This is a genomic window from Xanthomonas rydalmerensis (genome assembly GCF_033170385.1).
Taxonomy (GTDB): domain Bacteria; phylum Pseudomonadota; class Gammaproteobacteria; order Xanthomonadales; family Xanthomonadaceae; genus Xanthomonas_A; species Xanthomonas_A rydalmerensis.
Genome location: NZ_CP126170.1, coordinates 1,096,717 through 1,210,466 on the forward strand (window position 1 = coordinate 1,096,717; position 113,750 = coordinate 1,210,466).

A 113,750-nucleotide genomic window follows, 5' to 3' on the forward strand; every position below is an offset into this window, starting at 1 on the left:
GACCGCGATCGCCGCGGTCGACGCGCAGATCCGCAAGCAGCTCGAAGCGGAGAAGTAAGCCGCCACGCGGCTTGCGCACCGGCCCGCGCGACCGCGGCGCCGGTGTTGCTGCGCGTGCTATGCGGCACTGCCGGAGCGTGCAGACGGTACAGACGGCAGCAAGGCTGCCACCCCGATGTCCCGGATGAAGGGCGGTCACGCGCTGCGCGCAATCCTGAAGGTGCGAGGGCGTGTTCGGCGCTGTGCCTGAAAGGCGTGGTGTCGCAGCAGACAGGATGGCCGGGAGGGAAGGGCGGCGATCGCGCAAGCGTCAGTGCGGGGAGCCGCGCCAAAAGCGGCCTGGGTGGCGGAACGGGCGCGCCGCTTGCGGCAGGATCAGCGAAAGGTTGGGGCTGGAAACGGTTTCATGCGCGGGCGATAGCAAGTTACGCAGTGCCATTCGCGTCATCACGCGCAGCCGGCATGCGGGCTGCGCAGGGTCGAGCCGGGCACGGGGGCGGCGCCAACGGCGCCACGCCGCGCTCAGGCCATGCGCTTGCCTACCGGCAACGGCAGGCTGTCGCTGTCGGTCTGGTTCAGCTTGGACGGCTTGCCAGTCAGCAGCACATAGGCATCGACGCCGGTAAGTTCGGCGATCTTCAGCAAATGCCGGGCATTGGGGACCGAACGGTTGTTCTCCCAATGGCCGAGGGTGCTATGCGCCACGCCTAGCAAGGCGGCAAGCTCGCGCAGTGTGAAACCGGCATTTCGCCGCGCCTGCATCAAACGCACACCTATATCCACGAGACACCTCAAAGCGGCATGTTGGCGCCGCGTGATACCAGCATAGTGCTGCGTTCGCCCTGCATCAAGCGAATAAGAAAGGCGCGTGAAAGGGCGCCGCTGCCGTCGCCTCCGGGACCTGCGCCTGGCCCGGGACGGGCTGCTAGAATCGCCTGTCCTTTTCGCCGTGTCCCCACCGCCATGAGCCATACCGCCACCGCGCCCGCCAATGCCCAGACGCGCTATGAGGTGCGCCGCGCCGACCTGCCGCTGAGCTGCCCGACGCCGGAGATGGCGCTGTGGAACTCGCATCCGCGGGTCTACCTGCCGATCGAAGACGAGCCGGGCCTGGAAGCCAAGTGCCCGTATTGCGGCGCGGTCTTCGTGCTGGTCGACTGATCCGGGTTCGATGCACCGCCTGACCGTGGTGCAGCTGCTGCCGGCGCTGGAGTCCGGCGGCGTCGAGCGGTCCACGCTGGAAATCGCCCAGGCCCTGGTCGACGCCGGGCATCGCGCCGTGGTCGTTTCGGCCGGCGGCCGGCTGCTGCCGGCGCTGGCCGCCACCGGCGCCGAGCACATCGCCCTGGACATCGGCCGCAAATCCTTGTTGACCCTGCGCCACGTGCCGGCGCTGCGGCGCCTGTTCGCGCGCGAGCGCGCCGACATCGTGCACGCGCGCTCGCGGCTGCCGGCCTGGTTGGGCTGGCGCGCGCTGCAGGGCATGCCGGCGGCGCAGCGCCCGCGTCTGGTCACCACCGTGCACGGGCTCAATTCGCCCAGCCGCTACAGCGCGGTGATGACCCGCGGCGAGCGGGTCATCTGCGTGTCCGAGACCGTGCGCGACTACGTGCTGCAGCACTATCCGCAGACCGACCCGGCGCGCCTGCGGGTGGTGCCGCGCGGCATCGATCCGGCACAGTTCCCGCGCCGTCCCCGGCCCGATGCGCAGGCCTGGGCGGCCAGCCAGGCGCCGGTGCTGGCCGGGAACGGGCCGCTGCTGTTGCTGCCGGGGCGCGGCACCCGCCTGAAGGGCCACGCCGACGCGCTGCGCCTGCTGGCGTCGCTACGCGGCGAGGGCAGCGACGCGCGGCTGTGGTTGCCCGGCGCGCGCGAGGCCGGGCGCGAGGCCTACATCCGCGAACTGGAAGCCGAGGCGGCGACGCTTGGCGTGGCCGACGCGGTGGCGTTCACGCCGCCGACTGCGCGCATCGCCGAGGCCTACGCTGCCAGCGACCTGGTGCTGCAGCTTTCGCGCAAGCCCGAGGCGTTCGGCCGCACCGTGGTCGAGGCGCTGGCGGTGGGGCGGCCGGTCCTGGGCTGGGCGCACGGCGGGGTCGGCGAACTGCTGGCACAACTGCAGCCCGCCGGCGCGGTGGCGACCTTCGATGCCACGGCCCTGCTGGCGACCGCGCGCGCGCTGCTGGCGCAGCCGCCGGCGCCGCCGGCGACGCTTCCCTATACGCTGCAGGCGATGCAGCGCAGCACTCTGGCGATCTATGACGAACTCCGGCCCTGACGGTTCCCTGTCCACTTCCCCCCTGCCCGAGGTCCGCGAACGCTGGGCGCCGGTCTGGGTGCTGGTGTTCGTCGCGCTGTGGCCGGCGCCGGGCCTGGCCGCCGGGGTGCTGGCACTGGGCGCGCTGGTCACCCTGGTACGCCTGCTGCACAGCCGCTTCCGCGGCGGCGCGCGCCTGCTCAGCGGTCCGGCCTGGGCGCTGACCACGCTGCTGTTCCTCACCTACTGGCTGCCGCAGCCGCTGTCGGCGCTGGGCGCGGTGGACGTGCCGCTGGCCCTGCGCGAATCGGCGGTGGACCTGCGTTTCCTGCCGTTCCTGTGGCTGGTGGCGATGGCGGTGGCGACGCCGCGCGGGCGCCGCACCACCTTCAACGGCCTGGCGGTGATCGCCGCGATCTGGACCGTGGATGCGCTGGCGCAGGCGCTGTGCGGTACCAGCCCGCTGTTCTGGTCGATGGACCAACTGAAGTGGGCGATCAGCCACCATGGCCTGTGCACGCCGCAGGAGATCGCCCTGGCCGATCGCCTCAGCGGCGTGTTCGGCCCGTGCAACCTGAAGTTCGGCCAGGTGCTGGCCAGCGTGTCGCCGTTCCTGCTGTGGCTGGCCGCGCGCCGCGGCGGCGCCTGGGGCTGGCTGCTCGCGGCGGGCGCAGTGGGCGTGGTGCTGGTGCTGGCGGGCTCGCGCGCGTCATGGGTCACCTATGCGGTACTGCTGGTGCTGTCGGGCTGGCGCCTGCTCGGCGCGCGCAAGCTGCTCGCGCTGGGCGTGGCCGCGCTGCTGGTGGCCGCGGTGCTGGGCGTGGTGTCGCCGCAGGTGCACGACCGCTTCGAGCGCACCGCGCGCGTGCTCAGCGGACATCCGGCCGACCTCAACGCGGCGCTGACCGGGCGCGCACAGATCTGGACCGCGGCCTGGTGCATGATCCGCGAGCATCCGGTCAACGGCGTCGGCGTGCGCGGCTTCCGCGAGGCCTACGCCAGTTGCGACCCGGATCCGACTCACGCCGGGGAATGGGGGCGCGAGCCGGCCTTCCATGCCCACCAGATCGTGCTCGAGGTGCTCGCCGAGACCGGGGTGATCGGGCTGCTGCTGTGGCTGGCCGGTGCCGCACAGGCATGGCGCGCCTGGCGCTACGCGTCGGCGCAGGCGCGCGAGCGGGCGCGTCCGGCGATGCAGGCCTTGTTGATCACCGTGTTCCCGTTCAACACCCACCTGGCCTTCTACTCGTCGTTCTGGGGCGGGCTGACCATGCTGCTGATCGGCCTGTACGCCGGCGCCCTATTGGCGAATGACCCCGAACCGGGCGAACGCGCCGACGCCGCGGCGCCGCGCTGAGCGCTCAGTTGCGCTCGTAGAAGTCGCTGCGGCCGCCGGGCTGGCGCTTGAAGCGGCGGTGGATCCACAGATACTGCGCCGGCGCCTCGCGCACCATCGCCTCGATGGCGGCGTTGACCCGCGCGGTGTCGGCGACCATGTCCTCCGACGGGAACTGCTCCAGCGGCGGCGCGATGCGCAGCACGTAGTCGGCGCCTTCGCGACGGTGGAAATACGGCACCACCGCGCAGCCGGTCAGCCGCGCCAACTGATGGGTGGCGGTGATGGTGGCCGCGGGCATGCCGAAGAACGGCACGAACACCGTGTCCTTGCCGCGCATGTCCTGGTCCGGGGCGTACCACAGGAAGCCGCCGCGCTTGAGATGGCGCACGCTGCCGCGCAGGTCTTCGTTGGCGAACATGGCGGTGGCGTAGCGCAGGCGGCCGCGCTTGACCGCCCATTCGAACACCGGATTGCGGTGGCGGCGGTACATCCCGGCCAGCGGCACGTACTGGCACAGCAGCCGGCCGCAGATCTCCAGGGTCATGAAGTGGCCGGACACCAGCAACACGCCACGGCCCTGCGCCTGCAGCGTCTGCAGGTGTTCCAGGCCCTCGATGCGGGTGCGCCGGCGAATCGCACCGATCCCGCCCCACCAGGCGCGGGCGAACTCGAACACGCCCACGCCCAGCGCATCGAAGCTGTCGCGCAGCAGGCGTTCGCGCCAGGCCTCGCTCTGCTCCGGGAAGCACAGTTTCAGGTTCACCTCGGCGGCATGGCGGCGGGTACCGGCCAGGCGCAGCGCCAGCCAGCCGATGCCGCGGCCCAGGGCGCGCTGCAACAGCCAGGGCAGACGCGCGGCGATCACCGCCAGGCCGAGCAGCAGCCAGGTGAGCCAGTGGCGGGGCGAGCGCGGCGGCGGTGCGGCCTGGGTGGCGGACGCGGGCGGAGTGGGGGCGGCAGACATGCGCCAAGTTTAGCCGGGCACGCGCACGACCGCGTCGGTGCTTCCGTGGTGGGCATGTCGATCGTCTGCCGCCGGCCGCATGCAACCGGCTATGCTGTCCGGATGCGCAACGATTTCATCGAGCGGCTGCTGCGCGGCCTGTACTCGGCCGTGCTCTATCTGCTGCTGCCGGTCACCGTCTACCACCTGGTCTGGCGCGGTTTCCGCGTGCGCCAGTACTTCCAGCGCTGGGACGAGCGCTACGCCTCGTATGCGCAGGCGTGCGGCCGCCCGCGGGTGTGGCTGCATGCGGTCTCGGTGGGCGAGGTCAACGTCGCCGCGCCGGTGGTCAATGCGCTGCGCGCGCAGCGCCCGGACATCCGTTGGGTGATCACCACCATCACCCCGACCGGCTCGGAGCGGGTGCGCGCGCTTTGGGGCGACGCCCTGGACCACGTGTATCTGCCCTACGATGTGCCCGGCAGCGTCGGCCGCTTCCTGCAGCATTTCCGCCCCAGCCTGGCGCTGATCCTGGAGACCGAGCTGTGGCCGAACATGCTGTTCGGCTGCCGCGACCGCGGCATTCCGGTGTACGTGCTCAATGCGCGGCTGTCGGCGCGTTCGCTGCGCGGCTACCGGGTGCTGCGGCCGTTGATCGGGCGCGCCTTGCGCACCGTCACCTGCGTGGCGGCGCAATCGCAGGAGGATGCCGAGCGCTTCGTGGCGCTGGGCGCGCGCGCCGAGCAGGTGCGTGCGCTGGGCAACCTGAAGTTCGATATCGCCGCGCCTGCGCACCTGCCCGACGTTGTCGCGGCGTTCCGCGAGCGCGTGCCGGCGACGCGTCCGGTGTGGATCGCCGCCAGCACCCACGATGGCGAGGAAGCGGCGGTGATCGAGATGCACCGGCAACTGCGTCGGCAGTGGCCGGACCTGCTGCTGCTGTGGGCGCCGCGGCATCCGGAGCGCTTCGCCAAGGTCGAGGCGCTGGCGCGCGACCAGGGCTGGCGCGTGGCCACGCGCCGCCAGCAGCAGTGGCCGGGCGCCGACGATGCGGTATTCGTGATCGACACGCTGGGCGAGCTGATGGGCTTCTACGCCTGCGCCCAGGTGGCCTTCGTCGGTGGCAGCCTGCAGCCGATCGGCGGGCACAATCTGCTGGAGCCGGCCGCGGTCGGTACGCCGTCGGTTACCGGTCCGCACCTGCACAACTTCTCCGAGATCTCGCGGCGCATGCGCGAAGCCGGCGCGGTGGCCATCTGCGAGGATGCCGGCGCCGTGTGCGCGGCGCTGCAGAGCCTGCTGGCCGACGCCGAGGCGCGCAAGCGCATGGCCGAGGCCGGCTGCGCGCTGGTCGCCAACGGCCGCGGCGCATTGCAGCGGACCCTGCAGCTGATCGCGCCGCATCTGCCGCCGTTGGCGGACGACGCGGGCGCGCAGGAGTAGCGCGCCGGCGCGTCGAGATGTACGCGCCTGGAGGAGCGCCTGCAGACGGGCAGAAGCCCCCTTGTGGGAGCGACTTCAGTCGCGACGCATGACACTCTGCGTTGGCACATTCCGTCCAGCCCACCGCGCACCGCGTCGGGACTGAAGTCCCTCCCACAGTGAGCTTCCGGATCATTGCGCCATTGCACAGGATGGCGTTCGCTGCGCCACATAGGATGGTTCGACGCAACATGGCGCATATCGCAGTGCGATGCGCACACGTGTAGGAGCGGCTTCAGCCGCGACGAGGCGTTATCGGTAGCGCTTCGTCGCGGCTGAAGCCGCTCCTACGAATGACATTCGTCGTTACTCGAGGTGCCCTTCAAGTTGCGACGCATGGCACTCGCCGCCCCTCTCATCCCACCGCGCACCGCGTCGGGACTGAAGTCCCTCCCACAGGGGAGCTTCCGCGAAGCCTTACCCAATACAAAAACGGCGGACCCGAAGGCCCGCCGTTCTGGCAGCAAGCGCGTGTGCGTGCGCTTACTGCGTGCTGTTGGCCGAGTTGAGCTTGGATTCGGCGCTCTGGGTCAGCAGCGCGTTGATCGACTGCACCTCGGCCACGTCCAGCGAGCCGAGCGCCTGGCTCAGCAGCAGGCGGTTCTGCAGGAAGTTGTAGCGCGCCTGCGCGTAGGCCAACTGCGCCTGGTACAGGGTGCGCTGGTTCTGCACCACGTCCAGCACGGTGCGGGTGCCCACTTCCAGGCCGACCTGCGAGGCGTCGAACGCGGCCTGCGCCGAGACCACCGCCAGGCGCCGCGCCTCGATCTCGCTGATCCCGGCCACCACCGTCTGGTAGGCGTTGCGGGTGTTGCGGTCGAGCGCGCGCTTCTGCAGTTCGTAGGTGTCCTGGGCGATGTCGCGTTGCGCCAGGGCCTGGCGCACGCCCGACTGGGTGGCGCCGCCGGCGAAGATCGGGATGTTCAAGGTCAGGCCGATGGTGTTGCTGTCGGCGCGCGGCGTGCTGCCGCTGCCGGAGACGCTGTCGCCCCAGTTCGCGTCGCGGCCGGCGCTGGCCGACAGGCTCAGCGTCGGCAGGTGCCCGGCGCGCGCCGCCGACACGCTGGCTTCGGCTGCCTGCACCTGGTACTGGTAGGAACGCAGCGACGGGTTCTTGTCCAGCGCCGAGGCGATCAGGCTGTCGATGTCGCCGCCGGTGGCCGGCAGCTGCGGGCGGAAGTCCTCCGGCAGGCCGCGCAGGTCGCGCACCGGCTGACCGGTGATCTCGGTCAAGGCCTGGTACAGGTCCTGCAGCGAGTTGCGCGCGGTGATCGTGTCGGCGCGGGCCTGGTCGTACTCGGCGCGCGCTTCGTGCACGTCGGTGATCGGCGCCAGGCCCACTTCCAGGCGCTTGTCGGCGTAGTCGAACTGCTTCTTGGCGGCGGCTTCGTTGGTCTCGGCGGCGACCAGCGATTCGATCGCCACCAGCACGTTGAAGTAGGCCGCCGAGGTGCGCACGATCAGGTCGTCGTTGGCCGAGTCCAGGGTGTAGTCGGCGGCCAGGCTGCGCGCCTTCTGCGCACGCAGGTTGGAGAACTGCGCGAAGTTGACCAGGGTCTGCTGGCCCTGCACGGCATAGCTGCGGCTCTTGCCGGTGCCGGCCAGTTCGCCGCCGCCGCGCTCGACTTCGCTATGGTTGCGCTGCAGCGACGCGCTGCCGTTGATCTGCGGCAGCAGGGCGGCGCGCGCCTGCACCTCGCCTTCCTTGTCGTACAGCCGGGTCGATTCCGCGGTGGCCAACTGCGGGTCGCTGTTGCGGGCCATTTCGTAGACTTGCAGCAGGTCCGTGGCGTTGGCAGCCAGCGGAGACAGCGCGGCGGCCAGCGCCAGGACGAGGGATCGGCGGATCATTGCGGCTTCCTTGATGGATCAGAATGTGAACTGGGGGACTGGCGCTGCGCCTCGCAGGTAGTACGCCAGGTCGGTTTCGAACAGCGATTCCGTGCGCGGCGCGCCGGCCTCGGCATGCACCAGCACCGCGTCCATGACCGGCGCGCGGCCGCGGATCGCGAACAGGCGACCGCCGGGGCGCAGCCAGGCCAGGAACTGGGCCGGGATCTCGGTGACCGCGGCGGTGACGCAGACCACGTCGAAGCGGCGCTCGCTGTTCCAGGCGAAGGCGTCGGCGGTCTCGATGCGAACGTTGCTGCCCAGGCCGGCGGCATCCAGGTTGGCGCGCGCAGCGGCGGCCAGGGCCGGTTCGATCTCCAGGCTGACCACTTCGCGGCCGAGCTCGCCCAGGCAGGCGCTGACGAAGCCGCTGCCGGTGCCGATCTCCAGCACGTCCTCGCCCGGCTGCAGGTCCAGGGCCTGCAGCATGCGGCCTTCGATGACCGGCTTCATCATGTACTGGCCGTGGCCCAGCGGAATTTCCAGGTCGGCGTAGGCCACGGCGCGGTGGGCCGGCGGCACGAAGGTCTCGCGCGGCAGCCGCGACAGCACGTCGAGCACGCGCAGGTCCAGCACGTCCCAGGGACGGACCTGCTGTTCCACCATCTTTTCGCGGGCTTGGGAGTAGTCGATCGTCATTTCGGGCATCCAACGCGGAGGGCCGGGCATTTTAGCCGGCACGGAGGCCGGGCGTATGCCGCAGCATCGCCGCCGGGCGCCCCGGCGCGCAGTGCCGGAAGTCATCGGGGTGGGCGGACGGCGCCGCGGCCGGGCTAGCGCGGCGCATAGGCGCGCAGGAAGAAGTCGATGCTGGCCTCGACATGGGCGCGGATCCGGTCCTGGCCGGCATCGCGGCACAGGCCGCACATCATCAGCGAGTACAGCTCGCCCTTGACCAGGCAGAAGAACTGCGAGGCGGCCAGGTTCAGGTCGGCGATGTCCAGTTCGCCGGCGGCGACGTGGGCCTGCAACAACGTCGCCAGGTCCTGCTGGGTGCGCTTGGGGCCGGCGTTCCAGAACATCTCGCGGACGTGGTCGTCGCCGGTGCCGGGGGTCAGCATCATGCGGTGGGTGGCCATCGCCGCCTCGCTGCTGATCATGGCGAAGAAGGCCAGGCCGATCTCCACCAGCTGCGTGCGCAGCGGCCCTTTCAGCGCGTGCCCGAACAGGTCGTCGGGCAGCAGCGCCTGGCATTGCGCGCGCACCGCCTCGGCGAACAGGGTTTCCTTGTCGCCGTAGTGGCTGTAGACGGTGAGCTTGGAGACGCCGGCGCGGGCGGCGATGCCGTCCATGCTGACGCCGCCGAAGCCCAGTTCGGTGAACATCTCCCGTGCCGCCTCCAGGATCGCGGCGCGTTTGCCCATGTCCTTGGGGCGGCCGGGCCCGGCGGGACGCGAGGAGGATTTGGCGGAGACGGCGGGCGATTTGCTGACCATGGCGGCAATACTAGACCAGTCGGTTCGATATTTATACTAGACCCATGGGTTCATTATTGTGACGGTGCGTCCGGCCGGCGTCGCGCAGGGGCCAGGCGTGCGCTCGGTGGCCTCGCGCGCCTGGCCTGGACGACTCCAAGCCGTCAGGAAGTCCCTGACATCGGCAGCGAACAGGCGGTGATAGATTAGTCAACTGCCCACAGGGGGTGCCGCGCGCCGTAGCCGGTGTGATTCGGAAAGGGATGGAACAGGGGGATCGGCGTCACGGTAGTCGCGACGGTGCGCATGCGCTGCGTCACCGCGTGGGTGTGATGTTGTGCCTGTTACTGGCGCTGTGTTGCGCCAGCACCGCCACGCGCGCCGCCGAGCCGGCCGCGCCGCTGACCGAGCGCACCGTGCTCGACCGCCCGGTGATCGCGCGCTGGACCATGGAAGAAGGGCTGCCGCACAACCTGGTGCACGCGCTGGCGCAGGACCGCGACGGCATGATCTGGGTCGGCACCTGGGAGGGCGTGGCGCGCTTCGACGGCCGCGCCTTCACCGTGTTCGATCGTCAAAACACTCCCGGCATGGAGCTGTCGGGGGTGTTCGCGCTGCTCGCCGAAGCCGATGGCGGCATGCTGGTCGGCACCGCCTACGACGGCGTGTTCCGCTACGCCGCCGGGCGCTGGGAGCATCTGGGCGATGCGCGCGCGCAGCGGCTGCGGGTCACCACGATGCTGCGCGATGCCGACGGCGGGTTGTGGGTGGGCAGCGAGGACGGCCTGTTCCGGATCGAGGCCGACGGGCGCCTGGTCGACGCCGGCGCTGCCGCGGGGCTGGGCAGGACCCGTATCGCCGCGCTGCTGCGTTACCGCGATGCGGTGTTGGTGGGCACCCCGCAGGGACTGTTCCGGCTGACCGCGCACGCCACGCGGGCGCAGCGCTGGGGCGCGGCGGCGATGCGCACGGCGTCGATCCGGCGCCTGACCCCCGACCGCCATGGCGGCCTGCTGGTGGCCAGCGACGAGGGCGTGTTCTGGCTCGGCGGCAACGGCGGCCTGCAATGGCTGCGGCGCGGCCAGCGCGTCGATGCGGCGCTGCAGGACCAGGACGGCCAGTTGTGGATGAGCCTGTCCAGCGGGCAACTGCTGCGGCGCGACTCCAACGGCGCCAGCGAGGAGGTGCTGTCGATCTCCGGCGTGGTCAGCCCGGCGCTGATCGAGGACCGCGAGGGCCTGGTGTGGGCCGGCAGCACCGACGGCCTGTTCCGTGTCGCCAAGGGCGACGCCGGCGGCCTGACCCGCCAGGACGGACTCGGCAGCGACTATGTGCGCGTGGTCCAGCAGAACGCCGACGGCACGATCTGGATCGGCCATGCCGCCGGCCTGGATCGCTGGCAGGGCGGCCGCATCCGCCCGCTGCGGCTGAGCGAGCGCCCGGGCCGCGATCCGTCGGTGCTGGCGTTGGCTGCGGCCCGCGACGGCGGCATGTGGGTGGGCACCTACGACCAGGGCGTGCTGCTGCTGGCGGCGGATGGCACGATCCGGCAACGCCTGGGCGTGGCTGCGGGCGTGCCGCGGAGCATGGTGCGCGCGCTGCTGGCCGATGCCGACGGCGGCCTGTGGATCGGCGGCAACGAAGGACTGCTGTATCGCAAGGGCGATCGCACGCGGACCTACGGCACCGCCGACGGCCTGCCCGGGCGGCAGGTACAGACGCTGTACCGCGATCACACCGGCGTGTTGTGGATCGGCACCAACCAGGGCATCGCCACGCTCGCGGCCGACGGCACGTTGCAGGCGCGGCCGAGCGGGCATGGCTTTCCGGCGCAGAACGCCTTCGACTTTCTCGAAGATGCCGACGGCACCCTGTGGGTCGCCAGCGACCGCGGCCTGCTGCGGCTGCGCGACGGGCAATGGCGCATCTACGACCACAGCGTCGGCTTGCCGCGCGACAAGCTGTTCCGGCTGCTCGACGACGGCAACGGCAACCTGTGGGCGAACAGTAATCGCGGCGTGCTGCGCATCGCGCGCGCGCGCCTGGCGGAACTGGACGCCGGCCAGCGCAGCACGCTGGCGGTGGACGTGGTCGACCGCAGCGACGGCATGCCCGGCGGCCAGGGCAACGGCAGCAGCGCGCCGGCCGGCTGGCGCAGCCGCGACGGGGTGCTGTTGATCCCCACTTCGGCCGGGCTGGCGCTGATCGATCCGGCGCTGCCGAGCCGGCGCAATGTGCGTGCGCCGCCGCTGGTGATCTCCCGTGTGCAGGTGGATGGTGTGGCGCAGCCGCTGCGCGGCGATTATCGCCTGCCCGGCGGCGTCGCCCGGCTCGCGATCGGCTATGCCGGGCTGAGCTTCCGCTCGCCGGACAAGGTGCGCTACCGCTACCGCCTGCAGGGATTCGATCGGCAGTGGGTCGACGCCGGCAGCAGCGAGGAAGCGGTCTACACCAACCTGCCTTCGGGCAGTTACCGCCTGGACGTGCAGGCGATGAGCAGCCCGCTGGACTGGTCGCGCAGCGAACGCATCGGCAGCGCCTCGCTGCGCCTGCAACTGGTGCCGCCGTTCTGGGAACGCTGGCCGTTCGTGATGCTGGTGGCGCTGTGCGTGACCGGCCTGCTCCTGTGGTGGTACCGCGGCCGCAGCTATCGCTACCGGCGCCGCCAGCGCCGGCTCAACACCATCATCGCCGAGCGCACCCACGAACTGAAGGCGAAGAATCTGGCGTTGAAGCTGGCCAACCTCGAACGCGAGGACCTGGTGCGCAAGCTCGCCTACCAGGCCGGACACGACGCGCTCACCGGCCTGCCCAACCGGCGCACCGGCGATCCCTATCTCAACTCGGCGCTGGAGCGGGCGTTGGCCACGCGCTCGCCGTTGTGCGTGGCGCTGCTGGACATCGACCACTTCAAGAAGATCAACGACGCCTACGGCCACGAGATCGGCGACGAGGTACTGCGCCGGGTCGGCGAGGCACTGCGCGCCAGCCTCGGCGAGCAGGCCTTTGCCGCGCGCCACGGCGGCGAGGAGTTCCTGCTGGTGCTGCCGGGCCTGGATCAGGAACAGGCACGCGCGCGCCTGGACGCGCTGCGCGCGCACCTGGCCGAGCTGGTGCTGCACGACGACGACGGAAGCGCGGTGTGCTTCACCGCCAGCATCGGCTTCGCCTGCCTGTCGCCGACCCTGCGCACCCGCCGCGACCTGCTGGTGCAGGCCGACAAGCGCCTGTACCAGGCCAAGCGCGAGGGGCGCGATCGGGTGATCGGCTAGGTCGCTGCAGCGGCACAGACGCCGCACGTCGTCCGCGCGTTGTGCCGCTGCGGCAACGAGCAGACGCGGCGGTCGGCCATGCGACTGCGCAGACCTGCGTGTGGAGTGAAGGCGCAGGCGCCAAGCAGGCGCGGCGAACAGAGGGGCATTCCGCACCCGCCGCATCGTTGCGGCGGGCAGGAGGTGGTCGGCGCCGGTGCTCCGCCGCGGATCAGCCTTGCAGGTGCTGCAACACCGCCTGGGTAGCGGCCTCGGTGGAGATGCCCTGGCCGGGCGCGGCGAGATCGGCGGTGAACGCCTTTGCGTCGAGTGCGGCATTGACGGCCTGCTCGATCGCCGCCGCTTCGGCTTCCAGGCCCAGCGAGTGACGCAGCAGCAGCGCCGCGCTGAGGATGGTCGCGTAGGGATTGGCGATGCCCTTGCCGGCGATGTCCGGCGCCGAGCCGTGGATGGGCTCGTACAGGCCGATGCGGCCTTCGCCCAGCGAGGCCGACGGCAGCAGCCCCAGCGAGCCGGCCAGCATCGACGCTTCGTCGGTGAGGATGTCGCCGAACATGTTCTCGGTGACGATCACGTCGTACTCGCGCGGCTTGGCCAGCAGGTGCATGGCCATCGAATCGACCAGTTGGTGTTCCAGGCGCACGTCCGGGAATTCCTCGCGGCCGATCCGCGCGGCGACGTCGCGCCACAGCCGCGAGGTCTCCAGCACGTTGGCCTTGTCCACCGAGACGACGTGGTTGCGGCGCTGCTGGGCCAGCCGGAACGCGCTGCGCAGCACCCGCTCGATCTCCGCGACGGTGTAGCGGCACAGGTCGCTGGCGTCGCTGGGGCTGCGGGTCTTGTCGCCGAAATAGATGCCGCCGGTCAGTTCGCGCACCACCACGATGTCCACGCCCTGCAGCAGGTGCGGCTTGATCGGCGATGCGTCCAGCGCCGCCGGATGCGGCTTGACCGGACGCAGGTTGGCGAACAGGCCCAGGCCGCGGCGGATCGCCAGCAGGCCCTGCTCGGGGCGCACCTTGGCGTTGGGATCGGACCACTTCGGCCCGCCGACCGCGCCCAGCAGCACCGCGTCGGCGCCCTGGCAGGCGGTCAGCGTGGCTGCCGGCAGCGGTTCGCCGTGGCGGTCGATGGCGATGCCGCCGATGTCGTGTTCGTGGAACTGGAAGTCGTGGCCGTGGCGCGCAGCGACGGCGCGCAGCACCGCGACCGCGGCGGCGGCGACTTCCGGACCGATGCCGTCGCCGGGCAGGACGACGATGTCAGCGTGCATGGGTGGCCTCGTAGCGTTCGATGTCGGGTTGACGCAGCAACAGATAGCCCATCTCGTCCACGCCCTCGAGCAGGCAGGTCTGCGAGAACGCATCGAGCGGGAAGGCGTAGACGCGGCCGTCGGGCGTGCGCAGCTCGCGCGCGGCCACGTCCACGGTCAATTCGTCGTCCGGCCGCTGCATCAGCGTCTGCACGTCGTCCTCGGCCAGCACGATCGGCACCAGGCCGTTCTTGAGGCTGTTGTTGCGGAAGATGTCGGCGATCTCGCTGCTGACGATGGCGCGCAGGCCCAGGTCGGTCAGCGCCCACGGCGCGTGCTCGCGCGAGGAGCCGCAGCCGAAGTTGCGCCCGGCCAGCAGGATCTGGCGGCCGGCGTTGTGCGCCTGGTTGAAGGCGAACTCCGGGTTCGGCGTGCCGTCGGCCTGCCAGCGCCAGTCGTTGAAGGCGTGGCGGCCGAGGCCGGCGCGTTCGGTGGTGGACAGGAACCGCGCCGGGATGATCTGGTCGGTGTCGATGTTGGTCTGGCGCAGCACCACGCTGCGCGAGGTGAGGGTGGCGAAGCCGGCCATCACGGGGTCTCCTGGGAAGCGACGGAGTCGGGGGCGGGCGCCGCCGCGGCGTCGGCCGCCGGCGGCAGTGCCGCGGGGGGCGCGTGCGGCGGCAGCAGCGGCTTGTGGCGGTGCGCGAAGGCGCGGGTGGTGGCGGCGATGAAGGTCAGGGTGGCGGCGAACGCGCCGATGTGCGAGGTCATGCCGCGCTCTCCACCGCGCCGGCGAACAGCGCGCGCGGATCGCTGACCTGGCCGTTCACTGCGGCCCAGGCTGCGGTCAGCGGCGAGGCGAGCAGGGTGCGCGAGCCCGGGCCCTGGCGGCCCTCGAAGTTGCGGTTGCTGGTGCTCACCGCCAGTTGCCCCGGTGCCACCAGGTCGCCATTCATGGCGATGCACATCGAGCAGCCGGACTCGCGCCATTCCGCACCGGCCGCGCGCACCACTTCATGGATGCCCTCGGCCTCGGCCTGGCGCTTGACGATCTCCGAGCCCGGCACCACCAGCATGCGCACGTGCGGCGCCACCTTGCGGCCGCGCAGCACCTGCGCCACGGCGCGCATGTCGCTGAGCCGGCCGTTGGTGCAGGAACCGACGAACACCACGTCCACCGGCGTGCCGATCAGCGCGTGCCCGGCTTCCAGGTGCATGTAGTTCAGGCCCTTCTGCGCCGCCGGATCCTGCGCGGCCGGGATCGGCACGTCCACCGCGATCGCGGTGCCGGGGTGGGTGCCCCAGGTCAGGGTCGGGCGGATGTCGCGCGCGTCGATGCGCACCTCGGCGTCGAAGCGCGCGTCGGGATCGCTGCGCAGCTGCGACCAGCGCTGCACGGCGGCGTCGAAGTCGGCCCCCTTGGGCCCGCGCGGGGTCTTGGCGACCCAGTCGAAGGTGACCTGGTCCGGCGCGACCATGCCGGCGCGCGCGCCGGCCTCGATCGACATGTTGCACAGGGTCATGCGCTGTTCCATGTCCATCGCTTCGATGGTCGAACCGCGGTACTCCAGCACGTGACCGGTGCCGCCGTTGACCCCGATCACGCCGATGATGTGCAGGATCACGTCCTTGGCGCCGACGCCCGGCGCCAGCGGCCCGTCGACGGTGATCGCCATGGTCCTGGCCTTGCGCTGCAGCAGGCACTGCGTGGCCAGCACGTGGCCGACCTCGCTGGTGCCGATGCCGAACGCCAGCGCGCCGAACGCGCCATGCGTGGAGGTGTGGCTGTCGCCGCAGACGATGGTCATGCCGGGCTGGGTGAAGCCCTGCTCCGGCGCGATCACGTGGACGATGCCGCGGTTGTCCGAGCCCATGTCGAACAGTTCGATGCCGTAGTCGGCGCAGTTGCGCGCGAGCATGTCCACCTGCGCCTCGGAGGCCGGGGTGTAGTACGGCAGCTTGCCGTCGGCGCCGCGCGGCAGGGTCGGCGTGGAGTGGTCCATCGTCGCCTTGGTGCGGTCCGGCCGGCGCGGTTTCAGGCCGCGCGCCTTGAGCTCGGTGAACGCCTGCGGCGAGGTCACTTCGTGGATCAGGTGCAGGTCGATGTACAGCACCGCCGGGGCGGCGGCGCTTTCGGGGACGACGACGTGCGCGTCCCACAGCTTGTCGTACAGGGTGCGGGGAGTGGCGGACATTGCGGAACTACCTGGCAGGAAAGCTGGGCGGGGAAGGGGAGCGAAGGCGAGCGTGCACGACGACGATGACCGCGGCGTGGCGGCTCAGGCCAGTGCGTCGGCGGCGCCGACCGGCGCGCCCTGGCGCTGGCGCAGCACGCGGTTGGCCACGTCCAGCCAGGCCAGCGCGCTGGCCTCGATGATGTCGCGGCTGGTGCCGGTGCCGTCGTATTCGATGTCGCCGTGGCGCACGCTGAGATTGGCCTCGCCGCGCGCGTCGGCGCCGATGCCGACGCTGTGCACCTGGTAGCTGTCCAGCACCAGTTGCACGCCGGTGGCGGCCGACAGCGCGGCGAACAGCGCGTCCACCGGGCCGTCGCCCTCGGCGCGCTCGCTGACCCGCTGGCCGTCCGGATCGGACAGTTCGACCTGCGCGCTGGCGCGCTGGCCGCGATCGCTGACGGTCATCGACGACAGCCGGTAGCCCTGGCTCTCCGGTGCGTCCTGCATCATCGCCTGCAGGTCGGCGTCGTTGACCACGCGCTGCTGTTCGCACAGCGCCTTGAAGGCGTCGAAGGCGATGTTCAGTTCGGCCTCGTCCAGCACGTAGCCCAGCGCGCGCAGGCGCTGCTCGACCGCGGCGCGGCCGCTGTGGCGGCCCAGCACCATCTGCGAGGACTCCCAGCCCACGTCTTCCGGGCGCATGATCTCGTAGGTGCCGCGGTGACGCAGCATGCCGTGCTGGTGGATGCCCGATTCGTGGGCGAAGGCGTTGCCGCCGACGATCGCCTTGTTGCGCTGTACCGGCATGCCGACCAGGCGCTGCAGCAACTGCGAGGTGGCGACGATGCGCGGCGTGTTGATCGCGGTGTCCAGTTCGTAGAACGCGTTGCGCACCTTCAGTGCCATGGCGATCTCTTCCAGCGCGCAGTTGCCGGCGCGCTCGCCGACGCCGTTGATGGTGCATTCCACCTGCCGTGCGCCGCCTTCCACCGCGGCCAGCGAGTTGGCCACGGCCAGGCCCAGGTCGTTGTGGCAGTGCGCGCTGAACACCACCCGGTCGGCGCCGGGGACGCTGGCGATGATCCGAGAGAACATGCCGCGGATCTCTTCCGGGGTGGTGAAGCCGACCGTGTCGGGCAGGTTGATGGTGGTGGCGCCGGCAGCGATCGCCACGCTGGCGACCTCGGCCAGGAAATCCTCCTCGGTGCGGGTGGCGTCCTCGGCCGAGAACTCCACGTCGTCCACGTACTGGCGCGCCAGCGACACGTGCTTGCGCACGGACTCCAGCACCTGCTCGCGGCTCATCCGCAGCTTGTGCTCGCGGTGCAGCGGGCTGGTCGACAGGAACACGTGCAGGCGCGGATTGGCCGCCGCTTCCAGCGCCCGGGCCGAGGTCTCGATGTCGGCGGTCAGGCAACGCGACAGCACCGCCAGGGTCGGCGTGCGCAGCTCGCGGCCGATCAATGCCATCGCCTCGCGGTCGGACTGCGAGCTGGCCGGGAAGCCGGTCTCGATGATGTCCACGCCCAGCTCGGCCAGGGCGCGCGCCATCACCAGCTTCTGCGGCGGGGTCATGCTGCAGCCGGGGGATTGCTCGCCGTCGCGCAGGGTGGTGTCGAAAATGCGGATGCGGGGGGTCTGGGAAGAAACGGAAGTGTTCACCAGATGGGTTCCTCTACGGCGGCGGTGGCTTGCGGATGGGGATGCGTGGGCGAGATGGTGCGGGCAGGAGCGGGTGGGGCGGGACGTTGGCTGCGAAGTCGCTCGGCGCTGCGGCGGCGCGGCTTGCGCGGCGGGCGCGGGCGCACCTCCGACAGCAGCGTCGCCAGCACGCCGGCGTCGATGTTGCCGCCGGACACCACCGCGCACTTGCGCTTGCCGGCGACGCGGCGCCCGGCCGCCAGGGCCAGCGCGCCGGCGCCCTCGGCGATGACGTGCTCCTCCAGCGCCAGGCGGACCAGCGTTTCGCGCAGTTCCGCCTCGCGCACGATCACCACGTCGTCGAGCAGGCTGGCGCACAGCCGGCGGGTGATGAACCCGGGGATTTTAACCTTGACGCCGTCGGCCAGGGTGGGCACCGGATCCACGGCGCGGACGTCGCCGCGGATCGCCCGCGCCATCGAATCCACGCCCTCGACCTGGGCGCCGACCACGCGCACGCCCTGCGAGCGCAGCGCCAGGGCCACGCCGGAGGCCAGGCCGCCGCCGCCGATCGGCACGATCACCACGTCCGGGGCGTGCGCGGCCAGCTCGATGCCGACGGTGCCCTGGCCGGCGATCACGTCCGGGTCGTCGAAGGCGGACAGGAAGCGGTAGCCGTTCTGCTCGGCCAGGTCTCGGGCGAAGGCGAAGGCCTCGTCGTAGCTGTTGCCGTGCTGGCGCACGGTGGCGCCCCAGTGGGCGACGCCGGCGATCTTGGTCTGCGGCGCGCCGTGCGGCATCACCGTGATCGCCTGCACGCCCAGGCGGTGCGCGGCCCAGGCCACGCCCTGCGCATGGTTGCCGGCGGAGGCGCAGATCACCGCCCGCTCGTCGCCGCGTTCCAGCCCGGCCAGCAGCGCGTTGAGCGCGCCGCGGACCTTGTAGGAGCCGGTGCGCTGCAGGTTTTCCAGCTTCAGCCAGACGCCGAAGCGCTCGGCGTAATGCACCGGCGTCGGCGAGAGATAGCGGCGCAGCCGCGCCTGCGCGGCCAGGACGTCGGCTACGCTGACGGCGACGTGGCCTACATCCGGCTCCTGCGCAGGGCGACCGGCGTCAGACATGGTGAAGCCGGGATTGGGGATTCGGGATTGGGGATTCGCAGCGGAAACCCCGGGTGCAGGCGAGAAGAAGCGACCTCCGTTGAAGAAGATGCCTCCGCATGGCAGCGCGGCGCTGGCGCGGCAGGACCGCCATGCACGTCGGCACGTCGGGGTGCGCGCCCAATCCCGAATCCCGACTCCCGAATCCCGGCGCCATCACGCTACGCCATCCAGCGCGGTCACGCGCACCGATTCGCAGTCGTAGACCTTTTCCATCTGCAGGCGCAGGGTCTCGCCGGGACGGTTGCCGTCCACGACCATTTGCAGGTGCCAGCGGCCGGCGTCCTCGGCCACCGGCGCGCCGCTGATCGAGATCGGCGCGAAACCGCGGCGTTCGGCCATGCCGATCGCGCGCAGCAGTGCGCCGTCGATCGGTTTCAGCACCAGGTCAAGCTGGTAACGCATGTGTCGTCTCCTGGCGCTGGGCAGCGGGATTGCTTTCCAGCATGGTGCTGTTGGCGGTGTTCGGCGGCACCAGCGGCCACACGTTGGCGCGGGCGTCGATGGCCACGTGCAGCAGCGCCGGGCCCGGCTGCGCCAGCAGTTCCGCCAGCGCGTCCTCGACCTGGCCGCGCGCGGTGATGCGCTTGGCCGGGATGCCGAACACCTGCGCCAGCGCGGCGAAATCCGGGTTGTCGGACAGGTCGATCTCGCTGTAGCGCTCGGCGAAGAACAGTTCCTGCCACTGCCTCACCATGCCCAGCGAACTGTTGTCCAGCAGCACGATCTTCACCGGCAGCTTGCAGCGGGCGATGGTCACCAGCTCCTGCACGTTCATCATGAAGCTGCCGTCGCCGCTGACCAGCACCACCGTGCGGTCCGGGCAGGCGAACTGCGCGCCCATCGCCGCCGGCAGGCCGAAGCCCATGGTGCCCAGCGCGCCGCTGGTCAGGTGGTTGCGCGGGTGGTTGAAGCGGCAGTGCTGGGCGACCCACATCTGGTGCTGGCCGACGTCGCAGGCGATCACCGTGTCGGCCGGGGCCAGTTCGCTCAGCCGCTTCAGCAGGCCGGGTGCGTAGATGTCCTGCCCGGGCGCGTCGTAGCGCGCGCCGAACTTCTCGCGATGGCCGACGCAGCGCGCGTGCCAGGCCTCGCAGGTGCTGGTCGCCGCGGCCAGCGCGCGCAGCGCCTGCGCCACGTCGCCGGGCACGGCGATGTCGGCCTGGCGCAGCTTGGAGATCTCGCAGGCGTCGGCGTCCAGGTGGATGACCCGCGCGAACGGTGCGAACTCGGCCAGCTTGCCGGTGGCGCGGTCGTCGAAGCGGGCGCCGACCACGATCAGCAGGTCCGACTCCTGCACCGCCATGTTGGCGGCGCGGGTGCCGTGCATGCCGAGCATGCCCAGGTAATGCGGATGTGCATGCGGCAGTGCGCCCAGGCCGCGCAGGGTCAGCACGGTGGGGATGCGGGTGGCCTCGACGAAGTGGCGGAACGCGTCCACCGCATCGCCCAGGGCGATGCCGCCGCCGCCGTAGATCACCGGCTTCTCGGCGCCGGCGATCGCCGCCAGCGCCTCGGCCAGCACCGCGTCCTGCGGCGCCGGCGGGGTCGGCACCGCGGCCGGCACGTGCGCGGGCAGATGCGAGGCATCGGCCAGCTGCACGTCCTTGGGCAGGTCGATCAGCACCGGGCCCGGACGGCCTTCGCGGGCGATGCGGAACGCGTCGCGCAGCACCTGCGGCAGGTCGTCCACGTGCCGCACCAGGAAGCTGTGCTTGACGATCGGCAGGGTCAGCCCGAACACGTCCAGTTCCTGGAACGCGTCGGTGCCCAACAGCGGCGTGGCGACCTGCCCGGTCAGGCAGATCATCGGCACCGAGTCGAGCATCGCATCGGCGATGCCGGTGACCAGGTTGGACGCGCCCGGGCCGGACGTGGCGACGCACACTCCGACCCGTCCGCTGGCGCGGGCGTAGCCGTTGGCGGCCAGCGCCGCGCCCTGCTCGTGGCGGACCAGGATGTGCTTGAGCTGGCTGTCTACCAGCGCGTCGTAGAACGGCATGATGGTGCCGCCCGGATAGCCGAACAGCGTGTCCACGCCTTCGGCTTCCAGGGCCTGCGTCAGCCAGCGCGCGCCGTTGCGGGGCGTGCCGTGAGCGGAGGTGTTCATACGGTGGCGACCTTTCGGTGGAAGCGGGTGGGGGAGCCGCGGATTACGCGGCCTTGGTGCCGCCGGCGGCCGGCGCGGCAGCGGCGTCGCCGTTGAGCCACACCATCTTGGCGCGCAGCTGCTTGCCGACCGTTTCGATGGGGTGGTCCAGGTCGGCCTGCTTGAACTTCTTGTAGTTCGGCAGGCCGGCTTCGTATTCGGCCACCCAGTTCTTGGTGAAGGTGCCGTTCTGGATGTCGGTCAGCACGTCGCGCATGCGCTCCTTGGTCGCCGCGTCGATCACCCGCGGGCCGCTGACGTAGTCGCCGTACTGCGCGGTCTCGGAGACGAACTCGAGCATGCGGGTGATGCCGCCTTCGTAGAACAGGTCGACGATCAGCTTCAGTTCGTGCAGCACTTCGTAGTAGGCGATTTCCGGCTGGTAGCCGGCTTCCACCAGCACTTCGAAGCCGGCCTGCACCAGCGACGAGGCGCCGCCGCACAGCACGGCCTGCTCGCCGAACAGGTCGGTCTCGGTCTCTTCCTTGAAGGTGGTCTTGATCAGGTTGGCGCGCGCGCCGCCCAGGCCGGCGGCGTACTCCAGCGCGAACTGCTCGGCCTTGCCGCTCTTGTCCTGGTACACCGCCCAGATGCACGGCACGCCACGGCCGATCTCGTATTCACGACGCACCAGCGCGCCCGGGCCCTTCGGCGCGACCAGCACCACGTCCAGGTCGGCGCGCGGCTTGATCATGTCGAAGTGCACGTTCAGGCCGTGCGCGAACAGCAGGCACGCGCCCTGCTTCATGTTCGGCGCCAGTACCTCCTCGTACAGCTTCTTCTGCACCATGTCCGGGGTCAGCACCGCGACCAGGTCGGCGTCCTTGACCGCCTCGGCTGGACTCTTCACCACGAAGCCGTCGGCCTGCGCCTTGGCTTCGGTCGGGCCACCGGCACGCAGGCCGACGGTGACGTCGAAGCCGGACTCGCGCAGGTTCAGCGCGTGCGCGCGGCCCTGGCTGCCGTAACCGACGATGGCGATCTTGGTGGTGGGCTGGGCGGAACTGGTCATGGGGCGGATGTCCTTGAACGGTGTTGGAGTGGAGGGGGTTCTTGCATTTGCGGGTCACTGAAACGAAAAACCCCGCGCCGTTGCCGGTGCGGGGTCTGATCGAATCCTGGCTGCTTGTCGCTTACACGCCGGTTCGTCCCGCACTTGTGGGCGAGGTAATAAGCACGAGTACGAGGAGCGACGCGGCAGCGTCCGCGCGCAACGCGGCGGGCTGGCAGGTCGACTTCGGGCGGGTGTGGCGCTGCAACATGCAGCGAGATAACCATGGGCTTTGCGCGACTGTCAACTGTGTTGCGGGCCTGCACCGGCGAATATGCCGAAAGCCGCGCCAGCGCTGCATGGTTACGCATGAAACGGAGGCGGCGCAGGCGGCGAATATCGCCAATTGCGCGGAAATCCGGCCTCTGCCGATGACGCGATGTGCACGCGTGCGCGGCGGCATTGGCCGCACTCGGGTACGGTGGGCCTCCCCTGTTCCCCGGAGAGTCGCGCATGTCCGTTTCGCTTCCTTCCCTGGCGCGCCTGGCGCTCGCGCTGGCGCTGGCGACGTCGGTGCCGGCGCAGGCCGCCGACCGCATCACCGGCCAGCCGTTCGCGACCCGCTCGGAAGTGATCGCCCCGCACGCCATGGCCGCCACCTCGCAGCCGCTGGCCACGCAGATCGCGCTGGAGACGATGCGCGACGGCGGCTCGGCGGTGGACGCGGCGATCGCCGCCAACGCCGCGCTGGGACTGATGGAGCCGACCGGCAACGGCGTCGGCGGCGACCTGTTCGCCATCGTCTGGGATCCGAAGACGCACAAGCTCTACGGCTACAACGGCTCCGGGCGCTCGCCGAAGGCGCTGACCCTGGCCGAATTCCAGCGCCGCGGACTCAAGGAGATCCCGGCCACCGGCCCGCTGCCGGTGTCGGTGCCCGGTGCGGTCGATGGCTGGTTCGCGCTGCACGAGCGTTTCGGCCGCAGGACCATGGCGCAGAACCTGGCACCGGCGATTCGCTACGCCCGCGACGGCCATCCGGTGGCCGAGACCATCGCCTACTACTGGGACCGCTCGGTGCCGCGGCTGTCGCAGTACCCCGGCTTCAAGGAGCAGTTCACCATCGACGGCCACGCCCCCCGCAAGGGCGAGCTGTGGAAGAACCCGAACTTGGCCAACACCCTGCAGCAGATCGCCGACGGCGGCCGCGACGCGTTCTACAAGGGGCCGATCGCGCGCACCATCGATGCCTACTTCAAGGCCAACGGCGGCTTCCTGCGCTACGAGGACCTGGCCAGCCACCACGGCGAATGGGTCGAGCCGGTGTCCACCAACTACCGCGGCTACGACGTGTGGGAACTGCCGCCCAACAGTCAGGGCATCGCCGCGCTGCAGATGCTCAACATCCTGGAAGGCTACGATTTTTCCAAGATTCCGTTCGGCTCGGCCGAGCACGTGCACCTGTTCACCGAGGCCAAGAAGCTGGCCTTCGCCGACCGCGCGCGGTTCTATGCCGACCCGGCGTTCCAGCCGGCGCCGCTGGCGCGGCTGATCTCCAAGGACTACGCCGCACAGCGGCGCGCGCTGATCTCGATGGACCGCGCGCTCAAGGAAGTGCAGCCGGGCACGCCGAAGCAACTGGAGGAGGGCGACACCATCTACCTGACCGTGGCCGATGCCGACGGCATGATGGTGTCGCTGATCCAGTCCAACTACCGCGGCATGGGCAGCGGCATGGCGCCGCCGGGGCTGGGCTTCATCCTGCAGGACCGCGGCGAGATGTTCGTGCTGCAGAAGGACCACCCCAATGGCTACGCACCGGGCAAGCGGCCGTTCCAGACCATCATTCCCGCGTTCGTGACCAAGGACGGCAAGCCGTGGCTGAGCTTCGGGGTGATGGGCGGGGCGATGCAGCCGCAGGGCCATGTGCAGATCCTGATGAATCTGATCGATTTCCACATGAACCTGCAGGAGGCCGGCGACGCGCCGCGGATCCAGCACGACGGCTCCACCGAGCCGACCGGGCAGGCCACGGCGATGCGCGACGGCGGCGAGCTGAACCTGGAAACCGGCTTTGCCTACGACACCATCCGCGAACTGATGCGCAAGGGCCACCGGGTGATCTTCGCCGACGGCCCCTACGGCGGTTACCAGGCGATCGCGCGCGACCCGGACAGCGGCGTGTACTACGGCGCCTCGGAAAGCCGCAAGGACGGGCAGGCCGCCGGCTACTGAGGCCGGCTGGCCCGCCGCCGCAGGCGGCGCACTGCTGCGGCCGCCCGTGGTGGCTGGATCAGCGCGGCTTCGGCGCGTTCCCCGCCTCATCGCCGGTGGCGTCCTGCGCCGCCTGTTCGCGCGCGATCCAGGCCTCGATCATGTGCCGCGCGCGTTGCGCCTGGCGGCGTTGGCGGTTGGACTCGGCATCGAGCACGCGGTACAGCGACACGATCACCAACACCATCAGCAGCGCGAACGGCAGCGCGGCGATGGTGATCACGCCCTGCAGCGCGTCCAGGCCACCGGCCAGCAACAGCACCGCCGCGATCAGTGCCACCGCCACGCCCCACACCAGCTTGCGTGACAGCGGCGGGTCGCCGGCTTCGTCGGTGGACATGCTGGCCAGCACCAGCACCGCCGAATCGGCGGAGCTGACGAAGAAGATCATCAGCAACAGCAGCGCCACGCTCGACAGCAGCAGCGATCCGGGCAGGCTGTCGAACAGGGTGAACAGCACCGTTTCGTAGCCGTTGTGCAGTGCCTGCAGCATGTCGACGTGGCCGAACAGCTGCGACCACAGCGCGGTGCCGCCGAATACCGAGAACCACAGGAAACCAAGCAGGGTCGGCGCCAGCACCACGCCGACCACGAATTCGCGCACGCTGCGACCGCGCGAGACGCGGGCGATGAACGCGCCGACGAACGGCGCCCAGGCGATCCACCATGCCCAGTAGAAGATGGTCCAGTCGGCGACCCAACGGTCGCCGGAGAACGGCGACATGCGCAGGCTCATCGTCACCAGCTGGTTGAGGTAGGTGCCCAGCGTGGTGGTGAAGGTATCGAAGATGAAGCCGGTGGGGCCGAGCACCAGCACCGTCGCCAGCAACAGCGCCGCCAGCGCCAGGTTGATGTTGGACAGCCACTTGATGCCGCGTTCCACGCCGGTGCTGGTGGAGATCATGTACAGCACGAAGGCCACGCAGATCACCGTCATCTGCAATGGCAGTCCCGCGTGCACGCCGAACACGCGCTGTATGCCGGCGGCGATCTGGATGGTGCCGAAACCCAGCGTCGTCGCCACGCCGACCGCAGTGGCGACCACTGCGGCGATGTTCACGCTCTGCCCGATCCAGCCGCGATGATGGCGGCCGATGACCGGCTGCAGGATGTCGCTGATCAGGCCGCGACCATTGCGGTTGTACTGGAACCAGGCCATCGCCAGGCCGATCAGCGCATACACCGCCCACGGGTGCAGGCCCCAGTGGAAGAAGGCGTAGCGCATCGAGGCGCGGGCCGCCTGCATGCTTTCCGGCGCCAGCCCTTCCGGCGGCTTGAGGAAGTGCGAGATCGGCTCGGCCGCGCCCCAGAACACCAGGCCGATGCCCATGCCCGCGGCGAACAGCATCGACAGCCAACTGGCGCGGGAGAAGTCCGGTTCGGCGTCTTCGCCACCGATGCGCAGGTTGCCGAAGCGGCCGAACGCCAGGTACAGCAGGAAGGTCAGGGTGAGGAACACGATCAGCAGGTACAGCCAGCCGGCGCTGCGGATCACGTCCGTCAGCGCCGTCTGCACCACCGCATTGAAGGGGCCGGGGGCGACGCCGGCGATCAGGACCAGCAGCGCCACCAGGGCGATGGAAATGCGGAACACCATGGGGGGAGCGTCTCCAGTCGTGGATCAGAGGGGGCACCGGCTGTCGCGGTACGCATCCAGGGCAAGCGGGCAGGGAGGACGGCGCATCAGGCCGGCACCGGGCGTGCTGCGAATGTGGCCCGCGGCGTGGGTGCCAGCTCAACGCGAGGTGGCATCACGCCGGCCCCCAGACGCCCGATGTGGGGTCGGGTTGCGCCTTGCAATGGTCTGCATCTTCGCGAAGGCGGCGTCACGGCCGCGTCGTGATCGTGTCTGCCAGACACCCCGCCGGGATGGATGGCGATTCCGGTTGCGTTGGCCGCAACTGCGAGTGCAGGGTGGGAGCCGATACCATGGGTGCAGCACCGAGGGAGACGACGATGGCCTTGTTCTCACGCAGTCCGGAAGCCGATGCCGCGCCCGCTGCCGGCTTGCCCGATGCCCCGATCGCCTTGTTGCGGCTGGAGCAGGATGGCCGCGTCAGCGCCGCCAACCGCGCCGCCCTGGATTTGCTGGGGGTGACGGCGCAGAGCCTGCTCGGCGCCGCCAGCGAGGCGGTCTGGGGTCTGCCGCTGACCGCCCTGGTCGACGCCGAGGGCAGTTGGCAGGCGCCCGGTGCCGATCCCTCGCGCCGCGTGCGCTACCAGCGCGACCGCGATCGCGGCGGCCAGGGCTGGCTGCTGTCGCTGCCGCATCCGGAAACCGCGGCGCTGCTGCGCGATGTGGCGCTGCTGAGTGCCGGCCAGGCGCAGGGCGCCATCAGTCCAGCGCTGCAGGCGCTGGCGCAACGGGTCCACGAGGGCACGGCCGCGCAGGCGCTGTTGGATCGGGTCGGCGAGCGGCTGACCGGCTGCGATCTGGATCTGGGATTGCATACGCCGCTGTCGGTGGAGGACACCGAAGCGATGCCGGGGCGACGCCTGTCGGCTGGGTTCGGCAACCTGGCTGAGGCGATCCGCCAGGCGGTAGCGCTGTCGCTGCAGATCGCCGCCGACGTGCCGCACGTGGTCGCCGAGAACGATGAACTGGCGCGGCAGTCGCAGACCCAGCTGGAAGCGCTGCAGACGGTGCTCGCCACCACCCGGCAACTGTTGCAGGGCCTGCACGAGATGGATCGCGACCTGCGCGCGGTGATCGCGGTGGCGGCCAGCGCCGACGACAGCGCCCGCCAGGGCGTGGAGGCGGCGCGCACGCTCGGCCAGGCGATGCAGGAGGTGGCGCGACGTTCGGCGCGCGCCAACCAGGTCATCGAGGTGATCGATGCGGTCGCGTTCCAGACCAATATCCTCTCGATCAACGCCAGCATCGAGGCGGTACACGCCGGCCCGGCCGGGCGCGGCTTCGCGGTGGTCGCCACCGAAATCCGGCAGCTGGCCGAACGCGCCGCCACCGCGGCGCGCGACGTGCGCGGTATCATCGGCGAGACCGGTGCGGCCCTGCAGGACAGCGCGGCCTCGGCGCAGCGCACCGAACAGGTATTGGGCGGCATCGGCGAACTGCTCGGCCGCGCCAGCGCGGCGATGGACGCGGTGGCTGGCCGCATCGCCACCCAGAGCGGGGAGATCGGCGGCATCGACCGCGCCGTCGAGCACGTGGTCGGGCTCAGCCGCAGTAATCTTGAGCACGCCGCGCGCGTGGTGCAACGCAGCGCCGACCTGGCGGCCGGCAGCGACACCCTGCACGACTGCGTGAACCTGTTCCGCTTGCCCGCCGATCCGATGCGGCAGCCGCGGCATGCGCGGGTGCGCGATCTGGCCAAGGCAGCCGCGACCAGCATCGGCCTGGCGTTCGAGGCCGCGCTCGCGCGCGGGCGCATTGCCGAGGACGCGCTGTTCGCCACCGACTACGTCCCGATCCCGGGCATCGACCCGCCCAAGTACCGCACCGCCTTCGACGCGTTGTGCGACGAGCTGTTGCCGCCGCTGCAGGAGCCGCTGCTGGCCGCGCATCCGTGGATCGTGTTCGCGATCTGCGCGAACGTCGACGGCTACGTGCCGACCCACAACCTGCGCTTCAGCCAGCCGCTGAGCGGCGACCGCGCACGCGATCTGGTCGGCAACCGCACCAAGCGTATCTTCAGCGACCGGGTCGGCCGCAATGTCGGCCGTCACACCGAACCGTACCTGCTGCAGGTGTACCGACGCGATACCGGGCAGATCCTGTTCGACCTGTCGGTGCCCGTGCAGGTGCGCGGACGCCACTGGGGCGGCTTGCGCGTGGCCTACGTGCTCGAGTGAGCGAGCGCGGCACGCGGGCAAAAAAATGCCGTCGACAGTGCCGACGGCGATGAGGGAGAGAGCTCTGATTCTTGTGCGTCCAGGCTAGGCCGGTCACGTGGTCGCGGTGTGTCGCCGGCGGCGCGGCGTGTGGCGGCGTCGCCACATGCGCACGGCGGCTGTGCCGGCGTTCAGCCGCGTCGGTTGGCGGCCAGCGGCGGAAACGGGTCTAATAGCCGCAGAAGCGGGGGTACCGTTGGCGCAGGCTGCGGTTGAGACAGTCCCTTCGAACCTGATCCGGTTGATACCGGCGTAGGGAAGCTTCGCAAGTCCGCCGCGGGCGCCTGTGCGTCCGTGGCGGGCCCGCGCCGCCGCTTCGTCCGAGATGCGAGTCCGCTCGCACCCGTCCCGCCTTTGCCGCGGGTCACTTGAACCAGGACGAACGCCGATGAACGCCGTACCCAATCCGCTGCAGCAGCAGACCGATACCTTGTCCGCGGCGGTGACCCGCCCGATCCCCGGCTCGCGCAAGATCTTCGTGCAGGGCGCGCGCGCCGACCTGCAGGTGCCGATGCGCGAGATCGCGCTGACCCGCACGCCCACCGTGTTCGGCGGCGAGGAGAACGCGCCGATCACCGTCTACGACACCTCCGGGCCGTACACCGATCCGCAGGCACGCATCGATCTCGGTGCCGGCCTGGCGCCGCTGCGCGCCGCCTGGATCGCCGAACGCGGCGACAGCGTGGCGCTGGCCGGGCTCAGTTCGCAGTTCGGCCGTTCGCGCGAGGACGACGCACGCCTGCAGGCGGTGCGCTTTCCGGCGCGGCGCCTGCCGCGGCGTGCCCGCGATGGCGCCAACGTCACCCAGATGCATTACGCGCGGCGTGGCATCGTCACGCCGGAGATGGAGTTCGTGGCGATCCGCGAGAACCAGCGGCTGCAGGAGCTGCGCGATGCGCAACTGCGCGCGCAGCATCCCGGCGAGGCCTTCGGCGCCGCGATTCCGTCCGTGATCACGCCGGAGTTCGTGCGCGACGAGATTGCCCGCGGCCGCGCCATCCTGCCGTGCAACATCAACCATCCCGAAAGCGAGCCAATGATCATCGGCCGCAACTTCCTCACCAAGATCAATGCCAACATCGGCAACAGCGCGGTCAGCTCCGGCATCGCCGAGGAAGTGGAGAAGCTGGTGTGGGCGATCCGCTGGGGCGGGGACACGGTGATGGACCTGTCCACCGGCAAGCACATCCACGAGACCCGCGAGTGGATCGTGCGCAACTCGCCGGTACCGATCGGCACCGTGCCGATCTACCAGGCGCTGGAGAAGGTGGACGGTCGCGCCGAGGAGCTGACCTGGGAGATCTTCCGCGACACCCTGATCGAGCAGGCCGAACAGGGCGTGGACTACTTCACCATCCATGCCGGCGTGCTGCTGCGCTACGTGCCGCTGACCGCCAAGCGCGTCACCGGCATCGTCTCGCGCGGCGGTTCGATTCTGGCCAAGTGGTGCCTGGCGCACCATCGCGAGAACTTCCTCTACACCCACTTCGAGGACATCTGCGAGATCATGAAGGCCTACGACGTGGCCTTCTCGTTGGGCGACGGGCTGCGCCCGGGCTGCATCGCCGACGCCAACGACGCCGCCCAGTTCGGCGAACTGGAGACGCTGGGCGAGTTGACCAGGATCGCCTGGAAGCACGACGTGCAGACCATGATCGAAGGTCCCGGTCACGTGCCGATGCACCTGATCAAGGAGAACATGGACAAGCAGTTGCGCGAGTGCGGGGAGGCGCCGTTCTACACGCTGGGGCCGCTGACCACCGACATCGCGCCGGGCTACGACCACATCACCTCGGCGATCGGCGCGGCGATGATCGGCTGGTTCGGCACCGCGATGCTGTGCTACGTCACGCCGAAGGAGCATCTGGGCCTGCCCAACCGCGCCGACGTGCGCGACGGCATCATGGCCTACAAGATCGCTGCGCACGCCGCGGATCTGGCCAAGGGCCACCCCGGCGCGCAGGTGCGCGACAACGCCCTGTCCAAGGCGCGCTTCGAGTTCCGTTGGGACGACCAGTTCCATCTGGGCCTGGATCCGGAGAAGGCGCGCGAGTTCCACGACGAGACCCTGCCCAAGGATGCGCACAAGCTGGCGCACTTCTGTTCCATGTGCGGACCGCATTTCTGTTCGATGAAGATCACCCAGGACGTGCGCGACTACGCCGCCGAGCATGGGGTCGATGCGGAAACGGCCTTGCAGGCCGGCATGGAGGAAAAGTCGGCGCAGTTCCTGGCGGCCGGCGCGCAGGTGTACCGCGCCGAGTGAGCGGATGGCGGTCGGCGCGCAGGGCGCCGACCGCCACTGCCGACGTGGAGTTAGCAGCGCGCGCGCTTGTGCGGTGCGATGCGGCACCTGCCGCCAAGGCGAACGCGACGCAGGTGCTGCCGGCGTGCGAGGCCATCACGACGGCGCCATGCGCACGCACGTCTATGATGCGCGTTGGGTCGCCACAGGGAATGTCTCATGCTGCGCTATGCGTTCGCGCTGCGTCGCCATCCGTCCGCGCTGTTGCTTGCGGTGCAACTGCTGGGCGTGCTGCTGTATCCCTGGATGGAGGACACCGCGGCCGGACGTGCGCTGTTCGGTGCCTTCGGCATCGTGGTACTGGCGCTGGCGCTGTGGGTGGTCAACCGCGGACCCTCGGCGCTATGGATCGCCTGTTGCCTGGCGCTGCCGTCGGTGGCGTTGTCGATCGCCGCTGCCCTGCTCGGCAATCCGGCGATGACCGCCTGGGCGCAACTGCTGGAAAGCCTGCTGTACTTCTATACCGCCGCCAGCCTGATCGCCTACATGCTGCAGGACCACGTGGTCACCCGCGACGAACTCTACGCGGCCGGCGCCACCTTCACGTTGCTGGCCTGGGCCTTCGCGTTCGTGTTCGCGGTGTGCCAGCAATGGCTGCCGGGCAGCTTCACCGCGGCCGTGGACCCGACCTCGCCGCGGACCTGGATGGAATTGCTGTACCTGAGCTTCAGCGTGCTCTCGGGCGTGGGCCTGAGCGACGTGGTGCCGGTGCAGCCGTTCGCGCGCGCGCTGGTGATGATCGAACAGTTCGCCGGCGTGATGTACATCGCCTTGGTGGTGTCGCGGCTGATTGGGCTCAGCGTGACGCGCAACATGAAAGTGTGAGGCGCTCTCAAAAAAAAGCGCGCCAGAAGACGCGCAATCATGAAGCGATTATGTGAGTTTCGTCGGCGGAGAGAGGGCCTGAATGCGTCGTCGCGGTTGGCGGCGGCGACGACTAGAGTAGAATCAGGTGACATGCAGCGCTTGGCGGCATCCGCTGCCTCGCTTTGCCGAGTTTGCTCGTTGGCTCCTGCTGCGGGGCCACACGCGGTTGCGTCGCCGCCGCATCTGCGACACTTCCGTCACGGCGTTTTCTTCGTTGTCCAACATGTCTTTTTCATCGTCCGCCACACCGACGCTTCCGCAGCGGATGCAGGTTGGCGAGTGCCTGGTACTGCTGTCCTTGCGGGAAGTGCACGCGCCGCGCGCGCGCCGGCCGCAACGGCTCACGCCCAAGGCGATGGGCGTGCTGCGGGTGTTGCTGGCGCAACCGGGCCAAGTGGTGGAACGCGAGGCATTGCTGGCGCAGGTCTGGCCGGACACGCAGCCGACCAACGACGTGGTGACCCAAGCCATCACCCAGTTGCGCAAGGCCTTTGCGGCCGGCGTGCGCGGCGAGGCGCCGGTGTACATCGAGACCCTGGCCAAGACCGGCTACCGCCTGGTGGCGCCGGTGCAGGCCTTGCCCGATGTCGAGGCCGAGGCGGGCGCGGCGTCGGCCTCATCCGTCGAAACGGACGCGGCAGCGGAGACGACCGCCATCGTCGCCCCGGCCGGCGTCACGGCGGCGCGGCGGCGTCCGCCGTCGTGGCTGGCCGCTGCCGCCGGTGCGGCCGCCATGCTGGTCCTGGCGCTGGCCTGCTGGTGGTGGTTCGCGCGCGATCCGGCCGCGCCCGCCGACAGCGCCGAACAGGAGCGTGTGCTGGGCAGCCCCAAGCGGCCTTATCGGCTGATCACCGCGCTGTCCGGGTTCAAGCTGGAGCCGGCGCTGTCTCCGGACGGCGCGCAGGTGGCCTATGCCGCACGCACCACCGGCAGCGACGGCACGCAATTGTTGGTGCAGCCGACCAGCGGTGCCGCCGGCAGTACCGCCCCGCGCTCGCTGGGTGTCCCCGCCCGAGGCGAGTCCGACCGCCTGCCGGCCTGGTCGCCGGACGGCACGCGCATCGCGTTCGTCCGGCTCGGTGCGGAGCGGCAGTGCCGGATCATGCTGGTGCAGGTGGATGGGCACGCGCCCGCGCGCGAGGTCGCGCGCTGCGACGACAGCGAATTGCTCAGCTTCGACTGGACGCCGGACGGCCGTGGCCTGGTGTTCGGCAGCATGAGCGGGCGACTGGCGGCGCGTGGCATCCGCGTGCTGGATCTGGGCAGCGGGCGCTGGACGGCGTTGGACTATCCGGTCGCCGTCGGCGATTTCGATTACGCACCGCGCTATTCGCCGGACGGCAAATGGATCGCCTTCGTGCGCAATCCGCAGATGGGCGGGCTGTGGCGGGTGCCGGCCGCCGGCGGCACCGCCGAGCCGCTGACCCATGAATTCGCCGAGATCCGCGGCTGGGACTGGGCGCGCGACGGGCAGGGCATCGTGTTCGGGCGCCGGGTCGATGGCGAGACCCGGCTGTACCGGCTGGACACCCAGACCCGGCGCCTGCGCGACCTCGGCCTGAGCGACGCGCAGGCGCCGCGGCTGGCCCGCGATGGCGGCAGCCTGGCGTTCGTGCACCGGCGTCCCCAATTCGCCTTGTACCGCATCCCGGCTGGCGCGGCGGACGCGCCGCGCGAGCGCCAACGGCTGTTCGCGTCCACCGGGCGCGATGGGCAGCCGAGCATTGCCCCCGACGGGCGCCAGCTCGCCTTCACTTCCGATCGCGACGGCAGCTATGCGCTGTGGTGGGGCGACGTGACCCAGCCGGCCTCGCTGCGGCTGATCGAGGGCGTGCGGCCGGAGACCCGGCAACCGCTGGCGTGGTCGGCCGACAGCCAGGCGCTGCTGGTCAGCGGCCGCGACGCGCAGGGCGGTTCGGCGATCTATGAGGTGCGGCCGCAGTCCGGCAGTGTGGCAGCGCTGCCGGTGCCGGCCGGCGAGCCGTTGCAGGCGCTGTATACCGCCGATCCCGGGCAGTTGCTGGTGCTGCTGGGCGAGAACGGGCGTACCCGCCTGCAGTTGTATGACCGGCGTGCGGTGCCCTGGCGGCCCTTGGCGACCTTGCCGGACGTGTCCCAGGTCCGCACCGATCCGGCCAATGGGCAGATCCTGTTCACCCGGCTCGCGCGCAGCGGCCTGTGGCGCGCCGACGCCAGCCTGGACCTGGCCAGCGTGCGGGCCGTGGACGCCAGCCTGCCGTCGTTGTGGCGCTACCGCAGCTGGGCGCTGGGCCCCGATGGCGCGGTGCATTACCTGTTCCAGACCGGCGAATGCGCCAGCCGGATGGCGCGGATCGACGGCGACCCTGACGTCAGCGTGTGCCTGGACCGCGATCATTTCAGTGCGATCAACGGTTTCAGCATCGACCCGCGCAGTGGCGACGCCTATGTGGCACTGGCGGTCGAGGACGGCAGTGAAATCGGTTTCATCCGCATGCACGAGCAGCCGGAATGGTTCTCGACGATCTCGCACAACTGGTTGATCAAAAAAGAGAAATAGGTTTCGTAAGTTGTTCGTAAGAGCATCGTGGCGATTTCGGACAAATATCGCCGAGCCTTCCTGACCTGCCGCCAGATTCGGCAAAGACTGCGCGCCGGTTTACGTCAAGCAGGTGCTCGGATGCGGCAATCTTTCCTGGTCGATCATGGACAACAACTGGTGCTGGACGCCGACGACGCGCCGGCGGGGCCCGCCTGTCTGGGCGCGGCGCGCCTGGCCAGCGTGCAGGCGTCGGGCAACGCCTTCACGGTCTGGCTGCAGTTGCGCGGCAGCGCCTGGATCGAGGCCAAGGAGGGGCGGTTCGTGCTGCGCCGCGGCCAGTGGCTGGCCTTCGAACGCGATTCGCGCCCGTTGCTGCAGACCGACCGCGATGGGCTGTGCATCGGCTTGAGCCTGGACGGCGAGGCGCTGAAGGCTTTGGGCCGGATGGCCGACGAGACCTTGTATGCGGGGCGCGGCGAGCTGTCCTTGCGCGAGACGCGCACCGCCCTGCGCCTGTGGCGGCAGGCGGCGGCGCGGCCCGGCGATGCGTTGGCGATGCGGCCGGTACTGCTGCACCTGGCTTCCATGCAGGGCGAGTTGTCGCGCCGCGTGCAACGCTGTCCCGGGCGCTCGCGGATGCGCAAGCGCCAGGTGTTCGGGCGCATGCAGCGCGCGCGGCTGTACCTGGACGGCCATCGCGACCGCGTGGTGCGGATCAGCGAACTGGCCGAGCTGACCAACTTCTCCGGTTGGTATCTGTCCAAGACGTTCCAGAGTCTGTACGAGGAAAGTCCGCAGGCGCTGTCGGCGCGCCTGCGCCTGGAGCGCGCGGCGGACCTGCTGCGCGACACCACGATGATGATCGGTGAGGTGGCCGCCGCCAGCGGATTCGACAACTGCTGCAGCTTCGCGCGGGCATTCCGCGCGCGCTTCGGTGTCTCCGCCTCGCAATATCGCCATGGCAGGGCGGTGCCGCCAGGATCGGCAAAGTCTGCGGGCGACAGCGGCAAAGCAGCCGCGCTCACCGGAACGTAACGTGCCCAGGGCGTCTTAACACGCCCCTAACGTTACCCTGGAGAGATTGATGAACCTTCGCACTTCCGCAGTGCGGCTGGGCTTGCTGCCCGCCAGCATCGCGATCGCGTTGACGCCGGCAATTGCCGGCGCGCAAGAAGCCGCCGCCTCGTCCACCACCACGCTGGACCGGATCGAAATCACCGGTTCGCGCATCCGCAGCGCCGACGTCGAAACCCAGCAGCCGATCCTGACCCTGGACCGCCAGGCGCTGGAGCGCCAGGGCTATACCTCGGTCGCCGACGTGCTGCAGAACCTGACCTCGGCCGGTACTCCGGCGATCTCGCGCGCCGACGCGCTGGCGTCCGGCGAAAACGTCGGCGGCTACTACGTCGACCTGCGCAACCTCGGCGCGCAGCGCACGCTGGTGCTGCTGAACGGCAAGCGCCTGGGTGCGACCACCTCTGGCCTGCAGGACCTGAGCCAAGTGCCGATGGCGGCGATCGAGCGCATCGAAGTGCTGAAGGACGGCGCCTCGTCGATCTACGGCTCCGACGCCATCGCCGGCGTGGTCAATGTCATCACCCGCAAGCGCTTCGACGGCGCCGAAGTCTCGGCCGAGTTAGGCCAGTTCGGCGAAGGCGACGGCAAGACCTCGCAGTACTCCTTCACCATCGGCACGCAGGGCGAGCGCGGTGGCGTGGCGCTGACCGCCGAGTACTCCAAGCAGGATCCGGTGTTCGCCAAGAACCGTTGGTTCAGTCGCGATGGCAGCCGTGGCCCGAACTCCACGCCGAGCGGCTGGAGCCCGATCAGCCAGAACGGCAGCTGGTGCAACCCGCTGACTGTTGATTGCTCGGATCCGGAAGCCGCGGTGTGGCAGACGCTGAACCAGGGCGGCAACCCGAACAACCCGGCTGACTACCATCCGCTGACCCCTGCCGAGTATTCCAACTCCAACCAGCAGATGATGGTGCAGACCGGCATCGAGCGTAAGTCGGTGTTCGCCAACGCGAACTACGATTTGACCGATTCCATCGTCTTCAACGCCGACGTGCTCTACAACGAGCGCACCACCGATCAGCAGATCGCCGGCTATCCGTACCAGTCCGCCGCGTTCGGCACGCCGCTGGCCGGCGACAGCGCGTTCAACCCGATCGGCCAGGACATCGACTTCCGCCGCCGCCTGTGGGAAGTGCCGCGCACCACCGAGAGCAAGCTGAAGACCACGCGCTTCGCGCCGACCATCAGTGGCTCCTTCGAGTTCGCCGACAAGACCTGGGACTGGGACGTCGGTGCGCTGTGGAACCGCAACGAGAGCACCAAGACCGGTCACGGCGACATGAGCCTGATCGCCTCGCGCCAGGCGCTGGGCTCGTCCTTCATCAACGCCAGCGGCGTCGCCCAGTGCGGCACCGCCGCCGCGCCGGTGCCGCTGAGCGCCTGCCGTCCGTGGAACCCGCTGCTGCCGTACGGCGTGGCAGGCCCGGGCTCGCTGGCCGATGCGGACACCCAGACCTTCCTGTTCCCGGATTTCACCGATACCGGCTTGACCAAGACCACCAGCTACACCGCCAACCTGAGCGGCACGCTGGCGACGCTGCCGGCGGGCGACCTCGGCATCGCGGTCGGCTACGAGCACCGCAAGGAAGAAGGCCGCTTCGCGCCGGACGCCTTCGCGCAGTCGGGTGAGAGCACCGGCCTGGGCGCCAAGACCACCGCCGGCAACTACGATCTGGATGAGTTCTACCTCGAGTTGAACGTGCCGATCCTGGCCGACATGGCATTCGCCAAGCAGCTGACCCTGAACCTGGCCAGCCGCTATTCGGATTACAGCAACTTCGGCGACACGGTGAACTCCAAGTTCGGCTTCACCTGGAAGCCGATCGACGAACTGCTGGTCCGCGGCACCTACGCCGAGGGCTTCCGCGCGCCGACCATCAGCGATCTCTACGGCGGCCTGAACAGCAGCTTCGAGTCGTACGTCGATCCGTGCGGCGTGGGCGCGCCGAACAGCGTCAACGGCAATGCGGCGTGTTCTGCGGCCGGTGTGCCGGTCGGCTACACCCAGGTGGGCCAGGGCTACGTGCCGTGTTCGACTCTTCCCTGCCAGACCCCGGACGAGTTCATCAGCGGCTCCAATCCGAACCTGCGTCCGGAAACCTCCACCAGCAAGACCGCCGGTCTGGTGTGGAGCCCGCGTTGGGTGCAGGGCCTGGACATCTCGCTGGATTGGTACCGCTACGAGATCAAGGACATGATCATCGCCGATAGCGTCGACCGCATCCTGCGCGACTGCTACGTGCTGGGCAATGCCGAGCGCTGCGCCGGCGTGACCCGTGCCGCCGACGGCCACATCTCGGCGATGACCTACGGCGTGGCCAACCTCGGCCAGATGGAGACCGAAGGCTACGATCTGGGCATCCGCTACCGTCTGCCGGAAATGGCGTTCGGCAAGATCATGATCGACTGGCAGACCAGCTACGTCAGCAAGTACGACGAAGCCGGCCAGAATCAGGCGGGTGACAACATCACGATCGGCCGCGTTGGCGAGCCGGGCATCTTCCGCGTGCGTTCCAACCTGGGCGTGAACTGGACGATGGGCGACTTCGGTGTGAACTACACCCTGCGCTACTACTCCGGCATGAAGGAAAGCTGCATCTCGCGTGCCGCGGACTACTGCGACGCGCCGGACCACTTCGCCAACGGCGAAGCCGATCCGCTGCGTCACACCGGCGCTAATACCTTCCACGACCTGCAGGTCAACTGGAAGGCGCCGTGGGACGCGACGATCGCCATCGGTGCGAACAACGTGTTCGATCACCGCGGTCCGCTGATGTACTCGGCCCCGGACAGCAGCTTCGCCTACTACGGCGGCTTCGACATCGGTCGCTACGTGTACATGAAGTACACCCAGCGCTTCTGATCCAGCTGTACTGCGTAAAACGAAGACGGGCCGCAAGGCCCGTCTTTTTTTGTGCCTCATATCGATTGGAGCGTGGCTGTGGGTTGTGCAAGCCCTGGAACCGTCAGCCCAGCCAATTGGTTGCGGCCGATGCGGCGGCGACGCAGCGAGAGGACTGTGGATCGCTGTATGCAAGGCGCCCCGGTTAGCATCGGGCGAAGGTGAGCGGCCGTGCCAGCATGCGCCGGGCATCCGCTGCCCTGCGGCAGAGGTTGATCTTAAGAAGGGGCACAAGAGCCGCCCCGGCATCCGTCGCCGGGCGCTCGTCGTAGGAGCGGCTCAGCCGCGACCTGGCATGGCGTAGGCGTGGCCGTTCGGGCGCCCATCGGCATGTCCTGTGGCGAGGGCAGCCACCGGCAGCCACAGCGGCACCATGCCGACGCGCCGTGATCCGGGAGCGCTCGGCGCAGTGGCGGAAACGATGTGACGCCGCCGCACGGCGCCTGTCGGGGGCGACGCACGCGGCAACGGGCCGCGTGCACCACGATGGGCTTACGCCGAAGTCAGACCCATCAGATTCTCGGCGTGCTCGCGCCAGGTCGGCAGCTTGTTGAGCATGCCGGTCTTGGCCAGGTACTCCTCGTCGATCTCCGAGCCGCTGGCCAGCGCCATCGCCACGTGCACCGCACCGGTGACCCAGAAGCTGCGGGTGCTGGAGCGCTGCGGCTGGCGATGGAAGGCTACCGCCTCGATGATCGGCATCGGCAGGCCCCACAGGCCGAGCAGGTAGGCACCGGCTTCGGCGTGGCCCGGCCGGACGTCGTCGGCGTCGGTGGGCGGCTCGCGCTCGTCGCGCACGCCCGGCAGCAGCAGGCCGATGTCGGCCAGCAGCGCCGCGGTCGACCCCAGCTCGACGCTGGAGGTCGGCAGCATCTTCGCGGCCAGCTTGGACGCCAGCAGCGAGCGCTGCTGCAGCGCGTTGCGCTCGGCGTTGGACAGCGCCTGCACCGAGAACACTTCGCTGGCCAGGACCAGGTCGCGCAGGGTGGCGGTGCCCAGGCGGGTCACGGCGGTGCGCAGGTCGGAAATGGTGCGGCCATTGGAGAAGAACGCCGAATTGCACAGCTGCAGCACCTTGGCCGCGATCGCCGGATCGGCCGAGACCAGCTTGGCCAGGTCGGCGGCGTTGCTGCCTTCGTCCTGCTCCAGGGCGTGCATCAGGCTCAGGTACAGATGCGGCGGCGAGGGCAGCTTCTCGATGCGGCCGATGCTGGAACGCAGGCGCGGGTTGCCCAGCAGTTCCTGCAGTTCCTCCAGGCTGGTGACCGCCTCCAGCAGCATTTCCGGGGACAGCGGCAGCGGCAGGAACCGATGCGCCACGCCGATGATCCGCGCCGGCGGCGCGCGGTTGCTCTGTTCGGCTTCGATCAGCGCGATGCGGATGGTTTCCGGGCTCAGGGTGCGGATCTGGCCGAGCAGGGTGGCCGTGGTCAGGTCCGGCAGCGTCGGCGCGGCGATCACCGCATCCAGGCGCACCGTGGCCGCCGCGGCGATGGCGGCATTGCCGTCAGCGACGCTCTGGACCTGCCAGTCCTCGCCAAGATCGCGAATGTATTCAGTGACTTCGGACGGAAGACTGGCTTCGTCGCCGACGAACAGGATGCGCAAGAGACTGTCCCCCAAGAAGAGCCGGGTCGCGGACGGACCCGGCTCGGTGATGCCATGGCGCAATGTACCGCAAACCCCGAAGGACGGCGCCCGGCAACGCCAAAAACGTGAAACGGATCAGCCGTGGCGGGGGCAGTGCCCCGCCACGGCGGCGCGGCTCAGGCGCCGGCTTCGTAACGGGCCACGGACTCGCGCAGGATGCGCTTGGCTTCCTCGGCGTTGCCCCAGCCGTCGAGCTTGACCCACTTGCCCTTTTCCAGGTCCTTGTAGTGCTCGAAGAAGTGGCCGATGCGCTCCATCCAGTGGCCCGAGACCTGGGCGATGTCCTCGATGTGGCCGTAGCCTTCGAACACCTTGGCCACCGGCACCGCCAGGATCTTCTCGTCGCTTCCGGCCTCGTCGCTCATCTTCAGCACGCCGACCGGGCGGCAGCGCACCACGCAGCCGGGCACCAGCGGCAGCGGCAGCACCACCAGCACGTCGGCCGGGTCGCCGTCGCCGCACAGGGTGTTGGGCACGTAGCCGTAGTTGCAGGGATAGCGCATCGGGGTGGAGAGGATGCGGTCGACGAAGATGGCGCCGCTGGCCTTGTCCACTTCGTACTTGACCGGCTCCGAATCCTTGGGGATTTCGATGACGACGTTGATTTCTTCCGGCAGGTTCTTGCCGGAGGTGACCAGTTCCAGACCCATGCGCTAGCTCCAGTGGAGTGGCTTCTAAAGAGGCAGGCATTCTAGTCGCTTGGCTGTTGCAATGCAGCGCATGCCGGTTCGGAGGATTCCTACAGCGGTTTCGGGCTCCATACCCGCCCGCATGGGGCGCATTCCGATAGTGCCGGTACCGGGCGGCGGCGATCCTGCGGTCACTGTCCCCCAAGGAGCAAGGCGATGAACGGAATCCGGCGATCGATGCTGCCGCTGCTGGCGGTGCTGGTCCTGGCCTGCGGCGCTGCGCAGGCGCAACAGGTGCAACCGACCTACGTGGATGCGATGGACTATCCCGCCCCCGGCGAGGGCTGGGAGGCGTTCGCCGACCTGGAGCGACGGCTGGCGCACGACTTCGACCAGCTCTGCGGCGACACCTTCTGCGAAGGCGACTACAGCGACTACCGGCCGCTGCGCTATCGCTGTTCGGTACGCCAGCGCGACGGGGTGATCGGGGAGTGCATCTGGAGCTTCGGTGCCAGCGAGGCCAGTGTCGATCCGGACAGCGGCCGGGTCGTGGTCGATGCGCGGCTGTGGCACTGCCGTACGCCGTTGCAGCCGCAGACCCGGCTGCACGCACTGTACGCGGCGCTGTCGGGCGAGCGGCCGCTGTTCGCGCCGCTGCCGCACAGCGAACGCAGCATCAACGATGGGCTGATCGACTGCCTGTAGCGGCGGAAGCTGCGCGGTGGGCGCCGGCATGCCGCCGGCGCCCACTGTGCGTGTGGCTACAGCAGCGGCACCAGCAGCAGCGCGACGATGTTGATGATCTTGATCAGCGGGTTGATCGCCGGGCCGGCGGTGTCCTTGTACGGGTCGCCGACGGTGTCGCCGGTCACTGCGGCCTTGTGCGCCTCGCTGCCCTTGCCACCGAAATGGCCGTCCTCGATGTACTTCTTGGCGTTGTCCCAGGCGCCGCCGCCGGTGGTCATGGAAATGGCCACGAACAGGCCGGTGACGATGGTGCCGATCAGCAGGCCGCCGAGCGCGCGTGGGCCCAGCAACAGGCCGACCACGATCGGCACCGCCACCGGCAGCAGCGAGGGCACGATCATTTCGCGGATCGCCGAGCGGGTCAGCATGTCCACCGCACGGTCGTACTGCGGCTTGCCGGTGCCCTGCATGATCCCGGGGATCTCGCGGAACTGCCGCCGCACTTCCTCCACCACCGCGCCGGCGGCGCGGCCGACCGCCTCCATCGCCATCGCGCCGAACAGGTAGGGGATCAGGCCGCCGATCAGCAGGCCGATGATCACCGTGTGGTCGGACAGGTCGAAGGCGAAGGTCTCGGTGGGATGTGCGGCGCGCAGGTTGTGGGTGTAGTCGGCGAACAGCACCAGCGCCGCCAGCGCCGCCGAGCCGATCGCATAGCCCTTGGTCACCGCCTTGGTGGTGTTGCCGACTGCGTCCAGCGGGTCGGTGACCGCGCGTACCTCCGGCGGCAGTTCCGCCATTTCGGCGATGCCGCCGGCGTTGTCGGTGATCGGGCCGTACGCATCCAGTGCCACGATCATGCCGGCCATCGACAGCATCGCGGTGGCGGCGATGGCGATGCCGTACAGGCCCGACAGTGCGAACGCGCCCCAGATCGCCGCGCACACCGCGATCACCGGCAGCGCGGTGGACTTCATCGAGATGCCCAGGCCGGCAATGATGTTGGTGCCGTGGCCGGTGGTGCTGGCCGAGGCCACGTGCTGCACCGGCTTGTACTGGGTGCCGGTGTAGTACTCGGTGATCCAGACGATCAGGCCGGTCAGCACCAGCCCGATCAGCGCGCAGCCGTAGAGCTTGCCGGCGCCGGCGGCGGTGTCGCCCATCAGTTGCTGGGTCACCGGCCAGAACGCCAGCGCCGCCAGTACCGCCGAGACCACCACGCCCTTGTACAGCGCGCCCATGATCGAGCCGCCCGGGCGCACGCGCACGAAGAAGGTGCCGACGATCGAGGCGACGATCGACACCCCGCCCAGCACCAGCGGATACAGCACCGCGTTGCGCCCGGCCTCGGCGGCCATCAGCCCGCCCAGCAGCATCGTGGCGATCACCGTGACCGCGTAGGTCTCGAACAGGTCGGCGGCCATGCCGGCGCAGTCGCCGACGTTGTCGCCCACGTTGTCTGCGATCACCGCCGGGTTGCGCGGGTCGTCCTCGGGGATGCCGGCCTCGACCTTGCCGACCAGGTCCGCGCCGACGTCGGCGCCCTTGGTGAAGATGCCGCCGCCCAGGCGCGCGAAGATCGAGATCAGCGAACTGCCGAAGGCCAGGCCGACCAGCGCATGCAGGCTGTCGCCCACGCTGTGTCCGAGCCATTGCAGCAGGCCGTAGTAGCCGGCCACGCCGATCAGGCCCAGCCCCACCACCAGCATGCCGGTGATCGCGCCGCCGCGGAACGCCACCGCCATCGCCGGCGCCAGCCCACGCCGCGCCGCCTCGGCGGTGCGCACGTTGGCGCGCACCGACAGGTTCATGCCGATGTAGCCGGCGACCCCCGACAGCACCGCGCCGATCGCAAAGCCGCCAGCGGTGTACCAACTCAGGAATATCCCAACCAGCACCAGCAGGACCACGCCGGCGATGGCGATGGTCAGGTACTGGCGGTTGAGGTAGGCGCGGGCGCCTTCCTGGATCGCATCGGCGATCTGCCGCATGCGTTCGTTGCCGGCGGGCTGCGCCAGGATCCAGCGCGTGGAGACGATGCCGTAGAGCACCGCCAGAGCCGCGCACGCCAGTGCCACGGTGACTGCATATCGTTCCAGCATGACCCCTCCCAAGGATGTGGATGGCGCCCAAGCGCTGGACATACCGTGGGATCACACCGGAGGAGCTGAAGCATGCAACGACTCCGCGGCCACAACGCGCGCCGCTGGTGCGTATCGCAATGTCGACTGGCCTGAACGCGGCGAGTATGCGCCTGACTCCGTGATGCCGCCAGCGACCAGGCAGGGCGTCGCACTTTGGCGTCCGGTTCAGTCTGCGCGTGGCAGCGTGGCGCATCGCTTCCCAGGAGCCATCCGATGCACTCGACGATTTCCCGGCGGCCGTGCGGCCGCGCCTCGATCCTGGCCCTCGGCCTGTGCACGCTGGCGCCGCTGGTCGCCGCGGCCGCCGACCCGACCCCGGAACTGCAGCGCCCGGCCAGTGCGCCGCAGGCGGTGGGCGTGGTGCACACCATCCGCCAGATCCCCGAGGCCTGCGTGCGCTTCGAGGGCCAGTACACCGGCGATGCGGCGCAGCCCTACCGCTTCTCCGCGGTGCGCAGCAGTCCCACCTGCCAGCCGCGCGCCAAGCTGGTCGAGTTCGATCAGGCCAAGCCCAGCGAGGCCACCGGCTGGAAGTTCAACGATCTGATCCGCGTGCCCAGCGCAGCCTGTCCTTCGCAGCAGGCAGTGGTACGGGTCTGGCGCAAGCCGGTCGCGCTGAACACCGAGCGCGATGGCCAGGGCCAGTCGCGGATCTATCTGGAAGAGGCCAAGCAGCAGGCGGCCGCCGGCAAGGTCCCGCAGGTCCCGGAGTTCACTGCGCAGATGACGCTGGAAGGCAATGCCTGCCGTTGAGCCGGATGCGTAGCGACATTCCTTGCGGAATCAGCCGCTGCGCATGCCGCGTCGCCGATGCGGAGCAGTGACATCGGCTGGTCGGGCGAGTTTCCCTGACCGGCTCGATCGCTTGTACGCCCGTATCGGTCGCCATCATCGGCGCCGTTAGCGGCGTCGCCGAACGTAGGTTTTTCAGCCGCTGATGCATGCTGCTGTGGGCCGTCTCTGGTTTTCATCGAACGTATGCAGCATGCAGTTGCATGCAGACTGATCGAGTCGGTTCGGATCCTGTTTGCCGCCGGCGCAGCCATTCGTCGGCGACCTCGCCCCTGTTCTTGGGCGCGCCGTCCTCGATCCACGCCATGAAGACACGATCGAACCTGACGTTGGCCACGCATGCGCCAGGAAGCGGCGCATGGCCTGCGTCGTGCGATAGCTGTCGTCCACCGGCGTTGCGCGGGTGATCGGGCCGTTGTGCCAATCGAAGCGCATTCTGGTGCTTTCTCGTTTCCTGCCGATCGTGTGCGCCGTTTTCGCTCTTGCCTTCCGCGAGGTTCCCCGCAATAGTGACGAACGCGCCAGAAGCCTGAGCATCCATTATGCGGTTTCAATCGATCGTCGGTAGCCTGCTCCTGATGACGGCGTCAGCCGCGAGTATGGCCGCGATGCCTTCCGCGGCGGCCTCGCCGGCGGCGGATGAGGCCGATGAGGCGAAGCGTGTTCAAGCCGCCAACGACCAATCCGTGCAGGATGCCATGCATGGCCGCTATCTGGATGCCTCGTTCGGCCTGCTGGCGCATCTCGGTGTCGCATCGGCGACCGACATCAAGGATGCGGACGTGTTCGACCAATGGACGCAGGTGATGTCGTGCATGACCGGCATGCCGACGTTCAATCCGGCCAAGACAGCGGACTTCCACGTGCCCAAGGAACAACTCGCCGACCTGCGTGGCGCGCACGGCGTTTCCGCGCTTGCGGAGATCGTCCGCCGCGCGCGCCGGACCAGCATCGTGATCCTCGACGAGAACCATCTCGATCCGCGCGGCCGCGCGTTCGCGCTGGAGGTCGCGCGCGCCTTGCGTCCGCTCGGCTACACGACGCTGGCGGTGGAGGCGTTGAAGCGCGATGCCGACGATGCCGTGTCGCGCGACAAGATGGCGGCGCTCTCGAAAGACGGCTATGTGCGGCAGCCGAGCGGCTATTACCTGCACGATCCGGTCTTCGCCGATTTCCTGCGCCAGTCGCTTGCGCTGGGCTACCGCCCGGTGTCGTACGAAACCACGCGCACGGAGTATGCCGACGATCCCGGCCAGGCGCAGGCGCAGCGGGAACAGGACCAGGCCGACAATCTGGTCCGGCGCGCGCTCGAGCAAGCTCCCGCCGGCGGCAAGATCCTGATCTATGCCGGCGAACACCATGTCGCAGAACGGCCGATCGCGGCCGAGGGCGGAAAGGTCGAGATGATGGCGCAGCGGCTCAAGCGCGCCACGGGAATCGACCCGTTGACCATCGACCAGGCGGGCTTGTCGCCGATCCCGATGAATCGGCCCGATGCCGACCTGTATGCCATCGCCGAGCCCAAGACCCATGGCCGATCCGTGGTGCTGATGCGGCACGGCAAGCCACTGACGGTAGGCCTGCTCGCGGGTTCGGTCGATCTGCAGGTGGTGCACCCGCGCACGACGCTCGTCGCCGGGCGTCCGCAATGGCTGGAGGGGATGGGCCGCAAGCCGAGTCCGATCCCGCAGGCGTTGTTGCCGACGGCCGGCACGCGCCTGGTCCAGGCCTTCGTCGAGCGCGAGGGCGACGACGCGATCGCGGTGGACCAGGCGCTGGTCGCGCCGGGCACCGCCGCCCCTGCGTTGATGCTGCCGTCGGTGCCGGTTCGCTATGCCATCCAGGAACGCGACGCGCGCTAGAGCTGACGCCACGATGGGAATGGACCCGCTGCATCCGCGTTAACCGGCGCCAGGCAGTCGCCAGGACGCGCGGCACGGGCGCCCAGAACGGCATGGCGGGGACGGCAAGCGCGATGAAGCGAAGCCGCTGCGTTCGCTGCGACGTTCGACAACGGGTTCACTGGCGGTGGCGCCATCCTCCATGCACCACGCGCGCCTCGGCTTGCGCCGCTGCGCCGCAATGGCCGGCGTGCGCAGGCCGGGTCACCCCTCCCAGGCCGGCAGCTTCTTCTTCACCGCCACGTTCTTCAGCGCCACGTACTTGGGCAGGCCATCGCTGCCGTACGGCAGCGGCGCTTCGCCGCGGATCAGCGGCTGCAGGTAGCGGCGCGCCTTCTCGGTGATGCCGAAGCCGTCCTTGCGCAGGAAACCGGCGGGCATCTTCTTCTCGTGGTTGGCGACCTTGGCCAGCGGCGCGGCCTCGATCTTCCAGCGGTACGGCGCGTCGCTGCTGCGCACGATCGCCGGCATCACCGCGTTCATGCCCTTCAGCGCGAACTGCACCGCGGCCTTGCCGACCGCCTGCGCCTGCTCCCAGTCGGTACGCGAGGCGATGTGGCGGGCCGAACGTTGCAGGTAGTCGGGCAGGGTCCAGTGCACCTTGTAGCCGAGTTCGGCCTTGACCTTGCCGGCCAGGTACGCGGCCACGCCACCGAGCTGGCTGTGGCCGAACGCGTCGGTGCCGCCGCCGGCATCGGCAACGAAGCGCCCGTCGGCGGTCTGGATGCCTTCGCTGGCCACCACCACGCACCAGCCGACCTTGTCCACCACCTTGCGCACCTGCGCCAGGAAGGCGGCTTCGTCGTAGGCGCGTTCGGGGAACAGGATGATCTGCGGCGCGTCGTCCGGCGATTGCGCGGCCAGTCCGGCGGCGGCGGCCAGCCAGCCGGCATGGCGGCCCATGGCTTCGTAGACAAATACCTTGGTCGAGGTCTCGGCCATTGCCGCCACGTCCAGCGCCGCCTCGCGCACCGATACCGCGGTGTACTTGGCGGCCGAGCCGAAGCCCGGGCAGGTGTCGGTGACCGCCAGGTCGTTGTCGATGGTCTTGGGCACGCCGATGCAGTGCAGCGGATAACCGAACGCCTGCGCCAGCTGCGAGACCTTCCACGCGGTGTCGGCCGAATCGTTGCCGCCGTTGTAGAGGAAGTAGCGCACGTCGTGCGCCTGCAGTACCTGCAGCAGGCGCTCGTACTTGGCGCGGTCGGCCTCCAGCGACTTGAGCTTGTAGCGGCACGAGCCGAACGCGCCGCCGGGGGTGTGGGCCAGCGCGGCGATCGCCGCCGCCGATTCCTTGGAGGTGTCGATCAGGTCCTCGCGCAGCGCGCCGAGGATGCCGTTGCGCGCGGCCAGCACCTTGACCTTGCGCGCCCGCGCTTCGCCGATGACGGCGGCGGCGCTGGCGTTGATGACGGCGGTGACGCCGCCGGACTGGGCGTACAGCAGGGTGCCTTGGGCCATGGTCGGGACTCGCTCCTGGGGTGGGGACATTGCCGGGACATTGCCTGGATGCGGTAAGCTGGGGATCTTGCGGCGCAGCGCAGGCGTGGCCCCCGAGTCTAACGCCGCCGGCCGCGCACGGTACTTTCCTCGAGGAGTCAGGTTGATGCGATTGGTGCTGTTGGGACCGCCCGGATCGGGCAAGGGCACGCAGGCGGCCCGCCTGAAGGACAAGCTGCAGATTCCACACATCTCCACCGGCGATCTGCTGCGCGCCGAAGTCGCCGCCGGCACTCCGCTGGGCGTGCAGGCCAAGGAAGTGATGGCGCGCGGCGATCTGGTCTCCGACGACATCCTGCTGGGCATGCTCGAATCGCGCCTCGGCCGCGACGACGTGCGCAACGGTTTCATCCTCGACGGCTACCCGCGCAACCTGGCCCAGGCCGGCGCGCTGGACGAACTTTTGGCCAAGCTCGGCCAGCCGCTGGACGCGGTGGTGCAACTGGACGTGGCCAACGAGCTGCTGGTCGAGCGCATCGCCGGCCGTGCCAAGGCCGAAGGCCGCGAAGACGACAATCCCGAGTCGGTGCGCAAGCGCCTGCAGGTCTACACCGATTCGACCGCACCGGTGATCGGCTTCTACGACAAGCGCGGCACGCTGGCGCGGGTGGATGGCGTCGGCTCGCAGGACGACGTGCTCGCCCGCATCCTGGCGGCGATCGGCCGCTGAGGCCACCTGGCACGGCCGGCGCCCGCAGCGGGCGCCGGCCGTGCAGACAGCGCAGGGCATTGCCCGATTCACTGACATCAGACGCACGCCTTGCGCAGCAAAGCGACAGGCACGGCGCGCAATATCCACGCCACACACGGGGCGGGATCCGGAAGAAGGTGCCAGCGAACGGGCTTGCTCAGGGCCCCACGACATGAGCTCCCTTGGGGATGGTCTCTTGGGGAGTAGAACCACAGGGTGTCGAGGCTGGCCCGTTCATTTTCGGTGTCCGCTCCCGACTTGCCTATCGGGAACTTTCCCCAGCCGATGTGGGGGATTTCCTACTTGACTGCGCAGCGGCGAGCCAACTCCGCGCCGCCCAATGCAGCGCCTCCCACGGCCAGGGGCCGGCTGCGCCGCCGGTTTGCGTGCGTCGGGGGATCGGCGACAATCGGACCATGAGCAAGATCCATATTCTCGGCATCGCCGGTACGTTCATGGGCGGTGTCGCCGCGCTGGCGCGCGAACTCGGCCATACGGTCGAGGGCAGCGACCAGGCGATCTACCCGCCGATGTCCACGCAGCTGGAACACCTGGGCATCGCGCTGAAGCAAGGCTACCTGCCCGAGCACATCGCCGCGGACTGCGACCAGGTGATCGTCGGCAACGCGCTGTCGCGCGGCAATGCCGCGGTGGAGGCGGTGCTCGATGCCGGGCGCGCCTACACCTCCGGCGCGCAGTGGCTGAGCGAGCAGGTGCTGCCGGGGCGCGACACCCTGGCGGTGGCCGGCACCCACGGCAAGACCACCACCACCAGCATCCTGACCTGGCTGCTGCAGGCGGCCGGGCGCGAACCGGGCTTCCTGATCGGCGGCGTGGCCGAGGACTTCGGCGTCTCCGCGCGGCTGGGGCAGAGGGCTGCCGAACCCTCATCCGGCGCTTCGCGCCACCTTCTCCCGGGGGGAGAAGGACATCAGGAGCCGGCCCTGACGGACCGGCCGCTGTTTGTGGTCGAGGCCGACGAGTACGACACCGCGTTCTTCGACAAGCGCAGCAAGTTCGTGCACTACCGGCCGCTGGTGGCGATCCTCAACAACCTCGAGTACGACCACGCCGACATCTTCCCCGACGTCGCCGCGATCCAGCGCCAGTTCCACCATCTGGTGCGGACCGTGCCGCGCCGCGGCCGGCTGATCGTCAACGGCGAGGATGCGCACCTGCGCGAGGTGCTGGCGATGGGCTGCTGGACCCCGGTCGAGCGCTTCGGCTTCGATCCGGCCTTCGAGTGGAGCGCGCGCCTGATCGCCGCCGATGGCAGCCGCTTCGCGGTCCTGCAGCAGGGCCGCGAGTTGGGCGAGGTGGAATGGCCGCTGCTCGGCCGCCACAACGTGATGAACGCGCTGGCTGCCCTCGCCGCGGCGCACGCGGTAGGCGTGGCGCCGGCGCAGGTGATGCCGGCGCTGGCGCGCTTCCGCAGCGTCAAGCGGCGCCTGGAGGTGCTCGGCCAGGCGCAGGGCATCACCGTGTACGACGACTTCGCCCATCATCCCACCGCCATCCGCACCACGCTCGAAGGCCTGCGCGCCAAGGTCGGCGCGGCGCGCATCGTGGTGGCGATGGAGCCGCGCAGCAATTCGATGCGGCTGGGCGCGCATGCCCAGGCGCTGGCGCCATCGCTGGACGCCGCCGACGCGGTGGTGTTCCTGCAGCGGCCGGAGCTGGCCTGGGATGCCGGCAAGGTGATCGCCGCGGTGCGCGGCGACGCCTGTGCGGCGGCCGACGTGGACGCCTTGCTGGCGGCGCTGCAGGCGCAGGCGCGCGCCGGCGACCATGTGGTGTTCATGTCCAACGGCGGTTTCGACGGCGCACCGCGGCGCTTCCTGGCGGCGCTGCAATGAGTCTCGCCGCGCACGGCGGAGCCGGCGCATGAGCGCGCAGCGGACCACGCTGCCGCTGTTCCCGCTGCACGCGGTGCTGCTGCCCGGCGCGTCGATCAAGCTGCGGGTGTTCGAGCGCCGTTATCTGGACCTGGTCCGCGAATGCGGGCGCACCGACAGCGGCTTCGGCGTCTGCCTGATCCTGGACGGCAGCGAGACCGGCGCCCCGGCGGTGCCGGCGGCGTTCGGCACCGAGGCGCGCATCGTCGATTTCGACGTCGGCGCCGATGGCGTGCTGGTGCTGAGCCTGCGCGGCGCGCGGCGCTTCCACGTGCTGCGCAGCCGGGTCCGCGACAACGGCCTCGTCGTCGGCGACGTGGAATGGCGCGAGGCCGATGGCGACGACGAACTGCGTCCGCAGCACGCGCTGTTGGCGACCGTGCTCGACAGCATCCTCGACCAGGCCGCCGCGGTGTACCCGCTGGCCGGTCCGCGGCAACTCGACCAGGCCGCCTGGGTCGGCTGGCGCATGGCCGAACTGCTGCCGCTGGACGAACGCCAACGCCTGTCGCTGCTGCAGGAAGACGACCCGCACGCGCGGCTGGATCAGTTGCTGGCCTGGATTCCCTGAGCGAGGCGGCGAGGGCGGCATCGCCGTCCTGGTCTGCGCGTAGAGCACGGCGGCGGCATCGGCGTAGCCATCAGCCACGATTGCCACGCGCTGCCCTCGATCGGCTACACCCAGGCGTCCCACGCACTCTTCGCATTCGGCGTTCAGCGCGCCGCTAGCAGGCGCAGGCGACGCTTGGCGGCGATCGGCGGCCGCGCTCGGCTGCCGGCAACGGCATCCCGCCACGGCGGCCTGACGTCCTATCCACGCATGATCGAGGACTTCGTATGAGGCGTTCCTTCTTGCTGTTGTTGCTGTCCGCCGGCGGCTGTCTGAGCTTGCCGGCCATCGCCGTCGAGCCGGCCTCCAATCCCACCGCCAGCCAGCCCGACTGTCCGCGCGGCTCCATCGCCCTGGTCACCGGCAATGCCGATCAGGTGTCGCCGAAGACCTGCCTGACGCCATCGATGAAGCCGTTCGCCCTGCAGCGCGGGCAACTGTTCGCGGTCACGCTCTCCGAGAACGGGTCGACCGGCAGCGCCTGGGCCTTGCGCAGCCTGCCCGCGTCGCTGGCGCTGCTCGACATCGAGCATGCACCCGGCACGGCCTGTGCAACGGGCCGCATGGGCTGCCCCAGCAATGTCACCTACACCTTCAAGGCCATCGATCACGGCAGCGGCACCATCGATCTCATCTACTCGCGGCATTGGGAGGATCGTGCCACCGACTCGCGTTCGATCCGGGTCGAGGTGAAGTAGCCGCCATCGTCGCTCGTCGGCGTCCGCAGGGCAGCGCTGCACCGGCGCGGCGCCGACCGGTTCGAGGCTGAGGCGTACCGCTGCCGGTCAGTGCGACGGCGGCGCCTCGCCATCGCTGCGCACCAGCAGCACGGGGATCTCGCTGCGACGATGCATGTCCCTGCGCGTGGGCACCGCGTGCAGCGCTTCGGTCACCGCGGTGAGCGCGGGATCGGCGCCGCGCAGCGGCCGCCACAACCCGATCAGGTTGAAGTGGCGTTCGTAGCGCAGGCTCTGCGCGCTGCCCAGCCACAGCGGCACGTTGCCCGGCTGCAGGCGGGCCGGCGCCGGCCACAGGCGCAGCGCGTACAGCTCGTCCGGATTCGGGCCGGGGCGCAGCATCAGCAGCGATTCCACCCGCGTGTCCAGCGTCGCCGGCAGCACCGGCACCTGCGCGGGCGTGGCCTTGTAGTCGAGCAACTGCAGCGCCTGCTGCCAGCCGGCCTGCGGCTGCACGCGCCAGCCGGCCGCTTCGAGCTGGCGCTGCAGCGGCGCCAGCGGCCCGGCCACCTGGATGTCCAGCGGCCAGCGCTGGTCGTCGTCGAACTCGTTACGCCGCGACGGCAGCATCCGCCAGTCGTGCTGCCACCAGGCCGCGTCCGCCAGCTGCGTCACCTGCGGCGGCGGCGGTTCGAACTTGGCCAGCTTGCGTTCCAGCTGGCGCGGCGCGTACCACAGCGCGGCGATCGCGAAGCCACCGTAGAACAGCCAGGCCAGCGGCTTCATCCAGAACCCGCGGTTGAAGCGGCGGCGGTAGGCGATGCCCAGCACCAGCAGCCAGAAGATGCCGAACAGCATGCCGCCGACCACGTCGCTGAGCCAGTGCGCGCCCAAGTACAGGCGGGCGAAGCCGATCAGGGTCACCACCGCGCCCGACAGCAGGTACGGCCACACCCGCGAGCGCCCCGGCAGCTCGCGCGCGATCAGCACCGCGAAGAAGCCGAAGCTGATGGTGGCCATGGTCACCGCCACCGAAGGGAAGCCGAAGCCGCTGCTGGCCGCCGGCGGGCGTACCACGTGCACGGTGGCGCCGAGCAGCTTGGTCAGGGCCAGGCCGAACGCCAGCGCCGCCAGCCAGTGCGCCGCGGCCATCCAGCGCCGGCGCCAGGCCAGGTAGAGCAGGCCCAGCGCGGTCGGCGGCACCAGCACCTGCCAGTTGCCGAGCGAGGCCAGGGCGGTCATCGGGTAGTCGGCCAGCGGGTTGCGCAGGGCCAGCATCAGGTCGTGCACCGCCAGGTCCAGGCGCAGCGGCTCGCCGTGCGCCACCACCACCATCAGCAGCGCGAACCAGCCCCAGCCCAGCGCCAGCAGCATCACCGCCAGCATCGCCAGCGGCACCGATTCGCGGCGCTGCGGGTCGAACACCGCGATCGAATAGCGGCCCAGCACCGGATGCCGGCGCGACCAGTCCAGCGCCCGCGCCAGCAGCGCGTCCATGTGCCCGGCCGACCAGCGGTAGCCGTACAGCACGATCGCCCACACCAGGCCCAGCGCCAGCGCCAGCAGGCCCAGCACCAGGAACAGGCGCCCGGCGACCGCGGCCACTGCGTCGTAGGCTTGGCCCAGCAGCCAGCCCGGTCCAAGGAACAGCAGCGACCAGGTCACCGCGGCCACGCTGCTGGGCAGCAGATAGCGCCGCAGCGGCATCTTCATCATGCCCGCCACCGCCGGCACGAACGGACGGATGGCGCCGACGTAGCGCGCCACCAGGATGCTCTTGAAGGCATTGCGGCGGAACATCGCCTCGCCGCGGTCGAGCAGCTGCGGGTAGCGCCGGAACGGCCAGTAGGTGCGCAACCGGTCGCCCCAGCGGTAACCGACCCAGTAACTGAGCGCATCGCCGATCAGCGCGCCGAGCGCGGCGCTGACCACCGCATACGGGCCGGAGATCTGGCCCAGGCCGATCAGCACGCCGATCGCGAACAGCAGCGGCAGCGCCGGCACCAGGGTGCCGAGGATGATGACCGCATCGCAGAACGCAATGGCGAAGATGACCGCGCCGGCCAGGATGGGGTGTGCTGCGATCCACTCCAGCGTGGCATCGGTCCATGAGGCATTCATCGGGCGATTATAGAGGGCAGGCGATGACGGTCTGTCCACGCCGCGGCAACGCCCGCCGCGGCGGCCCGCACCGTTCGGATCCTCCAGGTCCCACCGCGCTGCGGCAGCCCGTCGCAAGGCGAGGGCGACGCCGCACGGCCGTCGCGACGGCTCATGCCAACGGCGGCAGCAGGTTCAGCAACAGCACCATCCCCAGCCCCACCAGCGCCACGATGGATTGCACCACCGAGATCGTCTTGGTCGCCTCGCCCATGCTCATGCCGAAGGATTCCTTCACCAGCCAGAAGCCGGCATGGTTGGCGTAGTTGAAGAACAGCGAGCCGCAGCCGATGGACAGCGCCAGCAACGGCAGATTGAGCGTGGGTTCGGCGCTGCCGAGCGGCGCCAGCAATCCCGCGGCGCCCACCACGCCGACCGTCGCCGAGCCGGTGGACACCGACAGCAGCATCGAGATCAGCCAGCCCAGCAGCAGCGGCGACAACGCCAATTGCTGGCTCATGTGCACGATCGCATCGCCCACATGGGCATCGGTGAGCACCTGCTGAAAGGCGCCGCCGCCGGCGATGATCAGCAGCACGCCGGCGACGGGCTTGACGCTGTCGCCCAGGGTCTTGCGCAGCGCGGCCGGCGCACCCGGCCGCAACGCGACCTGCGCGAACAGCACGCCCAGCAGCATCGCGACGATGGGGTGGCCGACGAAGGCCGTGGCATGCAGTACTGCCGAATCCTTGCGCAACAGCATCTCGGCCACGGCGTGGCACAGCATCAGCAGGGCCGGCGCCAGCGCCGCCAGCACGCCCAGGCCGAAGGCCGGCGGCGTGCGTTGTGCGGATGCGTCACCGTCCTCGGCGTCGGCCGACGCGTACTGTGCCAGCAGCGCCGCGTCCGGCTCGGCCTGGATATGTCGCGCGATGTAGCGGCCGTACAGCGGTCCGGCCAGGACGATGGCCGGAATGGCCGCGATGAAGCCGTAGAGCATGGTGGCGCCCACGCTGGTCCCCAGCGTGGCGATGGCGGTGAGCGGGCCAGGATGCGGCGGCACCATGCCGTGCATGGCGGCGAGGGCGGCGATGACCGGGACGCCCACGTAGGCATAGGCCGAGCCGCTGACCTGGCGCTGCGCTTGCAGCTTGCGGGCCACGCCGAAGATCAGCGGCAGCAGGATCACCAGGCCGACCTCGAAGAACATGGGAATGCCGACGATGAAGGCGACACCCGCCATGGCCCAGGGCAGCGCGCGTGGCGAGGCGCGGCGCAGGATCGCGTTGGCCAGCGTGTCGGTCACGCCCGCCTGCGCCAACAGCTTGCCGAGCATCGCGCCCAGTGCCACCACCAGGCCCACCGCCCCCAGCGTCTTGCCCGCCCCGGTGGCGACGGCGTGCAGCAGCGCGTCCATCGGCATGCCGACGACCAGGCCGGTGGCCAGCGACACCAGCAGCAGCGCCAGCAGCGGATGCAGCTTGGGGCGCGCCACGATCAGCAGGACCAGGGCGATGACGCTGAAGAGTGCGGTGAACAGCAGGAACAGGTCGTTGGAGCTCATGGGGGAGATGCCGCGTGGATCGCTCGCAAGCTTAGCGTGCTCTCTCACCCGGCTGGGTCGATGACCCATGACGATGGCCTGGCAGGGCACCGGTCCGCCGCGCAAACGGCAGCGCACGCTCTACACTGGCCGGATGCCCGCCGCCGCTCCCCGCACCGTCCAGATCCTCAAGGCCGACAGCTTCGGTCGCATCCTGCTGCTGGGCGAGGGCGAGGCGCGTTTCGTGCGCCGCGATCTCACCGCCTCGCCGTGGTGGCTGCGGCTGCCGGCGTGGTGGCTGGCGCGGCGCGAGGCGCTCGCCTTGCGGCACTTGGACGGCATGGCCGCGACGCCGCAACTGCGCGGCTGGGACGGCACCTTTCTGGATCGCAGCTACCTGGACGGCGCGGCGATGTACCAGCGCCCGCCGCGCGGCGACCTAGCCTATTTCCGCGCCGCGCGGCGCCTGCTGCAGCAGGTGCACCGGCGCGGCGTGGCGCACAACGATTTGGCCAAGGAAGCGAACTGGCTGGTACTGGCGGACGGCAGCCCGGCGCTGATCGATTTCCAGCTTGCCGTGCGCGGTGCGCCGCGCTCGCGCTGGATGCGCCTGCTGGCGCGCGAGGATCTGCGCCACCTGCTCAAGCACAAGCGCATGTACTGCGCGCACGCGCTCACCCCGATCGAGCGGCGCTTGCTCAAGCGCCATTCCTGGGTGCGCGAACTGTGGTTCGCCAGCGGCAAGCCGGTGTACCGCTTCGTGACCCGGCGCCTGCTCAAGTGGGAAGACAACGAGGGGCAGGGGCCGAAGCCCTGAAGCGCCGGGATTCGGGATTGGGGATTGGGGATTGGCAAGAGCGGATGGCTGCCGTCTGAGGCTGTCATGGCGCAGACGGCAAAGGCGCTAAGCTTTGGCGAATCCCCATTCCCGAATCCCCAATCCCGTGACCTTACAAGGCAAAACCCTCCTAATCACCGGTGCCTCGCGCGGCATCGGGCTGGCGATCGCGCTGCGTGCGGCGCGCGATGGTGCCAACGTGGCGATCGCGGCGAAGTCGGCGGTGCCCAATCCCAAGCTGCCCGGCACCATCCACAGCGCAGCGGCGGAGGTGGAGGCGGCCGGCGGGCGCGCGCTGGCGCTGAAGTGCGATATCCGCGAAGAGGAACAGGTACGCGCGGCGGTGGCAGCGACGGTGGAGGCCTTCGGCGGCATCGACATCCTGGTCAACAACGCCAGCGCGATCTGGCTGCGCGGGGCGCTGGACACGCCGATGAAGCGCTTCGACCTGATGCAGCAGGTCAACGCGCGCGGCAGTTTCTTGTGCGCGCAGGCCTGCCTGCCGCATCTGCTGCGCAGCGCCAACCCGCACATCCTGACCCTGGCGCCGCCGCCGTCGCTCGATCCCAAGTGGTGGGCGCCGCATACCGGCTACACCCTGGCCAAGATGGGCATGAGCTTCGTCACCCTGGGCCTGGCCGGCGAGTTCGGTCCGCAGGGCGTGGCGGTGAATGCGCTGTGGCCGCGCACGCTGATCGCCACCGAGGCGCTGAACATGATCCCCGGCGTCGAGGCCGGCAATGGCCGCCGTCCGGAGATCATGGCCGACGCCGCGCACGCGGTGCTGACCCGGCCGGCCGCCGGCTTCCATGGCCAGTTCCTGATCGACGACGCGGTGCTGGCGGAGGCCGGCGTGCACGATCTGTCCGGTTATGCGCTGGATCCGGCGCAGCCATTGCTGCCGGACCTGTTCCTGGACTAAGGCCCGGCGTGGTCGGCTGACCGGACGCGATGCGGCTGCGCGCTTCGGGCAAGGACGACATGGATCGAACGATCGCGGCGCGCCGCGAAAACGCTCTGTTCCACCTAATCGCCGTTGGCGCCGCAATGACGGCGTGCGGCGCGGCTATGCTGCCGGGGTCTTCACGCCACCGCCGCCTATGCCCGCTCCTGTCGCCGTCGCCTTGCCGCGTCTTCCCGAGTCCCGTCACGCCGTCCATGCCGATCTCAGCGACAACGAGCGGCACATGCTCGATCGCCTGCGCCTGGCCGGCACCGCCACCCGTGCCGATCTCAGCCGCAGCACCGGGCTGACCGTGCAGTCGGCGGTGCGCCTGGTCGACGCGCTGGCCGAGCGCGGCCTGGTCGCGATCGGCGCCTCGCTGGCGCATGCGGGCCGCGGCAAGCCGGGCGCGGGCATCGCGCTCAATCCCGGCTACGGCCACACCGTCGGCTATGCGATCGCGACCGACGCGCTGTCGCTGGCGCTGCTGGATTTCAGCGGACAGATCCGCGCCACCGCCGAGCATGCGCTGCGTTCGACCGAGCCGGCCGCGCTGCTGGCGCAACTGCGCGAGGCCGATGCCGCGCTGACGGCCTCTGCCGGTGCCGGGCTCGGTCCGCGCCTGGGTGCGGGCGTGGCGATGACCGGCTTCTTCGTCGAGGACGGCGTGCACATGAACCCGCCCGAGCCGCTGCGTGCGCTGGGCGAGCTGTCGATCGGCGACTGGCTGGCCGAGGCGCTGGGGCTGCCGGTGTGGGTGGACAACGACGGCACGGTGGCGGCGGCGGGCGAGAGCCTGCTCGGCATCGGCCGCCAGTACCGCGATTTCGCCTATCTGCACTTCAACTACGGCCTGGGCGGCGGCGTGGTGATCGACGGCGCCTGCCTGCGCGGCGCGCACGGCAACGCCGGCGAGTTCGCCGGCATGCTGCCGCAGCAGGGGCTGGAGCGCGGCACGCTGGAGCTGTTGCGGCAATTGCTGGCCGAGGACGGCATCGCGCTGCCCGACATCCGCGCGCTGCTGGCGGCCTACGATCCGGCGTGGCCGGCGATCGAGCGCTGGATCGCACGGGTCGCGCCGGGCCTGTCGCTGATCGTGTCGGCGATCGTGGCGATCTTCGATCCGCAGGCGGTGGTGTTCGGCGGGCGCATGCCGCGCGAACTGGCGACGCGGCTGATTCCGCACGTGCGCATCGACAACCAGCCGCGGCGCGGCCAGGCGCGGCCGTTGCCGCTGCTGCTGCCGGCCGCCGCCACCGCCGATGCCAGCGCGGTGGGCGCGGCGGCGCTGCCGTTGAAGGCCTGCTATTTCCGCTGAACCGGTCGCCATGCCTGCACGCCGCCGGCGCTACCCTATGCGCCCTTTCCGCGCGCCATCGCGGCACGGTGCGCGCCTGATCCCCACCACGGAGCTGTCACGATGAAATATCTGCACGCCATGATCCGCGTCCACGACCTGGAGAAGACCAGCAAGTTCTTCACCGAAGGCCTGGGCCTGCACGAAACCCGCCGTATCGAGAACGAAGCCGGCAAGTTCACCTTGGTGTACTTCGGCGCCCCGCAGAACCCGGAGGCCGAGGTCGAACTGACCTACAACTGGGGCTCGGACGAGGACTACGGCAGCGCCCGCAACTTCGGCCACCTGGCCTTCGAGGTCGACGACATCTACGCCCTGTGCGCGCACCTGCAGTCGCTCGGCGTGACCATCAACCGTCCGCCGCGCGATGGGCGCATGGCCTTCGTGCGCAGCCCCGACCTGATCTCGATCGAATTGCTGCAGAAGGGCGAAGCGCTGGCGCCGGCCGAGCCGTGGGCGTCGATGCCGAATACCGGCGTCTGGTAATGGCTCAGGGCGCGGTATCGGGCAACGCCTGACCGCAGCCCCGGCAATAGCCGGCGTTGCGGTCGTGGCCTTGCAGGCCGCAGTGCGCGCAGGTGCGCTGATCCGGCGCGCGGCTGCGGTCGACATCGCGCAGGCTGTTGGCCAGTTCGGCGGTGTAGATCCCGGTGGGCACGGCGATGATGCTGTAGCCGATCAGGATCAGCACCGAGGTGATGGCGCGGCCCAGCGGCGTGAGCGGGGCGATGTCGCCGAAGCCGACCGTGGCCATCGTCACCACCGCCCAGTACATCGCGGTGGGGATGCTGGTGAATCCGTTCGCTGGGCCTTCGACCACGTACATCAATGCGCCGAAGATCACCACCAGGGTGATCACCGTGAACAGGAACACGAACACCTTGCGCCGGCTGCGCCACAACGCGTCGACCAGTAGGCTGCTTTCCTCGACATAGCGGGTCAGCTTGAGGATGCGGAACAGCCGCAGCACCCGCAGCACGCGCACCACCAGCAGCGTCTGCGCGCCAGGCAGCAGAAACGAGATGTAGGTGGGCAAGGTCGACAACAGGTCGATCACGCCCCAGAAGCTCAGCGCGTAGCGCAGCGGCCGCTTCACCGTGGCCAGGCGCAACGCGTACTCGGCGGTGAACAGCGCGGTGAAGCCCCACTCCAGCACGTACAGGGTGTCCGCGTGGCGGGCGTGCAGCGCCGGCACGCTGTCGGCCAGGATCACCGCGACGCTGGCCAGGATCGCCGCGACCAGCAACAGGTCGAAGTTGCGCGACGCCCGGGTGTCGTGCCGATAGATGATGTCGAACCAACGGCGCCGCCAGCCGTGCTCGGTCGCCGGGGCGAGTTGGGAATCGAGGAAAAAGCGCATGCGCCCATGCTACCCGAGCCGCATTGCAGCCGCGGACGCGCACGCCGCGGCAGGCGGCGTCCTGATCGGATGCGACGCGGTTGCTGGAGAATCCCTTGTGGGAGGGGCTTCAGCCCCGACGCCGTAGCGCTGAAGCGTCGCGACTGAAGTCCCTCCCACATGTCGAGCAACGGCGTGGTGGGGTTGCTGCGGCACGCGCGCGGGCGGCGGCGGTGTGGCACGGCAGCCGGCTGCCCCGTCGGTCCAGACGGCGGCCGGCAGTCGCCGGCCGTGCGCTGCCGACGGTCTTATAATCGACTGCTCTCCCGCAGGATGTTCCCCCGATGACCGCTTCCTCCGCCGCGGACCTGATCGCCCTCGGTCAACGCTATGCCCTGCCGATCTACCGTCCGCGCCAGCTGGTGCTGGAGCGCGGCCAGGGCGCGTGGGTGTGGGACAGCGAGGGACGCGACTACATCGACCTGTCCGCCGGCATCGCCGTGTGCGGGCTCGGCCACAACGATCCGGATCTGCATGCGGCGCTGCTCGAACAGGCCGGCAAGCTGTGGCACACCAGCAACGTGTTCTACAGCGAGCCGCCGCTGCGCCTGGTCGAAGAACTGGTGCTGGCCTCGCGCTTCGCGCAGAGGGCGTTCCTGTGCAACTCTGGCAGCGAGGCCAACGAGGCGGCGATCAAGCTGGTGCGCAAGTGGGCCACCGCGCAGGGCCGTCCGCCGCAGCAGCGGGTGATCGTCACCTTCCGCGGCAGCTTCCATGGCCGCACCCTGGCCGCGGTGACCGCCACCGCGCAGCCCAAGTACCAGGAAGGCTACGAGCCGCTGCCCGGCGGTTTCCGCTACGTCGACTTCAACGACATCGTGCAGCTGGAAACGGCGATGGCCGGCGGCGACGTGGCCGCGGTGATGCTGGAGCCGGTGCAGGGCGAGGGCGGTGTGATGCCGGCGGCGCCGGGCTTCCTGGCGCAGGTGCGGGCGCTGTGCGATCACCACGGCGCGCTGCTGGTGCTGGACGAGATCCAGTGCGGCATGGGCCGCACCGGCACCCTGTTCGCGCACTGGCAGGATCAGGTGACGCCGGACATCGTGACCCTGGCCAAGGCGCTGGGTGGCGGTTTCCCGATCGGCGCGCTGCTGGCCGGGCCCAAGGTCGCCGAGACCATGCAGTTCGGCGCGCACGGCACCACCTTCGGCGGCAACCCGCTGGCCGCGGCGGTGGCGCGGGTGGCGCTGCGCAAGCTGGCTTCGACGGCGATCGCCGCCAACGTGTCGCGGCAGTCGGCAGCGCTGCGCAAGGGCCTGGCGGCGCTCAACGACGAATTCGCGCTGTTCTCGCAGGTTCGCGGACGCGGCCTGATGCTCGGTGCGGTGCTGGCGCCGGCGCACGCCGGGCAGGCCGGGACGATCCTCGATCACGCCGCGGCGCACGGCCTGCTGACCCTGCAGGCCGGCCCGGACGTGCTGCGCTTCGTGCCGTCTTTGAACCTCACCGATGCCGAACTCAGCGAAGGCCTGACGCGGTTGCGCAGCGCGCTGCGCGCCTACCTCGCCGCACGCTGAAACCGCTTCACCCCAGCCCGTGCCGCGCCAGCGCGCGGCGCAGGGCACGCGTGCCGCTGGCGGTTTCCGCGGCCATGCCGATCGCGCGGGCGCCGCGCACGTTGACGAACAGGTCGTCGATGAACAGCGCCTGCCGCGGGGCGACGCCGAAGTGCGCCAGCGCCTGTCGGTACACCGCGGCATCCGGCTTGCGCCCGCCCAGGCTGCCGCTGCACAGCACGCGCCCGTGCAGCAGCGGGAACAGCGCCGGCACGATCTGTGGCATCGCCTGCGCCATCAGCGCGCCGTTGTTGGTCAGCACGCCGATGACCACGCGTTCGGCCAGCGCCAGCACCTGCGCGACCACGCCGGCATCGGCGCGGCTGGCCGCCACGCGCGCGGCGATCCAGGCGTCCACGTCCACGGCAGCGCCCAGGCCTTCGCTCAGCCGCTGCAGGTAGGCCGCAGTGTCCAGTTCGCCGCCGTCGTAGGCGGTCTCCAGCCCGGAACCGAACAGGACCTCGCGCACCTGCGCGGCCTCGCAGCGACAGTGCGCGGCCAGCGCGGCGATGCGTGCGGCACGCGTGTAGTTCGCCAGCACGCCATCGAAATCGAGCAGCAGCAGCGCCGGCTGCGCGCGGATCATGGCGGACATGAGTGGGCCTGCGAAAGTGGTGGCAAGCGCCATGGGCGCGGCGCGTCATCTGCGCAGATCGAGCTGCGTCTCGCGGTCATCGCCGCGCGCCGTGGTGCGTGCCGATGATGCAATGCGCCATCGCTTGTCGTTGACAAGCCATCGCGGGCCGGCGGACAGTCGGGGCACGCCGCCGCGCGCGCGACCTGCCGCGGCGCAATGTCGTTTTTCTTGCCGAGGAATCCACTTTGAACACCAAGTTTCCGTCCCTGCTGCTCGTCCTTGCCGGCCTCGCGTTCGCACCTGCCGCCTGGGCCAAGACCTGCGCGGTGACCATCACCGGCACCGACCAGATGTCCTTCGACCAGACCCAGATCAAGGTCGCGGCCGATTGCACCGAGGTGGCGGTGACGCTCAAGCACAGCGGCAAGCTCGCCGCCGCGGTGATGGGCCACAACTGGGTGCTGACCAAGACTCCGGATTTCCAGGCGGTGGCCAATGCCGGCACCAGTTCCAGCCTGGCCGACAACTACCTGCCCAAGAACGATCCGCGGATCATCGCCCACACCAAGGTGATCGGCGCGGGGCAGTCTGACACGGTCAAGTTCTCCACCGCCAAGCTGAGCAAGGGCGGCGACTACACCTTCTTCTGCTCGTTCCCTGGGCACTGGGCGATGATGAAGGGCAAGTTCGTGTTCGGCTGATCCAGCGCAGCGGCGCTGCGCCGGCCATCGGCGTAGCGCGTTGTCGTTGTGCAATAGCCGCTGCGCCGGCATTTCAGCCGGCGGCGACCACCGCGAACGCCTCGCGCGCCGCGGCCAGGGTGGCCTCCAGCACGTCCTGGTCGTGCGCACTGGAGACGAAGCCGGCCTCATAGGCCGATGGCGCCAGGAACACGCCGCGCTCCAGCATCGCGTGGAAGAAACGGTTGAACGCGGCGGTGTCGCAGGCGGTGGCCTGCGCATAGGTCTCGACTTTCTCGGTAGTGAAGAACAGCCCGAACATGGCCCCGACCTGGTTGGTGGTGACCGCCACGCCGGCCGCCGCCGCGGCGGCTTCCAGGCCGGCGCACAGCTGCGCGGTGGCCGCGTCCAGGCGCTGGTGGAAGCCCGGCGCCTGGATCAGCTCCAGCATCGCCAGCCCCGCGGCCATCGCCACCGGATTGCCGCTGAGCGTGCCGGCCTGGTAGATCGGCCCGGACGGCGCCACCTGCCGCATCAGCTCGGCGCGCCCGCCATAGGCGCCCACCGGCATGCCGCCACCGATGATCTTGCCGAAGGTGGTCAGGTCCGGCGTCACCCCGTAGTGCGCCTGCGCACCGCCCAGGGCGACGCGGAAACCGGTCATCACCTCGTCGAAGATCAGCAGTGCGCCGTGCTGCGTGCACAGGTCGCGCAGGTGCTGCAGATAGCCCGGACGCGGCGGAATGCAATTGGCGTTGCCGACGACGGGCTCGATGATGACCGCAGCGATCTCCTGGCCGATCCGTTCGAACAGTTCGCTGGCGCCCTCGGCATCGTTGTAGGCCAGGGTGGCGGTGAGTTCGCTCAGGCCCGCCGGCACGCCCGGCGAGGTCGGCACGCCCAGGGTCAGCATGCCGCTGCCGGCCTTGACCAGGAACGAGTCGCCGTGGCCGTGGTAGCAGCCTTCGAATTTGACGATGCGGTTGCGCCCGGTGGCGCCGCGCGCCAGCCGCACCGCGGACAGCGTGGCCTCAGTGCCGGAGTTGACCATGCGCACCATCTCGCAGGACGGCACCAGCCGGGTGATGGTCTGCGCCATCGTCACCTCGGCCGGGCACGGCGCGCCGAACGACAGCCCATCGCCGATCGCGCGCTGCACCGCTTCGCGCACCGCCGGATGGTTGTGCCCGGCGATCATCGGCCCCCACGAGCCCACGTAGTCGATGTAGCGGTTGCCGTCGACGTCGTACAGGTACGGGCCATCGGCGCGCTGCACGAAGAACGGCTCGCCGCCCACCGACTTGAAGGCGCGCACCGGCGAATTGACGCCGCCGGGAATCAGCGACTGCGCTTGGGTGAACAGGGCGTGCGAGCGGGAATGGTTCATGAGCGGGAATCCTTGGCGATGCTGGCCCGGCCGATCGGCCGGGCGCGGAGCGAGGCGGCCTATTGTCGCGGCTGCCGCCGGCATGCGCCATGTTGCCGACCCGTCGCGGCCGGTGCTGCGCGACGTTTGGGTGCAGGAGGCTGCGCCCGGACCCTCATCCGCCCCTGCGGGGCACCTTCTCCCGGTGGGAGAAGGGAGAAGCCAAAGCCCCTCTCCCGTCGGGAGAGGGGTTGGGGTGAGCGTCCGGCGCGCAGCGGCTCGCGATGTTTGAGTGCACGAGGCTGCGCCCAGACCCTCATCCGCCCCTTCGGGGCACCTTCTCCCGGTGGGAGAAGGGAGAAGCCAAAGCCCCTCTCCCACCGGGAGAGGGGTTGGGGTGAGGGTCCGGCGCGCAGCGGCTCGCGATGTTGGGTGCAGGAGGCTGCGCCCGTACCCTCATCCGCCCCTGCGGGGCACCTTCTCCCGGTGGGAGAAGGGAGAAGCCAAAGCTCCTCTCCCGTCGGGAGAGGGGTTGGGGTGAGGGTCCGGCGCGCAGCGACTTGCGACGTTTGGGTGCACGAGGCTGCGCCCGGACCCTCATCCGCCCCTGCGGGGCACCTTCTCCCGGTGGGAGAAGGGAGAAGCCAAAGCCCCTCTCCCGTCGGGAGAGGGGTTGGGGTGAGGGTCCGGCGCGCAGCGGCTCGCGATGTTTGGGGGCATGAGGCTGCGCCCGGACCCTCATCCGCCCCTGCGGGGCACCTTCTCCCGGTGGGAGAAGGGAGAAGCCAAAGCCCCTCTCCCGCCCGGAGAGGGGTTGGGGTGAGGGTTCGGCGCGAAGCGGCTCGCGATGTTTGGGTGTACGAGGCTGCGCCCGGACCCTCATCCGCCCCTGCGGGGCACCTTCTCCCGGTGGGAGAAGGGAGAAGCCAAAGCCCCTCTCCCACCGGGAGAGGGGTTGGGGTGAGGGTCCGGCGCGCAGCGACTCGCGATGTTTGGGTGCACGAGGCTGCGCCTGTACCCTCATCCGCCCCTGTAGGGCACCTTCTCCCGGTGGGAGAAGGGAGAAGCCAAAGCCCCTCTCCCGCCGGGAGAGGGGTTGGGGTGAGGGTCCGGCGCGCAGCGGCTCGCGATGTTTGGGTGCACGAGGCTGCGCCCGGCCCCTCATCCGCCTCTGCGGGGCACCTTCCCCCGAAAAGGGGGCCATGGTCCCGGTGGGAGAAGGAAAGGCGCTGCCACCTCAGTCGAAACAAGCGCGGTACGCGGCCAGCGCCGCGCGCGGGTCGGGCGCATCGAATACGCCGCTGATCACCGCCAGCAGGTCGGCGCCGGCCGCCACCAGCGGGCGTGCGTTGTCGGGTGTGAGGCCGCCGATCGCCACGCGCGGCAGGCCCAGTGCCGCCGCTTCGCGCAGCAGGTCAGGCGTGGCGCGGCGCGTGGTGACCTTGCTGCGGGTGGGGAAGAACGCGCCGAAGGCGACATAGCTGGCGCCGGCCGCCGCAGCGCTGCGGGCCAGGGCCAGGTCGTCGTAACAGGACGCACCGATCAACGCCTGCGGTCCCAACGCGGCGCGCGCAGCGGCCAGGTCGCCGTCGTCCTCGCCCAGGTGCACGCCGGCCGCACCCACCGCCTGCGCCAGCGCGACGTCGTCGTTGACGATCAGCGGCACCCCTGCCTGCGTGCACAGCGCCTGCAGCGCTGCCGCCTGATCCCGCCGCTGCGCCGCGTCGGCGCGCTTGTTGCGGTACTGCAGCCAGGTCACGCCCTGGTCCAGCAGTGGCGTCACCCGCGCAAGCAGGCGCGCGCCATCGGCCTCGTCGGGGGTGATCAGGTACACGCCGCGCGGCGCCGGGGATGCGTTCATGGCCAAGCCTTCCGATGCGTCGGCGGCGATGGGACAATGCCGTTCCGTCCGACTGTGACCTGCGATTATCCAATGAGCGACGCCACCGCCACCACCTATCGCACCTGGATGTGCGTCGTCTGCGGGTTCATCTACAACGAGGCCGACGGCCTGCCCGAAGAAGGCATCGCTCCTGGCACCCGCTGGGAAGACGTGCCCGACACCTGGACCTGCCCGGATTGCGGCGTGACCAAGGACGATTTCGAAATGGTGGAGATGGATTGAGCGCTGGGAATGGGAGTCGGGATTGGGGAGTCGCAAGAGCGGCTGCGGCGTGACCTGACGCGTCGCTGAGCGACGCTGCTTTCTCTTGAGGGCTTCCAGGCTGAAGATGCTCAGGACGACTTGCACATAGCGGATGGCCGCTCTTGCGAATCCCCAATCCCGACTCCCGACTCCCGACTCCCGAATCCCCGCCGTCAATGCATCCGCTGCGCGCGGGCGCTCAGCTCCACCAGGCGTTCGCGGATCGGCAGCGCGTCGGAGGCCTCGGGGTTCAGTTGCAGGTAGCGGCCCAGGTCGCGGCGCGCGCCGGGCACGTAGTCCATCTGCAGGTAGGCCATGCCGCGGTCGCGCAGGGCTTCGGGTTGGTCCGGCATCAGCTTGAGCACGCGGTCGGCGCTGCGTGCGGCGCGGTCCCACTCGTCGCGTTCGGCATACAGGCCATGCAGGTTGCGCAGGACCCGGGCGAGGATCGCGCGGTGCGGCGCCGGGTCCAGGATCTGCAGCAGTGCACGGTCGTCCGGGCTTTCGCCGCCCATGTGCGGCCGCGCGCGCTCGCGCAACTCCTCCACCGCCAGCGGACGACCGCCGTTGAACGGGTCCATCACCAGCAGCCCGTCGTCCACCGGCAAGCGCACCAGGAAATGCCCGGGGAAGGACACGCCGTCGAGCGGGATGTCCAGGCGCCGCGCCACTTCCATCTGCACCAGCGCCAGCGAGATCGGGTTGCCCAGGCGCCGCTCGAACACCTGGTTCATGTAGCTGTTGCGCGGGTCGTAATACTCGTCGTGGTTGCCGCTATAGCCGAGTTCTTCGAACAGGTGGCGATTGATCGCCGCCATCTTCAGCGGCCACTGCTCGATCATCGCCACCTCGTGCCGCAGGTGGTCGGCGTGGCTCTGCGCCAGGGTGTCGTAATGGGCGGCATCCAGCTCCGGATACTCGTCGCGGGCGATCAGCAGTGCGGTCGCCAGTAGCGGCAGGGCATCGTCGTCCAGAGCGGCCAGGGTATTCCAGCTCGGCAATGTCAATCGGGCGGCCATGGCCCAAGACTGGCGGCAAAGCCGGGCCCGATCAAGTCCGGCGGTTCCCGACAGCGGTGTCGGGTTCAGCGCCGTGGTGGCGGGATCTTTTCCCGACCCGGGCCGACGCGTCGGGCGATCAGCGGCCCTGCGGAATCCCGGGGCCGAAGCGCAGTTCGGTACCGTCCTGCAGCTTCAACTGCTCGGCCTGGCCGGCGTTGAGTTCGAGCACGTAGCGCGCCGGCGCGTTGCTGGGGTAGGGCGGGCAGGCGTCGCCGGCCGAGCACGGCGGCACGTCGCGCTGCTGCGCCACCAGCTTGCGCTGGTTGTCGAAGTACAGGATGTCCAGCGGGATCTTGGTGTTCTTCATCCAGTACGCCTGCGGTTCCTCGCGGTCGTGGATGAACAGCATGCCGTGGTCGGCGTCCATCTGATCGCGGAACATCAGCCCGCGCGCGCGGGTCGCATCGTTCTGCGCCAGTTCCACGTCGTAGCGGTGTCCGCCCAGTTCCACCCAATGGTCGCCGCCGGCACTGGCGCAGCCGCTGAGGGCGAGCAGGAGAAGGACGCAGCAAGCGCGAATGAGGGACATGGCAGGGCCGGGGCGAGGAGGACAGCGCGCACCTTGTTGCATGGTGCGCGACGAGTCAAGAGAGCGGGGATTGGGGAGTCGGGATTGGGGATTCGCAAAGGCAGGGATCCCGGCTTTTACGAATCCCCAATCCCGACTCCCCAATCCCGCGCGCGTCCTACAGGACGCGCGGAGGCTCGCCGCCGACGATCACCACGTCGGCCGGGCGGCGCGCGAACAGGCCGACGCAGACCACGCCCGGGATCTGGTTCAGTTCGCGCTCCAGCGCCACCGGGTCGGTGATCGAAAGGTGGTGCACGTCCAGCACCACGTTGCCGTTGTCGGTGATCACGCCGTCGCGCCACACCGGCTGGCCGCCGGTGCGCGCCAGGATCTCGCGGGCGACCAGGCTGCGCGCCATCGGGATCACCTCGATCGGCAGCGGGAACGCGCCCAGGGTCTGCACCTGCTTGCTGGGGTCGACGATGCAGATGAAGCGCTCGCTGGCCTCGGCGATGATCTTCTCGCGGGTCAGCGCCGCGCCGCCGCCCTTGATCAGGCACTTGTTCGGATCGCACTCGTCGGCGCCGTCCACGTACAGCGACAGGTTGCCGGTGTGGTTCAGCTCCAGCACTTCGATGCCGTGCTGGCGCAGGCGCGCGGTACTTTGCTCGGAACTGGACACCGCACCCTTGATGCGGTGGCCGATGCGGCCCAGCGCGTCGATGAAATAGGCGACGGTGGAGCCGGTGCCGACGCCGACGATCATCCCGTCCTGGACGTAGTCGATGGCTTTCTCGGCGGCAAGGCGTTTGGCTTCTGACATTTGGAGAGCTCGGGAGTGGGGATTCGGGATTGGAGATTCGTGAAAAGCGGGTCGGCGGATGGGGACTGGGCGAATTCCGATTCCCCAATCCCGAATCCCGGCTACTCGAGCGACAGCAGCAGCTTCCACTGCGCGGCGCTGACCGGGAACACCGACAGGCGATTGCCGCGGGCGACCAGCGGGAAGCCCTCGCCCAGCGCGTCGGCGTGCTGCTTGATCTCGTCCAGCGCGATGGTGCGCGCCAGCTTGCGCTCGAACGCCACGTCCACCAGGTACCAGCGCGGCTGTTCCGGGGTGGCCTTGGGGTCGTGGTAGTCGGAGGACGGGTCGAACTGGGTGGCGTCGGGATAGGCCTGGCTGGCCACGCGCGCCACGCCGACGATGCCCGGCACCTTGCAGTTGGAGTGATAGAACAGGATGCCGTCGCCGACCTTCATGCCGTCGCGCATGAAGTTGCGCGCCTGGTAGTTGCGCACGCCGTTCCAGGGTTCGGTGCCGACCCGCTGCAGGTCGTCGATCGAGAAGGGGTCCGGTTCGGACTTCATCAGCCAATAGCGGGTGCGTGCGGTCATGCGGGGGAATCGTGCGCGGTCGACAGGGTGAGGGATTCGGTGCAGACCGCGTCCAGCGCCACGTCCCAGGCCGCGAGCGGCAAGGCCGCGACCTGCTGTGCGTCGAAGGCGGCCCCGACCAGCCAGGGCGGCGGCGCCTGCCGCTGGCGGAAAGCGAAGCTGCGATCATACCAGCCGCCCCCCATGCCCAGGCGCCCGCCGGCGGCATCGAAGCCCACCAGCGGCGCCACCACCAGCGCCATCTGTGCCGGCGCCAGGGTCGCGGCCGGGTCGACGTCGGGTTCGGGAATGCCGTAGCGGTTGGCCCGCAGCGGCTGCCCGGGGCGCCACGGCGCGAAACGCAGGGTGTCGCCGCTGAGCATCGGCAGGCAGTACTGCACCGTGTCCGGCAACGACAGTTGCCAGCGATGCAGCGCGATCTCCCCGTCCATTGCCCAATAGCCGCCGACATGGCCGTGCTGCGGCGCGAACGGCAGGTCCAGCAAGCGCTGCGCCAGCGCGTCGGCGGCGGCCAGGCGTACGGGCGCCGAGAGCGCGCGGCGGCGGGCGCGCAGATCCTGGCGCAGGGAGTCGCGGTCGTCGGCAGTCATCGGGCAGGCGGAGCGAGGGAGGGCGCTATTGTCGGCGCCAGCGCGCACCCTGACCAGGGTGGGTCCTCCATCTCCGAGTACACCGCGCTGGATCTGCCAGGCCCAACCCGAAGCGCTGCGGTTGCGCGGGTCCACGGCCGCGTCATCGCGCGGGCGTGGACGGACGTCCACATCCTCGCGCTCCCTTGCCGCAGGCATACGCAATCGCGGTGCGGCGCGGCATGCCAGGAGGACAGGTCCTGGGCGCGGCCGCCGCTGCTGCGATCACGCGTAGAGCGCCACCGTCTGCCGGCCCCATAGCACCAGCCGCCCGGCCGTGTCCCAGATCTGCATGTCCTGTAGCGAGTAGCCGTCCTCGGCATGGCGGCTGGCCGAACGCAGCAGGAACCAGTCGCCGGCGCTGGCCGGCTGCGGGAAGTCCAGGCTCCAGGTCATCGAGCTGACCGGCGCCGGCTCGGTGAAGCAGGTCATCGCGGCGGGCGGCAGGCAGTCGCCCAGCGCGACCAGGGCCACGCTCGGGTCCACGCCGCCGGGGTCGCGATGGCGCGCCCAGACCAGCAATTCCGGGTCGGCCGCGGCGGACAGCGGCAGCGCGCCGCCGGCCAGGCGCATGTCGAAGTTGGCGACGAAGGCCGGGGTCGCCGTGCTGTCGGCGATCGGCGTCGCCTCGTCGGGGCCGACCACCGCCGGCCGCGCCGGCAGGAAGTCGTGGGCGATGCGGCTGGCGCGCGGCTGCGCGAACAGCAGCGCCGCGCGCAAGGCGACCTGCCCGTCGGCCAGGCAATCGACGCCCACCGAAGTGGCGGACTTGCCCTGGCGCAGCACCTGCGCATCGAAGCGCAGGGTGCCATCGGCCGGGCCGACGAACCCGATATGCGCCGACTTCAGCGGCGGCAACGCGGACGGCGCCGTGCGCAGCGCGGTCTGCAGCGCCAGCGCCGCGGACAGGCCGCCGAAGGCGGTACGGCCTTGCCGCCAGCTGGCGGGGACGTCGAATCCCGCGGCGGGGTCGAAGCTTTCGAGGATCTGGGCGAGCGTCGGCAATCCGGGATCTCCGTGGTGGGTGCACCAGTATCCCGGGTTTCGGCCGGCGCGAGAACGCGTGGCGCCTGCGCTGCGTCGGCGACGACGCGGGTGGACACGCACGTGGCGGACGCGCAAAAAGGAAACGGCGCCTTGCGGCGCCGCTTCCTGGAACAATTGCATTCTCCGCCGTGACGATGCGTGCGAAACGACCTTGAACCCGGGGTTCAAGTGGGATGGCTGGAGAATCATCGGGCTTCCCGCTACGAGGCGGACCTGCACTCCCGATTCCGTCGCCACCCCGTGGTCGTCATTAAGGGACAAGGCGAATGTTTGCACACGCTGTCGTTCACAGCAGAGAACGCAAGTGGAGTATAGCGCCGTGATCGCGCTTGGCTAGTCCGTTCGTCGGTCCTTCGGTGCGTTGCAATTCACGTTGATGATCGCAACGCCAATGACGGATCAGCGTGTCGTATCGACGGCGCTGTCCAGGCGCCGATTGAGATCGGCGAGTGTGCGCGCCATCTCGCGGTCGCGCTTTGCCTGTTCGTCGCGCAGTTGCTGCAACTCGTGCGCCAGGTTCAGCGCCGCCAGGACGGCGACGCGATCCACGGCGGCCATGCGGTTGCTGCCGCGCACCTCGCGCATCTTCGCGTCGAGCAGGCGTGCGGCGGCGAGCAGGCCGTCGCGCTCCTCGGCCTCGACGCCGACGGTGTATTCGCGGTCGAGGATGCGGACGCTGACCGGTTCGCTCACGTGTGCTGCTCCAGGGACTTCAATCGGGCGATCATCGCTTCCACGCGCGAGCGCGCCTGTTCGTTCTTGGTCAGCAACTGCGAGCGCTCGCCGATCAGCTGTTCCTGCTGCTGGCGCAGGCTGCGGTTCTCGTCGGACAGGCGCTGGCAGCGCTCGACCAGCGTTTCCACGCGCGCGGCAAGGGCGCGAAGCTCGGCGAGGGTGTCAGGGCTGTCCATGGCGCTCACGATAGGCATGCGCCCGAGGGGCGGTCAAGACGCCGCGTGGCGGCGGCATGGCCGGCGCTCAGGCAGGCAGCCGCAACGGTTGCTGCAACAGACGCAGGCAGGCGTCCGGCTCCAGCGCCGGCGCCACCAGGTGGCCCTGGATCTCGTCGCAGCCATGCGCGCGCAGGAACGCCAGCTGCCCGGCGTCTTCGACGCCCTCGGCCACCACTTTCAATGCCAGCGAGTGGCCCATTGCGATGATGGTGCTGGTGATGGCCTCGTCGTCCGGGTCGCGGGTGAGGTCGCCGATGAATTCCTGGTCGATCTTCAAGGTGTTGATCGGCAGGCGCTTCAGGTAGGCCAGCGACGAATAGCCGGTGCCGAAGTCGTCGATCGCCAGGGTCAGCCCCAGCGCGCGGCAGGCGCGCAGCAGCTCGGCGTTCTTGCCGACCTGCGACATCACCACGCTCTCGGTCAGTTCCAGTTCGATGTTGGCGGCCGGCACGCCGGTCTCGGCGAGGATCTCGGCCATCAGGTCAGGCAGGTTGCCGCGCTCGAGCTGGATCGCCGAGACGTTCACCGACATGCACAGGTCGGTCAGCCCCATCCGCCGCCAGTCGCGCAGCGCGCTGCAGGCCTGGCGCAGCACCCATTCGCCGATCTCCAGGATCAGCCCGGTCTCCTCGGCCAGCGGGATGAACTGGCTGGGCGAGATCGGCCCGAAATCGGCGCTGTGCCAGCGCAGCAGCGCTTCCACGCCGACCACCCGCTGCGTGCGCAGCGAGTAGCGCGGCTGGTAGACCAGCTTCAGTTCCTGGTCCAGCGGGATCTTGCGCAGCGTGCTGGCCAGGGTGGCGCGGTGGCGCGTGGCCTCGTCCATGCGCGCCGAATACACCTGGGCGTTGCGGCGCCCGGCAGCCTTGGCCTGGTACATGGCGGTGTCGGCGTGCTTGAGCAGTTCGCTCGGCAGCAGCGCGTGTTGTGGGAACAGCGAAATGCCGATGGAGGTGGAGACCGCGACGTCGGGGCGTTCGTCCAGCCGCAGCGGCGCCTCGAACGCGGCCAGCACGCGTGCGGCCACCGCCTCGGCCTCGCCCTGGCTGACGATGTCCTCGACCACCACGGTGAATTCGTCGCCGGCCAGGCGCGCCACCGTGTGCTGCGGCCCCACCGCCTGCTGCAGGCGTTCGGCCACGGCGCGCAGGACGCGGTCGCCGACCGCGTGGCCGAGCGAGTCGTTGATGTCCTTGAAGCGGTCCAGGTCCAGGAACAGCACCGCGACCGAACCGGCCTGGCGCCGCGCCCGCACGATCGCCCGTGCCAGGCGCTCGGACAGCAGCGCGCGGTTGGGCAGGCTGGTCAGCGTGTCGTAGTTGGCCAGGTAGCGCAGTTCCTGCTCGGCGCGCTTCTGTTCGGTGATGTCTTCCAGCACCACCACCTGGAAGCTCTGGCGGCCGTCCGCGTCGACCACGGTATTGCGGCGCAGGTGGCAGAGGATCTCCTGGCCGTCCTTGCGCCGCTTCCAGGCCTCGCCGCGCCAGTGCCGGCCGTGGTCGGCCACCGGCGCCGCCGGCGTTTCCGGTGCGTGGTCGATCAGCGCCATCGGTTGGCCCAGCACCTCGCGCTCGCTGTAGCCGGTGATGCGGGTGAAGGCCGGGTTGACCGAGATGAAGCGGCGGTCCTCGTCGAGCACGGCGACCGCCTCGCCCATGCTGCGCAGCACTTCGGCGGCGATGCGCCGCTCCAGGTCGGCCTGGCGGTGCGAGGTGATGTCGCGTGCAGTGCCGGCGAGCCGGCGCGGTGCGCCGCTGGCGTCGTAGTCGACCACGCGGCCGCGCACCCGCGCCCAGTGCCAGACCCCGTCGCCGGCCAGGTCCACCCGGTACTCGGCGGTGTAGATCGCGGTCAGGCCCTGCAGGTGTTCCTGCAGCACCTGCCGCGCCTGTTCCATGTCGTCGGGATGGATGCGCAGCGGCTCGTTCTCGCGGATCACCAGGCCGATGTCCTGCGCGTGCGGCGTGGCCTCGTCTGCGCGCATCAGCCGCAGCGTGCGCTGTTGCAGGTCGTAATCCCAGAAGTGCTCGCCCGAGGCCCACAGCGCCAGCTTCAGGTGCTGGTCGCGCTGCTGCAGCTGCGCATGCCGTTGCAACTGCTCGCGCAGGCGCCGCCGCGAACGCAGCGCGGACAGCGCCAGCAGGGTGCCCGCCGCCAGCGCGGCGATGGCCGCCAGCGGCCACGCGGCCAGCAGCGTTTCGCCAACCAGGGCGAGGCCGATCCCTTCCGCAGCTCCTGCAGCAACGTGCTCCAATGGCATGGCGGAAAGTGACTTCTGTCAAAGAACGGGTGGTGGAGTGTAGGCGCGTGCCGGAAGCCTCCACAAGCGGCGGCGCACACGCGATTGCTACACTGCGCAGTCCCGATTCCGCTGCGGGCCTCGACAGGCCGGCGGCCAGCGCCCGACAGGCTTCGCTCCATGACTGAACTTCCCACTGCCGACCAGATCGCCGATGCCAGCCGGACGCTTGGCCTGGCTGCGTCGGCGGCCGAACTGCACGGCGGCCTGTGCGGCTGGCTGGCCGGCGGCGGCGCCGAGTTGCCGGCATGGCCGGCGGCCGTGCTCGCCGACGCCAGCATCGCCGCGCCGCGCCCCGGCGACGCGCTGGATCGCCTGCGCGAGGCCACGACTGCGCAACTGAACGACCGCGATTTCGGCTTCGACCTGGTGCTGGCCGATGCCGGCGCGCCCCTGCCCGAGCGGGCCGACGCGCTGTTCGACTGGTGCCGCGGCTTCCTCGGCGGCTTCGGCCTGGCCGCAGGGGCCGCGCCGCCGCTGTCCGAGGAAGGGCAGGAAGCGCTGCAGGACGTGGCGCGGCTGGCCCAGGCCAGCGCCGACGATTTCGACAGCGGCGACGAGGACGAGGACGCGTTGGCCGAGATCGAGGAGTTCGTGCGCGTGGCGGTGCTGCTGCTGCACAGCGACTGCGTTCTCGGCCCGCGCCACCGGCAGCGCCTGAACTGATGAAGCGGCTCACCGGGATTTCCTCCGGCGAGTACGCGCGCCGGCGCCGGCAGCTGATGGACATGGCCGGCGAGCAGGCCATCCTGGTGTTGCCGAGCGCGCCGGAGCGGGTGCGCAGCCACGACACGCACTACCCGTACCGGCAGGATTCGGACTTCTGGTACCTGTGCGGCTTCCCCGAGCCGGATGCGGTGCTGGTGCTGGTGCCCGGGCGCCGTCATGGCGAGGCGCTGCTGTTTTGCCGCGAACGCGATCCCGAGCGTGAAGCCTGGGACGGCCCGCGGGCGGGCCAGGACGGCGCGGTCGAGCGCTACGGCATGGACGATGCCTATCCGATCGACGACCTCGACGAGATCCTGCCCGGGCTGCTGGAAGGCCGCTCGCGGGTCTATTACCACTTCGGCCGCGACGTCGATTTCGACCTGAAGCTGATCGGCTGGGTCAAGCGCGTGCGCGAGCAGGTGCGGCACGGCGCGCAGCCGCCGCACGAGTTCCTGGAACTGGGCCACCTGCTGCACGAGCAGCGCCTGTTCAAGTCGCGCGACGAGATCGCGCTGATGCAGGTGGCCGCCGACCTGAGCGTGGCCGGGCATCGCGCGGCGATGCGGCTGGCGCGGCCCGGCATGCACGAGTACCAACTGCAGGCCGAGATCGAGCGCGAGTTCCGTGCCGGCGACGCCTGGCCTGCCTACGGCAGCATCGTCGGCAGCGGCCACAACGCCTGCGTGCTGCACTACCGCGCCAACGCCGCACGCCTGCGCGACGGCGAGCTGGTGCTGGTCGACGCCGGTGCCGAATACCGCGGCTATGCCGCCGACATCACCCGCACCTTCCCGGCCAACGGCCGCTTCAGCGCCGAACAACGCGCGCTGCACGACCTGGTCGGCGCCGCGCATGCCGCCGCGCTGGCGCAGGCGCGCCCGGGCGTGGCCTACGAGGCCGGGCACCTGGCCGCGGTGCAGACCCTGACCGACGGCCTGCTGCGGCTGGGCCTGCTCAAGGGCAGCCTGGAGCAGAACCTGGCCAGCGGCGACTACCGGCGTTTCTACCGGCACAAGACCGGGCACTGGCTGGGCCTGGACGTGCACGACGTCGGCGACTACCGGCTGGCCGGCGAATCGCGCCTGCTCGAGCCGGGCATGGTGTTCACCATCGAACCCGGCCTGTACGTGTCGCCGGACGACAAGGACGTGGACCCGAAGTGGCGCGGCATCGGCATCCGCACCGAGGACGACGTGCTGATCACCGACGACGGCCACCGCGTGCTCACCGATGCACTGGCGCGCAGCGCCGAGGAGATCGAGGCCTTGATGGCTGGGGAGCCGGGATTGGGGATTCGGGATTAGGGATGAGGTAACCGCGGCGGCTGGCGCGGGCTGATCATCCTGAAGAAGAGCGGGTGCAGCCTTGCCTCGCCGGCACGGCATTGCGCGCACTGGCAAATCCCCAATCCCGAATCCCCAATCCCGCGGCGGCGGCTCAGGCCGCCGCCGCAAACACCGGCCGCGTCAGGTTCTCCGGAGCGTCTTCGGTGCATACCACTTCGTCCTCGATGCGGATGCCGCCGTAGGGCTTGAATTGCTCCACCCGCGCCCAGTCGACGCTGCCGCCGTGGCCGGCCTGCTTGAGCTCGTCCAGCAGCATGTCGATGAAGTACAGGCCCGGCTCGATCGTCACCACCATGCCCGGTTCCAGGGTGCGGGTCATGCGCAGGTAGGGGTGGCCGTCGGGGCGTTCGATGCGGCCGCCGCGGTCGCTGGCGGCGAAGCCGGCGACGTCGTGCACCTGCAGGCCGATCGGGTGGCCCAGGCCATGCGGGAAGAACGCGGCGCTGACGCCGGTGGCCACCGCCGCTTCCGGCGACACGGTGAGCACGCCGGCATCCTTGAGCACGCCCATCAGCGCCAGGTGCGCATCCAGGTGCAATTGCCGATAGTCGACGCCGGCACGCACGTTCTGCCCCATGCGCTGCTGCGCGGCGTCCACCGCGTCGATCAGCGCCTGGAACTCGCTGCCGGGATCGGCGGCGTAGGTGCGGGTGATGTCGCTGGCGTAGCCGTGCGCGGAGGCGCCGGCGTCGATCAGGAAGCTGCGCAGCGGCGTCGGCGCCTGCCGCTGCAGGTCGGTGTAGTGCAGCACGGCGCCGTGCTCGTTCAACGCCACGATGTTGCCGTACGGCAGCTCGTTCGCGTCCTGCCCGACTGCTGCGCAGTAGGCCATGTGGATCTCGAACTCGCTGCGGCGGTCGCGGAACGCGGTCTCGGCCGCGCGATGGCCGCGCACCGCCGACTGCTGCGCCTGGCGCATCAGCGCCAGCTCGTAGGGCGTCTTGTAGGCGCGGTGGTACTCCAGGTAGTGCAACACGCCTTCCGGGTTGTTCGGCACGTAGTCGCCCAGGGCGCTCTGCGGCTCGCCCAGGATCGCGCTGCGTGCGGCATCCGGCAGTAGCGCCAGCGCCTCGTCCGGGGTGCGGATCAGGTGGATGTCGCAGTGCTCCACCCACCAGCCGCTGGGCGCGTCCGGCACCACGTGCCAGTAGTCGCGCGGCTGGTGGAAGATCACCTGCGGCCGGCGCCCGGGCGTGTACACCAGCCAGCTGTTCGGCACCCGGGTCAGCGGCAGCCAGGCCTTGAACTGCGGGTTCACCGCGAACGGATAGTCGCGATCGTCGAACACCTGGTAGTGCAGGCTGCCGCTGGGGACGACCAAGTGGTCGAAGCCGCCGCGCGCCAGCGCCTCGTCGGCGCGTCGGGTCAGGGTGCGCAGGTGGTCGGCATACAGGGCGCTTGGGTCGTGCTGGGGCATGGCGGTGGCTCGTTCGGCGATGCGGAAACGGGGGCGCCAAGTGTGCCGGAAACGGTGCGGACGTGCGGACACGCGTGTGTGGCATGCGCATGCATGCGGCGATGCGAAGCTGCGTTGGCGACGTGGCGGTCTTTGCCGATTCCGTCGGATCTTCCTTGCATCAGATCGCGCAATGGGCGCGCATGGCCGACGTAGCAGCGGCTGATCCCGCAAAAGGCGACAAGAGCCGCTGCGACGAGGTTGACCTCGTTAGCCGCCGGGGCCCGAGTTGATCCACTGCCGCAACAGCTCGCGATGCGCAGCGGAAATGGTCAGGAAGCGGAAGCCGGCCCAGGCCTGGCCGGGTGCGTGCGAAGGTTCGCTCCACAACAGGTGCGCGCCGACGTCGATCTGCACCTCGCGGTCGGCGTGCGGCATCGCGAAGCGCAACTGGTACAGCGCGTCCTCGTGCAGCGGCGCCGAGGCCAGCAACAGCATGCCGTGTTCGGACACGTTGCCGAGGCGGCCGACCACGGCGTCTTCCATCAGGTCCAGCACCGGCACCATCTCCGGCACCTGGCGGCGCGGCGAGCGGCGGGCGTCGACGCTCATGCGTTCTCCATGCTGTCGTCGACCGCGGGGGCGCCGGCCAGGGTGCGTAGTGCGCGGACCGCGGCCTGCCAGGCGCGATCGATCAGACGGGCACGGTCTTCGCTGACGATGCGGGCCTGGCCCTGCGCCAGCAAGCGCGCCAGTCCATCGAGGGTGTGTTCGGCGGCCTTCTGTCCACGCTGGTTGACGAACAGCGCGCGATCGGTGATCGGGCTGTACCAGGACAGCCGCTGCCGTTTCAGGTCGCCCTGCTGGTTGACGACGAATTCGAACCAGGTGCCGAACGCCAGCGTGCGCAGCCGCGCATACGCGGCCTGTTCGGCCTCGGTGCGTGGCGGCAGCGACGGCCGCTCGCCGTCCTCGCCCTGCTCGCCGAGGCGGGTGTGCGCCTTCAGCCGCATGCTCAGTTCGGTGCGCGAGGTGGTGGCGTCGGCGCCGCCGGGCGTGGACAGGCGGCGGGCGATGGCCTCGGCTTCCTGCTGGTGGTAGCCCACCTGCAGCAGCGCCTGGCCCACGCGCTCGGCGAGGGCGGCATCGGAGGCGCCATCGCTGCGGCAGGTGACCTCGGCGATGCGCTCGGCCAGGCCGATACGCTCGCGCCAGGTCTCCGAGTCCTCGCCCTGGCGCAGCAGGGTCAGCACCAGTACGTCGGACCAGGCCTGCTGCAGCAGGGTCTGCACGAAGCCGGGCGGTTGCCGGGCGGTGCACAGCGCGTCCAGGGTGGCGGCCGCGGTTTGCTTGGCCAGCTCCAGCCGCTCCTTGCCGCGCGCGGCCTCGACGTGCCGGCGTTCGGCGATCTCCGCCTTGTGCGCCAGGTTGCGTTGCTGCGCCTGGATGTCCTGGTGGGCCTGTTCGAAGACGACCGCGTCGCCTTCGTACTCCTCGACCACGCGGTCCACCGCCTGGTTGAGCTTGAGCAGCAGCGTCGGATCGCTGTCCTCTTCGCCCAGCCAGGTCGCGCCCGATTCGGCGACGGCGTTGAGCAGCTCCCGCGCCGGGTGCTGGCTGCGTGCGAAGAACGCCGGATCCTGCAGCGCGGCGCGCACCAGCGGTACCTGCAGGCGTTCCAGCAGCGCCGCGGCCGGCGCGTCGGGACGCACCTCGCGTTCGATCTCGCCATACAGCAGGCCGAGCAGGTCGAAGGTGTCGGCCTGCTGCGCGGCCAGCGTCGCCTGCGCGCCGTGGGTGGCGCGCAGCGTCTGCAGCAGGGCGGTCTGCACGTCGCGCAGGTGGCGGCGGCTACGCAGCCCGCCAAGGGTGCTGTGGGCCGGCGGCTGCGCCTGCAGTTCGCCCAGGGCCTCCAGCAGGCTGGCGGTCGGAACCGGAGCCGTGCCGGCGGCGCTCGCCGGCAGCGGCGGAAGCGTGGCGGCCCCGGCGGGCATCGCCGCGGGCGCGCCGGGTGCGGCATGCGCGCGCGCGGCCGTCAGCAACTGGCGCAGCGTGGCCAGATCCGGGCCGCTGGCGGCCGGCTCGGCGGCAGCGGCCGCCGATGCGGTGCCCATGCCGGGCATGGCCTGGCCGGGGGCGGGGCCGTGACCCCTGGGTCCGCTTGCGGCAGGGGCCGGATCGGCGCCTGCGGGCATGCGCGCGACGCGGCGCGCGCCCGGCTCCACGCTGGTGCTGCGCGCCACGTAGGGCAGGTAGATCAGGCCCGGCAGCACCCCGGCGTGGGTGAGCATGCCATTGGCCCGTTCCACGATCTCGCCGTAGCGCGACAGCACCTGGCGTTCGAAAGCGCGGTACAGCGCCAGTTGCGTGTCCAGGCCCAGTCCCAGCGCTTGGCCGGCATCGCGCAGCAGCCGGCACAGCGCATGCGGGCCCGGCGGCAACTGCTCGATCTCGAAGGCCGGCCGCGCCGCCAGCACGCCGAAGCGCTGGCCGAGCAGTTGCAGCGGGATGTTGCAGCGGGTGGCCTCGCGGCGGGCGATCTCGTGCAGCACGATGTCGCGGTCGATATCCACGTCGGCGACCAGGGTCAGCATCTGCGCGGCGGCGCCGGCCCTGGGCGCGCGCGGCGCGGCGGCCAGGGCCGCCGAGCTGCGGATGCCGGCCAGCTCGGCTTCCAGGTGCGCCCGATAGAACGGCGCGAAGCGCGCGCGCTGCGCGCGCAGGCGCTGCGCCTCCTGGTAGATGTCCTGCTGCACCTGGCCGTTGCGGGCGCGCTCGGCCTGCTCGAACAGGGTCTGCTCCAGGTCGTCCAGGGTCGCCTGTAACGGCCCCTCCAGGGACTGCCACAGCAGGTCGTTCAGGCCCAGCAGGAGATCGCGCACGCGCGCCGGCAGGGCGGCGCTGGCAAGCGTCGCCGGCGGGGCCGACAAGGTCGCAGACACGGGCATCTTGTGATCGCCGTTGTACTTTTCTGCGGGGTATGTAGCACGATCCGCCGCCGCAACCAAGGCGGGCGGCCTCGCCAGGACGCGTCTCAGGGCAAAAACAGGGCGACCACGTCGTTGGTGAAACGCCGCCCCATCTCGGTCGGCACGGCGTGGCCGGCGTCCACCCGCAGCCAGTCGCGGGCCTGCGCGGTGGCCAGGGCAGGGGCGATCGCCTGCAGCGGCAGGCCAGTGCGGGCGCTGAAGTCGCGCAGCGCGAAACCGTCGTTGAGGCGCAGCGCGTTGAGCATGTACTCGAACGGACGCCGCTCCGGCGCGATCCACTCGTCGCCGCCGATCGCCGCCGGCGTCCCGGCCGCGTCCAGGAACGCCTGCGGGTGCTTGTGCTTCCAGCGGCGCAGGATGCTCTGCTCGGCGCCGGAGCTGATCTTGCCGTGGGCGCCGGCGCCGATGCCGAGATAGTCGCCGAAGGTCCAGTAGTTGAGGTTGTGCGCGCAGCGGTAGCCGGCGCGGGCGTAGGCGCTGACCTCGTACTGAGCGTAGCCGGCCTCGGCCAGCAGTGCCTGGCAGCGCTCCTGCATGTCCCAGGCGTCGTCGTCCTCGGGAATGCCCTGCGGCGGCCGCGCGGCGAACACGGTGTTCGGTTCCAGGGTGAGCTGGTAGTGGCTCATGTGGGTCGGCTGCAGCGCCAGCGCCCGCGCGATGTCGCGCTCGGCCTCGGCGAGGGTCTGCTGCGGCAGCGCGTACATCAGGTCCAGGTTGAAATTGGCGTAGCCGGCGTCCTGCGCCAGCTTCACCGCGCGCTCGGCCTCGGCCCCGTCGTGGATGCGGCCCAGCCGCTGCAGCGCCGCATCGTCGAAGCTCTGGATGCCGAAGCTGAGGCGATTCACCCCGGCCGCCAGGTAGCGGTCGAAACGGCCGTGCTCGGCAGTGCCGGGGTTGGTCTCCAGGGTGATCTCCAGGCCCGGCGCGAAGCGCAGCCGGGCGCTGGCCGCCTGCAGGAAGCGGTCGATCGCCTCGGGCGGGAACAGGCTGGGCGTGCCGCCGCCGAAGAACACGCTGTTGACCACGCGGCCCCAGACCAGCGGCAGGTCCTGGTCCAGGTCGCGGATCAGTGCATCCACATAGGCGTCGAAGGGCAGCGCGCCCTTGGCCGCATGCGAATTGAAGTCGCAGTACGGGCATTTGCGCACGCACCAGGGCAGGTGCACGTAGAGCGACAGCGGCGGCGGCACCAGTGCCGGGCCGTCGGCGTGCGCGGACGGTTCCGGGCAGGCGGCGCCGGGCGGGTGCTGGCAATGGTCGTGGGTGTGCGGCATGGCGGGCGGGGCGGTTGAGCGGAGAGGCAGGCGGTGCGGGCGCTGGATGGCTCAGGGCTTGGCGCAGCGGCGCAAGGCAGTCTGCGCGCGCCGTGGTGCTTGGACTGGCCCGGCGCCCGCGCGCGGCGCGTTCACACGGCGGGCTGCGCCGCCAGCAGGTCGGCCAGGCGCTGCTTGAGCTGCTGCAGGGCGAGGGCGCGATGACTGATGCGGTTCTTCAGCGCCAGTGGCATCTCGGCCGCGGTCTGGCCATGTTCCGGATCCAGGAACACCGGATCGTAGCCATGCCCGCCGCTGCCGGCACGCGCATGCGCGATGCGGCCGCGCCAGCGGCCTTCCACCAGCAGCGGTTGCGGATCCTCGGCATGCCGCAGCAGCACCAGCACGCAGTAGAAGTGCGCGCCACGCTGTGCGTCGGGCACATCGCGCAGCGCGTCCAGTAGCTTGTCGATGTTGGCCTGCGCATTGCCGTGTTCGCCGGCGTAGCGCGCCGAGTACAACCCCGGCGCGCCGTGCAGCGCGTCCACGCAGATGCCGGAGTCGTCGGCCAGCGCCGGCAGGCCGGTGACGCGGGCGGCGTGGCGTGCCTTGAGCAGCGCGTTCTCGACGAAGGTCAGGCCGGTTTCGTCGGCATCGCTGACGCCGAGGGTGGATTGCGCGATCAGCTCGACCCCGACGTCGTTGAGCAGGGCGTGCAGTTCTTCGAGCTTGCCGGCGTTGCTGCTGGCCAGGACCAGTTTCATGCGGTGGGCTCCAGCAGATCCCAAGTGTTGCCGTACAGATCGCGGAACACCGCGACCGTGGCGTAGGGTTCGTGACGCGGGGCTTCCAGGAACTCCACGCCCGCGGCGAGCATCGCCGCATGGTCGCGCTGGAAGTCGTCGGTGTGCAGGAAGAAGCCGACCCGGCCGCCGGTCTGGTCGCCGATGCGGCTGCGCTGGGCGTCGTTGCCGGCGCGCGCCAGCAGCAGCGCCGCGCCGTGCGCATCGCCAGGCCCGACCACGACCCAGCGCTTGTGGCCCTGGTCCACGTCCTCCAGCAACTGGAATCCCAGCTTGCCGGTGTACCAGGCGATGGCCTCGTCGTAGTCGCCCACCACCAGGGTGACCAGGGCCAGGCGCCGGTTCATTGCGCCAGGGCTGCGCGCTGCGCCGCCAGCAGCTCCCCAATGCCGCGCTCGGCCAGGCCGAGCAGCGCGTCGAGTTCGTCGCGGCGGAAGGCATGGCCTTCGGCGGTGCCCTGCACCTCGATGAAGCCGCCGCCGTCGTTCATCACCACGTTCATGTCGGTGTCGCAGTCGCTGTCCTCGGCGTAGTCCAGGTCCAGCACCGGCACGCCGCGGTAGACCCCGACCGAGACTGCCGCGACCGCGCCCAGCACCACCGGCTTCTTCAGGTCGCCGCGCTTCTGCAGCCAGTTCACCGCATCCACCAGCGCCACATAGGCGCCGGTGATGGCGGCGGTGCGGGTGCCGCCGTCGGCCTGCAGCACGTCGCAGTCCAGGGTGATGGTGCGCTCGCCCAGCGCATTGCGGTCCACGCAGGCGCGCAGCGCGCGGCCGATCAGACGCTGGATCTCCAGCGTGCGTCCGCCCTGCTTGCCGCGCGCGGCTTCGCGATCGGAGCGCGAATGGGTGGCGCGCGGCAGCATGCCGTATTCGGCGGTCACCCAGCCTTCGCCCTTGCCGCGCAGGAAGCCCGGCACGCGGTTCTCGACGCTGGCGTTGCACAGCACGCGGGTGTCGCCGAAGCTGACCAGGACCGAACCTTCGGCGTGGCGGGTGAAGGCGCGTTCGATGCGGACCGGGCGCAACTGATCGGCCGTGCGGCCGCTGGGACGGGAGAAGGACATGCAGGGGTTCCGGGAAGGGCGGGGCCGTGCGCGGCATGTGACCGCGTCGGTGAGGCGTGAGAGAGCCCTAGGTTAACATTCGCCCCTTGTCCGCACCGGAACACCGCATGATCCGCAGCATGACCGCCTACGCCGGCGCCGAGCGCATCACTCCCTGGGGCACGCTGGGATGCGAGCTGCGCTCGGTCAACCACCGTTTCCTGGAAGTGGGCGTGCGCCTGCCGGAAGAACTGCGCGCGCTGGAGCCGCAGCTGCGCGAACGCGTGGCCGCGCGCATCAGCCGCGGCAAGCTCGACCTGATGTTGCGCCTGCGCGCGCCGGATGCGGCGCAGACGCTGGCGGTGAACGAGGCCCTGGTCGAACAGTTGGGCGTGCTCGCGCAGCGGCTGGGTGCGCGCTTTGGGCAGATGCAGGTGCAGTTCGTCGATCTGCTGCAGTTGCCCGGCGTGCTGCAGGGGCAGACGGTCGATCCGGCGGCGCTGCAGGCGCAGGCGCTGGAACTGCTGGACGAGGTGCTGGCCGAGTTCGTCGCCGCGCGCGAGCGCGAGGGTGGCAAGCTGGCCGCGGCTATCGTCGAGCGGGTCGATGCGGTGGAGCGCATCGCCGGCGAGGTGCGCACGCTGATCCCGGCCATCCGCGACGGCCAGCGCGCCAAGCTGGCGGCGCGTCTGGCCGACCTGCCGCATCCGGTCGATCCCGGCCGCGCCGAGCAGGAGCTGGTGCTGTGGCTGCAGAAGCTCGACGTGGACGAGGAACTGGACCGGCTCGGCAGCCACATCAAGGAACTGCGCCGGGTGCTGCGCCAGCCGGAACCGGCGGGCCGGCGGCTGGATTTCCTGCTGCAGGAGTTCAACCGCGAGGCCAACACCCTGGGCTCGAAGTCGGTGGACAGCCGCACCTCCAATGCCGCGGTGGAACTGAAGGTGCTGATCGATCAGATCCGCGAGCAGGTGCAGAACCTCGAATAGCCGGGATGGCGGGATTCGAGATTGGGGATTGGCGCGCCGGGCCGGTCACGTCCAATACCGGGTAGCATATCGACCCCGTGGGTGTTGGCCCGCGGCTCCGTTCGCGAATCCCGACTCTCCACTCCCGAATCCCTGATCCTATGCGCGGCACTCTCTACATCGTGGCGGCCCCGTCCGGCGCCGGCAAGAGCAGCATCGTCAACGCCACCCTGGCGCGCGACCCGCAGATCGCGCTGTCGATCTCGTTCACGTCGCGCGCGCCGCGCCCGGGCGAACGCCATGCCGAGCACTACCATTTCGTCTCCGCCGACGAGTTCCAGCGGATGATCGATGCCGGCGACTTCTTCGAGTACGCCCGGGTCCACGGCGACTGGAAGGGCACTGCGCGGCAGTCGGTGGAGCCGCAACTGGCCGCCGGCCACGACGTGCTGCTGGAGATCGACTGGCAGGGCGCGCGCCAGGTGCGGGCCAAGGTGCCGGACGCGGTCAGCGTGTTCATCCTGCCGCCCTCGCGCGAGGCCCTGGAGCAGCGCATGCGCAAGCGCGGCCAGGACAGCGAGGCGGTGATCGCGCAGCGGCTGGCCGCCGCGCGCGAGGAGATGTCGCACTACGCCGACTTCGATTACGTAATCGTCAACGAGCACTTCGATACCGCGGTGGACGAGATGTGCGCGATCTTCGTGGCCAGCCGCCTGCGCCGGCCGCAGCAGCAACTGCGCCATGCCGGGCTGATCGATACCCTCCTGCAGGAACAGCCAACTGGCTGATTCCAAAGGGAACCGGATGGGGTGGGGTTGAACTCGGGCGGTTGTCGCCCTACAATCCCCGCCCTTTCCCTCATTCGAACGCGCGGCCGCCACCGGCCCGCCGGGAGCCCGCATGGCCCGCATCACCGTAGAAGATTGCCTGGAAGTCGTTAACAACCGTTTCGAACTGGTCATGATGGCGTCCAAGCGCGCCCGCCAGCTCGCCAACGGCGTGCAGGCCACCCTCGACAACAGCGAATCGGCCGACAAGCCGACCGTGCTGGCGCTGCGCGAGATCGCCGCGCGCAAGATCGACAACGCGCTGATCGACGAGGTCGAGAAGGCCGAGCGCGAGCGCGCCGAGCGCGAGGCGCTGGAATGGGCCGCGGCCGAAGTCGTCGCCGACGAGGACATGTCCAAGAACGACGACTGATCGCGTCTCCGCGTCGCGATCGTCCCACGAACAGCCCGCATCCGCGGGCTGTTTCGTTTTGCGGGTTTGCCGTCCACGCGCCGCTGGCATAGTCTTTCCGCATGAACCCAGGCCCTTCTGCCCAGGTCGCCCACGCCGCGCCTTCGTCGGCCGACGAGGCGGTCCCCGATTACGTCCTGCAGCTCGAACGCAGCGCCAGCTATCTGCCCGCCGAGCAGATCCCGCTGCTGCGCCGCGCCTGGGAGGTCGGTGCGGCCGCGCACGCCGGGCAGACCCGCAAGTCCGGCGAGCCCTACATCACCCATCCGGTGGCGGTGGCCGGCGTGCTGGCCGAGCTGGGCCTGGACGTGGAGGCGCTGATCGCGGCGATCCTGCACGACACCATCGAAGACACGCCGCTGACCCGCGCCGAGCTGGCCGCCGAGTTCGGCGAGGCGGTGGCCGAACTGGTCGATGGCGTCACCAAGCTGGACAAGCTCAAGTTCCGCGACCGCCAGGAAGCGGCCGCCGAGAGCTTCCGCAAGATGCTGCTGGCGATGTCGCGCGACCTGCGCGTGATCATGATCAAGCTCGCCGACCGACTGCACAACATGCGCACGCTGGGCGCGCAGAGCGCCGAGGCGCGCAGCCGCATCGCTCGCGAAACCCTGGAGATCTACGCGCCGATCGCCCAGCGCCTGGGCATGAGCCTGATGAAGTCCGAGCTGCAGAACCTCGGCTTCCGCGCGCTGCATCCGTGGCGCCACGCGATCATCGAGAAGCACATCCGCAGCCAGCCGGTGGTGCGCCGCGAGTCGATGGCGCAGGTGGAAGTGCAGTTGTCGCAGCGTCTGGCTAAGGAGGGGCTGGAACACCGGCTGGTGAGCCGGATCAAGACGCCGTGGAGCATCTACAACAAGATGCGCGACGAGAACAAATCCTTCGACCAGGTGATGGACGTGTTCGGCTTCCGCCTGGTGGTGCGCGGCGTGCCCGACTGCTACCACGCGCTGGGCGCAGTGCATGCCACCTTCAAGCCGCTGGATGCGCGCTTCCGCGACTTCATCGCCATTCCCAAGGCCAACGGCTACCAGTCGCTGCACACGGTGCTGTTCGGGCCCTACGGCTCGCCGATCGAAGTGCAGATCCGCACCGAGGAAATGGACCTGATCGCCGAGCGCGGCGTCGCCGCGCACTGGACCTACAAGTTCGGCGGCGATTCGCCCAACAGCGCGCAGAGCCGTGCGCATGCGTGGATCGTGGAACTGATCGAATCGCAGCGCGCCGCCGGCTCGTCGCTGGAGTTCCTGGACAACGTCAAGGTCGACCTGTTCCCGGACGAGGTCTACCTGTTCACGCCCAAGGGCAAGATCCTGGCGCTGCCGCGCAACTCCACCGCGCTGGACTTCGCCTACGCGGTGCACACCGACGTCGGCAACCGCGCGGTGGCCTCGCGCGTGGACAAGAAGCTGGTGCCGCTGCGCACCAAGCTGGTCAGCGGGCAGACCGTGGAAGTGATCACCGCGCGCTCGGCCACGCCCAAGCCGCAGTGGCTGGAGTTCGTGGTCAGCAGCAAGGCGCGCACCGCGATTCGCCATCAGCTCAAGCAACTCGAGCACGAGGACGCGGTGCAGCTCGGCCACCGTATGCTCGATCGCGCGCTGGAGGCGATGGACAGCTCGCTGGAGCGGCTGCCGAAGGGGCGCCTGGATTCGTTCCTCAGCGAGCACCGCTACCCGCGCCTGGAGGCGTTGCTGGCCGACGTGGCGCTGGGCAACTGGATGCCCAACCAGGCCGCGCAGGCGCTGATGGCCTATGCCGAACTGCGTGGCGGCGGCCACTCCAAGCATTCGCAGGAAAAGATCCTGATCAACGGCACCGAGCGCGGTGTGGTCAGCTTCGCCAACTGCTGCCAGCCGATTCCCGGCGACGAGATCATGGGCTACCACACCGCCGGCAAGGGCATCGTGGTGCATCGGCTGGACTGTCCGAACCTGGCCGAACTGCGCAAGTCGCCCGAACGCTGGGTGCCGATCGGCTGGGACAGCAGCGTCATCGGCGACTACGACACCGCGCTGGTGGTGGAGGTCGAGAACCGCACCGGGGTGCTGGCGCAGCTGGCCGCGGCGATCGCGCAGAGCCAGTCCAACATCGAGCGCGTCGACTACCTGGACCGCGACTTCAACGCCGCGGTGCTGCGCTTCAACATCCAGGTGCGCGACCGCAATCACCTTGCCGAGGTGATGCGCCGGCTGCGGCGTCTGCATGCGGTGCAGAGCGTGCGGCGCCAATAGGTGGTGCCGGGATTGGGGAGTCGGGATTGGGGAGTCGAAGGGGGCCTGGTCCTGGCGTCGTAGGAGCGGCTTCAGCCGCGACGCCTTACCGATAAAGCGTCGCGGCTGAAGCCGCTCCTACGAAAAGCGGGCGAAGCGCATGGCCGGCATCCCCGGCGGGCACGCTGTTCCCGATTCCCGATTCCCGATTCCCGATTCCCCAATCCCCAATCCCCAATCGCGCACGCCAGCTAAACTAGGCGGACATTCTTCCAACGGAGTCGCCATGTCCCGCCAGATCATCCATACCGACCGTGCACCGGCCGCGATCGGCCCGTATTCGCAGGCCGTGCGTGCCGGCAACACCGTGTACTTCTCCGGGCAGATCCCGCTGGATCCGGCCACCGGCGAGATCGTCGCCGGCGACATCGCCGCGCAGGCGCGCCGTGCCTTCGACAACCTGCAGGCGGTGGCCGAGGCGGCCGGCGGCTCGCTGGACCGCATCGTGCGCCTGGGGCTGTACCTCACCGATCTGGCGCAGTTCGCGCAGGTCAACGCGGTGATGCAGGACTACTTCCAGGCGCCGTTCCCCGCGCGCTCCACCATCGAAGTCTCGGCGCTGCCCAAGGGCGCGGGCTTCGAAGTGGATGCGGTGATGGTGCTGGACTGATTCCCAGCCGTGCCGCGCGTGCAGGTTCCGGCGCCGGCCTTGTCGGCGGCAGGCGAGGTGCCGCTGACCACGCTGCCCGGCGTCGGTCCCAAGCTGGCGGAGAAATTCGCCGCGCGCGGCCTGTCCACGCTGCAGGACCTGTGGCTGCACCTGCCGCTGCGCTATGAGGATCGCACCCGCCTGACCACCGTGGCGGCGCTGCAGCCGGGTGTGCCCGCGCAAATCGAAGGGCGGGTGCAGGCGGTGGACCGCGGCTTCCGCTACCGGCCGATGCTGCGCGTGGCGGTGGCCGACGATTCGCGCGGCACCCTGGTGCTGCGCTTCTTCCAGTTCCGTGCCGCACAGGCCGCGCAGTTCGCGGTCGGCGCGCGCTTGCGCGCCTTCGGCACGCCCAAGCCGGGCCAACATGGGCTGGAATTCGTGCATCCCAGCTATCAGATCCTCGGCGAGGACGACGACGCGGCGCTGGGCGATCGCCTGGATCCGGTGTACCCGGCGGTGGAGGGCGTCGGCCCGGCGACCGTGCGCCGGTTGATCGGCCAGGCGCTGGACCGGCTGCCGGACGAAGCGGCGCTGGAATTGCTGCCGGCCTCGCTGCTGGCCGAACTCGGCCTGCCGTCGCTGCGCAGCGCGCTGCTGGTCGCGCACCGGCCGCCGCCGCAGGCCGATCTGGCTGCGCTCGCCGCTGGTCTGCATCCGGCGCAGCAGCGCCTGGCGCTGGAGGAACTGCTCGCGCATCACCTGAGCCTGCGTCGCCAGCGCATTGCCATGCAATGCCAGCCGGCGCCGTCGCTGCGCGGCCGCGGGCTGCTGGCCAAGCGCCTGCAGCAGTCGCTGCCGTTCCGACTGACCGGTGCACAGCAGCGTGTGTTCGCGCAGATCCGCGCCGACCTGGAGCGGCCGGCGCCGATGCTGCGGCTGGTGCAGGGCGACGTCGGCAGCGGCAAGACCGTGGTCGCCGCGCTGGCGGCGATGCTGGCGGTGGACAGGCGCAAGCAGGCGGCGCTGGCGGCGCCGACCGAACTGCTCGCCGAACAGCATCTGGCCAACCTGCGCGGTTGGCTGGAGCCGCTGGGCGTGCGCGTGGCCTGGCTGGCCGGCAAGGTCACCGGCAAGGCGCGCAGCGCGACCCTGGCGCAGATCGCCTCGGGCGAGGCGCAGGTGGTGGTCGGCACGCATGCGCTGATGCAGGAGGCGGTGCGCTTCCACGACCTGGCGCTGGCCATCGTCGACGAGCAGCACCGCTTCGGCGTGCACCAGCGCCTGGCGCTGCGCGACAAGGGCGCCTCCGGCGCGGGCGTGCCGCACCAGCTGGTGATGACCGCCACGCCGATCCCGCGCACGCTGGCAATGGCTGCGTATGCCGATCTGGACGTCTCCTCCATCGACGAACTGCCGCCGGGGCGCACCCCGGTGCAGACCATCGTGCTCAATGCCGAGCGCCGTCCCGAGCTGGTGCAGCGCATCCGCGTGGCCTGCGCCGAAGGCCGCCAGGCCTACTGGGTTTGCACCCTGATCGAAGAGGCCGAGGACAGCGAGAAGTCCGCGCAGGCCGGCGCCGGCAACCGGCTCGAGGCCAGTGCCGCGCAGGCCACTTTCGAGGCGCTGTCGGCACAATTGCCGGAGCTGCGCGTGGGCCTGGTGCACGGGCGCATGAAGCCGGCGGAGAAGCAGGCGGCGATGCGCGCGTTCAAGCAGGGCGAGATCGACCTGCTGGTCGCCACCACCGTCATCGAGGTCGGCGTGGACGTGCCCAATGCCTCGCTGATGATCATCGAGAACGCCGAACGCCTGGGCCTGGCGCAGCTGCATCAGTTGCGCGGCCGGGTCGGGCGCGGCGCGGCGGCGTCGAGCTGCGTGCTGATGTACCAGGCGCCGCTGTCGGCGATGGCGCGGCAGCGCCTGGAAACCATGCGCCAGACCAACGACGGCTTCGTCATCGCCGAGAAGGATCTGGAACTGCGCGGCCCGGGCGAACTGCTCGGCACCCGCCAGACCGGCCTGGCCGCGTTCCGCGTGGCCGACCTGGCCCGCGACGCCGGCCTGCTGCCGCGCGTGCATGCCCTGGCCGACCGGCTGCTGGAGGAGGCGCCGGTCCTGGCCGACCGCATCGTCGCGCGCTGGGTCGGTGGGGCGGTGCGGTTCGCCGGGGCCTGAGCGGCCGGGATTCGGCATTCGGGATTGGTGATTCGTTAGAAGCGGCCGTCCGCCTGCTGTTGTAGGAAGCGGCTTCGGCCGCCACCGGGCGTTACCAGGAGACCCGATCGCGGCTAAAGCCGCCCCTTCGAACGAAGACGTGGCGATGCCGCTTTTGCGAATCCCCGCTTTCAACAGCCGAATGGCTGGTCATCCCGACTCCCCAATCCTTCCCATGCCTGCGCCGCGGTGCCAGACTCGGCGACCGAATGGACGAGCGAAGCGACGCATGAGCGACAAGATTCCCCTGTTGATCGATACCGACCCCGGCGTGGACGATGCGCTGGCGCTACTGATGGCGTTCGCCGATCCGCGCCATGAGGTGGTCGGGCTGACCATCGCCGCCGGCAACGTCGGGCTGCGCCACACCGTGCGCAATGCGCTGAAACTGTGCGAAGTGGCCGGGCGAGAGGATGTGCCGGTGTTCGCCGGCTGCGCCGATCCGCTGCTGCATCCGTCGGTGGACGCTGGGCACGTGCACGGCCAGGACGGCTTCGGCGACGTCGACCTGCCGCCGGCCGCACGCGGCGCCGAGGCCGAGCATGCCGCGCTGGCGATCCTGCGCCTGTCGCACCAGTACGCCGGGCGCCTGCTGCTGGTCGCGCTGGGGCCGCTGACCAACATCGCGCTGGCGCTGAAGCTGGATCCGACCCTGCCGCAGCGCGTCGGCCGCTTCCTGGTGATGGGCGGGGCGATCACCTGCCACGGCAACATCACCCCGGCCGCGGAATTCAACATCGCCTTCGATCCGGAGGCGGCGCACATCGTGTTCAAGGCGTTCCCGCACATCGAGGTCGCCGATTGGGAGGCGACCGTGGCGCACGGCCTGCCGCACCGTGAGGTCGAGCAGTGGTTGGCGGTGGATGCGCCGAAGGCGCGCTTCTACGAGCTGATCTCGCGCAAGACCCGGCTGTGGTCGGAAGACGCGCGCGGCGAGCACTGGTATGCCGCCGACGCGCTGGCGATGGCCTGGGCGCTGCAGCCCGACGGTGCCCAGGAGGTGCAGTCGCGCCCGATGCAGATCGAGCTGTCCGGGGTGCACACCCGCGGCGCCACCCTGGTCGACTGGAACCGCCAGTTGGGCCTGCCGGACAACGCGACCATGCTCATCCGCTACGACCATGCACGGTTCCTGGATCTGGCCCGCACGGCGGTCGGTGCCGGCTAAGCCTGCCGGTCCCGCCCGAGTCCGGGCGGGACCCATTGGTAGGGCGGCGGCCTCGTGAGCCGTCACCTCACGTGCCATCACGTAAACGTTGCGTGCAGGGCAGGAGGGCTGTTATAGTTTCCCTCTTGTCCAGCAGCCACCTACGGTGCGAGCCCATGAAGGCCGACATCCATCCCCAGTACCGCGACGTCGTGTTCCACGATGTCACCTCCGATTTCAAGATCCTGACCCGTTCGACCATGTCCTCGAAAGAGACGGTCAAGTGGGAGGACGGCGAAGAGTATCCGCTGATCAAGGTCGAAATTTCCTCGGCTTCGCATCCGTTCTATACGGGCAAGCACAAGGTCATCGACACCAGCGGCCGCATCGACAAGTTCCAGAAGCGCTACGCGCGCTGATCGGAACCGTCGAACGGATGTAAAGCGACGGCCGCTTGCGCGGCCGTTTTGCTATCTGCGATCTCCTCCCGGCGTGATGCGCCGGTGTCATCCTTCCGTGAAAGTGCGGCGAGGATGCAACGCTGTGTCGCTTTCCTGCCGCCATCGTGCGGCATGAGCGGTGAGCGACGGCGCAAATGCTGCTGTGCGATAATGGCGCGATCCGTGGCGATTGCCGTGGACTTCCTTCACGCGTCTGTTCGCAACGTAATCGGACAGGCGCCTTCCATCGAGGAGCGCACACTGTGTCCGATCTTGATCAGGTCACGTTGAACGCCGGCGACACGTCGGTCGTTCTTCCGGTACTCAAGCCCACCCTGGGCAACGATTGCGTCGACATTTCCAAGTTGACCAAGGAGACCGGTCTCTTCACCTACGACTCGGGCTTCACCGCGACCGCCAGCTGCAAGTCGGCGATCACCTACATCGACGGCGACAACGGCGTGCTGCTGTACCGCGGCTACCCGATCGAGCAACTGGCCGAGAAGTCCAACTTCCTCGAAGTGGCCTACCTGCTGATGAACGGCGAGTTGCCCACCGCCGACGAATTCAAGAAGTTCGACCACGAAGTGACGCATCACACGATGATGCACGAGTCGCTGAAGAACTTCCTCGGCGGCTTCCGCCACGACGCGCACCCGATGGCGATGATGGCCGGTACCGTGGCCTCGCTGTCGGCGTTCTACCACGATACCCTCGACCTCAACGATCCGGAGCAGCGCCGCCTGGCCGCGATCCGCCTGATCGCCAAGGTGCCGACGATCGCCGCCGCCGCCTATCGCTACTCGATCGGCTGGCCGATCCGCTATCCGCGCAACAACCTCGGCTACGTCGAGCGCTTCCTGCACATGATGTTCGAGGTGCCGAGCGAGCAGCTGGAGATGAACCCGGTCGTGGCCAAGGCCCTGGACCTGCTGTTCATCCTGCACGCCGACCACGAGCAGAACGCTTCGACCTCGACCGTGCGCCTGGTCGGTTCCACCGGCGCCAACCCGTACGCCTCGGTCGCCGCGGGCATCACCGCGCTGTGGGGCCCGGCGCATGGCGGCGCCAACGAAGCCGTGCTGAAGATGCTGGAAGAGATCGGCACCGCCGACAACGTCGAGAGCGCCGTGGCCAAGGCCAAGGACAAGAACTCGAGCTTCCGCCTGATGGGCTTCGGCCACCGCGTTTACAAGAACTTCGACCCGCGCGCGAAGATCATCCGCGAGATGACCCACAAGGTGCTGGGCGAGCTGGGCGTCAACGACCCGCTGCTGGAAGTTGCGCTGAAGCTGGAAGAGGCCGCGTTGAAGGACGACTACTTCGTGCAGCGCAAGCTGTACCCGAACGTCGACTTCTACTCGGGCATCATCTACAAGGCGCTGAACATTCCGGTGGAGATGTTCACCGTGATGTTCGCCATCGCCCGTACCGCCGGCTGGGTCTCGCACTGGCTGGAGCAGCAGGTCGACCCGGAAATGAAGATCGGCCGTCCGCGCCAGATCTACACCGGCTACGACAAGCGCGACTACACCAACGCCGACAAGCGCTGATCGATCGCCGCAAGGCTGTCCGGAACGCCCCGCCTCGCGGGGCGTTTTTCGTTTGTGGCGGGTGAAGCGGGGAAGGGAAGTGGCAGGTGCCTCGTCGCGTGCGCGGCGAGCCGGAATACGGGCGCCCGCGCGATCGTGCGGCGCCCGTCGCATCCACGACGCGGAATGGTGGTGCGCTCAGCCGTCCTGGTAGGCGGCGATGTCCTGCTCGGTCAGCAGTTGCCGCAGTTGCGGCATCGAGGCGCGCCGCATCGGCTTCTCGTCCACCTGCGACAGCGGCGCCTGGCGCAGCGCGTCGTAGGGCAGTACGGTCAGGTCGAAGGTCAGTTCCTCGGCGGCGAACAGCCACACCGGGAAGTCCTCGCTGCGCTCGCGGTCCAGGCGCAGGCGGCGGCTGCGCAGCTCGGCCGGGATCCGGTGTTCTTCGAGGAAGCGCGCCACCGCCTCGGCGTCGTCGCTGTGCAGGTGCAGCTGCACCGGGCTGTTGGCATCGGCGGTGCCGTCGTGCACCGGTCCGGCCAGCCGTGGCGCGAACGCATGCAGGAAGTCCATCGCGCGCAGCGCCGCCTCGCGCCGCCTTCGCAGTTCGCCGGCATGGTCCGGACCGGCGAACAGCCGCTGGTACTCGCGCAGCGCGTCCTCGATCTCGCTGTTGCGCGGCAGCGAGGCGTCGTCATGGATGCCGAGCCGCTCGGCGGCCTTGAGCTTGGCCTGGTGGAAATCGCGGATGCCGCCTTCAGCCATCAGCCGGGCGGCTTCGTGCGCCAGTCGGCGACGGCGTTCGTGCGTGCGGGTCCGGGCATGTTGCCGAGCGTGGTGCATGGTGCGCCTCCCCTCAAAGCCTGCCCCGACTGTACCGCAGCCTTGCGAAATTCAGGTGTAGCGGCGGTGTCGCGTGAGCCAGTGTCCGCCGGGCGAGGCGCGCCCGGCGGACGTGCCCCCGGCGAGCGCCGGGGGCGGGGGAAGCGGAGTGATCAGAAGATGTCGAACGCGGCGTCGTCGGTCTTCTGGTCCTGCAGGCTTTCGTCGAACTGCTGGATGCGGTCCATGTCCTCGGTCTTGACCCATTCCGTGGCGCCGTTGAGGCTGACCTGGACCATGCCGCCCGGCGGATCGTTGCGGGCGATCGGCTGGTCCTTCAGCGCGACCCGCATGTAGTCGATCCAGATCGGCAGCGCGGCCTTGCCGCCGTACTCGCGGTAGCCGAGCGAGCGGTAGTCGTCGCGGCCGACCCACACCGTGGTCACGTAGGGGCCGCCGAAGCCGGAGAACCAGGCGTCGCGATGGTCGTTGGTGGAACCGGTCTTGCCGCCCACGTCCTCGCGGCCGAGCACCTTGGCCGCGGCGCCGGTGCCGCGCTGGACCACGTCGCGCATCATCGACACCAATTGATAGGCGGTGCGCTCGTCGATGGCGCGCGGCGCCACCTTGGCCTCGGGATCGGTGGCCGGGGCCTTTTCGTCCGCGGCTGGCGCGGTGGTCGCGGCCGGCTTGGCCGCCGGCGGCGGCGTGGCCGCGCCGAAGTTGAAGCCGTCGACCACCTGGCTGACCGGCGCCGTGTTGCCGCCGACGCTGCCGCAGCTGCGGCAGGCAGTCAGCGGGTGCTCCTGGAACAGGACATTGCCGTCGCGGTCGGTGACCTTGTCGATGATCCAGGTGTTGACCAGCGAGCCGCCGTTGGCGAACACGGTGTAACCGCGCGCCACCGACAGCGGAGTCAGCGAAGCGGTACCCAGCGACATCGACAGGTTCGGCGGCAGTTCGGCTTCCTGGAAGCCGAACTGGCTGATGTACTTGCGTGCGAAGTCCACGCCGATGGCGTCCAGCAGGCGCACCGAGACCAGGTTGCGCGACTGCACCAGCGCCTCGCGCAGGCGCATCGGGCCGCGGAAGCCGCCGCCGTCGTTCTGCGGCGACCAGGTCTTGCCGCGGCGGTCGCGGAACACCACCGGCGCGTCGAGCACGATCGAGGCCGGGTTGAAGCCCTTTTCGAACGAGGCCGCGTACAGGAACGGCTTGAAGCTGGAACCCGGCTGGCGGCGCGCCTGGGTGGCGCGGTTGAACTTGTTGCCGGCATAGCTGAAGCCGCCGACCATGGCGCGCAGCGCGCCGTTGTGGGCGTCCAGCGACACCAGCGCGGCCTGGCCGCGCGGGATCTGGGTGATCTCCCATTCGCCCGGCTTGTCGCCGGCCTGGATACGCACCAGGTCGCCGCGCTTGAGCAGGGTGGCCGGGCTGCGCCCGGTCCAGCGGCTGGCGGCCACCGGTAGCACCAGCTCGGTCTTGTTGGGGAGCACCACGGTGGCGCTGCCGTCGCTGCCGGTGCTGGCGACGATGCTCGGCAGCATCCCGCCCTGCGCGTAGACGCCGCTCAGGTGGCTGGCCAGTGCGGCCGCATCGGCGTTGGCGGGCAGGTCGAAATGCTTCTCGACGCCATGCCAGCCGTGGCGGCGGTCATAGACGACCAGGCCCTGGCGCACCGCATGGTTGGCGGCGGTCTGCAGGGTCGAATCGATGCTGGTGTAGACGTGGTAGCCCTTGTCCAGCACGTCGCCGCCGAAGCGCGCGATCATCTCCTGGCGCACCAGTTCGGCGACGTACGGGGCCTCGACCTCGACCGGGCGCTCGTGCGGCGCGGCGTGCATCGGCACCGCCTTGGCCGCCTCGGCCTCGGCCGGGGTGATGAAGCCCAGGGCGGCCATGCGGCTGAGCACATAGTTGTCGCGGCGCTGCTTGGCGCGCTCCGGGTTGCTGATCGGGTTGCCGCTGGAGGGGAACTTGGGGATGCCGGCCAGCGAGGCCATCTCGTCCAGGCTCAGCTCGTTGAGCTTCTTGCCGTAGTAGTACTCGGCGGCGGCGGCGATGCCGTAGGCGCGGTTGCCGAAGAAACTCTTGTTGAGGTACAGCTCGAAGATCTGGTCCTTGGTCAGCTCGGCCTCGATCTTGCGCGCCAGCAGGATCTCCGCCAGCTTGCGGGTATAGCTGTATTCCGAGCTAAGGAAGAACTGGCGGGCGACCTGCTGGGTGATGGTGGAGCCGCCCGGCACGCGCTTGTCGTTGGTGGTGGCCAGCAGCCACACCGCGCGGGCGATGCCCTTGTAGTCGACCCCGCCGTGCTCGTAGAAGCGGGCGTCCTCGGTGGCCAGGAAGGCTTGCTTGAGCCGCTCCGGCACGTCCTTCATGGTGATGGGGTAGCGCCGGGTCTCGCCGAACAGCGCCATCAGCTTGCCGTCGCTGGAGTAGACGTACATGGGCTCCTGCAGTTCGACCTTGCGCAGGGTCTGCACGTCCGGGAGCTTGGAGGAGACGACGTAGTAGAGCCCGCCTGCCACGGCGGCGCCGACCAGGCCAAGGAGGACCAACATGACCAGCGCCCAGCGCAGCCAACGACGAAAACGGGGCATCGCGAGAGATTCCGATTGCAGATTTCTTGGGCGCAGAGTATAGAGTACGCCGGGGAACGGCTGGGGCCGGTTCCGGGGATGCGACGGGTTTGCTGCCGCAGGTCGTGCCGTGACACGGATCGCGGCATGCAACCGGGCGGTTGCCAATTGCAAAAAATTTGTTATTAATGCGCTGGCGCAACATTGGCGTCCAAGTGCCCGCCGGCAGGGGAAAATCCGTGGGGCTTATCCCAAAGAGTCAGCAACCGCTGATCGGCATCGACATCAGCTCGACTGCGGTCAAGCTGCTGCAGCTTTCGCGTAACGGCAACCGGTTCCGTGTCGAGCATTACGCCGTCGAACCCTTGCCGCCCAATGCCGTGGTCGAAAAGAACATCGTCGAGGTCGAGGCGGTGGGCGAGGCGATCCGCCGCGCCGTGACCCGTTCCGGCACCCGCGCCAAGCATGCCGCGGCCGCCGTGGCCGGTTCGGCGGTGATCACCAAGGTGATCCCGATGCCGGCCGAGCTGGACGAGAGCGAACTGGAAGCCCAGGTCGAGCTGGAGGCGGTGAACTACATCCCGTACCCGATCGACGAAGTGAACCTGGATTTCGAGGTGCTGGGCGTCATCCCCAACAACCCCGAGATGGTGCAGGTGCTGCTGGCCGCCTCGCGCTCGGAGAACGTGGAACTGCGCCAGTCGGCCCTTGAACTCGGCGGCCTGGTGGCCAAGGTGATGGACGTGGAGGCCTTCGCGGTCGAGAACGCCTTCGCGCTGGTGGCCAGCGAATTGCCGGTGGCCGCCGACGGCATCGTCGCCCTGGTCGACATCGGCGCCACCATGACCACCCTCAACGTCCTGCGCGGCGGGCGTAGCCTGTACAGCCGCGAGCAGGTGTTCGGCGGCAAGCAGCTGACCGACGAAGTGATGCGCCGCTACGGGCTCACCTACGAGGAAGCCGGCATGGCCAAGCGCCAGGGCGGGCTGCCGGAGAGCTACGAGGTCGAGGTGCTGGAACCGTTCAAGGAAGCCACGGTGCAGCAGATCAGCCGCCTGCTGCAGTTCTTCTACGCCGGCAGCGAATTCAACCGGGTCGATCACATCGTCCTGGCCGGCGGCTGCGCCGCCCTGGCCGGGTTGCCGGAGATGGTGGAGGAGCAACTCGGCGTCGCCACGGTGGTCGCCAATCCGTTGGCGCAGATGACCCTGGGGCCGAAGGTCCAGGCGCACGCGCTGGCCCAGGATGCGCCGGCGCTGATGATCGCCACCGGCCTGGCGCTGAGGAGCTTCGACTGATGGCGAAGATCAATCTGCTGCCCTGGCGGGCGGAACGGCGCAAGCAGCGCGAACGCGAGTTCTACTCGATGCTGGGCCTGGCCGCATTCGCCGGGGTGCTGCTGGCCGGGCTGATCTGGTTCTACTACGACCTGCAGATCAGCGGCCAGAACGAGCGCAACGCGTATCTGCAGACCGAGATCGAGAAGGTCCAGGCGCAGAACAAGGAAATCGACACCCTCGACGAGAAGAAGCGGCGGCTGCTGGCGCGCAAGCAGGTCATCGAGGAACTGCAGGCCAAGCGCTCGCAGATGGTGCATCTGTTCGACTCGCTGGTGCGGACCATCCCCGACGGGGTGGTGCTGACCTCGGTGAAGCAGGAAGGCGACATGCTGACCCTGGAAGGTCGCTCGCAGTCCAACGCGCGAGTCAGTACCTACATGCGCAACCTCGAAGGCTCGGGCTGGATGACCAATCCGGAGCTGACGGTGATCGAGGCCAAGGCCCAGGAGAAGGAAGCCAAGGGCCCGATCCTCGACACCAAGGCGCTGCCGTACGTGTTCACGCTGCGGGTCAAGCTGCCGGTGCCGGGCGAGAGCACCGATCCGGCGGCCGCCGGCACGGCGCCGGGCGGTGCCGCCACGCCCGCAACCCCTGGCGCAGCCCCCGCGGGCGGCACGCCTGGCACGTCGATGCCTGCGCAGGCACCAGGCGCAGCACCTGCGGCCGTACCTGCCCCCGGCAGCGCTGCCGCCCCGGCCCCGGCCACTCCGCCGGCACCCGCCGCCAAGCCAGCGCAACAGGGACCGGCGTCATGAGCAAGAAATTCAACATCAAAGAGCTGGATTTCAACAACATCGGCAACTGGCCGCAGCAGGCCAAGATCGTGTTCTGCGTGCTGGTGACGCTGTTCATCCTGATCCTGTCCTGGTTCCTGCTGATCAGCAGCAAGAGCGACGAGCTGCAGGCGTTGGAACAGAAGGAAACCGAGTTGCGCGCCTCCTTCGAGAAGGAGCAGAGCCGTGCGGTCAACCTGCAGCCGCTCAAGCAGCAACTGGTGCAGATGGAGCAGGTGCTGCAGCAGATGCTGCGACAGCTGCCGAGCAAGACCGAGATGCCCGACCTGATCATCGACATCTCGCAGACCGCGCTGTCCAGCGGCCTGACCAACGAGTTGTTCCAGCCGGGTCCGGAGTCGCCGAAGGAGTTCTACGCGGAGAAGCCGATCGCCTTGCGCATGGTCGGCAGCTACCACCAGTTCGGCGCCTTCGTCAGCGGCGTGGCGTCGCTGCCACGGGTGGTGATCCTGACCATGCACGACATCAACCTGAAACCGCGCGACAAGAGCAACGGCATCACCGCGCGCGGCGAGCTGGAACTGTCCGGTACGGTCAAGACCTATCGCTACCTGGACGACAAGGAAATGGAAGAGCAGGAGCAGGCCGCCAAGAAGGCGGGCAAGCAAGGCGGTGGCGCATGAGCCGGCAGCAGCGGATGGTCAGGATGCTCGTTGCGGGCGCATTGGCGTTGGTGCTTGGCGCGTGCGGCCGCACCATCACCAGCACGCCGGGCGATGCGCCGAACCTGGAGAACTGGGTGAAGGAAGTGCGCGCGCGACCGGCGCAGCCGCTGGAGCCGTTGCCGGTGATGCAGCAGTTCGAGACCTTCGAATATGCGGCGCAGGGCCTGCGCGATCCGTTCAGCGATGCCTGGGCCAATCCCGATGGCAGCAGCGGTCTGCGCCCGGATCCGAACCGCCGCAAGGAACCGCTGGAGCAGTTCCCGCTGGACAGCCTCAACATGGTCGGCACGCTGGGTAGCGGCGCGGGTCAGGTCGCGCTGGTGATGGCGCCGGACAAGGTGACCTACCGCGTGCGTCCGGGCGTGTACATGGGGCAGAGCGATGGCCGCGTGACCGGGGTGCACGAGGATCGCATCGATTTGATTGAACTGGTGCCGGATGGCGCCGGCGGCTGGTTGGAACGTCCCGCCTCCGTCGCGCTGGACGATCAATGATTGATTATGGGGATAGCACGATGACTTTTTCCAAAGCCCTGAGCCTGCGCCCCATCCGGCGTCATGCGACGATGCGGCTATGCGCGTTGGGGTTGGCGGCACTACTCGGGAATGCGGTCGTCGCCAGCGCGGCGCCGGCCGCCGCGCCTGCTGTCACGCCCGCCGCACCCGCGGCGGCGCCGGCCAAGCTCACGGTGTCGAAGATCGACTTCAAGCGCGGCGACGGCGGTGCGGGGCGGCTGATCCTGTCCTTCAACGGCAACGGCGCCAGTCCTGACCTGCGTACCCAGGGCAACAGCGTCGTGGTCGACGTCGGTAACGCCATGCTGCCGCCTGAGCTGCAGCACCCGCTCAACGTCACCGATTTCGCCACGCCGGTGCAGCGCATCGATGCCAAGCCCTACGCGGGCGGCGCGCAGTTGGTGCTGAACACCAATGGCGCATTCGAATCGCTGGCCTACCAGTCGGGCAACGAGTACGTGGTCGAGATCACCCCGCGCGCCGCCGCGCCGGCGGTGGGCGCCGTCACCGCGACCACGGTCAGCCAGGCCGCCGCGCAGGTGGCCGAGCGCGGCTACAGCGGCAAGCCGGTGACCTTCAACTTCCAGGACGTGCCGGTGCGCACGGTGCTGCAGCTGATCGCCGAGGAATCCAATCTCAACATCGTCGCCTCCGACACCGTGCAGGGCAGCGTCACCCTGCGCCTGGTCAATGTGCCGTGGGACCAGGCGCTGGACATCGTGCTGCGCGCCAAGGGCCTGGACAAGCGCCGCGACGGCAAGGTGATCTGGGTCGCGCCGCAGCAGGAACTGGCCAAGTTCGAGCAGGACAAGGAAGACGCGCGCATCGCGATCGAGAACCGCGAGGACCTGATCACCGACTATGTGCAGATCAACTACCACAGCGCCACGGCGATCTTCAAGGCGCTGACTGAGGCCAAGGGCATCGGTGGTGGCGGTGGCGGTGGTGGCAGTGGCGGCTCGGGTGGCAGCGGCAGCAGCCAGAACGACAACGGCTTCCTGTCGCCACGCGGGCGCCTCGTCGCCGACGAGCGCACCAACACGCTGATGATCAGCGATATCCCGAAGAAGGTCGCGCAGATGCGCGAGCTGATCAACGTGATCGACCGGCCGGTCGACCAGGTGCTGATCGAGGGCCGCATCGTTATCGCCACCGACACCTTCGCCCGCGACCTGGGCGCGCGCTTCGGCATTGCCGGCCGCCGGCAGTACGGCGGCAATACCGGCGTGGTCAGCGGCAACCTGGCCAACAACACGTCGATCATCAACAACAACGTGCACAACATCCCCGGCGGCCTGAACTTCAACATGCCGGCTGGGACCTTCACCACCGGGACGCCCGGCGCCATCGCCTACACCTTGCTGGGCGCCAACTTTTCGTTGGACATGGAGTTGTCGGCGCTGCAGGAAGAAGGCCGGGGTGAGGTGATCTCCAATCCGCGCATCGTGACCTCCAACCAGCGCGAGGCGGTGATCCGGCAGGGCAAGGAAATCGGCTACGTCACGGTCACCGGCGGTACCGGCGGCACCGCCGCCACCCCGAACGTGCAGTTCAAGGAAGTGCTGCTGGAACTGAAGGTGACGCCGACCATCACCGACGACAACCGCATCTTCTTGAACATGAACGTCAAGAAGGACGAGGTGGAGCGCTACGTCACCCTGCCGCTGTACGGCACCGTTCCGGAAATCAATCGCCGCGAAATCAATACCGCGGTGCTGGTCGAAGACGGGCAGACCGTGGTGATCGGCGGCGTCTACGAGTTCAGCGATCGCAGCAGCATCTCCAAGGTGCCGTTCCTGGGGGACATCCCGTTCCTGGGCAACCTGTTCAAGCAGCGTGGTCGCAGCAAGAGCAAGGCAGAGTTGCTGATCTTCGTGACCCCGAAGGTGATGCGCGTAGCCAAGCGCGCGCCGGGCTGAGCCGCTGCGGACAGGCGGGATCTTCCGACGGGAGAGGCGCAGGCCTCTCCCGTCGCCGTTTGCGGCCATGGATGAGGAAACCCTGAATTCGCGGCCTGGAGCCTCGGCCAGACGCGGAACCATTTTCACCGGCGATCGGTCAGACTGCGCAAATGAACACTCCATCCCCGACCCCCGATTCCCCGCTGGCCGCGCCCGAGCAGCAGCGCCTGCACGCCGCGTTCGTCGCACTGCGCGACGGCCTGTCCCAGACCATCGTCGGCCAGTCGGCGCTGGTGGAGCGCTTGCTGATCGCGCTGCTCGCCGACGGCCATCTGCTGGTCGAAGGCGCGCCCGGCCTGGCCAAGACCACGGCGATTCGCGCCCTGGCCTCACGCCTGGAGGCCGACTTCGCCCGCGTGCAGTTCACGCCCGACCTGCTCCCGGCCGACCTCACCGGCACCGAAGTGTGGCGTCCGCAGGAAAGCCGCTTCGAGTTCCTGCCTGGGCCGATCTTCCATCCGATCCTGCTCGCCGACGAAATCAATCGTGCACCGGCCAAGGTGCAATCGGCGCTGCTCGAAGCGATGGGCGAGCGTCAGGTCACCGTTGGCCGGCATACCTATGCGCTGCCGAAGCTGTTCCTGGTGATGGCGACGCAGAACCCGATCGAGCAGGAAGGCACCTTCCCGCTGCCGGAGGCGCAACTGGACCGGTTCCTGATGCACGTGCGGATCGGCTATCCGGAAGCGGCAGCGGAAGCGGAGATCCTGCGCTTGGCGCGCGAACGCGCGCGCGAGACGCTGGAGGCGGGCGAGGCGCCGCCGCCGCGCATGCCGCTGGACGACGTGTTCGCGGCGCGACGCGCGGTGCTGGCGCTGCACATGGCGCCGCCGCTGGAGCGCTATCTGATCGAACTGGTGCTGGCCTCGCGCGATGCCAGCGGCTACGACGCCGCGTTGGCGCGGCGCATTGCTTGGGGCGCGAGCCCGCGCGGCTCGATCGCGCTGGAGCGTTGCGCGCGCGCCCGGGCATGGCTGGCCGGACGCGACTTCGTCACGCCCGACGACGTGCGCGCGGTCGCCGCCGATGTACTGCGCCACCGCGTGCTGCCCAGCTACGAAGCCACCGCCGAAGGCTGGGACGGCGATCGCCTGGTCGCGGCGCTGCTGGACAAGGTGCCGCCGCCGTGACCGGACGCGGCCAAGCACGGCTGTTGCCCGCCGCCCGCCTGCGCGCGGAGTAACGAGCATGGCACCGCAGCCGACCGCGCCGGGCATGCCGCACGCCGCCGCGCCGGCCGAGGCGGGGATCCGTCCCAGCCTGGCCGAGTTGGTGGCCCTGCGTGCCGCCGTTGCGCGTATCCCGCCACCGCGCCGCGGCCGCCATGGCCTCAGCGGCGCTGCGCCGTCGCCCATGCGCGGGCGCGGCATGGAGTACGCCGAATCGCGCGAGTATGTGGCGGGCGACGACGTCCGCCACATCGACTGGCGGCTCACCGCGCGCAGCGGCCGCACCCACACAAAATTGTTCCAGGCCGAGCGCGAACGGCTCAGCCTGATCGTTGCCGACACCGCGCCGTCGTTGTATTTCGGCACCCGCGTCCGCTTCAAGTCGGTGCAGGCGGCGCGTGCCGGGGCGGTCGCCGCGTGGGCGGCGCAGCGCCAGGGCGATCGCCTGGCCGCCTTGCGCGGCAGCCGCAGCGAAGCACCGGTGCCGCCCGCCTCCGGACCGCGCGGCGTCCTGCGCGTGCTGGATGCGCTGACGCGCTGGTATGCGCAGCCGCCGCAGGACGACGCCGGCCTGGGCATGGCCCTGGATCACGCGGCCAAGCTGTTGCGCCCGGGGTCGCGCCTGACCGTGCTGGCCGACCCGGCCAGCGCGCAGGCCGTGCCCGCGGCGCGCTGGGCTGCGCTGGCACTGCACAACGAAGTGGAGCTGCTGCTGCTCGCCGATCCGCTGGAAGTGCAGCCGCCGCGCGCGGCCCTGCCGTTCTGGGCGAGCGGCCGCCGCGTGGAAGTGGATCTGCTGGCGAGCACCGCACAACAGCGCTGGCGCGCGCAGTTCGTGCAGCCGTTGGAAACCCTGGCCGCGGAACTGCCGGGCCGCGGCGTGCAGGTGCGGGTGTTGCTGAGCGATGCGTCCAGCGAGTCGTGGTTGCTGCCGGTGCAACGGGGCGCGACGGTATGAGCCCGCAACAACTGCCCCTGCGCGATGTGCATCTGCCGCCGGCACCGGCCTGGTGGCCGCCCGCGCCGGGCTGGTGGATGCTGGCGGTGGTGTTGCTGCTGGCGATCGGCGCGGCGCTGTTCGTGTGGATGCGCCGGCGCCAGCGCGTGCAGCGTTGGCAGCGCCAGTTCGACGCGGCAACGCGCACGGGCGAACCGCCGGCGCAGGTGGCCGCGGTCTCGGAGCTGTTGCGGCGTGCGGCACAACGCCGCGATCCGGCCGCTGCGGCCTTGCAGGGCGAGGACTGGCTGCGGTTCCTGGATGGCGGCGACAAGCGCCAGGATTTCTCCACCGGCCCCGGCCGTGTGCTGCTCGATGGCGGCTACCGGCCCAGCGTGGACCCGGCGCAGGTGCAGGCGCTGCTGCCGCTGGCGCGGCGCCGGTTCCTGGCGTTGATGGCGGCGCGGCGCGGAGGACGGCGATGAGTCTGTTGCCGTCGTCGTGGCAGAGCCTCAGCGATCTGGTGGCCGGCTTCGCCTGGCCCTGGATGTGGCTGGCCATGCCGCTGCCCTTGCTGGCCAATCTGCTGCTGCCGGCGCGGCGCGGCAATGCGCCGGCCTTGCGCGTGCCCTATGGCGAGCGCCTGCAGGCCGTGGCCGCCGCCCCGGCGCGTGGCGGGTTGTGGCGCGCCAGCGTCTGGCTGGCCTGGCTGGCATGGTTCTGCCTGTGTGCCGCCGCGGCGCGACCGCTGCAACTTGGCGAACCCATCGCGCCGCCGCAGCAGGCGCGGCAGTTGATGCTGGCGGTGGATCTGTCCGGCAGCATGAGCGAGCCGGACATGACCCTGGGCGGGCGCGTCGTCGATCGCCTGACCGCGGCCAAGGCGGTGCTGGCCGACTTCCTCGACCGCCGCGACGGCGACCGCATCGGCTTGCTGGTGTTCGGCCAGCAGGCGTATGCGCTGACGCCGTTGACCGCGGACCTTGCCACGGTGCGCGACCAGTTGCGCGACAGCGTGGTCGGCCTGGCCGGCCGCGAGACCGCGCTGGGCGATGCGATCGCGCTGGCGGTCAAGCGCCTGCGCGAGCAGCAGCAGGGCGAGCGGGTGTTGATCGTGCTCACCGACGGCGTCAACACCGCCGGCGTGCTCGATCCGCTGAAGGCCGCCGAACTGGCCAAGGCCGAACACGTGCGCGTGTACACCATCGCCTTCGGCGGCGATGGCGGCATGTCGCTGTTCGGCCTGCCGATTCCCGGCAGCGGCGGCGGCGACCAGGTCGACGAGGACACGCTGCGCAAGATCGCGCAGGACACCGGCGGTCGCTTCTTCCGCGCCCGCGATACCGCCGAACTGGCCTCGATCTACGCCGAGCTGGACCGGCTCGAACCGGTGCGTTCGGCCGGTCCGGCGGTGCGGCCGCGGATCGAGCGCTACGCCTGGCCGTTGGCTGCGGCGCTGGCGCTGGCCCTGCTGTCCTTCATCTGGCCCTGGAGGCGGCAATGACCCGCATGATGGAGTTCCTCCAGGCCCTGCACCTGCTGCGCCCTGAGTGGCTGTGGGCACTGCTGTTGCTGCCGTTGCTGGGCTGGAGCTGGTGGCGCCGGCGTCGCCGCCGCGACATCTGGCGGCGCACGGTGGACCCGCATCTGCTGCCGCACCTGTTGGCACGTGGCGACGCCAAGGGCAATGCCGGCCTGCTGGTGGGCGCGTTGGGCTATGTGCTGGCTGTGCTGGCGCTGGCCGGGCCGAGCTGGCGCCAGGAACAGCAGCCGCTGTGGCAGGCGCGCACGCCGTTGGTGATCGCGCTGGACCTGTCCGCGCAGATCGACGCGCGCGATCTGCCGCCGTCGCGGCTATTGCAGGCGCGGGCCAAGCTGGCGCGCTTGCTGCACGAGCGCGCCGGCGGCGAAGTCGCCTTGCTCGCGTATGCCGGCGAGCCATACACGGTGGCGCCGCTGACCGACGATGCGGCGAACGTCGGCCTGTTCCTCGACGCCTTGACGCCGCAGGTGATGCCGGTGCCGGGACAGCGTACCGACCTGGCGATCGACTGGGCGGCGCAGTTGTTGCGTCAGGCCGGCTTCTCCCGCGGCGACATCCTGGTGCTCAGCGATCAGGCCGACGCACAAGCGCAGCAGGCGGCGGCGCGTGCGGCCGGGCAGGGGTATCACGTTTCAGCGCTGGGGCTGGGCACTGCGCAGGGTGCTGCGTACCGCGACGACCAGGGCCGGCTGGCGCACGCGCAACTGGATGCGGGTTCGCTGCGTGCGTTGGCGACGGCCGGCGCCGGACGCTATGCCGCGTTGACGCCCGACGATGCGGATCTGCGCGCGCTGGGCGTGCTGCGGCCCCAGGAAGAAGAGGCGACGGCGGCCGACGAAAGCCATGGCCGCGTGTGGCTCGATCAAGGCTATTGGTTGCTGCCGCCGCTGATGCTGCTGGCATTGCTCGCGTTCCGCCGCCGTGGTGGCGCCGCGGTGCTGCTGCTGGTGTTGGCGCCGCTGGCGATGCCGCTACCGGTTCATGCGCAGGCACCGGCAGCGCCGCAGGCACAGACGCCGGCGCCCGGCCCTGTCGCAGGCGGGTGGTGGGAACGTGCCGACCAGGTCCGCCAGCAACGGCTGGACGCGGGCGTGCAGGCCTACCGCAAGGGCGATTTCGCCGCCGCACAACAGCAGTTCGAAGGCATCGACAGCGATGCCGGCTGGTACAACCTCGGCAATGCCCTGGCGCGCCAGGGCCGTTACGACGAGGCGATCGACGCCTATGACAAGGCGCTGAAGCTGCATCCGCAGATGGCCGATGCGATCGCCAACCGCGCTGCGGTGGAGGCGGCACGCAAGCGCCAGTCGTCGCAGAATTCGAAGTCCGGCCAGCAGGGCAAGGACGGCAAGCAGCAAAAGGATGGGCAGCCGCAGAACGGCCAGCAACAGAGCGGTCAACAGCAGAACAGTCAGCAGCAGTCGGGCAAGCAGCAGGACCAGCAGCAGAAGGATCAGCAACAGGGCGGCCAGCAACAGAACGGCCAGCAGGGACGCAATGGCACCAAGGACGCGCAACAGGCGCCGCCGAAACCCGGCGATGCGCAGACGCAACAGCAGGCCGATGCGGCGCAGCGCCAGCAGATGCAGCAGGCGATGGCGCAGCAGGGCGGCGCCGACAAGCAGGCCGCCGAACGTGCCGCTGCCGCCGCGAACGAGACGCCGCAGCAGCGCGAGCAGCGCCAGGCGGTAGAGGCGTGGTTGCGGCGGGTGCCGGACGATCCGGGCAATCTGCTGCGCGCCAAATTCAGGCTGGAACACGAACGCAGGCAGCGGGAACAAGAACCATGACCCACTTCAAGCGACTCGGCCAGGGGACACGCGTCTTCGCGGCGTTGATGGTAGTGGCCGCGCTGCTGCTGGCGTTGCCGGCGGGCGCCGCCACGCGCGCGTGGCTGGATCGCGACAATGTCGGCGCCGGCGAGGGCGTGACCCTCAACATCGAGACCGACCAGGCGGCGGCGACGCCGGACTACACGCCGCTGCGCGCCGATTTCGCGCTCAGCAACGAGGTCAAGAGCCGGCAGATGCAGATCGTCAATGGCGCGGTCTCGGCGAAGTCCTTGTTCGGGGTGATGCTGACGCCGCGCAACACCGGCACGTTGGAGATTCCGTCGCTGCAGGTCGGCAACGAGCGCACCGCGCCATTGCGGCTGGAGGTGGCTGCGGCCAGTGCCGCGGCGCCGGCCACCACCAATGCCGATGTGCCGGCGCAGGTGGGCAACGCCGACGTGTTCGTGCAGACCGTCGTCGACGACGCACAACCCTACGTGCAGCAGAGCGTGGGCGTGGTGGTGCGGCTGTATCTCGGCGTGCCGCTGAGTTCGGGCGAACTCGACCTGGACGCGCCGGCCGGCGCGTCGCTGCAGCGCGTCGGCGACGACATCCAGAATCGCCGCCAGATCGACGGACGCATGTACACGGTGGTCGAACGGCACTACCTGCTGGTCCCCGAACGCAGCGGTTCGCTGCTGCTGCCGGGCGCGCGTTTCAGTGGCCGCGGTCCCACCGGCTTCTTCGACGACTACTTCGGCCGCGGCGGCGAACTCAATGCGCGCGGCACTGCGCAAACCCTGCAGGTGCGCGCGCAGCCGGCCAACGCGCCGCAGCCGTGGCTGCCGCTGCACGAACTGCGCCTGCGCTACACCGCCACGCCGCAGCGCGCCAAGGCCGGCGAGGCTGCCGACATCGTGGTCGAGGCGACCGCGCGCGGCGCAACCCAGGCGCAGTTCCCCGAGCTGCCCACGCCCAGCGTCGATGGTGCGCAGGTGTTCGCCGAGCCGCCGCAGGTGCAGGAACGCTTCGTCGACGGCGGTCCGCAGGTGACCGTCAGCCGTCGCTACTCGATCGTGCCGCAGGCGGCGGGCCCGTTGCTGGTGCGTGGCCTGCGCATGCCGTGGTGGGACGTCGGCGCCGGCGCCGCGCGCGAGGCCAGCCTGCCGGACCTGACCTTGCAGGTGCAGCCCGGGCAAGGCGTGCCTGCGCCGGCACCGGCCCCGGTCAGTCCCGCGGCGCCGACGCTGAACGTGGTGCCGGCCGACAACGCGGTGGCGCCGACGCACACGTTGCAGGGTTGGCTGGCCTCGTTGTCGCTGTGGATGGGGCTGGCCGCGGGTTTCGCGGTGCTGTGGTTGGCGACCCTGGTCTGGGCCTGGCGTCGCGCGCGCCGCTTGCGCGTCGCCGCCGCATTGCCGGCGACGGCGCCCAACGCTGCGCCTGGCGCGACGTCGGCGCCCGTGAATCCACGCGCCGCGCTGCCGGAGTTGCGCAAGGCCCTGGACAGCGGCGGACTGGACGAGGTCGCGGCGATCCTGTGCGCGCAGGCTGGCGTCGCCGATCTGGATACGGTGGTGCAGCGTCTGGACGATCCGACGCAGCGCGACGCGGTGCTGCGCATGCAACACGCACGCTGGGGCGGTGGTGGCGATGTGGCCGGCGCGCGCGCCGCGTTGCGCCAGGCGTTCTGGGCCGGCCCGCGCTGGCGCACTACGTCGCGCAAGCAGGACAAGGACGAGCTGCCGCCGCTGTATCCGCGCGACGCGTGAAGCGTCCCTCGTCGGCGAGAGCGAACGGCGCCGCGTAGTGCGTGCGTCAAGGAGTTGCCGCAAGCTGGCGCTTGGCGACGGATTGGTCCCGGAGAGAAGACAGAGGCGTATTTCCTCCAGCAGCCGTTGCTTCGATGTCGTGGGTCGCAAGATGTGCGTGGCCGAGGCGTCTTTGCCTGTGTCGAGGGTGCGAGGGTGGCCCGATCCGCGCCCGGCTCAGCAAGACCTGTCTGGGTAGGGCGTGACGCGGTCGCGCTGGCATGTACGGAGAAAGAAAGGGGGCGAAGCGTGTCTTGATCGCGGATCACGGCCACGCATGCGGGCATGGATGCGGCGCGGCTGGCGCACGGCCCGCGCGGGCTTGCGGCCTCCCAGTGGGGGTTTGTTAAGCTCGGGGTTCTCTCTCGCAAGGCGCACTCATGACCGACACCCCCGTGAAGGCCGAAACCGGCATGCCGTTGCACTGGAAAATGGCGATCGGCTTCGTCCTCGGACTGGTGCTGGGGCTGGCGGTACACATGAGCGTCGGGGGCGATGCGGCCTGGGTGCAGGCGCTGACCAAGTACCTCACCACGCCGTTCTCCAAGCTGTTCCTCAACCTGATCTTCATGCTGATCGTGCCGCTGCTGTTCTCGGCGCTGGTGATGGGCATTTCGGAGATGGGCGACATCCGCGCGCTCGGCCGGATCGGCTGGAAGACGCTGGGCTACACCGTGGTGCTGTCCGGCGTGGCGGTGCTGCTCGGGCTGGTGCTGGTCAACGTGCTCAAGCCCGGCATCGGCGTGGATCGCGAGCTGGCGCAGCAGTTGCTGCAGCAGAACGTGGAGCGTACCGCGCAGATCGTCGACCAGAGCAAGCACCAGCCGCACGGCATGGACATGCTGCTGTCGATCGTGCCCGACAACGTGATCGAAGCCGCCTCCAGCAACGGCGCGATCCTGTCGCTGATGTTCTTCGCGGTGATGTTCGGCGTGGGCATGGTGCTCAGCGAGGACGCCAAGGTGGCGACGCTGCGGCGCGGCATCGAGGGCGTGTTCGAGATCTCGATGACCCTGATCGGGCTGGTGATCCGCCTGGCGCCGTATGCGGTGGCCTGCTTCATGTTCAACCTGGCGGCCCTGTTCGGCTTCGAGTTGTTGGTACGGCTGGGCGCCTACGTGGGCGTGGTGGTGTTGGCGCTGGGCCTGCACATGGTGGTGAGCTACGGCGTGGCCGTGCGCCTGGCCGGGCGCTCGCCGCTGTGGTTCTTCCGCGCCACCCGCGAAGCGACGGTGATGGCGTTCTCCACCGCGTCCAGCAACGCCACCCTGCCGACTGCGCTGCGCGTGGCCGACCAGATGGGGTTGCCGCACAAGGTCTCGCGCTTCGTGCTGACCGTCGGCGCCACCGCCAATCAGAACGGCACCGCGCTGTTCGAAGGCGTGACGGTGATCTTCCTGGCGCAGTTCTTCGGCGTGGAGCTGAGCATCGCGCAGCAGTGCATGGTGATGCTGGTCTGCATCCTCGGCGGCATCGGTACTGCCGGCGTGCCGTCCGGCTCGCTGCCGGTGGTGGCGCTGATCTGCGCGATGGTCGGCGTGGACCCGGTCGGCATCGGCATGATCCTGGGCGTCAACCATTTCCTGGACATGTGCCGCACCGCGCTGAACGTGACCGGCGACCTGGCGCTGACCACGTTGGTGGCCAAGGGCGAGGACGGCCGGGATTAGGAATTCGAGATTAGGGATTGGTAAAGGCGGCAGTGCCGCCGCCTGACGGACCACGCGTGAGAACGGCTTCAGCCGCGATAGGTGTTTGCCGGGAATGGCCCGCCGCGGCTGAAGCCGCTCCGACGCCATCTGAAGCGTCCAGCCAGTGCCGCTGCGAATCCCCAATCCCCAATCTCCAATCCCCGCCTGTGGGACAATAACGGACCCGACGCCACGCGCCCGCTTCCGACAGATCCCTCATGACGACGCCTACCCGCCGCGAACTCGCCAACGCGATCCGTTTCCTTGCCGCCGATGCGGTCGAGGCCGCCAATTCCGGCCATCCCGGCATGCCGATGGGCATGGCCGACATCGCCGAAGTGCTGTGGAACGACTTCCTCAGCCACAACCCGAACAATCCGCACTGGTTCAACCGCGACCGCTTCGTGCTGTCCAATGGCCATGGCTCGATGCTGCAGTACGCGCTACTGCACCTGTCCGGCTACGACCTGCCGATCGAGGAGCTCAAGCGCTTCCGCCAGCTGCACAGCAAGACTGCCGGCCATCCGGAGCGCAGCGAGACCCCCGGGGTGGAGACCACCACCGGCCCGCTCGGCCAGGGCTTCGCCAATGCGGTCGGTTTCGCGCTGGCCGAAAAGCTGCTGGCGCAGCGCTACAACCGCCCCGAGCACCAGATCGTCGACCACCGCACCTGGGTGTTCATGGGCGACGGCTGCATGATGGAAGGCGTGTCCCACGAGGCCGCCTCGCTGGCCGGCACCTGGGGCCTGGGCAAGCTGGTTGCGTTCTGGGACAACAACCATATCTCCATCGACGGCAACACCGCCGGCTGGTTCAGCGACAACACCCCGGCCCGGTTCGAGGCCTACGGCTGGCACGTGATCGGTGATGTCGACGGCCAGGACGCCGACGCGGTCAAGGCCGCGATCGAGGCGGCCATCGCCGAGAGCGAGAAGCCGACCCTGCTGTGCTGCCGCACCACCATCGGCTTCGGTGCGCCGACCAAGGCCGGCAAGGAATCCTCGCACGGTGCCGCGCTGGGCAAGGAAGAGCTGGAAGGCGCGCGCAAGGCGCTGAACTGGCCGTACGCGCCGTTCGAGATTCCGCAGGAAATCTACGACGGCTGGCGCGCCGGCGGGGCCGGCACGCTGCGCCAGGCCGAGTGGGAGCAGGCCTTCGACAAGTACGCCAAGCAGTACCCGGCCGAAGCCGCGGAGCTGACCCGCCGCTCGCACGGCGAGCTGCCGGAGGACTTCCTCGCCCAGGCCGACGCCTACATCGCCAAGCAGGCCGCCGAAGGCCAGACCATCGCCTCGCGCAAGGCCTCGCAGATGGCGATCGAAACCTTCGCGCCGCTGCTGCCGGAGCTGGTCGGCGGTTCGGCCGACCTGGCGCATTCCAACCTCACCCTGTGGAAGGCCAGCAAGTCGGTCGCGACCGACGATCCGAACGCCAACTACGTGTACTACGGAGTGCGCGAGTTCGGCATGACCGCCATCGCCAACGGCCTGGCGCTGCATGGTGGCTTCATTCCGTTCGACGCCACCTTCCTGGTGTTCAGCGACTACGCGCGCAATGGCGTGCGCATGAGCGCGCTGATCCCGGCGCATGCGATCCACGTCTACACCCACGACTCGATCGGTCTGGGCGAGGACGGCCCGACTCACCAGCCGGTGGAGCACCTGGCGTCGCTGCGCTACATCCCCAACAACGACGTGTGGCGCCCCTGCGACACGGTGGAGTCGGCGGTGAGCTGGAAGGCCGCGATCACCCGCAAGGATGGCCCGAGCTGCCTGGTGTTCAGCCGCCAGAACCTGCCGTTCCAGGCGCGCAGCGCCGAGCAGATCAAGCAGATCGAGCGCGGCGGCTACGTGCTGGCCGATGCCGAGGGCGGTACGCCCGACGTGATCCTGATTGGTACCGGCTCGGAAGTCGGCCTGGCGGTGGAAGCCAAGCAGGCGCTGGATGCCGCGGGCCTGAAGACGCGCGTGGTGTCGATGCCGTGCACCGACGTGTTCGATCGCCAGGACGCCGCCTACCGCGAGTCGGTGCTGCCGTCGGCGGTGCGCAAGCGCGTGGCGGTGGAAGCCGGTGTCACCGCGTTCTGGCGCGCCTACGTGGGCCTGGACGGCGCCGTGGTCGGCATCGACAGCTTCGGCGCCTCGGCGCCGGCGAACGTGCTGTACAAGCACTTCCAGATCACCGCCGAGCATGTGGTGGCGGCGGCGAAGGCGCTGTAAGCCGAGCTCCACGATGGGTGACGGGAAAGGCCGGCGCATGCCGGCCTTTTTCTTGCCTGTGTGGATGTGTCGTGTGAGGAAAGTGGCTTTGGCAGGAGCGGCTTCAGCCGCGACCGCCGTTCCCTGTAACGCCCGTCGCGGCTGAAGCCGCTCCTACCACGACGCTGTCGGCGTTACGTGCATTGGCGATGTGGTCAACCGCGTTTGCGCGGCTTGCTGCGCGGTGTCGTCGCTTTGCCGACGGCGCTGCCGGATTGCTGCTGCTTCGCCAGTGCGCCGCCATCGTGCAGTTGCTGCAGCCAGGACAGTGCATCGACGTAGGACAGGAAGTGCTGCAGGTAGCCGGGCGAGAGCGTGCGCATCAATGCCAGCGAGCGGTGTACCAGCACGCCGGAATTCAGCGGGCCGGCATCGGCGGGTGCCTGCTGCAGCGATTGCCGCAGCTGGCTGCGGCTGCGCAGTTCGGTCCACAGCCGGCGCGCCTCTTCGACGGCGGGCAGCTGCGGCGCAGCGAGGCGCGCGGCCGCGGTCGCGGCGGGGGATGACGTCGTTGCCTCCGCTGCCATCGGCACTGCCTGCGCCGCGGCGCCGGCGGTGTTGTCGGTGCCGCTGCCAAGTTCGGCATCGGTGCCGGACAT

The 113,750-nt window shown here is 69.8% G+C and carries 95 protein-coding genes, 1 other RNA gene, 1 pseudogene and 1 riboswitch (2 of these 98 only partly in view); of the genes and pseudogenes, 51 read left to right on the forward strand and 46 right to left on the reverse strand.

Annotated elements, in window-relative coordinates; all coding sequences use genetic code 11:
* Window positions 1-58, forward strand: partial view of an NADP-dependent malic enzyme gene (locus QN245_RS04585; RefSeq protein WP_184647836.1) — the 3' portion only. Its footprint begins 2,228 nt before the window's first position; 58 of the gene's 2,286 nt are visible here — the last part of the coding sequence; its start codon lies beyond the left edge, outside the window; the stop codon is at window positions 56-58.
* A 464-nt stretch (window positions 59-522) separates the two neighbouring features.
* On the opposite strand, the gene QN245_RS04590 is transcribed toward QN245_RS04585, so the two are convergent.
* Window positions 523-762, reverse strand: a complete 240-nt coding sequence (locus QN245_RS04590; protein ID WP_039728970.1) for a helix-turn-helix domain-containing protein — start codon at window positions 760-762, stop codon at window positions 523-525.
* Between the two features lie 201 nt (window positions 763-963).
* Here QN245_RS04590 and QN245_RS04595 point away from each other — a divergent pair, with 201 nt between their 5' ends.
* Genes QN245_RS04595 through QN245_RS04605 form a run of 3 tightly spaced genes read left to right on the forward strand, consistent with a single transcriptional unit; the run spans window position 964 to window position 3,614 of the window.
* On the forward strand, window positions 964-1,161 hold the full coding sequence (locus QN245_RS04595; RefSeq protein WP_010344507.1) for a zinc-finger domain-containing protein: 198 nt from the start codon (window positions 964-966) through the stop codon (window positions 1,159-1,161).
* Window positions 1,162-1,171: 10 nt separating this feature from the next.
* Window positions 1,172-2,278, forward strand: coding sequence for a glycosyltransferase family 4 protein (locus QN245_RS04600; protein ID WP_317844681.1), 1,107 nt, complete (start codon window positions 1,172-1,174; stop codon window positions 2,276-2,278).
* Window positions 2,259-3,614 (forward strand): O-antigen ligase family protein, encoded by a 1,356-nt coding sequence (locus QN245_RS04605; RefSeq protein ID WP_317844682.1) that lies wholly within the window; start codon window positions 2,259-2,261, stop codon window positions 3,612-3,614. The genes QN245_RS04600 and QN245_RS04605 overlap by 20 nt, the downstream gene beginning before the upstream one ends.
* A gap of 4 nt (window positions 3,615-3,618) precedes the next feature.
* On the opposite strand, the gene QN245_RS04610 is transcribed toward QN245_RS04605, so the two are convergent.
* Entirely contained in the window at window positions 3,619-4,560 is a 942-nt protein-coding gene (locus QN245_RS04610; protein ID WP_317844683.1) for an LpxL/LpxP family Kdo(2)-lipid IV(A) lauroyl/palmitoleoyl acyltransferase, read from the reverse strand.
* Window positions 4,561-4,662: 102 nt separating this feature from the next.
* Here QN245_RS04610 and waaA point away from each other — a divergent pair, with 102 nt between their 5' ends.
* A complete protein-coding gene (waaA, locus tag QN245_RS04615) occupies window positions 4,663-5,982 on the forward strand; it encodes a lipid IV(A) 3-deoxy-D-manno-octulosonic acid transferase (RefSeq protein WP_317844684.1) in 1,320 nt (439 codons plus the stop codon).
* A gap of 522 nt (window positions 5,983-6,504) precedes the next feature.
* Here waaA and QN245_RS04620 read toward each other — a convergent pair.
* The 3 genes from QN245_RS04620 to QN245_RS04630 form a co-directional block, all read right to left on the reverse strand.
* Window positions 6,505-7,872 (reverse strand): TolC family outer membrane protein, encoded by a 1,368-nt coding sequence (locus QN245_RS04620; protein ID WP_160965270.1) that lies wholly within the window; start codon window positions 7,870-7,872, stop codon window positions 6,505-6,507.
* Between the two features lie 18 nt (window positions 7,873-7,890).
* Window positions 7,891-8,550 (reverse strand): protein-L-isoaspartate O-methyltransferase family protein, encoded by a 660-nt coding sequence (locus QN245_RS04625; RefSeq protein ID WP_160965272.1) that lies wholly within the window; start codon window positions 8,548-8,550, stop codon window positions 7,891-7,893.
* A gap of 134 nt (window positions 8,551-8,684) precedes the next feature.
* A complete protein-coding gene (locus QN245_RS04630) occupies window positions 8,685-9,347 on the reverse strand; it encodes a TetR/AcrR family transcriptional regulator (protein ID WP_184645272.1) in 663 nt (220 codons plus the stop codon).
* 242 nt (window positions 9,348-9,589) lie between these two features.
* On the opposite strand from QN245_RS04630, the gene QN245_RS04635 reads away from it, so the two are divergent.
* Window positions 9,590-12,598, forward strand: coding sequence for a diguanylate cyclase (locus QN245_RS04635; RefSeq protein WP_184447109.1), 3,009 nt, complete (start codon window positions 9,590-9,592; stop codon window positions 12,596-12,598).
* A gap of 211 nt (window positions 12,599-12,809) precedes the next feature.
* On the opposite strand, the gene leuB is transcribed toward QN245_RS04635, so the two are convergent.
* The 9 genes from leuB to ilvC all read right to left on the reverse strand — a co-directional run bounded on the left by leuB (window position 12,810) and on the right by ilvC (window position 21,989).
* Window positions 12,810-13,871 carry a 3-isopropylmalate dehydrogenase gene (leuB, locus tag QN245_RS04640; RefSeq protein WP_167088036.1) on the reverse strand — a complete coding sequence of 354 codons (1,062 nt, stop codon included), beginning with the start codon at window positions 13,869-13,871 and terminating at the stop codon, window positions 12,810-12,812.
* Complete coding sequence (gene leuD, locus QN245_RS04645) at window positions 13,861-14,439, reverse strand: 3-isopropylmalate dehydratase small subunit (RefSeq protein WP_184447107.1); 579 nt, start codon at window positions 14,437-14,439, stop codon at window positions 13,861-13,863. The genes leuB and leuD overlap by 11 nt, the downstream gene beginning before the upstream one ends.
* Window positions 14,439-14,621, reverse strand: coding sequence for a hypothetical protein (locus QN245_RS04650; protein WP_167088034.1), 183 nt, complete (start codon window positions 14,619-14,621; stop codon window positions 14,439-14,441). Before QN245_RS04650 ends, leuD begins: the two co-directional genes overlap by 1 nt.
* Window positions 14,618-16,045: a 3-isopropylmalate dehydratase large subunit gene (gene leuC, locus QN245_RS04655; protein WP_184447106.1), complete on the reverse strand. Its 1,428-nt coding sequence runs from the start codon at window positions 16,043-16,045 to the stop codon at window positions 14,618-14,620. The genes QN245_RS04650 and leuC overlap by 4 nt, the downstream gene beginning before the upstream one ends.
* Before the next feature lie 84 nt (window positions 16,046-16,129).
* Window positions 16,130-17,689, reverse strand: coding sequence for a 2-isopropylmalate synthase (locus QN245_RS04660; RefSeq protein WP_160965284.1), 1,560 nt, complete (start codon window positions 17,687-17,689; stop codon window positions 16,130-16,132).
* Window positions 17,686-18,789 (reverse strand): threonine dehydratase, encoded by a 1,104-nt coding sequence (locus QN245_RS04665; protein ID WP_317844685.1) that lies wholly within the window; start codon window positions 18,787-18,789, stop codon window positions 17,686-17,688. Before QN245_RS04665 ends, QN245_RS04660 begins: the two co-directional genes overlap by 4 nt.
* A gap of 195 nt (window positions 18,790-18,984) precedes the next feature.
* Window positions 18,985-19,233, reverse strand: a complete 249-nt coding sequence (locus tag QN245_RS04670) for an ACT domain-containing protein (protein WP_184447105.1) — start codon at window positions 19,231-19,233, stop codon at window positions 18,985-18,987.
* Entirely contained in the window at window positions 19,217-20,938 is a 1,722-nt protein-coding gene (gene ilvG, locus QN245_RS04675) for an acetolactate synthase 2 catalytic subunit (protein WP_184447104.1), read from the reverse strand. The genes QN245_RS04670 and ilvG overlap by 17 nt, the downstream gene beginning before the upstream one ends.
* 43 nt (window positions 20,939-20,981) lie before the next feature.
* Window positions 20,982-21,989, reverse strand: coding sequence for a ketol-acid reductoisomerase (ilvC, locus tag QN245_RS04680; RefSeq protein ID WP_184447103.1), 1,008 nt, complete (start codon window positions 21,987-21,989; stop codon window positions 20,982-20,984).
* Between the two features lie 492 nt (window positions 21,990-22,481).
* Here ilvC and ggt point away from each other — a divergent pair, with 492 nt between their 5' ends.
* Window positions 22,482-24,203 (forward strand): gamma-glutamyltransferase, encoded by a 1,722-nt coding sequence (gene ggt / locus QN245_RS04685; RefSeq protein WP_160965292.1) that lies wholly within the window; start codon window positions 22,482-22,484, stop codon window positions 24,201-24,203.
* Between the two features lie 58 nt (window positions 24,204-24,261).
* Here ggt and QN245_RS04690 read toward each other — a convergent pair whose 3' ends face one another.
* Window positions 24,262-25,839: a BCCT family transporter gene (locus QN245_RS04690; protein ID WP_317844686.1), complete on the reverse strand. Its 1,578-nt coding sequence runs from the start codon at window positions 25,837-25,839 to the stop codon at window positions 24,262-24,264.
* A 359-nt stretch (window positions 25,840-26,198) separates the two neighbouring features.
* Between QN245_RS04690 and QN245_RS04695 the strand changes: the two genes are divergently transcribed.
* The 6 genes from QN245_RS04695 (at window position 26,199) to QN245_RS04720 (ending at window position 37,727) form a co-directional block, all read left to right on the forward strand.
* Window positions 26,199-28,055 (forward strand): methyl-accepting chemotaxis protein, encoded by a 1,857-nt coding sequence (locus QN245_RS04695; protein WP_160965296.1) that lies wholly within the window; start codon window positions 26,199-26,201, stop codon window positions 28,053-28,055.
* Window positions 28,056-28,270: 215 nt separating this feature from the next.
* Window positions 28,271-28,371: riboswitch (TPP riboswitch) on the forward strand.
* 111 nt (window positions 28,372-28,482) lie between these two features.
* Window positions 28,483-30,360 carry a phosphomethylpyrimidine synthase ThiC gene (thiC, locus tag QN245_RS04700; protein ID WP_184447101.1) on the forward strand — a complete coding sequence of 626 codons (1,878 nt, stop codon included), beginning with the start codon at window positions 28,483-28,485 and terminating at the stop codon, window positions 30,358-30,360.
* Between the two features lie 198 nt (window positions 30,361-30,558).
* Window positions 30,559-31,224: a two pore domain potassium channel family protein gene (locus QN245_RS04705; RefSeq protein ID WP_184447100.1), complete on the forward strand. Its 666-nt coding sequence runs from the start codon at window positions 30,559-30,561 to the stop codon at window positions 31,222-31,224.
* Between the two features lie 265 nt (window positions 31,225-31,489).
* Window positions 31,490-33,805 carry a winged helix-turn-helix domain-containing protein gene (locus tag QN245_RS04710; protein ID WP_317844687.1) on the forward strand — a complete coding sequence of 772 codons (2,316 nt, stop codon included), beginning with the start codon at window positions 31,490-31,492 and terminating at the stop codon, window positions 33,803-33,805.
* Between the two features lie 120 nt (window positions 33,806-33,925).
* The gene (locus QN245_RS04715; protein ID WP_160965304.1) at window positions 33,926-34,822 is read left to right on the forward strand and encodes a helix-turn-helix transcriptional regulator; all 897 of its coding nucleotides are present in this window, start codon (window positions 33,926-33,928) and stop codon (window positions 34,820-34,822) included.
* Between the two features lie 49 nt (window positions 34,823-34,871).
* Complete coding sequence (locus QN245_RS04720) at window positions 34,872-37,727, forward strand: TonB-dependent receptor (protein WP_317844688.1); 2,856 nt, start codon at window positions 34,872-34,874, stop codon at window positions 37,725-37,727.
* A 531-nt stretch (window positions 37,728-38,258) separates the two neighbouring features.
* On the opposite strand, the gene QN245_RS04725 is transcribed toward QN245_RS04720, so the two are convergent.
* Entirely contained in the window at window positions 38,259-39,374 is a 1,116-nt protein-coding gene (locus tag QN245_RS04725; protein ID WP_184645294.1) for an HDOD domain-containing protein, read from the reverse strand.
* A gap of 158 nt (window positions 39,375-39,532) precedes the next feature.
* Window positions 39,533-40,066: an inorganic diphosphatase gene (ppa, locus tag QN245_RS04730; protein ID WP_160965310.1), complete on the reverse strand. Its 534-nt coding sequence runs from the start codon at window positions 40,064-40,066 to the stop codon at window positions 39,533-39,535.
* 195 nt (window positions 40,067-40,261) lie between these two features.
* Between ppa and QN245_RS04735 the strand changes: the two genes are divergently transcribed.
* Window positions 40,262-40,750, forward strand: coding sequence for a hypothetical protein (locus QN245_RS04735; protein ID WP_317844689.1), 489 nt, complete (start codon window positions 40,262-40,264; stop codon window positions 40,748-40,750).
* A 56-nt stretch (window positions 40,751-40,806) separates the two neighbouring features.
* Here QN245_RS04735 and QN245_RS04740 read toward each other — a convergent pair whose 3' ends face one another.
* Window positions 40,807-42,834: a sodium-translocating pyrophosphatase gene (locus QN245_RS04740; RefSeq protein WP_160965314.1), complete on the reverse strand. Its 2,028-nt coding sequence runs from the start codon at window positions 42,832-42,834 to the stop codon at window positions 40,807-40,809.
* A 255-nt stretch (window positions 42,835-43,089) separates the two neighbouring features.
* Here QN245_RS04740 and QN245_RS04745 point away from each other — a divergent pair, with 255 nt between their 5' ends.
* A complete protein-coding gene (locus QN245_RS04745) occupies window positions 43,090-43,629 on the forward strand; it encodes a hypothetical protein (RefSeq protein WP_260302973.1) in 540 nt (179 codons plus the stop codon).
* A 214-nt stretch (window positions 43,630-43,843) separates the two neighbouring features.
* Here QN245_RS04745 and QN245_RS04750 read toward each other — a convergent pair.
* Window positions 43,844-44,205 (reverse strand): annotated as a pseudogene (locus QN245_RS04750) (DUF6434 domain-containing protein).
* A gap of 5 nt (window positions 44,206-44,210) precedes the next feature.
* Between QN245_RS04750 and QN245_RS04755 the strand changes: the two are divergent.
* A complete protein-coding gene (locus QN245_RS04755; RefSeq protein ID WP_184645298.1) occupies window positions 44,211-45,530 on the forward strand; it encodes an energy-coupling factor ABC transporter ATP-binding protein in 1,320 nt (439 codons plus the stop codon).
* A gap of 243 nt (window positions 45,531-45,773) precedes the next feature.
* Here QN245_RS04755 and QN245_RS04760 read toward each other — a convergent pair whose 3' ends face one another.
* Window positions 45,774-47,030 carry a 6-phosphofructokinase gene (locus QN245_RS04760; protein ID WP_160965318.1) on the reverse strand — a complete coding sequence of 419 codons (1,257 nt, stop codon included), beginning with the start codon at window positions 47,028-47,030 and terminating at the stop codon, window positions 45,774-45,776.
* Window positions 47,031-47,175: 145 nt separating this feature from the next.
* Here QN245_RS04760 and QN245_RS04765 point away from each other — a divergent pair, with 145 nt between their 5' ends.
* From QN245_RS04765 to QN245_RS04780, 4 genes are all read left to right on the forward strand, one after another.
* On the forward strand, window positions 47,176-47,739 hold the full coding sequence (locus QN245_RS04765; RefSeq protein ID WP_160965320.1) for an adenylate kinase: 564 nt from the start codon (window positions 47,176-47,178) through the stop codon (window positions 47,737-47,739).
* A gap of 437 nt (window positions 47,740-48,176) precedes the next feature.
* Window positions 48,177-49,616, forward strand: a complete 1,440-nt coding sequence (mpl, locus tag QN245_RS04770; RefSeq protein WP_317844690.1) for a UDP-N-acetylmuramate:L-alanyl-gamma-D-glutamyl-meso-diaminopimelate ligase — start codon at window positions 48,177-48,179, stop codon at window positions 49,614-49,616.
* A 28-nt stretch (window positions 49,617-49,644) separates the two neighbouring features.
* Window positions 49,645-50,226, forward strand: a complete 582-nt coding sequence (locus tag QN245_RS04775) for an LON peptidase substrate-binding domain-containing protein (protein ID WP_048491782.1) — start codon at window positions 49,645-49,647, stop codon at window positions 50,224-50,226.
* 266 nt (window positions 50,227-50,492) lie between these two features.
* A complete protein-coding gene (locus QN245_RS04780) occupies window positions 50,493-50,963 on the forward strand; it encodes a protease inhibitor I42 family protein (protein ID WP_317844691.1) in 471 nt (156 codons plus the stop codon).
* 87 nt (window positions 50,964-51,050) lie between these two features.
* Here the strand turns inward: QN245_RS04780 and QN245_RS04785 are convergent, their stop codons facing one another.
* Together QN245_RS04785 and QN245_RS04790 are read right to left on the reverse strand one after the other, a co-directional pair.
* Window positions 51,051-53,063, reverse strand: coding sequence for a bifunctional DedA family/phosphatase PAP2 family protein (locus tag QN245_RS04785; protein WP_317844692.1), 2,013 nt, complete (start codon window positions 53,061-53,063; stop codon window positions 51,051-51,053).
* A 151-nt stretch (window positions 53,064-53,214) separates the two neighbouring features.
* Window positions 53,215-54,606: a GntP family permease gene (locus QN245_RS04790; RefSeq protein WP_317844693.1), complete on the reverse strand. Its 1,392-nt coding sequence runs from the start codon at window positions 54,604-54,606 to the stop codon at window positions 53,215-53,217.
* A 133-nt stretch (window positions 54,607-54,739) separates the two neighbouring features.
* On the opposite strand from QN245_RS04790, the gene QN245_RS04795 reads away from it, so the two are divergent.
* The 4 genes from QN245_RS04795 (at window position 54,740) to QN245_RS04810 (ending at window position 58,209) form a co-directional block, all read left to right on the forward strand.
* A complete protein-coding gene (locus QN245_RS04795) occupies window positions 54,740-55,402 on the forward strand; it encodes a serine/threonine-protein kinase (RefSeq protein WP_160965326.1) in 663 nt (220 codons plus the stop codon).
* Between the two features lie 127 nt (window positions 55,403-55,529).
* Window positions 55,530-56,345, forward strand: coding sequence for an SDR family oxidoreductase (locus tag QN245_RS04800; RefSeq protein ID WP_317844694.1), 816 nt, complete (start codon window positions 55,530-55,532; stop codon window positions 56,343-56,345).
* A gap of 178 nt (window positions 56,346-56,523) precedes the next feature.
* The gene (locus QN245_RS04805; RefSeq protein ID WP_184645310.1) at window positions 56,524-57,684 is read left to right on the forward strand and encodes an ROK family transcriptional regulator; all 1,161 of its coding nucleotides are present in this window, start codon (window positions 56,524-56,526) and stop codon (window positions 57,682-57,684) included.
* 102 nt (window positions 57,685-57,786) lie between these two features.
* Entirely contained in the window at window positions 57,787-58,209 is a 423-nt protein-coding gene (locus QN245_RS04810) for a VOC family protein (RefSeq protein ID WP_160965328.1), read from the forward strand.
* Between the two features lie 4 nt (window positions 58,210-58,213).
* On the opposite strand, the gene QN245_RS04815 is transcribed toward QN245_RS04810, so the two are convergent.
* Window positions 58,214-59,083, reverse strand: a complete 870-nt coding sequence (locus QN245_RS04815; RefSeq protein WP_184447088.1) for an ion transporter — start codon at window positions 59,081-59,083, stop codon at window positions 58,214-58,216.
* Window positions 59,084-59,406: 323 nt separating this feature from the next.
* Here QN245_RS04815 and QN245_RS04820 point away from each other — a divergent pair, with 323 nt between their 5' ends.
* Entirely contained in the window at window positions 59,407-60,639 is a 1,233-nt protein-coding gene (locus tag QN245_RS04820) for an acetylornithine transaminase (protein ID WP_160965330.1), read from the forward strand.
* Window positions 60,640-60,646: 7 nt separating this feature from the next.
* On the opposite strand, the gene QN245_RS04825 is transcribed toward QN245_RS04820, so the two are convergent.
* Window positions 60,647-61,264, reverse strand: coding sequence for an HAD-IA family hydrolase (locus QN245_RS04825; protein ID WP_317845306.1), 618 nt, complete (start codon window positions 61,262-61,264; stop codon window positions 60,647-60,649).
* A gap of 341 nt (window positions 61,265-61,605) precedes the next feature.
* Here QN245_RS04825 and azu point away from each other — a divergent pair, with 341 nt between their 5' ends.
* On the forward strand, window positions 61,606-61,956 hold the full coding sequence (gene azu, locus QN245_RS04830) for an azurin (RefSeq protein ID WP_237475249.1): 351 nt from the start codon (window positions 61,606-61,608) through the stop codon (window positions 61,954-61,956).
* A 73-nt stretch (window positions 61,957-62,029) separates the two neighbouring features.
* Here the strand turns inward: azu and hemL are convergent, their stop codons facing one another.
* Both hemL and thiE read right to left on the reverse strand, forming a co-directional pair.
* Window positions 62,030-63,322 (reverse strand): glutamate-1-semialdehyde 2,1-aminomutase, encoded by a 1,293-nt coding sequence (hemL, locus tag QN245_RS04835; RefSeq protein ID WP_317844695.1) that lies wholly within the window; start codon window positions 63,320-63,322, stop codon window positions 62,030-62,032.
* Window positions 63,323-64,538: 1,216 nt separating this feature from the next.
* Window positions 64,539-65,162, reverse strand: coding sequence for a thiamine phosphate synthase (gene thiE / locus QN245_RS04840; protein WP_317844696.1), 624 nt, complete (start codon window positions 65,160-65,162; stop codon window positions 64,539-64,541).
* A gap of 72 nt (window positions 65,163-65,234) precedes the next feature.
* On the opposite strand from thiE, the gene QN245_RS04845 reads away from it, so the two are divergent.
* Window positions 65,235-65,426 (forward strand): rubredoxin, encoded by a 192-nt coding sequence (locus QN245_RS04845; RefSeq protein ID WP_160965338.1) that lies wholly within the window; start codon window positions 65,235-65,237, stop codon window positions 65,424-65,426.
* A gap of 194 nt (window positions 65,427-65,620) precedes the next feature.
* On the opposite strand, the gene QN245_RS04850 is transcribed toward QN245_RS04845, so the two are convergent.
* The 10 genes from QN245_RS04850 to QN245_RS04895 all read right to left on the reverse strand — a co-directional run bounded on the left by QN245_RS04850 (window position 65,621) and on the right by QN245_RS04895 (window position 73,252).
* A complete protein-coding gene (locus QN245_RS04850; protein WP_425612942.1) occupies window positions 65,621-66,535 on the reverse strand; it encodes a SirB1 family protein in 915 nt (304 codons plus the stop codon).
* Window positions 66,536-66,584: 49 nt separating this feature from the next.
* Window positions 66,585-67,037: a DUF192 domain-containing protein gene (locus tag QN245_RS04855; RefSeq protein WP_317844697.1), complete on the reverse strand. Its 453-nt coding sequence runs from the start codon at window positions 67,035-67,037 to the stop codon at window positions 66,585-66,587.
* 157 nt (window positions 67,038-67,194) lie between these two features.
* On the reverse strand, window positions 67,195-67,842 hold the full coding sequence (gene rpiA / locus QN245_RS04860; protein WP_048491766.1) for a ribose-5-phosphate isomerase RpiA: 648 nt from the start codon (window positions 67,840-67,842) through the stop codon (window positions 67,195-67,197).
* Window positions 67,843-67,943: 101 nt separating this feature from the next.
* Entirely contained in the window at window positions 67,944-68,414 is a 471-nt protein-coding gene (locus QN245_RS04865) for an EVE domain-containing protein (RefSeq protein WP_317844698.1), read from the reverse strand.
* Window positions 68,411-69,004 carry a 5-formyltetrahydrofolate cyclo-ligase gene (locus tag QN245_RS04870; protein WP_184447084.1) on the reverse strand — a complete coding sequence of 198 codons (594 nt, stop codon included), beginning with the start codon at window positions 69,002-69,004 and terminating at the stop codon, window positions 68,411-68,413. The genes QN245_RS04865 and QN245_RS04870 overlap by 4 nt, the downstream gene beginning before the upstream one ends.
* Window positions 69,005-69,268: 264 nt before the next feature.
* On the reverse strand, window positions 69,269-70,048 hold the full coding sequence (locus tag QN245_RS04875; protein WP_317844699.1) for an acyl-CoA thioesterase: 780 nt from the start codon (window positions 70,046-70,048) through the stop codon (window positions 69,269-69,271).
* Window positions 70,049-70,206: 158 nt separating this feature from the next.
* A non-coding RNA gene (ssrS, locus tag QN245_RS04880) (6S RNA) lies at window positions 70,207-70,391 on the reverse strand.
* A 98-nt stretch (window positions 70,392-70,489) separates the two neighbouring features.
* A complete protein-coding gene (locus tag QN245_RS04885; protein WP_317844700.1) occupies window positions 70,490-70,783 on the reverse strand; it encodes a cell division protein ZapA in 294 nt (97 codons plus the stop codon).
* A complete protein-coding gene (locus QN245_RS04890) occupies window positions 70,780-71,001 on the reverse strand; it encodes a TIGR02449 family protein (RefSeq protein WP_184645321.1) in 222 nt (73 codons plus the stop codon). Before QN245_RS04890 ends, QN245_RS04885 begins: the two co-directional genes overlap by 4 nt.
* Before the next feature lie 67 nt (window positions 71,002-71,068).
* Window positions 71,069-73,252: a putative bifunctional diguanylate cyclase/phosphodiesterase gene (locus QN245_RS04895; protein ID WP_184447447.1), complete on the reverse strand. Its 2,184-nt coding sequence runs from the start codon at window positions 73,250-73,252 to the stop codon at window positions 71,069-71,071.
* A gap of 210 nt (window positions 73,253-73,462) precedes the next feature.
* Between QN245_RS04895 and QN245_RS04900 the strand changes: the two genes are divergently transcribed.
* Complete coding sequence (locus QN245_RS04900) at window positions 73,463-74,008, forward strand: YecA/YgfB family protein (protein ID WP_160965354.1); 546 nt, start codon at window positions 73,463-73,465, stop codon at window positions 74,006-74,008.
* A complete protein-coding gene (locus QN245_RS04905; RefSeq protein WP_317844701.1) occupies window positions 74,008-75,354 on the forward strand; it encodes an aminopeptidase P N-terminal domain-containing protein in 1,347 nt (448 codons plus the stop codon). Before QN245_RS04900 ends, QN245_RS04905 begins: the two co-directional genes overlap by 1 nt.
* Before the next feature lie 133 nt (window positions 75,355-75,487).
* On the opposite strand, the gene pepQ is transcribed toward QN245_RS04905, so the two are convergent.
* The 7 genes from pepQ to rph form a co-directional block, all read right to left on the reverse strand.
* Window positions 75,488-76,813 carry a Xaa-Pro dipeptidase gene (gene pepQ, locus QN245_RS04910; protein WP_317844702.1) on the reverse strand — a complete coding sequence of 442 codons (1,326 nt, stop codon included), beginning with the start codon at window positions 76,811-76,813 and terminating at the stop codon, window positions 75,488-75,490.
* A 249-nt stretch (window positions 76,814-77,062) separates the two neighbouring features.
* Complete coding sequence (locus QN245_RS04915; RefSeq protein WP_184447081.1) at window positions 77,063-77,404, reverse strand: PilZ domain-containing protein; 342 nt, start codon at window positions 77,402-77,404, stop codon at window positions 77,063-77,065.
* Window positions 77,401-79,740, reverse strand: coding sequence for a DUF1631 domain-containing protein (locus QN245_RS04920; protein WP_317844703.1), 2,340 nt, complete (start codon window positions 79,738-79,740; stop codon window positions 77,401-77,403). Before QN245_RS04920 ends, QN245_RS04915 begins: the two co-directional genes overlap by 4 nt.
* 86 nt (window positions 79,741-79,826) lie before the next feature.
* Entirely contained in the window at window positions 79,827-81,056 is a 1,230-nt protein-coding gene (gene hemW / locus QN245_RS04925; RefSeq protein WP_317844704.1) for a radical SAM family heme chaperone HemW, read from the reverse strand.
* A gap of 131 nt (window positions 81,057-81,187) precedes the next feature.
* Window positions 81,188-81,799 (reverse strand): RdgB/HAM1 family non-canonical purine NTP pyrophosphatase, encoded by a 612-nt coding sequence (gene rdgB, locus QN245_RS04930; RefSeq protein ID WP_317844705.1) that lies wholly within the window; start codon window positions 81,797-81,799, stop codon window positions 81,188-81,190.
* Entirely contained in the window at window positions 81,796-82,185 is a 390-nt protein-coding gene (locus QN245_RS04935; RefSeq protein ID WP_317844706.1) for a VOC family protein, read from the reverse strand. Before QN245_RS04935 ends, rdgB begins: the two co-directional genes overlap by 4 nt.
* Window positions 82,182-82,907 carry a ribonuclease PH gene (gene rph, locus QN245_RS04940; protein ID WP_184447076.1) on the reverse strand — a complete coding sequence of 242 codons (726 nt, stop codon included), beginning with the start codon at window positions 82,905-82,907 and terminating at the stop codon, window positions 82,182-82,184. The genes QN245_RS04935 and rph overlap by 4 nt, the downstream gene beginning before the upstream one ends.
* Window positions 82,908-83,014: 107 nt before the next feature.
* Here rph and QN245_RS04945 point away from each other — a divergent pair, with 107 nt between their 5' ends.
* The 9 genes from QN245_RS04945 to QN245_RS04985 all read left to right on the forward strand — a co-directional run bounded on the left by QN245_RS04945 (window position 83,015) and on the right by QN245_RS04985 (window position 93,312).
* Window positions 83,015-83,875 carry a YicC/YloC family endoribonuclease gene (locus tag QN245_RS04945; protein WP_184447075.1) on the forward strand — a complete coding sequence of 287 codons (861 nt, stop codon included), beginning with the start codon at window positions 83,015-83,017 and terminating at the stop codon, window positions 83,873-83,875.
* Window positions 83,876-84,015: 140 nt separating this feature from the next.
* A complete protein-coding gene (gene gmk / locus QN245_RS04950; RefSeq protein ID WP_160965374.1) occupies window positions 84,016-84,642 on the forward strand; it encodes a guanylate kinase in 627 nt (208 codons plus the stop codon).
* 112 nt (window positions 84,643-84,754) lie between these two features.
* Entirely contained in the window at window positions 84,755-85,054 is a 300-nt protein-coding gene (rpoZ, locus tag QN245_RS04955) for a DNA-directed RNA polymerase subunit omega (RefSeq protein ID WP_160965376.1), read from the forward strand.
* Between the two features lie 101 nt (window positions 85,055-85,155).
* Window positions 85,156-87,327: a RelA/SpoT family protein gene (locus tag QN245_RS04960; RefSeq protein WP_160965378.1), complete on the forward strand. Its 2,172-nt coding sequence runs from the start codon at window positions 85,156-85,158 to the stop codon at window positions 87,325-87,327.
* 265 nt (window positions 87,328-87,592) lie between these two features.
* Window positions 87,593-87,976 carry a RidA family protein gene (locus tag QN245_RS04965; protein WP_010341827.1) on the forward strand — a complete coding sequence of 128 codons (384 nt, stop codon included), beginning with the start codon at window positions 87,593-87,595 and terminating at the stop codon, window positions 87,974-87,976.
* A 9-nt stretch (window positions 87,977-87,985) separates the two neighbouring features.
* Window positions 87,986-90,133 (forward strand): ATP-dependent DNA helicase RecG, encoded by a 2,148-nt coding sequence (recG, locus tag QN245_RS04970; protein ID WP_317844707.1) that lies wholly within the window; start codon window positions 87,986-87,988, stop codon window positions 90,131-90,133.
* Between the two features lie 268 nt (window positions 90,134-90,401).
* On the forward strand, window positions 90,402-91,340 hold the full coding sequence (locus QN245_RS04975) for a nucleoside hydrolase (protein WP_160965384.1): 939 nt from the start codon (window positions 90,402-90,404) through the stop codon (window positions 91,338-91,340).
* A gap of 155 nt (window positions 91,341-91,495) precedes the next feature.
* The gene (locus tag QN245_RS04980; protein WP_010341537.1) at window positions 91,496-91,738 is read left to right on the forward strand and encodes a type B 50S ribosomal protein L31; all 243 of its coding nucleotides are present in this window, start codon (window positions 91,496-91,498) and stop codon (window positions 91,736-91,738) included.
* A gap of 284 nt (window positions 91,739-92,022) precedes the next feature.
* The gene (locus QN245_RS04985) at window positions 92,023-93,312 is read left to right on the forward strand and encodes a citrate synthase (RefSeq protein WP_160965386.1); all 1,290 of its coding nucleotides are present in this window, start codon (window positions 92,023-92,025) and stop codon (window positions 93,310-93,312) included.
* 177 nt (window positions 93,313-93,489) lie between these two features.
* Here QN245_RS04985 and QN245_RS04990 read toward each other — a convergent pair whose 3' ends face one another.
* Both QN245_RS04990 and QN245_RS04995 read right to left on the reverse strand, forming a co-directional pair.
* On the reverse strand, window positions 93,490-94,134 hold the full coding sequence (locus QN245_RS04990; protein WP_160965387.1) for a hypothetical protein: 645 nt from the start codon (window positions 94,132-94,134) through the stop codon (window positions 93,490-93,492).
* 152 nt (window positions 94,135-94,286) lie between these two features.
* Window positions 94,287-96,716, reverse strand: a complete 2,430-nt coding sequence (locus QN245_RS04995; protein WP_317844708.1) for a penicillin-binding protein 1A — start codon at window positions 96,714-96,716, stop codon at window positions 94,287-94,289.
* A gap of 218 nt (window positions 96,717-96,934) precedes the next feature.
* On the opposite strand from QN245_RS04995, the gene QN245_RS05000 reads away from it, so the two are divergent.
* From QN245_RS05000 to tkt, 13 genes are all read left to right on the forward strand, one after another.
* Complete coding sequence (locus tag QN245_RS05000; protein WP_017908825.1) at window positions 96,935-97,993, forward strand: pilus assembly protein PilM; 1,059 nt, start codon at window positions 96,935-96,937, stop codon at window positions 97,991-97,993.
* Window positions 97,993-98,790: a PilN domain-containing protein gene (locus tag QN245_RS05005; protein WP_160965389.1), complete on the forward strand. Its 798-nt coding sequence runs from the start codon at window positions 97,993-97,995 to the stop codon at window positions 98,788-98,790. The genes QN245_RS05000 and QN245_RS05005 overlap by 1 nt, the downstream gene beginning before the upstream one ends.
* Entirely contained in the window at window positions 98,787-99,452 is a 666-nt protein-coding gene (locus QN245_RS05010; RefSeq protein ID WP_160965390.1) for a type IV pilus inner membrane component PilO, read from the forward strand. The genes QN245_RS05005 and QN245_RS05010 overlap by 4 nt, the downstream gene beginning before the upstream one ends.
* 14 nt (window positions 99,453-99,466) lie before the next feature.
* Window positions 99,467-99,988, forward strand: a complete 522-nt coding sequence (locus QN245_RS05015; protein ID WP_425612943.1) for a pilus assembly protein PilP — start codon at window positions 99,467-99,469, stop codon at window positions 99,986-99,988.
* 20 nt (window positions 99,989-100,008) lie between these two features.
* The gene (locus tag QN245_RS05020) at window positions 100,009-101,928 is read left to right on the forward strand and encodes a type IV pilus secretin PilQ (protein WP_184645341.1); all 1,920 of its coding nucleotides are present in this window, start codon (window positions 100,009-100,011) and stop codon (window positions 101,926-101,928) included.
* A gap of 152 nt (window positions 101,929-102,080) precedes the next feature.
* Window positions 102,081-103,100, forward strand: a complete 1,020-nt coding sequence (locus QN245_RS05025; RefSeq protein ID WP_317844709.1) for an AAA family ATPase — start codon at window positions 102,081-102,083, stop codon at window positions 103,098-103,100.
* A gap of 58 nt (window positions 103,101-103,158) precedes the next feature.
* A complete protein-coding gene (locus QN245_RS05030) occupies window positions 103,159-104,097 on the forward strand; it encodes a DUF58 domain-containing protein (protein ID WP_317844710.1) in 939 nt (312 codons plus the stop codon).
* Entirely contained in the window at window positions 104,094-104,561 is a 468-nt protein-coding gene (locus QN245_RS05035) for a DUF4381 domain-containing protein (RefSeq protein WP_317844711.1), read from the forward strand. The genes QN245_RS05030 and QN245_RS05035 overlap by 4 nt, the downstream gene beginning before the upstream one ends.
* Window positions 104,558-105,580, forward strand: coding sequence for a vWA domain-containing protein (locus QN245_RS05040; protein WP_317844712.1), 1,023 nt, complete (start codon window positions 104,558-104,560; stop codon window positions 105,578-105,580). The genes QN245_RS05035 and QN245_RS05040 overlap by 4 nt, the downstream gene beginning before the upstream one ends.
* On the forward strand, window positions 105,577-107,409 hold the full coding sequence (locus QN245_RS05045) for a tetratricopeptide repeat protein (protein ID WP_317844713.1): 1,833 nt from the start codon (window positions 105,577-105,579) through the stop codon (window positions 107,407-107,409). Before QN245_RS05040 ends, QN245_RS05045 begins: the two co-directional genes overlap by 4 nt.
* Complete coding sequence (locus QN245_RS05050) at window positions 107,406-109,163, forward strand: BatD family protein (RefSeq protein ID WP_425612914.1); 1,758 nt, start codon at window positions 107,406-107,408, stop codon at window positions 109,161-109,163. The genes QN245_RS05045 and QN245_RS05050 overlap by 4 nt, the downstream gene beginning before the upstream one ends.
* A gap of 419 nt (window positions 109,164-109,582) precedes the next feature.
* Window positions 109,583-110,872, forward strand: a complete 1,290-nt coding sequence (locus QN245_RS05055; RefSeq protein WP_160965400.1) for a dicarboxylate/amino acid:cation symporter — start codon at window positions 109,583-109,585, stop codon at window positions 110,870-110,872.
* Window positions 110,873-111,111: 239 nt separating this feature from the next.
* Entirely contained in the window at window positions 111,112-113,112 is a 2,001-nt protein-coding gene (gene tkt, locus QN245_RS05060) for a transketolase (protein WP_317844714.1), read from the forward strand.
* Window positions 113,113-113,306: 194 nt separating this feature from the next.
* Here tkt and QN245_RS05065 read toward each other — a convergent pair whose 3' ends face one another.
* Window positions 113,307-113,750, reverse strand: partial view of a DUF2894 domain-containing protein gene (locus QN245_RS05065; RefSeq protein WP_317844715.1) — the 3' portion only. Its footprint extends 309 nt past the window's final position; the window shows 444 of its 753 coding nt (coding positions 310-753); its start codon lies off the right edge, out of view; the stop codon is at window positions 113,307-113,309.

Bases quoted from the DNA above. Each gene is read 5' to 3' on its own strand.
- QN245_RS04945 (WP_184447075.1), top strand. From the start codon at position 83,015: ATGATCCGCAGCATGACCGCCTACGCCGGCGCCGAGCGCATCACTCCC.
- QN245_RS05010 (WP_160965390.1), top strand. From the start codon at position 98,787: ATGAGCAAGAAATTCAACATCAAAGAGCTGGATTTCAACAACATCGGC.
- QN245_RS04635 (WP_184447109.1), top strand. From the start codon at position 9,590: ATGGAACAGGGGGATCGGCGTCACGGTAGTCGCGACGGTGCGCATGCG.
- thiC (WP_184447101.1), top strand. From the start codon at position 28,483: ATGAACGCCGTACCCAATCCGCTGCAGCAGCAGACCGATACCTTGTCC.
- QN245_RS05045 (WP_317844713.1), top strand. From the start codon at position 105,577: ATGACCCGCATGATGGAGTTCCTCCAGGCCCTGCACCTGCTGCGCCCT.
- QN245_RS04785 (WP_317844692.1), bottom strand. From the start codon at position 53,063: ATGAATGCCTCATGGACCGATGCCACGCTGGAGTGGATCGCAGCACAC.
- QN245_RS04710 (WP_317844687.1), top strand. From the start codon at position 31,490: ATGTCTTTTTCATCGTCCGCCACACCGACGCTTCCGCAGCGGATGCAG.
- QN245_RS04790 (WP_317844693.1), bottom strand. From the start codon at position 54,606: ATGAGCTCCAACGACCTGTTCCTGCTGTTCACCGCACTCTTCAGCGTC.
- QN245_RS04980 (WP_010341537.1), top strand. From the start codon at position 91,496: ATGAAGGCCGACATCCATCCCCAGTACCGCGACGTCGTGTTCCACGAT.
- QN245_RS04600 (WP_317844681.1), top strand. From the start codon at position 1,172: ATGCACCGCCTGACCGTGGTGCAGCTGCTGCCGGCGCTGGAGTCCGGC.
- QN245_RS04915 (WP_184447081.1), bottom strand. From the start codon at position 77,404: ATGAGCGTCGACGCCCGCCGCTCGCCGCGCCGCCAGGTGCCGGAGATG.
- ppa (WP_160965310.1), bottom strand. From the start codon at position 40,066: ATGGGTCTGGAACTGGTCACCTCCGGCAAGAACCTGCCGGAAGAAATC.
- QN245_RS04625 (WP_160965272.1), bottom strand. From the start codon at position 8,550: ATGACGATCGACTACTCCCAAGCCCGCGAAAAGATGGTGGAACAGCAG.
- QN245_RS05005 (WP_160965389.1), top strand. From the start codon at position 97,993: ATGGCGAAGATCAATCTGCTGCCCTGGCGGGCGGAACGGCGCAAGCAG.
- QN245_RS04995 (WP_317844708.1), bottom strand. From the start codon at position 96,716: ATGCCCCGTTTTCGTCGTTGGCTGCGCTGGGCGCTGGTCATGTTGGTC.
- QN245_RS04845 (WP_160965338.1), top strand. From the start codon at position 65,235: ATGAGCGACGCCACCGCCACCACCTATCGCACCTGGATGTGCGTCGTC.
- QN245_RS04855 (WP_317844697.1), bottom strand. From the start codon at position 67,037: ATGTCCCTCATTCGCGCTTGCTGCGTCCTTCTCCTGCTCGCCCTCAGC.
- QN245_RS04890 (WP_184645321.1), bottom strand. From the start codon at position 71,001: ATGGACAGCCCTGACACCCTCGCCGAGCTTCGCGCCCTTGCCGCGCGC.
- leuC (WP_184447106.1), bottom strand. From the start codon at position 16,045: ATGTCCGCCACTCCCCGCACCCTGTACGACAAGCTGTGGGACGCGCAC.
- rph (WP_184447076.1), bottom strand. From the start codon at position 82,907: ATGTCCTTCTCCCGTCCCAGCGGCCGCACGGCCGATCAGTTGCGCCCG.
- QN245_RS04610 (WP_317844683.1), bottom strand. From the start codon at position 4,560: ATGTCTGCCGCCCCCACTCCGCCCGCGTCCGCCACCCAGGCCGCACCG.
- leuD (WP_184447107.1), bottom strand. From the start codon at position 14,439: ATGGCCGGCTTCGCCACCCTCACCTCGCGCAGCGTGGTGCTGCGCCAG.
- QN245_RS04755 (WP_184645298.1), top strand. From the start codon at position 44,211: ATGCGGTTTCAATCGATCGTCGGTAGCCTGCTCCTGATGACGGCGTCA.
- azu (WP_237475249.1), top strand. From the start codon at position 61,606: ATGTCCTTCGACCAGACCCAGATCAAGGTCGCGGCCGATTGCACCGAG.
- QN245_RS04990 (WP_160965387.1), bottom strand. From the start codon at position 94,134: ATGCACCACGCTCGGCAACATGCCCGGACCCGCACGCACGAACGCCGT.
- QN245_RS04695 (WP_160965296.1), top strand. From the start codon at position 26,199: ATGGCCTTGTTCTCACGCAGTCCGGAAGCCGATGCCGCGCCCGCTGCC.
- QN245_RS04745 (WP_260302973.1), top strand. From the start codon at position 43,090: ATGCACTCGACGATTTCCCGGCGGCCGTGCGGCCGCGCCTCGATCCTG.
- QN245_RS05025 (WP_317844709.1), top strand. From the start codon at position 102,081: ATGAACACTCCATCCCCGACCCCCGATTCCCCGCTGGCCGCGCCCGAG.
- ggt (WP_160965292.1), top strand. From the start codon at position 22,482: ATGTCCGTTTCGCTTCCTTCCCTGGCGCGCCTGGCGCTCGCGCTGGCG.
- QN245_RS04975 (WP_160965384.1), top strand. From the start codon at position 90,402: ATGAGCGACAAGATTCCCCTGTTGATCGATACCGACCCCGGCGTGGAC.
- QN245_RS05035 (WP_317844711.1), top strand. From the start codon at position 104,094: ATGAGCCCGCAACAACTGCCCCTGCGCGATGTGCATCTGCCGCCGGCA.
- rdgB (WP_317844705.1), bottom strand. From the start codon at position 81,799: ATGAAACTGGTCCTGGCCAGCAGCAACGCCGGCAAGCTCGAAGAACTG.
- thiE (WP_317844696.1), bottom strand. From the start codon at position 65,162: ATGAACGCATCCCCGGCGCCGCGCGGCGTGTACCTGATCACCCCCGAC.
- QN245_RS04605 (WP_317844682.1), top strand. From the start codon at position 2,259: ATGACGAACTCCGGCCCTGACGGTTCCCTGTCCACTTCCCCCCTGCCC.
- QN245_RS04900 (WP_160965354.1), top strand. From the start codon at position 73,463: ATGACTGAACTTCCCACTGCCGACCAGATCGCCGATGCCAGCCGGACG.
- ilvG (WP_184447104.1), bottom strand. From the start codon at position 20,938: ATGAACACCTCCGCTCACGGCACGCCCCGCAACGGCGCGCGCTGGCTG.
- QN245_RS04735 (WP_317844689.1), top strand. From the start codon at position 40,262: ATGAACGGAATCCGGCGATCGATGCTGCCGCTGCTGGCGGTGCTGGTC.
- QN245_RS04935 (WP_317844706.1), bottom strand. From the start codon at position 82,185: ATGAACCGGCGCCTGGCCCTGGTCACCCTGGTGGTGGGCGACTACGAC.
- QN245_RS04865 (WP_317844698.1), bottom strand. From the start codon at position 68,414: ATGACCGCACGCACCCGCTATTGGCTGATGAAGTCCGAACCGGACCCC.
- QN245_RS04740 (WP_160965314.1), bottom strand. From the start codon at position 42,834: ATGCTGGAACGATATGCAGTCACCGTGGCACTGGCGTGCGCGGCTCTG.
- QN245_RS04805 (WP_184645310.1), top strand. From the start codon at position 56,524: ATGCCCGCTCCTGTCGCCGTCGCCTTGCCGCGTCTTCCCGAGTCCCGT.
- QN245_RS04810 (WP_160965328.1), top strand. From the start codon at position 57,787: ATGAAATATCTGCACGCCATGATCCGCGTCCACGACCTGGAGAAGACC.
- QN245_RS04960 (WP_160965378.1), top strand. From the start codon at position 85,156: ATGAACCCAGGCCCTTCTGCCCAGGTCGCCCACGCCGCGCCTTCGTCG.
- QN245_RS04905 (WP_317844701.1), top strand. From the start codon at position 74,008: ATGAAGCGGCTCACCGGGATTTCCTCCGGCGAGTACGCGCGCCGGCGC.
- QN245_RS04650 (WP_167088034.1), bottom strand. From the start codon at position 14,621: ATGACCTCGCACATCGGCGCGTTCGCCGCCACCCTGACCTTCATCGCC.
- mpl (WP_317844690.1), top strand. From the start codon at position 48,177: ATGAGCAAGATCCATATTCTCGGCATCGCCGGTACGTTCATGGGCGGT.
- QN245_RS04775 (WP_048491782.1), top strand. From the start codon at position 49,645: ATGAGCGCGCAGCGGACCACGCTGCCGCTGTTCCCGCTGCACGCGGTG.
- QN245_RS05050 (WP_425612914.1), top strand. From the start codon at position 107,406: ATGACCCACTTCAAGCGACTCGGCCAGGGGACACGCGTCTTCGCGGCG.
- QN245_RS04690 (WP_317844686.1), bottom strand. From the start codon at position 25,839: ATGGTGTTCCGCATTTCCATCGCCCTGGTGGCGCTGCTGGTCCTGATC.
- ilvC (WP_184447103.1), bottom strand. From the start codon at position 21,989: ATGACCAGTTCCGCCCAGCCCACCACCAAGATCGCCATCGTCGGTTAC.
- waaA (WP_317844684.1), top strand. From the start codon at position 4,663: ATGCGCAACGATTTCATCGAGCGGCTGCTGCGCGGCCTGTACTCGGCC.
- QN245_RS04920 (WP_317844703.1), bottom strand. From the start codon at position 79,740: ATGCCCGTGTCTGCGACCTTGTCGGCCCCGCCGGCGACGCTTGCCAGC.
- QN245_RS04620 (WP_160965270.1), bottom strand. From the start codon at position 7,872: ATGATCCGCCGATCCCTCGTCCTGGCGCTGGCCGCCGCGCTGTCTCCG.
- pepQ (WP_317844702.1), bottom strand. From the start codon at position 76,813: ATGCCCCAGCACGACCCAAGCGCCCTGTATGCCGACCACCTGCGCACC.
- QN245_RS05020 (WP_184645341.1), top strand. From the start codon at position 100,009: ATGACTTTTTCCAAAGCCCTGAGCCTGCGCCCCATCCGGCGTCATGCG.
- QN245_RS04705 (WP_184447100.1), top strand. From the start codon at position 30,559: ATGCTGCGCTATGCGTTCGCGCTGCGTCGCCATCCGTCCGCGCTGTTG.
- QN245_RS05030 (WP_317844710.1), top strand. From the start codon at position 103,159: ATGGCACCGCAGCCGACCGCGCCGGGCATGCCGCACGCCGCCGCGCCG.
- QN245_RS04630 (WP_184645272.1), bottom strand. From the start codon at position 9,347: ATGGTCAGCAAATCGCCCGCCGTCTCCGCCAAATCCTCCTCGCGTCCC.
- hemW (WP_317844704.1), bottom strand. From the start codon at position 81,056: ATGCCGCACACCCACGACCATTGCCAGCACCCGCCCGGCGCCGCCTGC.
- QN245_RS04795 (WP_160965326.1), top strand. From the start codon at position 54,740: ATGCCCGCCGCCGCTCCCCGCACCGTCCAGATCCTCAAGGCCGACAGC.
- QN245_RS05015 (WP_425612943.1), top strand. From the start codon at position 99,467: ATGGTCAGGATGCTCGTTGCGGGCGCATTGGCGTTGGTGCTTGGCGCG.
- QN245_RS04825 (WP_317845306.1), bottom strand. From the start codon at position 61,264: ATGATCCGCGCGCAGCCGGCGCTGCTGCTGCTCGATTTCGATGGCGTG.
- QN245_RS04815 (WP_184447088.1), bottom strand. From the start codon at position 59,083: ATGCGCTTTTTCCTCGATTCCCAACTCGCCCCGGCGACCGAGCACGGC.
- leuB (WP_167088036.1), bottom strand. From the start codon at position 13,871: ATGCACGCTGACATCGTCGTCCTGCCCGGCGACGGCATCGGTCCGGAA.
- QN245_RS04670 (WP_184447105.1), bottom strand. From the start codon at position 19,233: ATGCGTTACCAGCTTGACCTGGTGCTGAAACCGATCGACGGCGCACTG.
- rpoZ (WP_160965376.1), top strand. From the start codon at position 84,755: ATGGCCCGCATCACCGTAGAAGATTGCCTGGAAGTCGTTAACAACCGT.
- QN245_RS04715 (WP_160965304.1), top strand. From the start codon at position 33,926: ATGCGGCAATCTTTCCTGGTCGATCATGGACAACAACTGGTGCTGGAC.
- QN245_RS04720 (WP_317844688.1), top strand. From the start codon at position 34,872: ATGAACCTTCGCACTTCCGCAGTGCGGCTGGGCTTGCTGCCCGCCAGC.
- QN245_RS04760 (WP_160965318.1), bottom strand. From the start codon at position 47,030: ATGGCCCAAGGCACCCTGCTGTACGCCCAGTCCGGCGGCGTCACCGCC.
- tkt (WP_317844714.1), top strand. From the start codon at position 111,112: ATGACGACGCCTACCCGCCGCGAACTCGCCAACGCGATCCGTTTCCTT.
- QN245_RS04595 (WP_010344507.1), top strand. From the start codon at position 964: ATGAGCCATACCGCCACCGCGCCCGCCAATGCCCAGACGCGCTATGAG.
- QN245_RS05040 (WP_317844712.1), top strand. From the start codon at position 104,558: ATGAGTCTGTTGCCGTCGTCGTGGCAGAGCCTCAGCGATCTGGTGGCC.
- QN245_RS04665 (WP_317844685.1), bottom strand. From the start codon at position 18,789: ATGTCTGACGCCGGTCGCCCTGCGCAGGAGCCGGATGTAGGCCACGTC.
- QN245_RS04590 (WP_039728970.1), bottom strand. From the start codon at position 762: ATGCAGGCGCGGCGAAATGCCGGTTTCACACTGCGCGAGCTTGCCGCC.
- gmk (WP_160965374.1), top strand. From the start codon at position 84,016: ATGCGCGGCACTCTCTACATCGTGGCGGCCCCGTCCGGCGCCGGCAAG.
- QN245_RS04820 (WP_160965330.1), top strand. From the start codon at position 59,407: ATGACCGCTTCCTCCGCCGCGGACCTGATCGCCCTCGGTCAACGCTAT.
- QN245_RS04780 (WP_317844691.1), top strand. From the start codon at position 50,493: ATGAGGCGTTCCTTCTTGCTGTTGTTGCTGTCCGCCGGCGGCTGTCTG.
- rpiA (WP_048491766.1), bottom strand. From the start codon at position 67,842: ATGTCAGAAGCCAAACGCCTTGCCGCCGAGAAAGCCATCGACTACGTC.
- QN245_RS04870 (WP_184447084.1), bottom strand. From the start codon at position 69,004: ATGACTGCCGACGACCGCGACTCCCTGCGCCAGGATCTGCGCGCCCGC.
- hemL (WP_317844695.1), bottom strand. From the start codon at position 63,322: ATGAACCATTCCCGCTCGCACGCCCTGTTCACCCAAGCGCAGTCGCTG.
- QN245_RS04765 (WP_160965320.1), top strand. From the start codon at position 47,176: ATGCGATTGGTGCTGTTGGGACCGCCCGGATCGGGCAAGGGCACGCAG.
- QN245_RS04965 (WP_010341827.1), top strand. From the start codon at position 87,593: ATGTCCCGCCAGATCATCCATACCGACCGTGCACCGGCCGCGATCGGC.
- QN245_RS05055 (WP_160965400.1), top strand. From the start codon at position 109,583: ATGACCGACACCCCCGTGAAGGCCGAAACCGGCATGCCGTTGCACTGG.